Source organism: Roseibaca sp. Y0-43, assembly GCF_020667835.1.
Taxonomy (GTDB): domain Bacteria; phylum Pseudomonadota; class Alphaproteobacteria; order Rhodobacterales; family Rhodobacteraceae; genus Roseinatronobacter.
In genome coordinates, this window is the sequence record NZ_JAFMPR010000003.1 from 113,652 (window position 1) to 224,710 (window position 111,059).

A 111,059-nucleotide genomic window follows, 5' to 3' on the forward strand; every position below is an offset into this window, starting at 1 on the left:
GCGCCTCTTCCGTGCGCAAGAGGGCGAGCGCTGCGCGCTCTGCATCCGCATCCACCGCGACACGCTGCGCTGAACGCGGCTGTTGCACATGGTCGGTGCACAGCAATTCCGGAGAGCCACACCACCGCACCAATGTCTTGCCCTCTTGCGCGGGCACCACCCGGTAGCCGCGCGCCAGCGCCGTTTCACGTTCTGCGATTTCCGCCATGACCTCGCCCAGCCGTCCGTCACACAGCGGCGGCGTGGCGCATGCGGCCAGAAGCAAAACAAATCCCAAGGCTATCCGTTTCATTCCCGCCTCTTAGCATATCCGGGCAGCAGGGGCATAAAAATCCGCCAGCCCTTTTTTCCTGCCCCTATCGGGCATACATCACCCCCAACCGTCAAGGAGTGCCCATGCCCGATACGACCAATCCCGTGCTGGAGTTTCTGCTGACCCGCCGGTCGCGCCCGGCCAAGATGCTGCGCGCCCCCGCGCCGGACCGCGAAACGCTCGAAACCTTGCTGCAAGCCGCAGCCCGCGTGCCCGACCATGGCAAGCTGGAACCGTGGCGCTTTATCGTGTTGCAACAACCGGCAGGCAACCGCGTGGCGCAGCAAATCATGGACTATGCTGCCGAGCATGGACTGGACGGCGAAAAGCCCGCCCGTGCCTTTCTGGACAGCCCGCTTTGCGTGGCCGTCATCGCCAGCCCCAAACCGTCCGAAAAGATCCCGCCAATCGAGCAAACCCTCTCTGCCGGGGCGGTGTGCCTTGCCTTGGTGAATGCCGCTTTGGCCACGGGTTGGGGCGCAAGCTGGCTGTCGGGCTGGCCCGCGCATGACGCACGCCTGATGCACTCCATCCTTGGTATTTCGCCGCAGGAATGGGTCGCGGGCTTTGTTCATATCGGGACGACCGATGTCACCCCGGCCGACCGCCCGCGCCCCGATCTGGCCAGCATCACCGAATGGGTGTCGGAATGATATTGTCGGCCTATGCCCATGCCATAGGGCAGTTGCGCGACCCGGCCTTTCGCCGCGTCATCTGGTTCGGGCTGGCGCTGGCGGTGGCGCTTCTGGTCTTCATGTATGCGCTGCTGTTGCTGGTGGTGCAGCTTTTCGTCCCCGGCACGCTGACCCTGCCCATCGCGGGCGAGGTGTCGGGCCTGCAAACGCTGCTGTCCATCGGGTCGCTCTTCTTCCTGCTGGGGCTGTCGGTGTTCCTGATGGCCCCTGTCGCCTCTGCCTTTACCGGGCTGTTTCTGGAAGATGTGGCCAGCGCCGTCGAGCGCCGCTATTACTCCGGCCTGCCCGCACCCAAACCCGTGCCCCTGTCCACCGCCGCGCTGGATTCGATCCGCTATTTCGGCGTTCTGGTGGGCCTGAACCTGCTGGGAATGGTGGTGTTCGTCTTTTCGGGCGGCTTGGGTTTCGTGGTGTTCTGGGGCATCAACGCCTATCTGCTGTCGCGCGAATATTTCACCATGGTCGCGCTGCGCCGCCACAACGCGGCAGAGGCCCACGCCCTGCGCCGCAAACACAACATTCGCCTGTGGTTCGCGGGGCTGTGGCTGGCGGTGCCGCTGTCCATCCCCTTCGTGAACCTGCTGATGCCGGTCATCGGCTCTGCCGCCTTCACCCATATCTACCACCGGATGCAGGGGCGCAAACCGGGCGGTTAACCGGGACGGGTGACGCTTTCGATCATGTCCATCGTGATGACGCCCGACAAGATGATCCCGGCGATAATCACGAAAGCGCCCGTGGCCCAGACGGTCACGATGCGCGCAGTTTTCCACATCTGCGCGTCTTCGGGGGCCGAGGAATGCGTCCCCGGCACCACGTCGCCCGCCTCGCCCTGCGTGCGGGTGCGCAGGGGCAGCACGATGAACAGGGTCAGGAACCACAGCATCGCATACAGAACGATGGCGGACATGATCGTCATCAGACCTGCTCCAGCTCGACCAGGCAGCCGTTGAAATCCTTGGGGTGCAGGAACAGCACCGGCTTGCCATGCGCGCCGATCTTCGGCTCGCCCGTGCCCAACACGCGCGCGCCCTCGGCCTTCAGCTTGTCGCGGGCGGCAAGGATGTCGTCCACCTCGTAGCAGACATGATGAATGCCGCCCGACGGGTTCTTGTCCAGAAAACCCTGAATGGGGCTGTTTTCGCCCAAGGGGTAGAGCAGTTCGATCTTGGTGTTCGGCAGGGTAATGAACACCACCGTCACGCCATGGTCCGGCTCATCCTGCGGCGCGCCCACATCGGCGCCCAACGTGTTGCGATATTGCGCCGCCGCGGCCTCTAGGTCCGGCACGGCGATGGCGACATGGTTCAAGCGTCCGATCATGGGGTGTCCTCCGTTTCGTCCCATATGGGGCATTGCGGGCACGTCTGGCAAGCCAAACCGGGGCGACCTGTGGCCGCAACCCGGCGCGCTTAACCCGATCTTAGGCAATCCGCGCTTGAATAAGGCTCTGACATGGAGGGATGCGATGAACCCCGATTCTGTTGCCGCCACGCACAGCCCACCCGTGCCGCCCATGCAACCGCAGGCGCGCGGCGGAACGCTTCTGCTGGTCGAAGATAGCCGAGTGACCGCCGATTACGTGCGCCTGCTGTTCCGGGGGGCTGCGGGGCGCTTGCGACGGGCCGACAGCCTGCGCAGCGCAAGGCGGCACATCTCGCTTTACACGCCCGATGCCGTCATCATCGACCTTGGCCTGCCCGATGGGTCGGGGCTGGACCTGATTGCCGAAATGGCGCGCCGCCGCCCCCGCGCGGGGCTGATCGTGGCCACCTCGGGCGATGCAGAGATGGAGGAAGACGCGTTCCTCGCCGGGGCCGACCGGTTCCTGCCCAAGCCCTTTGGCACGGGTGCCCTGTTTTGCCAGATGCTTGCGCCGGTCTTCTTCGGGCTGCGCGGCGGGGCACAACCCGACCAAAGCCCCACGCAAGCGGCGCTGCGCGACGATCTGTATCTGGCGCTGGACCTTTTGAACGGCAAGGGCGCACAGCCTGCTTATGCGCGCCAGTTCATTGCGCAACTGGCCTGCATGACGGGCGATCCGGCGCTGTCGCAAGCCGTGCGGGACGGGCAGCGCAGCGAGATCAGCACGCTTTTGCGCCACCGCCTGCGGGCCTTGCCGCTGATCTAGTCGTCAAATGTAAACCCGTCGGGATAGGCGTGCAGCCCGTCGAAATCGGCCTTGCCCAGCGCAACCCCGGCCGCGCGCAGACCGGCATAGGCCATCGACAGGTGAAACCACAGGTTTGGCAACGCGAAATCCCGCAGATATACCGCCGCGGGCTGTTCCAGATCGGCAAAGCCCGCTCGGTGGGTGATGACGCGCTGCTCTGCGCCGGTGAAATCGGCCTCGGTCAGCTGAGACAGCCAGCTTTGCACCTGTGCCAGACGCGCGCCCGCATCGCCCTGCAAAACCGGCACATCGCGCCCGGCCAGCGGGTAGGTCGCCCGCAGGGCGAACCCCGCGACGGCGAAGAATTGCGTCCGAACGTCGAACATGCCGGGCGCAAGCCGCGCGGCGAAAGCGTCGGGCGGGGTCTTGCCATGCAAGACCTGCGCCCGCTCCAGCGCCCGCAGCGCGACCGGCACCGATTCGGCGAACATCAGCTTTCGGGCGGCAGCACCCGCAACCGCAACTCGCGCAACTGCTCGTTCGTGGGGTCGGAAGGCGCGTTCAGAAGCAAATCCTCGGCGCGCTGGTTCATCGGGAACATGATGACCTGCCGAATATTGTGCTCGCCCGCCAGCAGCATCACGATGCGGTCAATGCCCGCCGCGCAACCGCCATGCGGGGGCGCGCCGTATTTGAACGCCTTGACCATGCCGCCGAAGCGCTTGTCCACTTCCGAATTCGGATAGCCCGCGATTTCAAATGCGCGATACATGATCTCTGGCTTGTGGTTACGGATCGCGCCCGACAGCAGCTCATACCCGTTGCACGCCAGATCATACTGGTAGCCCTTGACAGCCAGCGGATCGCCCGCCAGCGCGTCCATCCCGCCTTGGGGCATGGAAAACGGGTTATGGCTGAAATCAACCTTCCCGTCGTCGGTTTCCTCATACATCGGGAAATCGACGATCCACGCGAAGGCAAAACGGTTCTCGTCGATCAACCCCAATTCGCGGCCAATCTCGTCGCGCGCTTTGCCTGCCACGCCCTCGAATTGCGCGGGTTTGCCGCCAAGGAAGAAGGCCGCGTCGCCCTCGCCCAGACCCAGCTGCTGGCGGATCGCTTCGGTCCGTTCGGGGCCAATATTCTTGGCCAAGGGGCCAGCGGCCTCTAACCCATCATCGCCCGCGCGCCAGAAAATATACCCCATCCCCGGCAAGCCCTGCGCCTGCGCGAAAGCGTTCATCCGGTCGCAGAATTTGCGGCTGCCGCCCTTCGGCGCGGGGATGGCGCGAATCTCGGTGCCCTCATTCTCCAACAGCTTGGCGAAAATCGCGAAACCAGAGCCACGGAAATGCTCGGACACCACCTGCATCTCGATCGGGTTGCGCAGGTCGGGCTTGTCGGTGCCGTATTTCAGCAACGACTCGGCATAAGGAATTTGCGGCCAGTCGGTGCAGGGGTCGACCTTGGCGCCCTTGCCGAATTTCTCGAACACGCCTTGCAGCACGGGACCGACGGCGTCGAACACGTCTTGCTGCTCTACAAAGCTCATCTCCACGTCAAGCTGGTAGAAATCCGTGGGCGAGCGGTCGGCGCGCGGGTCTTCGTCGCGGAAGCAGGGCGCGATCTGGAAATAGCGGTCATAGCCCGACACCATGATCAGCTGCTTGAACTGCTGCGGCGCTTGCGGCAGCGCGTAGAACTTGCCGGGATGCAGACGCGACGGCACAAGGAAATCGCGCGCGCCTTCGGGGCTGGAGGCGGTGATGATAGGCGTCTGGAATTCGCGGAACCCCTGATCCCACATGCGGCGGCGCATTTCGGCCACCACGTCCGAGCGCAGGACCATGTTGGATTGCATCGTCTCGCGCCGCAGGTCAAGGAAACGGTAGGACAGCCGCGTCTCTTCGGGGTAGTCGGGTTCGCCGAACACGGGCAGCGGCAGGTCATCGGCGGCGCCCAGAACGACCATGTCACGGGCATAAACCTCAATCTCGCCGGTTTTCAGCTTGGTGTTGACCAAGGACGCATCGCGCGCCTTCACCACCCCGTCGATACGGATGCAATATTCCGCACGCAACTTTTCGATGGCGGCAAAGGCCGGGCTGTCGCTATCGGCCAGAACCTGCGTGATGCCGTAATGATCGCGCAGGTCGATGAACAGCACGCCCCCGTGGTCGCGGATACGATGCACCCAGCCCGACAGGCGGACATTCTCGCCCACATGGGCGGCGGTCAAATCGGCGCAGGTATGGCTGCGATAGGCGTGCATGGCGAAAACCTTCCTTGCTCTGGCCTGCGCGATACACCTTTTGCGCAAGGCAAAGTCAAGGGTCTCAGGTCCAATGCCTGCCCGCATCGCCCGCCAGAACCGCCTGCGCCATGGCCAGACGGTCGGGCGGCAGGTCCAGCGCGGCAGCGGCTTCGAGCACCGTTTCGTCGCGCATCAGCACGAAATCCAGCGCCGCCCCCGTCAGCCCCGGATCGGGCGCGCCCGATTGCAGACCCGCGCGCAGATCGCCCACATCCGCCCCCGAGGCGGACAGGAACACGCCCAAAAGTTCTTCCTGCGCGCAAAGCCACAGCAAGACGTCTGCGGCGATTTCCTGCGCATATGCCGGTTGCATGGCGTCCCCTCACAAACCCGTCAGACCCGTTAAAGGCTTTATTAACCATTTCGCCGCAAGAATGACGAGATTGATTTATAAACGGGTTTTCACGTTATGCCGGGCCAGATCCTGATTGCGGACGATCTGTCGCTGAACCGCACCGTGTTGCGGGGCAAGCTGACCTCGGCCTGCTACCGCACGATTACGGCGAATGGTGGCAAATCGGCGCTGGCGCTGGTGCATGAACACCTGCCGGACCTTGTGCTGCTGGATTATCACATGCCGGATATGGACGGCATCGCGGTGTGCAAGGCCATGCGCGCCGACCCTGTCACCCGCGACATTCCGATCATCCTGTTCTCTGCCAATACCGACCATGCGCATCGGCTGGGCGCGCTGGCGGCGGGGGCCGATGATTTCATGGCGAAACCGCTGGACGAGGCGTATTTGCTGGGCCGCATCCGCAGCTTGCTGCGCAACGTGGTGCGCCGCAACGCGTGGCGCGACCACCCCAACACGGCGCTGCAAACCGGTTTTGCCGAAGCGGCGGCAGCCTATGCCCCGCGCCCGCATCTGGCCCTTGTCACCGGGCATGACGAATCGCGGCAGGGCTGGCTGGACAGCTTGTCCGCCATCTGGCCGCAAGCCCGGATAGAGGCGACGACCCTTCCCCACGCCCTTGGGCTGGATCATGACAGCCAGACGCCCGACCTGTTCATCATCCTGCCCAAGGCGCTGGAACAGACCGGGCTGCATGTCATCGCAGAGCTGCGCTCTCGGGCAGCGACCCGCAACGCAGAGATCTGCCTGATCCTGCCGCGTGCCGCGCTGGCGGATGGTGCGATGGCGCTGGACCTTGGCGCGGCCGACATTTTGCCTGCACCGCTGGACCGCGACGAAACACGCCTGCGGCTGGAGCGGGTGATCCGCCAGAAACGCATGGCCGATGCCCAGCGCAAAACACTCGACAACCAGCTTGGCCTTGCCGCCTTCGACCCGCTGACGGGGCTGCACAACCGCAGCCACGGCATGGCCCTGCTTGCGCAGCGCATGGCCCACTATGTTGGCGAAGTGGCGCTGCTTTTGATCGACATCGACCGCTTCAAGGACATCAACGACCGTATCGGCCACAATGCGGGCGACGAGGTGTTGCGCCAGGTCGCCCAGCGTATGCGGCACGATCTGCGCCGCGACGACATCCTGTGCCGCTATGGCGGGGAAGAGTTCCTGCTTGTCATGCCGGATGCTGACCTGTGTTCGGCCCGCCTTGTGGCGGAACGGCTGTGTGCACGTATCGCCGACCGCCCGTTCGACCTGACAGACATCTCCCAGCCGCTGCGCGTGACCGTGTCGGCGGGCATCTCGCTTCATCAGGCGACCGGCACTCCGGTCGCGACGGATGCGTTGCAGCGGATGATCGAAGCCTCTGACGCCGCGCTGCGGGCCGCCAAACATACCGGGCGCAATCGCGTCGTCAGCGCGCAAAGCGCCGTGGCCTAAGCCGCGCGCGGCGCAAGCTGCAAGCCGCCCTCGCGTTCCAGAAAGGCGACGATCGCATCCACACCGCGCCCGTGCCGCAGCTCTGCCATGACATAGGGGCGTGTCCCGCGCGCCATGCGGGTGTCCGATTCCAGAAGCGCGCGGTCCACGCCGACATAGGGCGCAAGGTCCGTCTTGTTCACCACCAGCAGGTCCGAACGCGTCACGCCCGGCCCGCGCTTGCGCGGTATGTCCTGCCCTGCCGCCGTGTCGATCACGTAAATCGTCAGATCCGCCAGTTCCGGGCTGAAGGTCGCCGCCAGATTGTCACCCCCCGATTCGATCAGCACCAAGTCCAGATCGGGGAAGGCCGCTGTCAGATCCGCAATCGCGGCCAGGTTGATCGACGCATCCTCGCGGATGGCCGTATGCGGGCAACCCCCGGTCTCGACCCCGCGAATCCGCTCGGCGGGCAGCACCTGGGCGCGCATCAGCGCCTCGGCGTCTTCTCGGGTGTAGATGTCATTCGTCACCACCGCCATCGAACAGCGCGCGGCCAAGGCGCGGCAAAGCTGTTCGGTCAAAGTGGTCTTGCCGACACCGACAGGCCCGCCGATGCCCACGCGCAAGGGTCCATTGCTCATGTCTTGAATATCCTCACGTCCAGAGTTTCATGCGCCATGGCGTGCAGTTCGGCCCGAAAAGCGCCGCTCGCCAAGGCATCGAGCGTCGCGCCCGCCGCGCGATCAGCCAAGCGGGTGATGCGGGCGTGTTGCGCGGCCAAGACCTTTTGCCCCGCCGCCTGCCCCAAGGGCACGAAGCGCACGGCGGCAGAGGTCAGGTTGCTGGCAAAGGCGTGCAGGTAGACCGCGATCACCGTCTGCGCGGGCAGGCCCAGCGTCACCGCCGCGCGGCCAACGGCGACCGGCAGCACCTCTGCCACCGCATCCGCCTGCCCCATCTGACCGCGTGCAAGCGCGAAGGCCGCGCCTTGTTCGACCGTTTCACGCAACCGCTCGGCACTGCCAGCCAACGCGCGGGCGGTTTGATCGAGCGCGTCAAAATCGGCCCCAGCGCGTAAGGCGCAGGCCAGAACCACCGCGTCATTCCAGCCCGTGCCGTGCTCAAGGATCGCCGCCAGCCAAGCGCCGAAGCCTTCAGCATTTGCCACCTCGCCCAGGGCAATCGCTTGTTCCAGCCCGTGCGAATAGGCAAACGCCCCGGTCGGAAAAGCGGGGGACAGCCATTGCACCAACGAGAGCAGCGCTTGCGTGTCAGGCGTGGTGATGGTGGTGGTCATGGTCATCATGCGAATGCCCGTGGCTATGTCCCATCGTGCGCCCCATGCCATAGGCGCCACCTTCGGGCGTAAAGGGTCGCGTGTCGCGCGTGACCTCTGCGCCCAGCTTGGCCAACATCGCTTCCAGCACATGGTCTTGGCGGATAACAAGGCAATCGGAGTTTATCTGGCACGGGGTGTGCCGGTTGCCGATATGCCATGCCAGCCGGGGCAGATCGCCCCGCACCACCAGCACCGGCTCTGCCGCCGCCTGCACGGCAATCTCGCGCCCATCTTCCAGCACGAAAGCTTCGACGCCCGTCAGATTGGCCACTTCCGGCAGGTCCACCAGAAACCCCCGCCCCGACGCCGCAACCAGACGTTTGCGCCGCAAGAACCGCCCCTCATAATCCAGCGCGACCGTGTCGCAGGCGTGGTGCACATGCGGATGAATGCGCAGGGCTTTCGGGTAGTCGTCCATCATATCCTCTCAGAACAGGAAATAGCGCTGTGCCAGCGGCAATTCGCGCGCCGGTTCGCAGGTCAGAAGTTCGCCATCGGCGCGCACTTCGTAGGTTTCGGGGTGCACCTCTATTTGCGGGGTGGCCGCGTTCAGCACCATGTCAGACTTGCCGATGTTGCGCGTGCCGCTGACCGCCAGAAGCTGTTTCTCCAGCCCCAGCTTGCCCCGGATACCATCGGCCAAAGCCGCGCCCGACACGAAGGTCACGGCAGAGTTCAACCGCGACCGCCCATAGGCCCCCCACATGTTGCGCGTGTAGAAGGGTTGCGCGGGGATCGACCCGTTCGGATCGCCCATCTGCGCGGACACGATCACTCCCCCCATCAGCACCATTTCAGGCTTTGCGCCAAAGAACGCGAAGTTCCACAGGCACAGATCGGCGCGTTTGCCCACCTCGATGGACCCGATATGCTCTGACACGCCATGCGCGATGGCGGGGTTGATGGTGTATTTCGCCACGTAGCGGCGCACGCGCATGTTGTCGTTGTCGCCCGTCTCTTCTGCCAGTCGCCCGCGCTGCTTGCGCATCTTGTCGGCGGTTTGCCATGTGCGGATAATCACCTCTCCCACGCGGCCCATGGCCTGACTGTCGGAACTGATGATCGACATCGCGCCCATGTCATGCAGGATGTCCTCGGCGGCAATCGTCTCGCGCCGGATGCGGCTTTCGGCAAAGGCCACATCCTCTGGCACCTTGTTGTCCAGATGGTGACAGACCATCAGCATGTCCAGGTGTTCCTCGATCGTGTTGCCGGTATAGGGCCGCGTGGGGTTGGTCGAAGACGGGATCACGTTTTGCGAGCTGACCACCCGCAGAATGTCCGGCGCATGGCCACCGCCCGCCCCTTCGGTATGAAAGGCGTGGATCGTGCGCCCGTTGATCGCCGCCAGCGTGTTTTCCACGAAACCCGATTCGTTCAGCGTGTCGGTATGGATCATAACCTGCACATCCATCGCGTCGGCCACGCTCAGGCAGCAGTCGATGGCGGCGGGTGTCGTGCCCCAATCCTCGTGCAGTTTCATGGCGGCCGCACCCGCGCGGACCTGCTCTTCAAGCGCACCGGGCAGCGCCGCGTTGCCTTTGCCGGCAAGGGCAAGGTTCATCGGAAACGCCTCGAACGCTTGCAACATCCGGCCAATATGCCACGGCCCCGGCGTGCAGGTGGTGGCCAGCGTGCCATGCGCGGGGCCGGTGCCGCCGCCCAGCATGGTGGTGATGCCAGATGCCAAGGCGTCCTCTATCTGCTGCGGGCAGATGAAATGGATATGCGCGTCCATCCCGCCCGCGGTCAGGATCTTGCCCTCGCCCGCGATTACCTCGGTGCCCGGCCCGATCACGATGGTCACGCCCGGTTGCGTATCCGGGTTGCCCGCCTTGCCGATGGCCGCGATCAGCCCGTCGCGCAAACCCACATCCGCCTTGTAGATGCCGGAATGGTCCACGATCAGCGCGTTGGTGATGACCGTGTCCACCGCCCCCTCGGCGCGGCTGCGCTGGCTTTGGCCCATCCCGTCGCGGATGACCTTGCCACCGCCGAATTTCACTTCCTCGCCGTAAATCGTCAGATCGCGCTCGACCTCTATGATCAGGTCGGTATCGGCAAGCCGCACCTTGTCGCCCGTGGTGGGGCCGAACATGTCGGCATAGGTGCTGCGGTCTATGCTGGCTGGCATGTCAAAGCGCCCCCATGATTTTCTGGTTGAACCCGTACACCACGCGATCCCCGCGCAGGGGCACAAGCTGCACCTCGCGCGTTTGGCCCGGCTCAAACCGCACGGCTGTGCCTGCGGCTATATCCAGCCGGTAGCCGGTGGCCGCGGCCCGGTCGAATTCCAAACCGGGGTTGGTTTCGGCGAAATGGTAATGGCTGCCCACCTGAATGGGCCGGTCGCCGGTATTGGCCACGGTGACGGTGATCGCTTCTTGCCCCTCGTTCAGGGTTATCTTGCCGGGCGCGGGAAAGACCTCTCCGGGGATCATGGGTCAGCCCCCCATGACCAGAACGGCCCCGCCCAGCGCGATCATGCCGCCGGCAACGCGCGCGGCTACCAGACCCAAGGGGCGCGCGGCCAGAACACCAAAGGCTACACCCAAGCCATGCAAAAGCGCCGTCGCTGTCGCGAACCCGGCGAGGTAGCCCAGAGCGGTCGCGCTGGCCATTTCCGAGCCATGCGCATGACCATGGAACAGCGCCAAGACCCCCACGATGGCAGCGGCAACCGGCAGCGCAACCGGGCGTGCCAGCGCGGTCAACCCGCCCAGGGCCAGGACCGAAGCAAGGATCATCGGTTCGACCAACGGCAGGGGCAGGCCCGCCAGCGACAGCAGGAAACCGATCGCCATCGCGCCGACAAAGGCGGCAGGCAGCGCCCAAAGTGCGCGCCCGCCCAGCACTACGGCCCACAATCCCACTGCCAACATGGCAAGGATATGGTCCAACCCGAAGATCGGGTGTGTAAAGCCCGCCGCGAATGACCCATGTGCGGCAGGGTCCAGATGGGCGAAAGCGGGGCTGGCTGCGACCAAAGGCAAGGCAAGGGCGGTCAGGCGGAAAATCGGTTTCATTTCGGGGCGCTCCTGTTCAGCGGATGGGGTGGTGAACGGTCACAAGCTTGGTGCCGTCGGGAAAGGTCGCTTCAACCTGGATGGAGTGGATCATCTCTGCGATCCCCTCCATGCAATCCTCGCGTTTGATGACATGCGCGCCCGCTTCCATCAGGTCGGCCACGGACCGGCCATCGCGCGCGCCCTCGACCACGAAATCGGAAATCAGCGCCACCGCTTCGGGGTGGTTCAGCTTCACACCGCGCGCATGACGGTTGCGTGCAACCATCGCGGCCATGGAAATCAGCAGTTTGTCTTTTTCACGGGGGCTTAGGTTCATCTCGCTCCTCTTGGGTTACATCTGCCAGACACGCGGCGGCGGGGCACCGCGCCGCAGGACATGCAGCAATCGCAGGATTTGGCGGCGCAACGGCCAGCCATCGGCGGCCAGCAGTCGGATAACCAGCTTGCCGTCATAAGCACTTGCCGCGCCCTGAACATCATCGCCCAGCGCGGCGCGCACGGGGCCAAGCGCATCTTCGGCCCCTTGGGCACACAAAACCAGCGTCGCGAAAGCGCGCGCTCCGCCCAGAAGCGCGGATTGTCCGGGGTGGGTCAGCGTGTCTGTGCCCAGCGCCATCGGTTCCAGAAACACGGGCACACCGCCGCGCGTGATGCGTCGATGGTCGCGAAGCACCAGCGCGCGCACCTCCTCGCCCATCGCGGCACGGCCAAGCACCACGCTTTCGAGCAACAGGCAACCGGCATCGGGGGCCAGACGAATATGCGTCTCGCGGTCCAGATCGCTGCGGTCGAACAGGATGGTTTCCTGCGGCAACCAATCCAGCCAGCAGCCTGCACCCACATCATGCGCCACCCGCACATGCGCAGGCCCGGCATTGGCACGATAGGCCCGCTCGGCGGTCTGGGTGGTGGCGGTCAGGCGCGCGGCATCCCGAAGTGTTACGGCATAGTCCAGCCGGTCGCCGCTGGTCAGCCCGCCAGAGGTGTTCAGAAACACCACTTCCGGCCCGCCCGCGATGCGTGGCAGCTGCGCCTTGGCGGACCCGGCCTGCCGCAACTGGCCAAGACGTGTGCCCGCAAAGCTGACATGAGCCTCGCCCATGCTGCGCTGCATCTTCACATGTTGACCGGAATCAAGCATCGCGCCCCCTTCGCTGGCCATTGATAGCCGGTGCGGCAGAGCGCGCAGGGCGCGGCCCCAAGGGCAAAAGAAAGCGCCGCCCGTTTGCCTATGAAACGGGCGGCGCGAATCGTGTTTGCCTAAATATCAGGCGATCTGAAAACCTAGGCCGGTGTAGAGGAAACACCCACCTGCGCAGGCCGCAACAGCTGGTCATGCAGCATGAACCCTTCGGCCATGACCTGAATGATCTCGCCCGCCTTGGTGTTCGGCACAGGTGCCTCGAACATGGCCTGATGCGTGTGCGGGTCGAACTTGTCGCCCACTTCCGGGCAAATCCGCTGCACCCCGTGCTTTTGCAGGATCGCCGTCAACTCGCGCAGGGTCAGCTCGACCCCTTCGACCAGACCGGCAGCGGCCGCGCGGGTTTCGTCGGTCGCGGCATTCAGCGCGCGTGCCAAATTGTCATAAACTGGCAGCATGTCGCGCGTGATCTTCGCACCGCCGTAAAGCTGGGCGTCGCGGCGGTCCTTCTCTGCGCGTTTGCGGCTGTTCTCGGCATCGGCCAAGGCGCGCATCATGCGGTCGCGCATCTCTTCGCGCTCTGCTTCCACGGCTGCCAACCGCGCTTCCAGCTCTGCAATCGGGTCGGTCGCCTCTACAGCCTCTGCGGCTTCGGTTTCGTCTGTTTGGGTCTGTTCCGGCTCTGCCATTGTCGTCCTCAATCTGCGCGGTGGGTGTCGGTCAGCAAGCGCCCCACCAGTTGCGCGGTGTAATCCACAATCGGCACGATTCGTCCATAGTTCAGCCGTTTCGGGCCGATCACGCCGACCGCACCAATAATTTTTCGCTCAGCGTTCATATAAGGAGAAACGACCAGAGTTGAACCCGTCAGCGAAAAAAGCCGGTTCTCTGCGCCGATGAAAATGCGCACCCCGTCGCCTTGTTCGGTCAGCTCCAGAAACTCGGTGATGTCGCGCTTGCGCTCCAGATCGTCGAACAGCGTGCGAATGCGCTCGAAATCCTCGGCCGCCGCGTCGTCCAGCAGGTTTGACCGCCCGCGCACGATCAGGCGCTCCTGCGGCTCGCCCTCGTTTTCCCAAACGGCCAAGCCCTGCTCGACCAGCGTTTGCGCCAGCGTGTCGATCTCGCGCCGATTCTGCGCCAGCTCTGCCCGGAACCGCGCCAATAATTGCGCGACGCTGGTGCCCTCGGCGATGGAATTCAGGTAATTCGCGGCCTCGCGCATGGCCGAGGGCGTCATGCCCTTGGGCGGGGTGAAAATGCGGTTTTCCACATGCCCATCGGTGAATACCAACACCACCAGCGCCCGCTCGGGCGACAGGCTGACAAAGTCGATATGCTTGACCGCCGCCTCGCGCTTGGGCGACAGAACCAGCGATGCGCCTTGCGTGACCCCGCTTAGCGCGCCGCCGATCTGCTCCAGCATCGTGCCCATGTCACGCTCGTTGCTGCCCATGGTCTGGTCCAGTTTGGCGCGGTCGCTGTCATCCAAGGGAGACACTTCCAGCAGCGAATCCACGAACAGCCGCAGCCCCAGATTGGTCGGCACGCGGCCCGCAGACACGTGCGGGCTGTCCAACAATCCAAGATATTCAAGGTCTTGCATGACGTTTCTAACCGTCGCCGCAGACACTTTCTCGCTCAGCCCGCGCGTCAAGGTCCTAGAGCCGACCGGCCCGCCCGTGTCCAGATACGCCTCGACCACGCGCCGAAACACCTCGCGCGAGCGGTCGTTCATCTCTGCCAGCAATTTCGCGGTATCGCGTGGGTCGGACATACCCTGAAACCTTTGTTTGGGGCCGCCAGAGAGCACTGCAAAAACACCGCCATTTCAAGCCCAAACAGCTTGCATTGCGGCGCGCGCGCCTTGTATCGGAGGACAACCCCCGTGAAAGGACATGCAATGCGCCCCTCTGGCCGAGATTTAGACACACTCCGCGAAATTTCAATCGAAACCAATGTGACCATGCATGCCGAAGGATCGTGCCTGATCGCCATGGGCAACACCAAGGTGTTGTGCACGGCCTCTCTGGAAGATCGCACGCCGCCCTTCTTGCGCAATACCGGGCTGGGCTGGGTTACGGCGGAATACGGCATGTTGCCCCGTTCCACCGGCACGCGGATGCGGCGCGAGGCGGCTTCGGGAAAGCAACAAGGCCGCACCGTTGAAATTCAACGCCTTATCGGGCGTTCCTTGCGCGCTTGCGTGGACCGCTCGGCACTGGGCGAGCGTCAGATCACCATCGACTGCGACGTGCTGCAAGCCGATGGCGGCACCCGTTGCGCCGCTATTACCGGCGGTTGGGTAGCCCTGCGTCTGGCCGTGAACAAGCTGCTGAAAGCGGGCGACATCGTCAGTGATCCGATCACCGATCATCTGGCGGCGGTGTCTTGCGGCATCTATGCCGGCCAGCCCGTGCTGGATCTGGATTATGCCGAGGACAGCACCGCCGGCGTGGACGGCAATTTCATCCTGCTCGGCTCGGGCCGCATGGTCGAGGTGCAGATGAGCGCCGAAGGCGCGACCTTCAGCCGCGCCGAGATGGAACAGCTTTTGAACCTTGCCGAAAAGGGCGTGGGCGAATTGATCGCCGCGCAGAAAGCCGCGATTGCATGAGGCCGTTCACGGAAAAGACCCTTCTGATCGCCACGCATAACGCGGGCAAGCTGGAAGAGTTTCGCCAGATCATGACGCCCTTAGGGATAACCGTGACCTCTGCGGCAGAGCACAACCTGCCAGAACCGGAAGAAACCGAAACCACTTTCGTGGGCAACGCCCGGATCAAGGCCCATGCCGCCGCCCGTGCGACCGGCCTGCCCGCGCTTTCGGACGATTCCGGGCTGGAAGTTATGGCGCTGGGTGGCGCGCCGGGTGTCTATACCGCCGATTGGGCCGAAACCCCGAATGGCCGCGATTTCGTCATGGCAATGGAGAAGACCCACGCCAAGCTGATCGAGGCGCAGGCGCCGCAGCCATGGCGCGCGCGCTTCTGCTGCACGCTGGTTCTGGCATGGCCAGATGGGCATGATGAAGTGGTCGAAGGTCACGCCAATGGCCAACTGGTCTGGCCCCGGCGCGGGCAAGACGGGCATGGCTACGACCCCATGTTCCAGCCTGACGGCGAGGCCCGAACCTTCGCCGAAATGACGGCGGATGAGAAAAACGCCCTTTCCCACCGCGGCAAAGCCATCGCCGCCCTTATGAAAGCCTGTTTCACATGAAACGCATCTCTACAGGTTCCCCGTTCGAGAAAACCATGGGCTACTCCCGCGCCGTCGTGAAAGGCGATTGGTGCTTCGTCAGCGGCGTGACGGGGTATGACTACGCTACCATGACCATGCCCGAAAACGTGGCGGATCAAGCGCGCAACTGCTTTGCGACCATTTCCAAGGCTCTGTCCGAAGGTGGTTTTGCCATGGAGGATGTGGTCCGCGTGCAATACACCCTGACCGACGCCGCGCTTCTGGACGACCTGCTGCCCGCCTTGGGCGAAGCGATGGGCGACATCCGCCCCGCCGCGACCATGGTCATCGCAGGGCTGATAAAGCCGGAAATGCTGATCGAAATCGAAGTCACGGCCTTTAAGGGCTAACCATGGACGACTGGCAGAATGGCGGCTTCGGCCTGTATGTCCATTGGCCGTTTTGCCAAGCGAAGTGCCCCTATTGCGACTTCAACAGCCATGTCAGCGCCCAGGTGGACCAATCCGCCTGGGCGCGCGCCTACCTGTCCGAAATTGACCGGATCGCCGCGGAAACCGGCCCGCGCGTGCTGAACACCATCTTTTTCGGCGGCGGCACGCCGTCGCTCATGGACCCCGAACTTGTCGCCACGATCATCGACCGCGCCCGCGCCCGCTGGCCCGCCGCAAACGATCTGGAGGTGACGCTAGAGGCCAATCCAACCTCTGTCGAAGCAGGACGTTTCCGGGCCTATGCGGCCGGGGGCGTGAACCGCATTTCCATGGGAATTCAGGCGCTTAACGATGCAGACTTAAAGCGCCTTGGCAGGATGCATTCGCTATCCGAGGCCCGCGCGGCGTTTGACATCGCCCGCGCCACGTTCGACCGCGTCAGCTTCGATCTGATCTATGCGCGGCAATACCAAACCCTTGACGACTGGCAGGCGGAACTGACCGAAGCCCTGTCCATGGCCGTCGACCACCTGTCGCTTTACCAACTGACCATCGAGCCGGGCACCGCCTTTGGTGCCCGCGCCGCGAAGGGAGGCTTGCACGGTCTGCCCGACGACGACATCGCCGCCGATATGTATCTGGCAACGCAAGAAATTTGCGACCGTCACGGCCTGCCCGCCTACGAGGTGTCGAACCACGCCCGCCCCGGCGCGCAATCGCGCCACAACCTGATCTATTGGCGCTATGGCGATTACGCAGGTATCGGCCCCGGCGCGCATGGGCGGCTGACGCTGAACGGCACCCGCTGGGCCGCGCAGACCCCGCTTATGCCGAACACATGGCTGAACCAGGTCACAACCCAAGGCCATGGCGAAACCCCGCGAGAGGCGATTCCGCCCGAGGAACAGGCGCTAGAACACATCATGATGGGGTTGCGACTGGCCGAAGGCCTAGATATGGATCGCTTCGCCCGGCTGAACGGGGCACCCCTGCCCCAGGCGCGCGTAGACGGTCTGCTATCTCAGGGCTTGGTCACAACCAACGGCCCCCGCCTGACCGCCACCCCCGCCGGGCGCGCAGTGCTGAACGGCGTTTTGCGCGAATTACTTACCTAGGCGTCCCAAGAATAGAGCACAGCTTGTCCAACTGCTCCATGCTCTTGTAAGCGACCGTGATCCGTCCCTTGCCGCCACCATCATATTCGATGGACACTTTCATCCCCAAGGCCGCGGACAGGTCATTTTCCAACGCCTGCGTGTCGCTATCCTTGCCCTTGGGGCGCGGCTTCGCGGTGGCACCTGTCGCGGGCCGCTTCATCAACGCCTCGACCTGCCGCACCGACAGCCCTTCGGCAACAACCTTGCGCGCCAAAGCCCCGGCATCATCGGCCGTCACCAGCGCGCGCGCATGGCCGGCGCTTAGTTTTCCATCGCGAACAAGGGCTTGCACATCATCCGGCAAGTTCAACAAGCGCAACGCATTGGCGATATAGGACCGGCTTTTACCCAGAACCTCTGCCAGTTTTTCCTGCGTGTGGCCAAAGCGTTCGATCAGCGCGCGATAGCCCTGCGCTTCTTCCACCGCGTTCAGGTCGGCGCGCTGGATATTCTCGATGATCGCGATTTCCAGCACTTCGGTGTCGGTAAACTCGCGCACGACAACCGGCACTTCGTGCAACTGCGCGCGCTGCGCCGCGCGCCAGCGGCGCTCACCCGCGACGATTTCATAATCCGCGCCCTTGGCACGCACGACCAGCGGCTGGATCACACCCTTTTCGCGGATGGATGCGGCCAGCTCCGCCAGTGCCGTCTCGTCGAAATGGCGGCGCGGCTGATCCGGGTTCGGCACCAGCTTTTCAACCGGCAGTTTCACGATCGGCCCTTTTGGTGCGGCATCGCTCTGCTGCTCGATAGCCACATCTGCCATCAGGGCCGACAGGCCACGCCCCAAACCGCCGCGCTTTTCAGGCTTCCGCTCGCTCATGACGCCGCCCTTTCCGTGTGCTTCTTGCCATGTTTGGCCATCAATTCCGCCGCCAGATCCCGATAGGCCACCGCTCCTTTCGACTGCGAATCGTATTGCAGCACGGGCACGGCATAAGACGGCGCTTCCGACACGCGCACATTGCGCGGGATCACCGTCTGGAACACCAGATCGCCCAGGTTGTCACGCGCATCCGCCTCTACCTGCTGCGCAAGGTTGTTACGGCGGTCATACATGGTCAGCAAAATGCCCTCTATCCGCAGGCCCGGATTGGCGGTTTCGCGCAATTCACGGATGGACAGCATCAGTTGCGACAACCCTTCCAGCGCGAAGAACTCTGCCTGCAACGGCACCAGAACCGAATGCGCCGCGACCATGGCATTCACCGTCAGCAGGTTCAGCGACGGGGGGCAATCAATCAGGATGTAGTCGAACCCGGCCTGCATGATCGCGGGCTGGCGCAGCGCGTCTTGCAACAGGTAAGTGCGGCGCGCGCGCGACATCAGCTCTATATCAGCAGAGGACAGATCCGTCGTTGCCGGCACAACCCATAGCGACGATTCGCCCACTTGCCGCATGATGTCGGTCGCAGGCGCATCACCAAACACCAGGTCATAGGTCGTGTGCTTGCGCGATTTCGTATCAATCCCCAGCCCGGTAGAGGCGTTGCCCTGCGGGTCGATGTCGATCAGCAGCGTCTTGTTGCCCTGCTCTGCCAAGGCTGCGGCCAAATTGATCGCGGTCGTGGTTTTGCCCACCCCGCCCTTTTGGTTCGCAACGGCAATAACCCGTGTTTTCGTCAAGCTAGACACGTTTGATTTCCTTCAAGGCCAAGATGCGGGCAGAGGCGTCCGTCATGCTGGGATGGACCGCCAGATCAAATTGCCACTCAGCGCGGGCTGCTTCAAGCTCTGCTTCATAAGATTTCCCTTTCGGCAAAAGCGCCACACCCTCTGGGTGCAGATGGCGCGCGACCATGGGCAAAAGCTGGGCCAAGGGGGCAAGCGCGCGAGCCGACACGGTGTCGGCATTGGCCGGGGTCAAAGCTTCGGCGCGGACGGGTTGAACCGTCATGTTCAGGCCCAGCTCTTGCTTGCAAACGGCCAGAAACGCCGCCTTGCGCTTGTCGCTTTCGACAAGGGTAAAGCGGGCATCGGGCGCTAGCTCCTTCGCTAGGACAGCGCAAACCACACCAGGCAATCCGCCGCCGGAACCAAGGTCAACCCAGTGGCGCACGGGCTGTTCACGCAGCGCAAAGACCTGCGCCGAATCGAGGATATGGCGTTCCCACAGATCGGCAAGGGTCGAGGGCGACACAAGGTTAATGCGGGGATTCCATTTGCGCAGAAGCGACTCGAACTTCTGAAGCGACTCGAATGTTTCACGTGAAACATCCAGCACAGTAATACGCTCGGTCATGCCTGCGCACGCTTATCCTGCTTTTGCAGGCGCGCGAGGATCAGCACCAAGGCCGCTGGCGTCATCCCCTCTATCCGCGCCGCTTGCGCCATGGTTTTCGGCTGCGCTGCCGCCAGTTTCGTAGCCAATTCGCGCGACAAACCGCTGATCGCACTGTAATCCAAACCCGCTGGAATTGCCTTTGCCTCATCCGCCCGAAGCGCGGCAATCTGGCTTTCCTGCCGCCGCAGATACGCTGCATAAACCATTTCTTTGGAAAGCTGCGTTTTGATCGCGTCGGGTATCTCGGCAAAAGGCGGATGAAGGGTTTCCAGAACATCAAAGCCGAACCCGGTCAGGCCCAACAGCTCCAACCCATCGCGGCGCGTGCCGTCTTCGCTGATCTTGTGGCCCGCCGCTTGCAATTGCGCAGGCGTGAAGGTTTGGCTTCGCAGCGACGAGCGGGCGGCGTCAAGCGCGTTAACCTTGCTTTCGAACGCGTCCCGGCGCTCTTCCCCAACACACCCCCAGTCCAGACCCAAAGGCGTCAGGCGTTGGTCAGCGTTGTCGGCGCGCAGCGACAGGCGGTATTCGGCCCGAGAGGTGAACATGCGATACGGCTCTGACACACCGCGCGCAGTCAGATCGTCAATCATGACGCCGATATAGCTGTCGGATCGGCTAAAGCTGACCGGGCCTTCATCTGCCGCGAAACGCGCAGCGTTCAGGCCAGCGACCAGACCTTGCGCGCCCGCCTCCTCGTAACCCGTGGTGCCGTTGATCTGCCCGGCCAGGTAAAAGCCTTTCAGTGCAGATAGTTGCAGCGACAGGTCCAGCGCGCGCGGGTCGATGTAATCGTATTCGATCGCATAACCGGGCTGAGTGATTTCAACCTGCTCCAACCCGCGAATGGTGCGGACATAGGCCTCTTGCACCTCTGCCGGCAAAGAGGTCGAGATACCATTCGGATAGACGATGTCATCGTCCAGCCCTTCGGGTTCCAAGAAAACCTGGTGCGACTCCTTATCGGCGAACCGGCTGATCTTGTCCTCGATCGACGGGCAATAGCGCGGCCCGACACCTTCGATCTGGCCGCTATACATGGCCGAACGGTCAAGATTCGCGCGCACAATTTCATGCGTCTCAGTGTTGGTGTGCGTGATAGCGCAAGAGACTTGCGGCGCGATGGTGCGATCGGTCAGGAAGGACATGTATTCTGGCGCATCATCGCCCGGTTGCTGTTCCAACGCGTCCCAGTCGATGCTGCTGCGCCGCAAGCGCGGGGGCGTGCCGGTTTTCAGCCGACCCATGGGCAACCCTAGCCCGCGCAATTGTTGTGCCAGAATGGTAGAGGCCGCGTTGCCCATGCGCCCGGCGGGGAAAGTTTTATCGCCGATGAAGACCTTGCCACCAAGGAAGGTTCCGGTCGTCAGCACCACGGCACGGGCCGAAAGCGTTGCATCCCCTGCGATCCGAACGCCGGTGACACGGTCGCCGGTGATGACAAGCGCGGTCACTTCAGCCTCTATCACCTGAACATTCGGGGCACTATCGACAACCCGAGAGATCGCCGCACGATAGCGGGCGCGGTCCGCTTGCACGCGCGGGCCTTGCACGGCTGGCCCTTTGGAGCGGTTCAGCAACCGATATTGAATTGCAGCATAGTCAGATGCGCGGCCCATCGCGCCATCAAGCGCGTCAATCTCGCGCACAAGGTGGCCTTTGCCCAAGCCACCGAAGGCGGGGTTGCAGGACATGACACCAAGGTCATCTTTGCGAAACGTCACCAGAGCGGTTTTAGCCCCCATGCGACCTGCTGCGAGTGCGGCTTCTACACCGGCATGGCCACCGCCAACGACGATTACATCGAATTGTTTCACGTGAAACACTCCTACTTGCCGATGCAGAAACTGCTGAAAATATCGCCCAGAACGTCTTCCACATCTACCACACCGATCAGCGAATCGAGGGCTGTCATCGCGGTGCGAATATCTGCGGCTACAAGTTCGGCGATATAGTCATCTTGGCTGATTTTATCAATCGCGTCACTCAAGGCGGCTTCGGCCTGTTGCATTGCTTGCGCATGACGTTGACGGATCGTGACACCATCGCGCGCTGTCATGGCGGACAGGCGAGAGGTGATTTCATCCAGCAGCCAATCCAAACCCTGCCCGGTCACGACAGAGATGCCGCCATCACCGCCCTGCCCCAGATCGGCCTTGCTTCGGACCACAATATCCTGTGGTCCAGCTTCAATACCTGTCGATATATCGTTCACAGGCTGCAAGATGATCCGCAAATCCGCCTGCTCTGCCCGCGCCTTGCCGCGCGCGATACCGATGGCTTCGACCTGCTCCGCCATGTCACGCAAGCCTGCGGTGTCCAGAAAGGTTACGGCATAGCCACCCACATCCATGCGCACTTCCAGCACGTCGCGCGTTGTGCCCGCAATGTCAGAGGTGATCGCTGCTTCGCGTCCGGCAAGTGCGTTCAGCAGGCTGGATTTGCCCGCGTTGACGGGGCCGACAAGCGCCACTTCGAACCCGGTCTGAACGCGTTCGCGCGCACGCTGGCCCGCAAGTTCGGCGCGAAGGCCCGACTGCACGGCGCGCAGTTCATCCAGGATCATGTCGTCGAAATTGCCGACATCTTCCTCGACGAAATCAATCGCGGTTTCGACCAATGCCGCAGCCTTGATCAGATGCGCGCGCCACTGGGCGACAACCTTGCCGATGGCGCCATCCAGCACGCGCAGGGCTTGGCGGCGTTGGCTTTCGGTTTCAGCTTCCAGAAGGTCGCTGAGTGCTTCGACCTGGGTCAGGTCCATCTGGCCGTTATCCAGCGCGCGGCGGGTGAATTCGCCCGGCTGCGCCATGCGCAAGCCGTGGTCTTGGGCCAGACAGCGCTCTATGGCAGCGACGGTCGCAAGGCTGCCATGAACCATCAGCTCTGCCACATCCTCACCCGTGAAGCTGGCCCCTTGCGCGAAACATAGCACGAGCGCAGAATCCAGCCGCTCCCCCGCCCCATCGCGCAACATGCGCAACCCAGCTTCTCGCATGGGTGGCAGGCTGCCCGCCATGGCGCGCGCCACGGCATGCGCGCGCGGGCCAGAGATGCGGATAACAGCGACGCCCGATTTTCCACGGGCCGAGGCCAGTGCGAAAATAGTGTCCATGGCCTTAGGCGTTCATCGAATCGAAGAAATCGCTATTCGTCTTGGTCTGTTTCAGCTTGGAAATCAGGAACTCGATCGCATCTGTCGTGCCCATCGGGTTCAAGATGCGGCGCAGGACGAAGGTCTTTTGCAGGTCGTTCTTGTCGATGAGAAGGTCTTCTTTCCGGGTGCCGGATTTCAGAATGTCCATGGCCGGGAAGACGCGCTTGTCGGCAACCTTGCGGTCCAGCACGATTTCGCAGTTACCGGTGCCCTTGAATTCTTCGAAGATCACCTCGTCCATGCGCGAGCCGGTATCGATCAGCGCGGTTGCAATGATGGATAGCGAGCCGCCTTCTTCGATGTTCCGCGCAGCGCCAAAGAAACGCTTCGGGCGTTGCAGGGCGTTCGCGTCCACACCGCCGGTCAGCACCTTGCCGGAGGACGGCACAACGGTGTTGAAGGCGCGGCCAAGGCGGGTGATCGAGTCGAGCAGGATGACCACGTCGCGCTTGTGCTCCACCAATCGCTTAGCTTTCTCGATCACCATTTCGGCCACAGCAACGTGGCGCGTGGCGGGTTCGTCAAAGGTCGAGGCGATCACCTCGCCCTTCACCGAGCGCTGCATGTCCGTCACCTCTTCGGGCCGCTCGTCGATCAGCAGCACGATCAGGTAACACTCCGGGTGGTTCTTGGCGATGCTATGCGCGATGTTCTGAAGCAGAACGGTTTTACCCGTGCGCGGCGGGGCCACGATCAGCGCGCGCTGGCCTTTGCCAAGCGGCGAAACTAGGTCGATGATACGGGCCGAGCGGTCCTTGGTGGCGGGATCGTCGGTTTCCATCCACAGCCGTTCGTCCGGGTAAAGCGGCGTCAGGTTGTCGAAATGGACCTTGTGGCGCGACTTGGCCGGGTCGTCGAAATTGATCTGCGTAACCTTGGTGATCGCGAAATACCGCTCGTTTTCGGCAGGTGCCTGGATCACGCCCTCGACCGTGTCGCCTGTGCGCAGCGAGTATTGGCGGATCACATCGGGCGAGACATAGATGTCATCGGGACCGGGCAGGTAGTTCGCTTCCGGCGCGCGCAGAAAGCCGAAGCCGTCTTGCAGCACTTCCAGCACACCCTCGCCAGAGATTTCCCAGCCATCTTCGGCGCGCTCTTTCAGGATAGAGAACATCATCTCGCCCTTGCGCATGGACGGGGCGTTCTCGATCTCCAGCTCTTCGGCCAGCGCCAGCAGTTCAGCCGGGCTTTTGGCCTTCAACTCTGACAGGTTTAGGCGTTCGATTTGGTCGGTATCGGTGTCGAGCATGGGAAATCCACTTCGCCCGCAAGCGCTGCGGGGCTGTCAAAGGTCACGATGTGTTATCGGAGGCGCATTCCGCCGGACGGCAGAGCTGACCTGCGCTTAACCCAAAGGCGTGCCCAAGTCAATCTGGGTCAGATTTTCACGATGACAGAGATCACGATGATGACCATCATCACGGTCGGGACTTCGTTCATCATGCGGTATTGGCGGCCGGTCAGGGTGTTGCCGTCAGCCTCGAATATGCGGCGGCGCTTGGCGCACCACATGTGAAACCATGTCATCCCGATAAGGGCCGCAAACTTGGAATAGGGCCAGATCGCACCCAGGTCCAAGACCCATGGCATGGCCGCCATGGTCAGGCCCGTGGCCCAAGCCGTTATCATCGCCGGGTTCATGATGACCCGCAGCAGCTTGTCTTCCATGACCTTGAAGGTCGCGCTCATCTCTGGGCTGGTGCCGCGTTCCACATGGTAAACGAACAGGCGGGGTAGGTAGAACAAGCCTGCCATCCAGCTTATCACAGCCATGATGTGCAGTGCCTTGATCCATGGGTAAAGCGTGATGAGCATGATCGGTCCCTTCCCGGCTTTCTATAAATAAAGAAAAGAAAAAAGAAAATGATGATGTAGATAGGGGCTGTGGATATGGGGATTATTGGATTCTGCACAATTTTATCCACAGGGCTTCGTGTCGCGCGTTAGGAATTTTCACGGAGTTTTACTCATGTTTTCAATGGCATAAATTGGACCAAAAATAGAACATTAACCAAGATGAAGCTGCGTTAGGGAATTGTCCACATCGCGCCTTGGCCATTGCTCACAACGGGAAAACTGCCCTCGGGAACTTGCAAGCCATGTGGGAAAGTGGCAGCACCGGGTGAACGCTGGGGAGAAGGGCTGTTTCCTCCCGGTGTTATGGGTCTTTTGCTCACAAGGATATCCACATGGCGCTTGTTCTGGCATCGGCCTCTACCATCCGGGCAGAGATGTTGCGCCGCGCGGGTGTCATGGTCGACGTGCAGCCCGCCCGCATAGACGAAGCCGCGATCCGCGACGCGCTGCTGGCCGAAGATGCGCCGCCCCGCGATGTGGCCGATGCCTTGGCAGAGGGAAAGGCGCGCAAGATATCGGCCCGCCAGCCCGGTCTGGTTCTGGGCTGCGATCAGGTTCTGGCGCTGAAGGGCCGTTTGTTCGAAAAACCCACCACGCCAGAGCAGGCTCGCGACCATCTGACCGCGTTACGGGGACAGACGCATCAGCTTTTGTCGGCGGCGGTTCTGTATGATGACGGCAAACCCGTCTGGCGGCATGTGGGTGTGGCGCGACTGACGATGCGCAATTTCTCGGACAGCTATCTGGATGACTATATCGCCCGCAACTGGCCCGGCATTGGCGAGTCGGTCGGCGCTTACAAGCTGGAAGAAGAAGGGGTGCGGTTGTTCGCGCAGGTGACGGGCGACTATTTCACCATTCTTGGCCTGCCGATGCTGGAGCTTTTGAACTACCTCAGCCTGCGTGGGGAGATTGCGGGATGAAGATACCCTTGGCCGGTGTTATTGGCTGCCCCGTGGGGCATAGCCGCTCGCCCGCGTTGCATGGCACATGGTTGCGGCAGTTGCGCATTCCCGGCCATTACGTGCCCCTGCATATAGAGGGCGAAGACCTGCCCCATATGCTGCATGCCCTGCCGCGTCTGGGTTTCGTGGGCGCGAATGTGACCATCCCGCATAAAGAGGCGGTGCTGAAGCTGGCGCATGACGTGACCGACACGGCGCGGCGCATAGGTGCAGCGAACACGCTGAGTTTTGGCGCGGATGGCAGCATTCATGCCGATAATACGGACGCTTATGGCTTTATCGCCAACTTGCGGCAAAATGCTTCCGACTGGAACGCTGCGCGCGGCCCTGCGCTTGTTCTGGGTGCGGGCGGTGCCGCGAGGGCGATTGTCGTGGCGCTGCAAGATGCGGGTGTGCCCCGGATCTACATCGCCAACCGCACCTTGGCACGGGCAGAGGCTTTGGCGGCGGAATTCGGCGTCACGGCTTTGCCATGGGATGACCATGCGCAGGTATTGCCCGACCTTGGCACCTTGGTGAACACGACCTCTCTGGGGATGACGGGGCACCCGGCGCTAGAGATGGATCTCAGCGCTTTACCGGCCTCTGCCTTGGTCACGGATATTGTCTATACGCCCTTGGAAACCCCTCTTTTGGCGCAGGCGCGCGCCAAGGGCTGCGCGGTGGTCGATGGTCTGGGAATGCTGTTGCACCAGGCCGTGCCGGGGTTCGAGCGCTGGTTTGGCCTACGGCCAGAGGTGACGGACGATTTGCGCCGTGCGGTGCTGGACGCATGACCTACCGTCTGGGGCTGACCGGGTCCATCGGGATGGGCAAATCCACCACGGCGCAGATGTTCCGCGATCTGGGTGTGCCGGTCTGGGACGCCGATGCCGCAGTGCACCGTTTATACCAAGGGGCGGCGGTGGCACCCGTGGGCGCGTTGTGCCCCGAGGCCGTCCAAGATGGCCGCATAGACCGCGCGGCCTTGAAAGACTGGATCGCGCGCGACCCAAGTGCTTTGGCCAAGCTGGAAGCGGTGGTGCACCCGCTGGTGGCCGCCGACCGCGCCGCGTTCATCGCGCAGGCTGATGGGCCGCTGGTGGTGCTGGATATTCCGCTGCTGTTTGAAACGGGCGCGAATGTGGATGGCGTGCTGGTCGTGACCGCGCCGCCAGATGTGCAGCGCGCCCGCGTGCTGGCCCGGCCCGGCATGGATGCGGCGCAGTTGGAGCGCATCTTGGCGCGGCAGATGCCCGACGCGGAAAAGCGCGCCCGCGCCGATTTCGTGATCGAAACACTCGATATGGACAGCACGCGCGCGGCTGTGCAAGATCTGGTGGTAAAGCTGGGGGGCACGGCCAATGCGTGAGATCGTTCTGGATACCGAAACCACGGGGTTTGAACCCGAGCAAGGCGACCGGATTGTCGAGATCGGGGCGCTGGAGATTGTCAATCTGCGGCCCACGGGGCGGACCTATCACCAATATATCAACCCGGAACGCGACATGCCCGAAGGCGCGTTCGGCGTGCATGGCATTGGCCCCGACCTGCTGCCAGAGCCGCGCGCGCCTAAACCCGGAGAGGTCACGCTGCGGGACAAGCCAGTTTTTGCTGAGGTAGGGCAAGCCTTTGTCGATTTCGTGGGCGACGCGAAGCTGGTCATCCACAATGCTGCGTTCGACATGAAATTCCTGAATTTCGAGCTGAAGCGCATGGGGCTTGCGGAACTAGACTGGGCGCGCGCCGTGGATACGCTGGCGATCGCGCGCAAGAAGTTCCCCGGCTCGCCCGCGTCGCTGGATGCGCTGTGCCGCCGGTTCGGGATCGACAACTCGTCGCGCACATTGCACGGCGCGCTTCTGGACAGTGAAATTCTGGCCGAAGTGTATCTGGAACTTTTGGGCGGTGCGCAGCCCGATTTCGCGCTCTCGACCGGGCCTGTTTCCGTAGGTGGCACGACGCAAGCCGCACCCTTGCCCAAACGCCCCGCGCCTTTGCCCTCGCGCCTGACAGAGGCAGAGGCCGCCGCCCATGCCGCTTTCGTGGCAAAACTGGGCGAGGGCGCGATCTGGGGCAAGTATAGCTAGCGGCGGGCGCAGGCGCCCCCGCCGCGAGCGTCTTAGTTCGCGACCGGCGCGGTACCTGCGGCCTGCATGGCCTGCTGGCGCTGAAGTTCCTGACGGTAGAGCGCGAGGAAATCGACCGTGTCCAGGTTCAGCGGCGGGAAGCCGCCATCGCGGGTGACATCGGAAATGATGCGGCGCGCGAAGGGGAAGATCATGCGCGGGCATTCGATGAGAAGGAACGGATGCAGCTGCTCTTGCGGCACGCCTTCGACATGGAACACGCCGACATAATCCAGCTCTATCAGGAACAGAACCTGATCGTCGGCCTTGTTCTTGGACGTGATCTTGAACTTGGTGGCGACGTCATACTGGTTTTCCGCGTCGCGCTTTTGCGCATCCAGGCTGACCTGCACCTGGATGTCGGGCTGTACATTTGCGCCTTGCAGCTTTTTCTGGGCGGCGACATTCTCAAACGACAGGTCGCGCATGTATTGCGCCAGAATGCGCATGTTGACTTTCGGGGCTTGCGGCTGTGCGCCATTGCCTTGGGCGGCGGTCTCGTTCTCGGTCATCTTGGTGCTTTCCATCTGTGTGTATTTTCGAATTGCGAGGGTGTTTAGCAGCGCGGCCCCAGCGCCTCAATCCCGGTATTGGCGCGGGTCGGGGGGCAGGCGGTCGCGCTCGGGGTCTGGTTCCGCGGTGTAGTCGCCATCAATGATGTCATCGCGCGCGCTGGGCCGGGTTTGCACCACCACCCGGCGCAGGGCCAACATGCGCACCACCGGGATCAGCAGCAATAGGCCGACCGCATCGGTCAGAAAGCCCGGAATGACCAGCAAAACCGCCGCGATCATGCGCAGCGCGGAATGCGCCATGGGGCTGGCGGGGCTGCGGTCTTGGGCCAACGCCGCGCGAATGTCAGTGGCGTTGCGGTAGGGTTCCAGCCGCATCAGGAAGACGCCAAGCGCCCCGCTCGCGAAAATTTCAAGAAGCGTGCCCAGAACGCCCAGCGCCCCGCCCAGTTGAACGAAGAGCACGATTTCCAGCAGCGGAATCGCCAGAAAGGCCAGCAATATCGGCATGTCTACCCCTCTTTGACCAAGGATCGGGCCGCTTGTGGTGGACTTGCCCGTGTCGCCACCTTACATATGCACGAGTTAAGCCATACCAACCCTTGGCAGAGGTAACAATGGACCCCGCCGTGATCCAACTACTCGTTCTTGCCGGCATCGCCGTGTTCCTGATCCTGCGGTTGCGCGCCGTGCTTGGCACGCGTGACGGGTTCGAAAAGCCGCCTGTGCCGCGCGATGCGCCGGCCTCGGCCATGGGCCGCAAGCCTGCGTTCGAGGTGATCGAGGGCGGCCCGGATACCGACATTACCGATCACGTGCCCGAAGGGTCCGACAGCGCCAAGGCGCTGGCCCGAATGAAAGCGGTCGATCCGCAATTCAACGTGGGCGATTTCCTTCAAGGGGCACGCGGCGCCTACGAGATGATCCTGATGGCGTTCGAATCCGCCGATATGGAATCGATCCTGCCCTTCCTGTCGCGTGACGTGTTCAACAGCTTTGACGAGGTTGTGCAGATGCGCGAGCGCGAGGGGCTGGTGGTGGATGCCACCTTCGTGGGCCTGCGCGAGATCGAGATCGTCGAAGCAAGTTTCGACGAGGCCACCAAGGAAGGCGAGATCACGATGCGCTTTGTGGGCGAGCTGACGCAAGCGGTGCGCAAGGCTGACAGTGGTGAGCTGGTCGATGGCGATCCGAACGCGATCAAGCGCCAGAAAGACGTCTGGACCTTTGCGCGTGACATGACGTCGGACAGCCCGAACTGGAAACTGGTCGCCACGGGCGATTGATATCAGCCAAGGGAGGGGCGCATGTCGCGCAAAAAGCGCAATGCGCTCAGCCCCGAGGATCGCGAGCTATGGTCGCGGGTGGCCAAATCCGCCCGCCCCCTGAAAACCGATCTGGCCCATATTTTCGACCCGGTTCCGGATGTGCCTGCGCTCGACGCGCCGCGCGCACCGGGTTTGCCCGCAGCTCCTAAATCCCCACGCCGCTTGAAACCCACGGGCAGTGCTGCGGCCCCCGCGCATGATTTGGCCCGCCCCTTGTCCGAAGCTTTGGCCAGCGCCCCCGTTGCCATGGACAAACGCCGTTTCCAGCGCATGACGCGGGGCAAGCTGGACCCGGAAGCGCGGATTGACCTGCATGGCATGACCTTGGCGCAGGCCCATGCCGCGCTGAACGGGTTTATCCTACGCGCGCAGGCGCAAGGGCTGCGGCTGGTTCTGGTGATTACCGGCAAGGGACGACAGGTCGAGGATGACGGACCGATCCCGCGCCGCCGAGGTGCGCTGAAACATGACGTGCCGCAATGGCTGCGCATGGCCCCCTTGGCGGGCGCGGTGCTGGAATTGCGCGAGGCGCATCTGCGGCATGGCGGGTCGGGGGCGTATTACGTCTACCTGCGGCGCTTGCGGTAGTCGCCGCCGGGGGCGCTGCCCCCGCGTGGCTGCGCCACGCTCCCCCGGGATATTTGGGCAAGATGAAAGACACGCGCTTTCCCTTGGCAAAACACCGGATTTGCGGCAAAGCGTGGCGCCATGAGATTTGCATTCCAGATAGAGGCCCGCGATGGCCGCGCGCGGCAAGGCCGCATCCAGACGCCGCGCGGCGACATCCGCACGCCGGCCTTCATGCCCGTGGGGACGGCCGCGACCGTGAAGGGCATGTTCCCCGAACAGGTGCGCGAAACCGGGGCCGATATTCTGCTGGGCAACACCTATCACCTGATGCTGCGCCCCAGCGCCGAGCGGATCGCGGCGCTAGGCGGGTTGCACAAGTTCATGAATTGGGATCGCCCCATCCTGACGGATTCGGGCGGGTTCCAGGTGATGAGCCTCGCCAATCTGCGCAAGCTGACGGAAGATGGCGTGCAGTTTGCCAGCCACATAGACGGGTCTCGTCATATGCTGACGCCCGAGCGCTCGATGGAGATCCAGCGCTTGCTTGGGTCGGATATCGTGATGGCCTTCGACGAATGCACGCCCTTTCCCGCGGATGAGGCCACGGCGCGCGCGTCGATGGAATTGTCGATGCGCTGGGCGCAGCGCTCGCGCGATGCTTTCGGCGCCCGGCCCGGATATGCGCTGTTCGGTATACAGCAAGGTTCGGTCTATCCGGACCTGCGCGCGCAAAGCGCCGAGGCGTTGCGCGGGATCGGTTTTGACGGCTACGCCATTGGCGGGCTGGCCGTGGGCGAAGGCCAAGAGCTGATGTTCAGCGTGCTGGATTACGCGCCCGGCCAGTTGCCCGAAGACAAGCCGCGCTACCTGATGGGTGTGGGCAAGCCCGATGACATTGTCGGCGCGGTGCAACGCGGTGTCGACATGTTCGACTGCGTTCTGCCCACGCGCTCTGGCCGAACCGGGCAGGCGTGGACCGCGCGCGGCTCGGTCAACCTGCGCAACGCGCGCCACCGCGACGACCCGCGCCCCTTGGAAGAGGGCTGCGATTGTCCCGCCTGCACGAATTATAGCCGCGCCTATCTGCACCATGTGGTCCGGCTGGATGAAATGATCGCAGGCATGGCCCTGACATGGCATAACCTGCGCTATTACCAGCGCCTGATGGCGGGCCTGCGCGCGGCGATTGCCGACGGGCGGCTGGACGCATTCGTCACCGAGTTTCATGCCTTGCGCGCGCAGGGCGACATAGATCCGATCTAGGAAAGGCAAACCATGGCCGCCGATATGCTCTCTACCGTCATCAAGCCCATCCACCGCGAAGGCCACAAGTTCCTGGCCATTTTCGGCGTGGTCACGGTGGCTTTGTTCATCATGTGGGAACCCTTGGGCTGGATTGGTCTGGGCCTGACGGTCTGGTGCTATTATTTCTTCCGCGACCCCGACCGCCAGACGCCCCTGCGCGAAGGCCTGCTTGTCAGCCCCGCCGACGGTGTCATTTCCCTGATTGAACCCGCCGTGCCGCCCGCCGAGTTGGAGATGGGCGACCAACCGCTGACCCGCGTGTCGGTGTTCATGAATGTCTTCAACTGCCATGTGAACCGCGTGCCGATCGCGGGGCGGATCACCAAGATTGCCTATCGTCCCGGTAAATTCCTGAACGCGTCGCTCGACAAGGCGTCCGTCGATAACGAGCGCAACGGGCTGGCGATAGAGATGGCGGACGGCCGCAAGATCGGCGTGGTGCAGATCGCGGGCCTCGTGGCGCGGCGCATCCTGTGCGAGGTGAAAGAGGGACAAGAGATGCAGACGGGCGAGCGTTTCGGGATGATTCGCTTCGGCTCTCGCGTCGATGTCTACCTGCCCGACGGGGTGGAGCCGCTGGTGGCGCTGGGGCAAACCATGATCTCTGCCGAAACCGTGATCGCGGACCTGACCAGTTCGGAACCGCGCCGCATGGCAGGTGTGCGCTGATGCAACGTGACAGCCTCTCGCTTGTGCAGCTTGTGCCCAACGTGGTCACGATCCTTGGCATGTGCGCGGGGCTGAGCGCGATTCGCTATACTTTTGCCGAACGGTTCGAACTGGCGGCGGGCCTGATTATCCTCGCGGCCATCCTAGATGGGCTGGACGGGCTTCTGGCCCGCAAACTGAACGCGGCCAGTAGCTTCGGCGCGGAACTCGACAGCTTCGCCGACTTCGTCAGCTTCGGCGTCGCGCCGGGCATCCTGGTATATGGCTACGCGCTCGATGGGCTGACGGCGGGCTTTGGCTGGGTCTTCGTGCTGATCTTCGCAGTCTGTGGCTGCTTGCGCCTTGCCCGCTTCAACCTGTCGCGCGCCACGCCCGAAGGCGGCATGATCCGCCATTTCGTGGGCGTGCCCGCACCGGCCGGGGCGATGTTGGGGCTGCTGCCTGTTTACCTCGGGCTTGCGGGCTGGATCGACGCGGCGGCGCTCGCAATCCCTGTAGCGCTTTACCTCGGCGGCGTGGGTCTACTGATGATCTCGCGGCTTCCCACCCCCTCGCTCAAGGCCATCCGTATCGCGCGCCGCCACGCCATCTGGGTGCTGGTGGGCGCCAGCGCCTTTGTCGGGCTTTTGTTCCTGCACACATGGGTCACGCTTGTTGTGGCCGATCTTGTCTACCTCGCGGTTCTGGCCGGGCTGACCCTGCGCCGCAGCTTCCCGCGCAAATCGTAACGCGAGCGTAAAAAACCCGCGGCTTTGCGCTTGACGCCGCCCGCCCTATTGCGTAATTGCCCCCTATCGCGCGGTTGTAGCTCAGTTGGTTAGAGTACCGGCCTGTCACGCCGGGGGTCGCGGGTTCGAGCCCCGTCAACCGCGCCACTTTCAAAACCCCTCGCCCCCCGGGCCGGGGTTTTTTTCATGCTTTCATCCTTGCACAAATATCCTGGGGGAGTCGCGCGGCAGCGCGACGGGGGCAAAGCCCCCTGAACGCATCTCTTGCGCAGCGCAATTTGAAAACAGCCTGCTCGACATTCGGGCGGGCCGCGCCATCTTCCAGCGCATGACAGACCGCGCGCGCTCCGTTCCTGCCTCTGCCTTCGCCCGCTCGCTGCGGGTGGGTGGTGTCGCCACCGGGTTCGCCGGGGCGACCGTCATGGGCTTGGCCGGTCAGGTGTTGCGCGGGCAGGGGGCCGATCTGGGCCGCGCGGCTCTTACCCCCGCGAATGCGCTGCGGGTCGCGGGCGGGCTGTCGGCCCTGCGCGGGGCGGCGATGAAGCTGGGGCAGATGTTATCCATGGATAGCGGGCTGGCGCTGCCGCCCGAATTCAGCGCGCCCTTGGCGCAGCTTCAGGCCAATGCGCCCGCCATGCCGCCCGGGCAGCTTAAACAGGTCTTGGCCCGTGCATGGGGGCCGGATTGGCCCAAGCGCTTCCAGCGGTTCGATGTGCGGCCCTTGGCGGCGGCGTCCATCGGGCAAGTGCACCGCGCCGTCACCCGCGACGGGCGCGATCTGGCGATCAAGGTTCAGTTCTCCGGCATTGCGCGCAGCATCGATAGCGACATCGCCACATTGGGGCGCCTGATGCGGCTGCCCGGTGTCTTGCCGCGCGACGTCGATGTCACGCCGTTCCTGACCGCCGCCCGCGCCCAACTGCATGACGAGGCCGACTATCAGCGCGAAGCCCGCGCGCTGTCGCAATTCCGGGCGGCCTTGGGCGATGCCTTCATCGTGCCCAAGGTCTGGGATGATCTGACCACGCCGCAGGTGCTGGCCATGGATTATATCGACAGCCAGCCTATCGACACCTTGGCGGGTCAGCCGCAAGCCGCGCGCGATGCCGCCATGGAGCAGTTGATTACCCTGACCCTGCGCGAGCTGTTCGATCTGGGCCAGATGCAGACCGACCCCAATTTCGCCAATTACCGTTTGGCCCCCGATGGCCGGATCGTGCTTCTGGATTTCGGCGCGACCCGCGACATTGCCCCGCTGGATGCACAGGCTTACCGCGAGTTGTTGCGCGCGATCCTTGCGCAGGACCGGGGCCGCATGGCCATGTTGATGGAGCGGATCGGCTATTTCCGGGGCGATGTGCCCAAGGCCCGCCGCGACCTGATCCTTGATCTGGCCGAAAAGGCGAGCGCACCCTTGCGGCAAGACAGCCCCTATGATTTCGGCAATGCCACGCTGGTCGAGGACATCCTGCGCGAGGGGGCCGAACTGGGGCAAGCACGCGATTTCTGGCATGTTCCCCCGGCAGAGATGTTGTTCCTGCATCGCAAGATCGCGGGCATGTATCTGCTGGGGCAGCGATTGCGGGCGCGGGTGGCCTTGCGTCCGCTTGTCGTGCGCTGGTCATAGATCGCGCCCGGCCTGTTACAAAACTGTCATGTAACTGTCGTAGAAGCGTAGCAGAATCGGATTACTCGCAAATCCGAGATCGGATGACCGGTCCAAAGCGAATGCTAAGGAGTTACCATGTCCAAGCTGACCATCACCACCTCCGCCGCCGCCATTCTGGCACTGACCGCTGGCGCCGCCGTTGCGCGCGACAACGTGCAGATCGCAGGGTCGTCCACCGTGCTGCCCTATGCCTCGATCGTGGCAGAGCTGTTCGGCGACAACACCGACTTCCCGACCCCGGTTGTCGAATCGGGCGGTTCGTCCTCGGGTCTGGCCCGTTTCTGCGAGGGTGTCGGCGAGAACACCATCGACATCGCGAACGCTTCGCGCGCCATTCGCGAGCGCGAGATCGAGACCTGTGCCGCGAACGGCGTGACCGACATCATCGAAGTGCGCATCGGCTATGACGGCATCGTGTTCGCAAGCCAGATCGACGGTCCGGCCTTTACCGCCTTCACCCCGTCCGACTGGTTCCTGGCGCTGGCCGAGAACATCGTCGTTGACGGTGCCATCGTTGCCAACCCCAACATCACTTGGGCCGACGTGAATGCCGATCTTCCCGCGGTAGAGATCGCCGCCTTCATCCCCGGCACCAAGCACGGCACCCGCGAAGTGTTCGAAGAAAACGTGTTGCTGCAAGGCTGCGAAGACACCGGCCAGATGGCGGCCATGATGGAAGCCGGCCTGTCGGAAGATGACGCAGAAGCCGCTTGCATGGCTGTGCGCACCGATGGCAAATCGGTCGATATTGACGGCGACTACACCGAAACGCTGGCCCGCATCGACGCGAATACCAACGGCATCGGTGTGTTCGGCCTGGCGTTCTACGAGAACAACACCGACAAGCTGAAAGTGGCCACCATGGGCGGCGTTGCGCCGTCGACCGCGACCATCGCGTCGGGTGACTACCCGGTTTCGCGCCCGCTGTTCTTCTACATCAAGAAGGCGCATATCGGCGTGATCCCCGGCCTGAAGGAATACGCCCAGTTCTTCATGGCCGATGAAATCGCCGGCCCGAACGGCCCGCTGGCCAATTACGGCCTGGTGTCCGACCCCGAGCTGGCAGAGGTTCAGGCCACTATCGAGAATGAAACCGTCATGGGCGGTGGCATGTAATCTGCGACCCTGTGCGCATGGTCGGGGCGGCATATTCCGCCGCCCCGTTTTCCTTTTAGGATATTTCGGTTAAGGCCTGCCTCGCTTTCAGAAGGCAAAGACGGAACCAAGGATCGGGGGGCTTATGCCTGTAATTTGGCTTGTTCTGATCGTGCTGGCGCTGGGCGCAGGCGGTTATGTCCTTGGCCGCAGCCGCGCGCTGGGGTCTGCCGGGGGCGACAGCCGCAAGCTGCATTCCTTGCCGAATTATTACGGCAGCAATGTCGCCATCAAGACGCTGGTTCCGTCCTTCCTGGTTCTGGCCATCTGGCTGATCGCGCAGCCGATCTTTGTCTCGTCGCAGATTTCCGGGCAACTGCCCGACGGCATCGTGCCCGAGGGCAGTTCCGTCGGTCTGGTCATGGCCGAAGTGCGCCGCACGGCGGACGGGATCGGCGCGCTTGTCGCCAACGGGACGATGTCGGCGGATATGGCCGCCAGCGCGCAGGTGGACCCCGTCGACCTGACCGCGCGGTTGCAAGAGGCGGGTCAGGTCGTCACCTCTGCGATCACGCAACCCATCTTGCAGGCCGCGCAATCCTACCGCGCGATGAACGCGACCGGCGGCATGGCGATGACCGCCCTTGTGCTGCTGATCGCCTTGGGCGGTCTGGTCTATGGCCTGCGCGAGACCGCGCCACAGTTTCGCGCGCGCAACGTGGTGGAGGGGTCTGTCCGGGTGCTGCTGATCGCCGCCGCGTCTCTGGCCATCCTGACCACGATCGGGATCGTGCTGTCGCTCTTGTTCAACACGGTCGAATTCTTCCGCATCTACCCCGCGTCCGACTTCTTTGGCTCGTTGACATGGTCGCCCAGTTTCCAGGGCAATTCGCAGCTGGGCATCTGGCCGCTTCTGTGGGGCACGCTTTATATCTCGATCATCGCGCTGACGGTCGCGGTGCCGATTGGCCTTTTCGCGGCGATCTACCTGTCGGAATACGCCAGCAAGGCGGTGCGCAGCACGGCGAAACCGCTGTTGGAAATCCTCGCCGGTATTCCGACCATCGTCTACGGCCTGTTCGCGCTGCTGACGGTCGGGCCGATGCTGATGCGGGTCTTTGGCGACGAGGGTATCGGCTGGATGCAGTCGGGCACCGCGGTGATGACGGCGGGGCTGGTCATGGGCATCATGCTGATCCCTTTCGTCAGTTCGCTGTCGGATGACATTATCAACGCGGTCCCGCAGGCCATGCGCGACGGGTCGCTGGGGCTGGGCGCGACCAAGTCCGAAACCATTCGCCAGGTCGTGCTGCCCGCCGCGCTGCCGGGGATCGTGGGCGCGATCCTGCTGGCCGCCTCTCGCGCGATTGGAGAGACGATGATCGTCGTGCTGGGGGCAGGGGCCGCGGCGCGCCTGTCGATGAACCCATTCGACGCCATGACGACCGTGACCGCAAAGATCGTGTCGCAGCTGACGGGCGATAGCGATTTCGCCTCGCCCGAAGCGCTGGTCGCCTTCGCTCTGGGCATGACGTTGTTCGTCATCACACTGGGGCTGAACGTGTTCGCCTTGTATATCGTGCGCAAATACCGGGAGCAGTACGAATGACCGACGCCACGCATGAAGGTGCCAAGCGCCATCGTTCCTTGCTGACGGTCGATGCGCAGACCAAGAAGCGCAACGCCGCCGAAGCCCGATTCAAGGTTTACGGCATGGTCGCCATTCTGGCGGGCCTGACCTTTCTGGTTGTGCTGGCCGTGTCGATCATCCGCTCCGGCTTGCCGGCATTCTCGGCCAACATGGTGCAGGTTGAGCTGACGCTCAGCCAAGAGCAATATGCCGAGGCCGAGGGCCAGTTGTTCAAGACCCGCGCCTATGCCGATATTTTCAACGCGGCCTTCACCGCAGAGCTGCGCGAGCGTGGGCTGACGACAGAGTTCGACCCCGAGAGCATCGAGCGTATCATCGGCCAGCCCGGTGCCACCATCCGCAGCTTTTACCGCGCGAACGAGGACCAGCTTGGTCAGCCCGTGACCTTCAACCTGCCCACCGCCTCGCGGATTGACGGATATTTCAAGGGGCGGCTTCTGCGCGAGAACGTGACCGATTCGCGCTTTCTGACCTTGGCCGACCTGGACCTGGCGGACGAGTTGAAAGAGGCCGGGATCATCCAATCCCAGTTCAACTGGACCTTCATCACCGGCAAGGATTCGAGCGTGGACAACCCCGGCGGCGCGGGCCTTGGGGCAAGCGTGATCGGGTCATTCGCCATGATGCTGGTGGTGCTGTTCCTGTCGCTGCCGATTGGCGTCGCCGCGTCCATCTACCTGGAAGAATTCGCGCCCAAGAACCGCATTACCGACCTGATCGAGGTGAATATCTCCAACCTCGCTGCCGTGCCGTCCATCGTGTTCGGCATTCTGGGACTGGCGGTGTTCATCCAGTTCGCGCATCTGCCGCAATCGGCGCCGCTGGTGGGCGGTCTGGTGCTGACGCTGATGACGCTGCCGACCATCATCATCTCGACCCGCGCGTCGCTGAAATCGGTGCCGCCGTCCATTCGCGATGCGGCGCTGGGCGTGGGCGCGTCGAAAATGCAGGCGGTGTTCCACCATGTTCTGCCGTTGGCCATGCCCGGCATTCTGACCGGCACCATCATCGGGCTGGCACAGGCCTTGGGCGAAACCGCACCCTTGTTGCTGATCGGCATGGTGGGGTTCGTGGCCCGCGAATACCCCGATGGGCTGGTCTCCGCCTTCATGGACCCGAATTCGGCCATGCCCGCGCAGATCTACACATGGGCCGCGCGCTCTGACGATGCCTTTTACGAAAAGGCCTGGGGCGGTATCATCATCTTGCTGGTTTTCCTTCTGGCCATGAACCTGCTTGCCATCCTCTTGCGCCGCCGGTTCGAGCGCCGCTGGTAAACCCCTGTCGCCTGACCCGATCACGGCACCCAAAGGAACAAAGTCATGTATGACGCCCCGACCCAAGCATCGAAACTGGACCAGACCGACATCAAGATCACGGCCAATAACGTGCAAGTCTACTACGGCGACACCCACGCCATCAAGGATGTGAGTGTCGATATCGTGGACCGCGCCGTGACCGCCTTTATCGGTCCGTCCGGCTGCGGGAAATCCACCTTCCTGCGCTGCCTGAACCGCATGAATGACACGATCGACATCTGCCGCGTGGAAGGTCAGATCAAGATCGACGGCGAGGATATTTACGACCGCCGCATCGACCCGGTGCAGCTGCGCGCCAAGGTTGGCATGGTGTTCCAAAAGCCGAACCCTTTTCCCAAGTCGATCTATGACAACGTGGCCTATGGCCCGAAAATCCACGGTATGACCCGCAACAAGGCAGAGCTGGACGAGGTGGTGGAAACCGCCCTGCGTGGCGCCGCGCTGTGGGACGAGGTGAAGGACCGCCTGCACACCCCCGGCACCGGCCTGTCGGGCGGGCAGCAGCAGCGTTTGTGCATTGCCCGCGCCGTGGCCACCAAGCCCGAAGTGCTTCTGATGGACGAGCCGTGCTCGGCGCTGGACCCGATTGCGACCGCGCAGGTGGAAGACCTGATCGAAAGCCTGAAAGAGCAATTCTCGGTCGTGATCGTGACGCACTCCATGCAGCAGGCGGCGCGGATCAGCCAGAAAACCGCGTTCTTCCACTTGGGCAACCTTGTGGAATATGACGACACGAACACGATTTTCACCAACCCCAGCGACCCGCGCACGGAAAGCTATATCACCGGCCGGATTGGCTAAGCGCCATGGCCGCGCAGCACATCGTTTCGTCCTTCGACCAAGACCTTGAAGGGGTGCAGATGCGGCTGATGCGGATGGCGGGGCTGGTCGAAACCGCCATCACGGACGCGTTGCGCGCGCTGGAAACCCGCGATCTGTCGCTGAGCGAGAAGGTGCGCACCGGCGACCGCGCGATTGATGCGATGGATGCCGCGATCAAGGAAGAGACCGCGCGCATTCTGGCGCTGCGTGCCCCTGCCGCGCGCGATTTGCGCATGGTGCTGGCGGTCATGGCCATGAGCACCCATCTGGAACGCTGCGGCGATTATGCCAAGAACATCGCCAAGCGCCATGCCGCGCTGGCCGATGCAGCGCCGATAGAGCATTCGGTGCTGGCGTTGCGGCGGATGGGGCGGATTGTCGTGTCCATGCTGTCGGACGCGCTGGATGCGACGATTCGCAAGGATGCGGACCTAGCAGAGGCCGCGCGCGCCCGTGATCTGGACGTGGACCAAGACTATAACGCGCTGTTCCGGTCGCTGCTGACCTACATGATGGAAAACCCGCGCAACATCACGACCTGTATGCACCTGCATTTCATTGCCAAGAATATCGAACGCATGGGCGATCACGCGACATCGGTGGCCGAACAGGTGATTTACCTGATCCGGGGCGAACGCCCGGACGAGGACCGGCCCAAGGGCGACACCACGCCCTTTGTTGCCCCTGAAGGTTAGCGCACGCGCCGCCCGGTTTCCGCGTCGAACAGATAGAGCGCGCTTGCGTCCGGGGTCAGGCCCACGCGCGCGCCGGGGCGCTCGACATGGGTGCCGCGCGCCTCTAGCACCAGCTTCGCTTGGCCGGGAGCCGCGCAATGGATGTAGGACACGCCGCCCAGCGCCTCTGTCATCTCGACCGTGTGGCTGTCGCCTTCGGTGATGGCAATGTCTTGGGGGCGGAAGCCTGCGATCAGCTTGTCGGGTGCGTGGCCGGGGATGGGCGCGGCGATGGTCGCGCCGCCCAGCGCGGGCACCGACAGACCGCCCTCGGTGCGGGTGGCGGGCAACAGGTTCATCGCGGGCGACCCGATAAAGCCCGCGACAAACAGGTTGTCGGGGTCGCGATACAGGTCCAGCGGTGCGCCGACCTGTTCCACGCGCCCAGCGCGCAACACAACGATCTTGTCGGCCAACGTCATCGCTTCGACCTGGTCATGGGTGACGTAGATCATGGTTGCGCCCAGTTCGCGGTGCAGTCGGGCGATTTCCACGCGCATTTCGACCCGCAATTCGGCATCAAGGTTCGAGAGCGGCTCATCGAACAAGAACACCTCCGGCCCGCGCACGATGGCGCGCCCGATGGCCACGCGCTGCCGCTGGCCGCCTGACAGCGCCTTGGGCTTGCGGGTCAGATAGTCGTCAAGGCGCAGGATTTCGCTGGCGCGGGCGACTTTTTCGGCAATCTCTGCCTTGGGGTGGCCGTTCATTTTCAGGCCAAAGCCCATGTTTTCCGCCACTGTCATATGCGGGTAAAGCGCGTAGGTCTGGAACACCATCGCCACGCCGCGCTGCGCCGGGTCCAGCCGTGTGACATCGCGCGCACCGATCTGGATCTGGCCGCTGGTGGTTTCCTCCAGCCCCGCGATCATGCGCAGCAGGGTGGACTTGCCACAGCCCGAGGGGCCGACGAAGACGCAGAATTCGCCCGGATCAATTTGCAGGTTCACCCCGTGGATGACCTGCGTTTCGCCGTATTTCTTGATGACATTCGACAGTTCGACGCCGGACATGGATCAGGCCCTCTTGCGGTTGGGATGGGCGGTTTCCTCTGGAAAGCGCCAATTCGTGGTTTCCTGCCCGATGGTGCGGGCGATCTGGGTGATGCGCGGGGCAAGCTGGGCCAGATTGTCCAGCGTGGTGCGCGCCGTGGTCGAGGTGACGGAGAGCGCGCCAAGCACCGCGCCGCCCGTGGACAGGATGGGCACGGCGACACAGATGATGCCGGGTTCGTGTTCCTCGTCATCAAAGGCGAAACCGCGCGCGCGGATCGTGGCCAGTTCCTGCATCATGGCGGCGGTGCTGGTCACGGTTTTGGGCGTGAACGGGTGCCAGCTTTGTTGCGACAGGATGCCGGGCAGGTCGCGCTCTGGCAGATAGGCCAGCATCGCCTTGCCGACGCCCGTGCAATAGGCCGGACCGACCTTGCCCGCTTGGGAATACATCGGGATCGGATCGCGGGCATTGCGTTTGTCGACATACAGCACCTGCGCGTGGTCCATCTGCGCCAGATGCACGGTTTCACCCACTTCGGCGGACAGCACGTCCAGATGCGGCCGCGCGATGGGGGCAAGCGCGCTTTGGTCCCACGCGGCATGGGCCAGACGCACAAGGCGCAAGCCAAGCGTGTAGGTGCTGCGGTCTGGGTCGAAGGACAACATGCGCTGGGCGACCAGCGTTTGCAGCAACCGGTAAAGCGTGGCCTTGGGGTAGGGGCTGTGGTCCAGCAGGTCGGAGAAGCGCACCGGGTGGCCGAACCCGGCCACAAGGTCCAGCACCTCCAGCGCCTTGGCCACGGTGCCGTCGCCCGCTGCTGCCGTCATGTCCCCCTCCCGTGCAACTACTGCTTGACAAAGGCTAGCCGCGCCTGCCATCTTTTTCAATATGTAAAAACAAGTTTCAAATAATGGAACCTGCAAGGGAGGAAAACATGCAGTCCATCTTCAAGGGCATGGCCGCTGGTCTTGCCATGACCACGCTTCTGGCGGGTGCCGCCAGCGCCGAGTTGACCGGCGATCTGCGCATCTTCTTCAACGACCAGAACCCCGCGCCCAAGGCCGCGATGGAAGGCATGGTCGAACGCTTCCAGCAAATGCACCCCGATCTGAACATCGAGCTGACGCTGATCGACCGCGAGGCGAACAAGACCCAGATCCGTAACTACCTGACCGCCAACGCCCCCGATGTGAACGGCTGGTATGCAGGCAACCGGATGCGCCCCTATGTCGAAGCGGGCCTGTTCGAGGATGTGTCCGACCTGTGGGCTGGTCCGATGGGTGAAGAACTGGCCTCGACCCGCCCCGCGCTTACGCTGGACGGCAAGCAATGGGGCGTGCCCTATAGCTACTACCAGTGGGGTATCTATTACCGTCAGGACATTTACGACGAACTGGGCCTGACGCCTGCGACCACTTGGGACGAAGAAAAGGCCAACTGTCAGGCGATCCTTGATTCGGGGCGCAAGTGCTACACCATCGGCACGCGCTTTCTGTGGACGGCTGGCGGCTGGTTCGATTACCTGAACCTGCGCACCCACGGGTATGATTTCCACATGGCGCTGACGGCGGGCGAAATTCCGTGGACCGATGACCGCGTGCGCCAGACCTTTGCCAATTGGCGTGAGCTGCTGGACATGGGCGCGTTCATCGACGACCACACCGCCTATAGCTGGCAGGAAGCGCAGCCCTTCATGGTCAATGGCGAAGCCGTGGCCTACCTGATGGGCAATTTCGTGGTGGCGCCCATGCGCGAGGCGGGGCTGACCGATGAGCAGCTGGGCTTCTACCAGTTCCCCGAAATCACCCCCGGCATTCCGAAAGCCGAAGATGCGCCGACCGATATTTTCACCATCCCGGCGCAAGCGCAGAACAAGGACAATGCCCGTGCCTTCCTGCAATACGTCGCCAGCGCGGAAAACCAGACCATCGTGAATGATACGCTGGGCCAGTTGCCGATCAACCGCAACGCAACCGTGGCCGATGACAAGTTCATTCAGGCCGGGTTCGAGATGCTGTCGAATGCTACGGGCGGGATCGCGCAGTTCTTCGACCGCGATACCGACGCCGAAATGGCCTCGGCGGCGATGCAGGGCTTTCAGGAATTCATGGTCCTGCCCGACAATCTGGACGGCATTCTGGACCGGCTGGAGCAACTGCGCCAGCGCATGAACGCAGAGTAACCCCATCTTCCCAAGGGCGGTGTCGCGCCGCCCTTGGGCCTGCAACGGCAAGGGCGGTTTCACGATGACGGCAGACCCCGATATTCAGTCCAAAAGCTGGTGGGCCCGTAACCAGATGCGCGCAGCCCCGTGGCTATTCCTGGCCCCCGGCATCGCGTTTTTCGCGGTCTATGTCATCTTCCCGATTTTCCAAAGCTTCCAGATCAGCCTGTATCGCTGGGACGGTCTAGGCGAGGCCCGCTATATCGGCGTGGCCAATTACGAGCAGTTGTTCGACGATCCGGCCTTTTACACCTCGTTGATGAATAACGTGAAATGGCTGGTCCTGTATCTGCTGGCCATTCCCGGCGGGCTGTTCATCGCGCTGTTCCTGAACCAGCAGGTGCGCGGCATTCGGCTGTATAAGTCGCTGTTCTTCTTTCCCTTCGTGATCTCTCAGGTCGTTGTGGGCCTTGTTTTCGCGTGGTTCTACAACCCGTCCATCGGGCTTTTGAACCCTATGCTGGACCTCGTCGGCCTTGGCCCGATGAACGTGTTGGGCAACCCCAATACCGTGACCTATGGTATTATCGCCGCCGGTCTTTGGCCGCAGATCGCCTATTGCATGATCTTGTATCTGACCGGGCTGAACGCGGTGGACCCCGAACAGGTCGAAGCGGCGCGGCTGGACGGTGCCAAGGGTTGGAAAATGCTGTGGTATGTCATCCTGCCGCAACTGCGCCCGGCAACCTTTATCGCGGTCGTGGTCACGGTCATCGGCGCGCTGCGCAGCTTCGACATGATTTCGGTCATGACCAATGGCGGGCCGTTCGGGTCGTCGCGCGTGCTGGCCTATTACATGTTCGAGGTCAGCTTGTCCGAATACGGCTTCCGCATGGGGTATGGCGCAGCGATTGCCGTGGTGCTGTTCCTGATCATGCTGGTCTATATCGCATTCTTCCTGTGGCGCATGTGGCGCGAAGAGCGGGAGGGTTAGAGCATGGCCGTGACCCGCGAACAGATCGACGCCATTTGCGCCGCCCTGCCCGGTGCAACCTTGGCGCACCCGCCAGAGCTGGTGAGCTGGAAAGTCGGCGGCAAGATGTTTGCCTGCTTCGGCGGCGATGGCGAGATGAGCGGCGTCTCTGTCAAATGCGCCGATGTCGATACCGCGCGCATGTTGATTGATGCGGGCGTGGCGCAGCGAGCCCCCTATTTCCACGCATCTTGGGTGCGCTTGGTTTTTGACAGCGCCAGGCTGGACGATGCCCGCCACCGTCTGACCGCTTCCTACGACCTTGTCCGCGCCAGCCTGAAAAAGGCGCAGCGTGACGCACTGCCTGCCAGAGGGGAAAGCTGATGTTCCCGACCCCGGTTCAACAACGCTCTGCTGCATGGCAAAGCACCTATGCAGCGCTCTTGCCGCTTGCACTTGTCCTGTGGCTGTTGCCGCTGCTGATGGTGGCGCTCTTTTCCATCAAGCCCGACGCCGATTTTACCCAAGGCAACCTGTGGGGCCTGCCATCGAGCTTTGCAGGGTTTGAAAACTACACCCGCGTTTTCACTGACAGCGCCATGCCGCGCTACCTGCTGAATTCGGTTTTCATCACGGTGCCCACGGTTATCGGCGCGGTGGCCTTGTCTTGCATGACCGGCTTTGCGCTGGGCGTGTATCGCTTCCGCGGTAATATCTGGCTGTTCTTCATGTTTGTGGCGGGCAATTTCGTGCCCTTCCAGATCCTGATGGTGCCGGTGCGTGACCTGACGCTGGAGATGGGCCTCTATGACACGCGGCTGGGGCTGGTCCTGTTCCATATCGCGTTCCAGACAGGGTTCTGCACGCTCTTTATGCGCAACTTCATCCGTGCGCTGCCGCGCGAATTGATCGAAGCGGCGCGGGTCGAAGGCGTGTCGGAAATCCGCATCTTCTGGTATGTCGTGCTGCCGCTGATGCGCCCGGCCATCGCCGCGCTGAGCGTGCTGATCTTCACCTTCATCTGGAACGATTACTTCTGGGCCGTGGTGCTGACCCAAGGGGTCGACACGCAGCCCGTGACCGCCGGGATCACGGCGTTCAACAGCCAATTCCGCGCCGCCTATCACATGATGAGCGCGGGCAGCATCATCGCGGCGCTGCCGCCGGTGCTGATGTTCTTCCTGATGCAGAAACACTTCATTGCAGGCCTGACACTGGGCGCGGTGAAATAGGGAGCCGTCAAATGACCAAAATCGCTTTCATCGGGGCGGGATCGACCGTCTTCATGAAAAACCTGATCGGCGATGCGCTGCTGCGTCCCGCCTTGGCCGATGCGCATATCGCGCTGATGGATATCGACCGCGCGCGGCTGGACGAAAGTGCGCTTGTGGCGCGCAAGCTTGTGGCGTCGCTGGGCACGGGTGCCAGCGTGACCGCCACCACCGACCGGCGCGCGGCGCTGGATGGGGCGGATTTCGTGATCCTTGCCTTCCAAATCGGCGGCTACAAGCCCTGCACGGTCACGGATTTCGACATTCCCAAGTCTTACGGCCTGCGCCAGACCATTGCCGATACCTTGGGCATTGGCGGCATCATGCGCGGTCTGCGCACCGTGCCGCATATCTGGGCCGTGGCCGAAGACATGCGCCAGCTTTGCCCGAATGCGCTTTTGATGAATTACGTCAACCCCATGGCCATCAACACATGGGCGCTGACCGCGCGCTACCCTGACATTGCCCAAGTGGGCCTGTGCCATTCGGTGCAAGGCACGGCGTTCGAGCTTGCGCGCGATCTGGGGCTGGACGTGGCCGATTTGCGCTATCGCGCGGCGGGCATCAACCACATGGCCTTTTACCTGTCGCTGGAGGCGCGCGAGGGCGACGGCTGGCGCGACCTTTATCCCGCCTTGCGCGAAGGCTATCAAGCGGGCCGTATACCGCTCGAAAGCCATTGGAACCCGCGTTGTCCGAACCTTGTGCGCTACGAAGTGATGCAACATTTCGGGCATTTCGTGACCGAAAGCTCTGAGCATTTTGCCGAATACGTTCCGTGGTTCATCAAATCGCACCGCCCCGACCTGATAGAGCAGTTCCGCATCCCGCTGGATGAATACCCCAAACGCTGCGAGGAACAGATCGCCGCTTGGGGCGCGCAGGCCGAGGCGCTGAAAACCGCGCCCCGGATCGAGCACAAGGCATCGAACGAATATGCCGCGACGATCATGGACAGTATCGTGACCGGCACGCCCTCGGTGATCTATGGCAACGTGGCCAATGACGGTTTTATCCCGCAACTGCCCCAAGGTGCAGCGGTCGAAGTGCCCACGCTGGTCGATGCCAACGGCTTGCAGCCCACCGTGGTCAGCGGTCTGCCGCCGCATCTGGTGGCGCTGATGCGTACGAACCTGAACGTGCAGGAACTGACCGTGCAGGCGCTGCTGCATCAGAACCGCGAGCACATTTACCACGCCGCCTATCTGGACCCGCACACCGCCGCCGAATTGGACCTGCGCCAGATCCGCGCGCTGGTCGATGACCTGCTGGCCGCCCATGGCGACTGGATGCCAGACTGGTGCCGCACAAAGCGCGCGGCCTGATCTTCATCTTGCCAAAAATACTCTCAATCCAACACAGGCCCCGAAGGACCACCGCCCGACATGAAGAAACCCCGCCGCTCTGCCGCCTGGTATGGCAAACTGGACAAGGACGGCTTCATCCACCGTTCCTGGATGAAGAACCAGGGCTTTCCCGACCACGCGTTCGATGGCCGCCCGATTATCGGCATCTGCAACACATGGTCGGAACTGACGCCCTGCAATAGCGGGCTGCGGGTGTTGGCCGAAGCGGTCAAACGAGGGGTCTGGGAAGCGGGGGGCTTTCCGGTCGAATTTCCTGTCACGTCCTTGGGCGAAACGCAGATGAAGCCCACGGCGATGCTTTTTCGCAACCTGCTTGCGATGGATGTGGAAGAATGCATCCGCGCTTACGGCATTGACGGGGTCGTGTTGCTGGGCGGCTGCGACAAGACCACGCCGGGGCAGGTGATGGGCGCGGCCTCTGTCGATATTCCCAGCATTGTTGTCAGCTCCGGCCCCATGCTGAACGGCAAATGGCGCGGGCGCGACATTGGGTCGGGCACCGATGTGTGGAAGTTTTCCGAAGCGGTGCGCGCGGGCGACATGACGCTGCAGGATTTCATGGCGGCGGAATCGGGCATGTCACGCTCGGCGGGCGTGTGCATGACCATGGGCACCGCCAGCACGATGGCGTCACTGGTCGAGGCGATGGGGCTCGCCCTGCCCACCAACGCAGCCCTGCCCGCGGTCGATGCGCGACGCACGGCGCTGGCGCATCACACGGGCCGCCGCATTGTCGAGATGGTCGAGGAAGACCTGAAGCCGTCCGACATTCTGACGCGCGAGAGCTTCGAGAACGCCATCCTGACCAACGCTGCCGTGGGCGGGTCCACCAATGCCGTGGTGCACTTGCTGGCGATTGCGGGGCGTGTGGGGGTGGACCTGTCGCTGTCGGACATCGAACTGGGGCGCGATATTCCTCTGTTGGTCAACTGTATGCCCTCGGGCAAATACCTGATGGAGGATTTCGCCTATGCGGGCGGTGTGCCTGCGGTTCTGGCGCAAATCCGTGACCATCTGCGACCCGCGCAGACCGTTCTGGGCCGCGATATTGCCACCTATGCCGAAGGGGCAGAGATCTTCAACGAGGACGTCATCCGCCCGCTGTCGAACCCGGTGAAACCTGCGGCGGGCCTGCGGGTGCTGCGCGGCAACCTTGCGCCCGATGGGGCCATCGTGAAGCCATCCGCCGCGACCGATGCGCTGCTGGAACACGAAGGCCCGGCCTATGTGTTCGAGACGATCGAGCAGCTAAAGGCCGAAATCGACCGCGATGACCTGCCCGTGACGCCCGACACCGTGCTGGTGCTGAAAGGCTGCGGCCCGAAGGGCTATCCGGGTATGCCAGAGGTCGGCAACATGCCGATCCCGGCCAAGCTGGTCCGTGAAGGCGTGCGCGATATGGTCCGCGTGTCGGACGCGCGCATGTCGGGCACAGCGTTCGGCACCGTGGTTCTGCATGTCGCACCAGAGGCGCAGGCGGGCGGCCCCTTGGCCTTGGTCAAAACCGGCGACCGCATTCGCGTGTCGGCCAGCCGGGGCGAGTTGACGCTGCTGGTGGATGACGCGGAACTGGCCGCGCGCCGTGCCACATGGGCACCTGAGCCGCCGCATTACACGCGCGGCTATGCGAAGCTTTATGTCGACCATGTGCTGCAAGCCGACAAAGGCGCCGATCTGGATTTCCTTGTCGGCAAGGACACGCGGCCCGTTACCCGAGAGAGCCATTGATGACCCTACCCACCTATCCCGACCTAAACGGCGCGTCCGTTTTCATCACCGGCGGCGGGTCCGGCATTGGCGCGGGGCTGACCGAGGCCTTTCTGCGCCAAGGCGCGCGGGTGGCGTTTGTCCAACGCTCGGACGCCACCGCCTTTTGTGAAGAGATGCAGCAAAAAACCGGCAACCGACCGTTGTTCCTGCCCTGTGACATTACCGACCGCACGGCGCTTGTGGCTGCGATTGCGCAGGCGGCAGAAGCGCATGGCCCGGTGTCGGTGCTGGTGAACAATGCCGCCAATGACCAGCGCCACAAGTTGGAGGATGTGACCGAAGACTTCCTCGATTGGTCGCTGGCGATCAATTTCAAAGCCTATATCTACGCCACGCAAGCCGTGGTGCCGGCCATGCGCGCGGCGGGGCGGGGGTCGATCATCAACATCACCTCGATCAGCTACATGATGGGGAACGCGGGCTACCCGGTCTATACCGCCGCCAATTCGGCGCTGAACGGGCTGACCCGCAGCTTGGCGCGCGAATTCGGCCCCGACCGCATTCGCGTGAACGCGCTGGCACCCGGTTGGGTGATGACGCCCAAACAATTGGAGCGATGGGTCACGCCCGAAGGGCTGGCAGAGCATATGAAACGCCAATGCCTGCCCGACACGCTCTCGCCCGAGGACATTGCCGGGGGCGTGTTGTTCCTTGCATCCGACAGCAGCCGCGCGATGACAGGCCAAGCGCTGGTCATTGACGGCGGTGTGGTGGTGACGGGATGAGCGGGCTTGCAGAAACCCCGGACTGGATCGCGCTGGATTGGGGCGGCACGCATTTGCGCGCTTGGGCGATGGTGGGCGACAAGCCCGTCGCGCATCTGGCCAATGATTGCGGCACAGGTGGGTTGTCGCGCGACGGGTTCGGCCCTGCGCTGGTCGCGCTGGTGGGTGACTGGCTGAAAGATGACCGCTGCATTCCCGCCTATGCCTGCGGGATGCTGGGCAGCCGCCAAGGCTGGGTCGAGGCACCCTATCGCGCCGTGCCCTGCGCGCCCTTGGGCGGCGGTCTTGTGACCGCCCCGCAGAGCGACCCGCGCCTGTCTGTGCATGTCGTGCCGGGCCTGAAACAGGCCCGCCCCGCCGATGTCATGCGCGGCGAGGAAACGCAGATCGCGGGCTTTCTGGCGCTGAACCCCGGTTGGGACGGCGTCATCTGCCTGCCCGGCACCCATAGCAAATGGGTGCATGTCAGCGCGGGCGAGGTGGTCAGTTTCCAGACCTTCCTGACGGGTGAGAGCTTCGCGCTTTTGTCGGAACACTCGGTGCTGCGGCATGGCATGTCGGGCTGGGACGAAGCTGGTTTCGATGCGGGTTTGGCGCAAGGACTGGACCGCCCGGACCGCTTGCTGGCCCGCCTTTTCACCCTGCGCGCCGAGGGGTTGCTGGAGGGCTTGGACCCCGCCACCGCCCGCGCGCGCCTGTCGGGGCTGCTGATCGGGGCCGAGTTGGCGGCGGCGAAACCCTATTGGCTGGGCCAGCGCGTGGCGGTCTTGGGTGCGGGCGATCTGGCCGCGCTTTACGCCCGCGCGCTGGACGGGCTGTCGGTGCCCGTATCCGCCCACACGGCAGATGCCGCGACCTTGGCCGGGTTGGCCGCGGCGCGTGCCGCCCATGTAACGGAGGCACCATGCGCGAAATAATCGCCATCCTGCGCGGCATCACCCCGCCAGAGGCTTTGGCCGTGACCGAAGCCCTGATCGACGCAGGCATCACCAAGATAGAGGTTCCGCTGAACTCTCCAGACCCGTTGGACAGCATTGCAGCGATGGTCGATGCCTTCGGCGCGCAGGCGCAGATCGGCGCGGGCACGGTGCTGGAAGTGGCGCAGGTTGCCCAAGTGGCCGCGACCGGCGCGCGGCTGGTCGTGTCACCCGATTGCCATGCACCCGTCATCGCGGCGACCAAGGCAGCGGGGATGTTGTCTTATCCCGGTATCTTCACCCCGTCCGAAGCCTTTGCCGCGATCCGCGCGGGCGCATCGGGGCTAAAGCTGTTCCCGGCCTTCAAGATGGGCACGGACGGGTTGCGCGCCATGCGCGCGGTGCTGCCGCCCGATATGCCGGTCTATGCCGTGGGCGGCGTTGGCCCGGATGACTTCGCCCAGTGGCGCGCGGCAGGGGCGGCGGGCTTTGGCCTTGGCACGGCGCTTTATGCACCGGGGATGTCGGCCGCAGTGGTCGGCGCGCGGGCGCGTGACGCGGTCGCAGCGTGGGACGCCAGCGCATGACGCCCATCAACGCTATTCGATGCGAGCTGGGCGAAGGTGCCTTTTGGCACCCCGAGCGGCAGGAGTTTTTCTGGTTCGACATCACAGGCCGCAAGCTGCATTCGCTGGGCCGGTCCTGGGCGTTCGACGAAATGTCCTCTGCCATGGGTTGGGTCAGCCGCGACGAAGTGGTGATCGCCACGGAAACCCGGCTGATGCTGTTCGACCTTGCCACAGGCGAGGGCCGCACGCTGTGTGCTTTGGAGGCGGATAACCCCGTCACCCGCTCGAATGACGGGCGCGCGGACCCGCAGGGCGGGTTCTGGATCGGCACGATGGGGAAGCGGGCCGAAAAGGGCGCGGGCGCGATCTGGCGCTATTACAAGGGCGAATTGCGGTGCCTGTTTCCCGGCATCACCATCCCGAACGCGATCTGTTTCGCGCCCGATGGGCAAAGCGCGTGCTTTACAGATACACCCACCCGCCGCGTGATGCGCGTGGCGCTGGGCGCGGATGGCTGGCCGGATGCCGAGCCACAAGTCTGGCTGGACCTGAATGCGGATGGCTTGAACCCCGATGGCGCGGTCTTTGCCGCCGATGGCAGCTTCTGGGTCGCGCAATGGGGGGCCGGGCGCGTGGCGGGTTATGGGCCGGATGGTAGTTTTCTGGGTGCTGTCGAATTTCCCGCGCCGCATACGTCCTGCCCGGCCTTTGGCGGCGCGGGGCTGGACCGGCTGTTTTGTACCACGGCGCGCGAGGGGCGGCAAAACCCCCATGATCTGGACGGTGCAGCCTTCGCCACGCCCGCACCCGTGCGGGGACTGGCAGAGCACAAGGTGCGCCTTGACCATTGAGCCTTGGGGCCAGATGCCCGACGGGCAGTTGGTGCACCGCCTGCACCTGTCGGGCGGGGGTATAACCGCGCATGTGCTGACGCTGGGCGCAATCGTGCAGGATTTGCGGTTGGATGGTGTGGCCTATCCGCTGGTGCTGGGGGCAGGCCAGCTTGCGCCCTATCTGGGGCCGATGCGGTATTTCGGGGCCACCGTGGGGCGGTTCGCCAACCGTATCGCGGGCGGGCGCTTCACGTTGAACGGGGTAACGCATGATCTTTCGCGCAACACGCCCGGTGGCCACTGCCTGCATGGCGGCACGCGTGGGGCGTCCGATCGTATTTGGGCGATCGAGGATCATGCGCCGGATCGTGCCACGCTTAGCCTGACCCTTCCCGACGGCGACATGGGCTTTCCGGGGCGGATGGAGGTGGTGTTGCAGGTAGCACTGGCCGAGGGCGCGATCAGTTTCGACTACAGCGCGACGACCGATGCCGACACCCCGTGCAGCCTGTCGCATCATGGCTATTTCGTGCTGGATGACAGCGGGTCGATTGCCGAGCATCGCTTGCGGGTGGCCGCAGAGCGGTATCTGCCCGTCGACGCCAGCACGCTGCCCACCGGCGAAATCGCCCCTGTGGCCGATACGCCTTTCGACTTTCGCAGCCCCCGCAGCTTGAGCGGCGTGGCGCTGGACCACAACTTTTGCCTGACGGGCAAGCGCGTCCCGCTGCGCCCGGTGGCATGGCTGGACAGCCCGCGCAGCGGTCTGGCAATGCAGGTTGCCACCACCGAATCGGGCCTGCAGGTTTACACCGCCAACCACCTGCCAGAGCAGGGCGTGACCGACCACAAGGGGCGCCCTTACGCGCGCCATGCCGGGATCGCGCTGGAGGCGCAGGCCTGGCCCGACGCCCCGAACCGCCCCGATTTTCCCGATGCCACCCTGCGCGTGGGCGAGACCTATCGCCATGTCACGCGCTACAGTTTCCACCGCCTATGACGGAGCTGACCATGACCCGCAGCCTTGGTGTCTGCTACTACCCCGAACACTGGCCTGAAGCACAATGGCCCGAGGACGCCGCGCGTATGGTGGCGAGCGGTCTGACATGGGTGCGCATCGGCGAATTCGCGTGGTCGCGGCTGGAACCGGAACCGGGCAAGCTACAATTCGACTGGCTGGACCGCGCGATAGACGTGTTGGGCGGCGCGGGGCTGAAGGTCGTCCTTGGCACCCCCACCGCCACACCCCCGCGCTGGATGCTGGACCGCCACCCCGACATGCTGGCGGTGGATGCCTTGGGAAACCCGCGCAAATTCGGCTCGCGCCGGCATTACTGCTTCAGCCACCCCGGCTATCTGGCCGAGTGCAAGCGCATCGTCACGCTTCTGGCAGAGCGCTACGGCGCGCACCCGAATGTGGCCGCGTGGCAGACGGATAATGAATATGGGTGTCACGACACGATCCTTAGCTATTCCGACGCCGCGCGCGCGGCGTTCCGCGATTGGCTGGCGCAGACATACCAAAGCCCCGATGCGCTGAACCGCGCGTGGGGCAATGTGTTCTGGTCGATGGACTATGCCAGTTTCGACCAGATCGACCTGCCGAACCTGACCGTGACCGAACCGAACCCCGCGCATGTCATGGCGTTCCGGCGCTTTTCGTCCGATCAGGTCGTGGCGTTCAACCGCGCGCAAGTGGACATCCTGCGCCGCCATACGCGCGCCCCGATTGCGCATAACTACATGGGCCGGACTACGGAATTCGACCATTACGCGGTGGGCGCCGATCTGGATATCGCGTCTTGGGACAGCTACCCGATCGGCTTTCTGTCCGACCGGCTGGAAGCGTCGGACGCGCATAAGGCGGCGTTCCTGCGCCAAGGCGATCCCGATTTTCAGGCGTTCCATCATGACTTGTATCGCGCGGTCGGGCGCGGGCGCTGGTGGGTTATGGAACAACAACCCGGCCCGGTGAATTGGGCGCCCTACAACCCCGCGCCCTTGCCGGGCATGGTGCGGCTCTGGACGTGGGAGGCCTTTGCCCATGGGGCAGAGGCGGTTCTTTATTTCCGCTGGCGGCAAGCGCCGTTCGGGCAGGAACAAATGCACGCAGGCCTTCTGCGCCCCGACAGCGCCCCCGCGCCGGGGCTGGCAGAGGCCACGGCGGTTGCCCGCGAATTGGCCGATGCGCCCTGCACGCAATCCGCCCCCGCCGATGTGGCGCTTGTCTTCGATTATGCCAGCGCATGGGCGTGGGACACGCAACCCCAAGGCGCGGATTTCGATTATTTCCGTCTGTGTTTCGCGTGGTATCGGGCGTTGCGGCGGCTGGGGCTGAATATCGACATTCTGCCGCCTGACACGGCCGATCTGTCGGGGCGCAAGCTGGTGCTGGCACCGGGGCTGTTTACCTTGCCCGATGTCTTGCGCGCGGCGCTGCCAAGCTGTCCCGGCACCGTGGTGCTTGGCCCACGGACCAATTCGCGGCGGCCCGATTTCAGCATTCCGCCCGATCTGGGGCCATCTCTGCCGGGGCTGGATATTCGTGTCGCGCGCGCCGAAAGCCTGCCGCCGGGCTGCCGGGTGCCCTTGGCGAATGGCGGCCATTTCGTGCATTGGGCCGAAGAGCTGGAGGGTAGCGCAGAGGTCGCGCTGGCCCGCGCGGACGGGCGCGCGGCGATGGTGCACGCAGGCGGGCTGCACTATTTGGGGGGCTGGCCAGAGGATGACACGCTTGTCGCGCTGTTGCGCGATCTGTGCCACGCGCAGGGGGTCGCGACGCTTGATCTGCCGCCCGCCTTGCGCACTCGGTCAGACGGAGAGTCGCGCTTCTGGTTCAACCACGGGGCGGTGCCGTTGGACTGGGATGGACAGGTTCTGCCGCCTGCATCCGTCACCCGCGTGCCAAGCGTTTGACAAGCCCGCGCGAAGGCGGTTTTGATGCGCGTCACATCAGGGGGGGATGAGATGACGGACAGCAAGATCGTTCTGATTACGGGTGCCAGCCAAGGCATTGGCCGCGCTTGCGCATTGGCCTTTCTGGAGGCGGGCCATAACGTGATCCTTGCCGCGCGCGGGCGCGAGAAGCTGGAGGCGGTCGCCAGCGCCGCCCCCGAGCGCGCGCTGGTCCACCCTTGCGACGTGTCCGACCCCGAACAGGTCGATGCCCTTTTCGCCGCGATCCAAAAGCGCTTCGGGCGGCTGGACGTGGTGTTCAACAATGCAGGCATTGGCCTGCCCGCCACAGAAATTGCCGATATTTCATGGGAGGATTGGCGGCGCGTTGCCTCGGTCAATCTGGATGGGGCGTTCCTGATCGCGCGCGGGGCCTTCGCGATGATGCGCGCGCAAGACCCCAAGGGCGGGCGGATCATCAATAACGGCTCGATCTCGGCGCATGTGCCGCGCGTGGGGTCGGTGCCCTACACGGCCACCAAACACGCGATTACCGGGCTGACGCGCACGCTGTCGCTGGATGGGCGCAAGCATAACATCGCCTGCGGGCAGATCGACATCGGGAATGCCGCGTCCGAGATGACCGATGCCTTTGCCCGTGGAATGCCGCAGGCCGATGGGTCTATGCGGCCAGAGCCGCTTATGGATGTGGCGCATGTCGCGTCTTCGGTGCTGCACATGGCCAGCCTGCCCTTGGATGCCAATGTGCAGTTCATGACGGTGATGGCCACGACCATGCCCTATATCGGGCGCGGCTAGGCCAATCTGCGCGCGGCCAGCCAGCTGGCCAGCGCCATTGCCCCCGCCGTGGCAAGGCACAGGGCCAGCCCGCCCAATTGGTAGCTGGCCCCCGACAGCGCCGTGCCGATCAGCCGTCCGCTGGCATTGGCCATGTAGTAGAACCCCACATCGCGGGTGATCCGGTCCGCCGCGCCGAAGGCGAGGATAAGATAGGAATGCACCGAGGAATTGACGGCAAAGACGAAGCCAAAGAGCAGGAGGCCCACGACCAAAAGGGCCGTCAGCCACGGCGCGGGGCTGCCTGCCAGCCACACGGCCAAGGCAAGGGCGAAGGGGATGGGCACCAGCAAACCCGCCCAAGTGATGGCCTTGGCGGTGATCGCTTCTTCGCTTTGCGCAGGACCGCCCAGCAGTCTGGGCGCAAAGGCCTGAACAGCACCATAGCCGATGATCCACAGCGCCATGAAACCGCCAACAAGGAAAAACGCCTCGCGCCGCCCCTCGGCGGTTCCGTCCGACAAAACCGCCTGAAAATAAATCGGGATGCCCACGACAAACCACACATCGCGCGCGCCGAACAGGAACATGCGCGCCAAGGACAGCTTGTTGACGCGCGCGTCTTTCGACCGCCAACCCGACCAGCCTTCGGAGGATTTCATCCGCCCCGGCAGGCCCGCAGGCAGGAACAGGATGATGGCGGCCAAGATGACCGCCAGCACCGCCGCCATGGCCCAGATCGCGGTCTGGAAGCCTGCGAGCGCCAGCAGCGCCGCGCCAAGGAAAAAGCCAAGGCCCTTGACGGCGTTCTTGGACCCGGTCAGGGCTGCGACCCAGCGAAAGAGGCCGTTGTTTTCCGTGGGCGCCAGCAGCTTGACCGCCGATTTCGACGACATCTTCGACAGATCCTTGGCCACGCCCGACGCGCCTTGGACCAGCATGACGAAGATGACCGAAACGGTGATCGTCCAGTTCGGGTCAAGCTGCGCCAAGGCCGCGAGCGCCACGATCTGCAAACCCAAGCCCTCATAGAGCGTGGCCGCCAGCCCGAAGCGCGCGGCGAGCCAGCCGGCGGCCAGGTTGGTGACGATGCCGGCGACCTCGTAGAGCAGGAAAAGCCATGCGAGTTGCACGGGCGAAAACCCCAGCCCGTTGAAATGCAGAAGCACCAACATGCGCAACGCGCCATCGGACAGCATGAAGGCCCAATAGGCGGCGGTGACGGCAGCATAGGCGCGAAGCGGGTTCGGTGTGGTCATGGCGCTGCTTCTTGGCAAGTGGGGTAGGGGGGCTTTGCCCCCGTCGCGGCGGTGCCGCGACTCCCCCAGGATATTTTTTCAAGGATGAATGGGTCAGAGGCTTTGGGCGACCATGCGGGTGATGTCGGCAAGGCGGCAGGCATAGCCCCATTCATTGTCATACCATGCGTAGAGTTTCACCTGCGTGCCGTTCACAACCATGGTGGATGCCGCGTCGACAATGGAAGAGCGCGGGTCGTTGAGGTAGTCGGACGAGACGAGGGGGCGCGATTCATAGCCGAGGATGCCGTTCAGGGGGCCATCGGCGGCGGCTTTGAGCAGGCTGTTCACCTCTTCGACCGTGGTGGGGCGTTCGAGTTCGAACACGCAATCGGTGAGCGAGGCGTTCAACAGGGGCACGCGCACGGCATGGCCGTTCAGCCGACCCTTGAGTTCGGGGTAGATGAGCGTGATCGCGGTCGCGCTGCCGGTGGTCGTGGGGATGAGGTTCGTCAGCGCCGAGCGCGCGCGGCGCATGTCCTTGGCGGGGCGGTCGACCATGGTCTGGGTATTGGTCACGTCATGGATGGTGGTGATCGAGCCGTGCTTGATGCCTAGCGCTTCGTGGATGACCTTGACCACGGGGGCGAGGCAATTGGTGGTGCAGCTTGCCGCCGTGATGATGCGGTGCTCTGCCGGGTCGTAGAGGTGCTGGTTCACGCCATAGACAAGGTTGAGCGCGCCGCCATCCTTGACGGGGGCGCTGACCACGACCTTCTGCACGCCCGCGTTGAAATAGGGGGCAAGCTTGGCGTCGGTCTTGAAGACGCCGGTGCAGTCGATGACCAGATCGACGCCAAGCTCTGCCAGCGGTAGCGCGTCGATTGTTTTCTCATGCGTCAGGCGGATGGTTTTGTCGCCCAAGGTCAGGCTGTCCGCGCCATGGCTGACCGGGGTGGGCCAGCGACCGTGCACGCTGTCGAATTCCACCAGAAGCGCGTGTTGTTCGGCGCAGCCTTCCGGGTCGTTCAGGAGGACGATCTCGCCACCCGCGCCCGTGTCGATCAGGTCGCGCAGCGCGAGTTTGCCGATGCGGCCAAGGCCGTTCAGGGCGATACTGGTCATTGGGCTTGGTCCTTTTGGTCTGCGGTCTGGCCGATCTGGTCGAGGCGGGTTTGAAGTGACAGGCGCGACAGGCTGGCGAAGGGCAATTCGACAAAAGCCGCGATCCGGCGGCGCAGCGCGCCATAGGTGCGGGCGAAGACGAGGGCCTTTTCGGCATCGGTGCCGGTCGCCTTGACCGGGTCAGGCAGACCCCAATGGCCGGTCAGGGGTTGGCCGGGCCATGGCGGGCATTCCTCTGCTGCGGACGTGTCGCAAACGGTAAAGACGAAATCCATAACCGGGGCGTCGGGCGTCTGGAATTCCGAGATGTGCTTGGAGCGCATCCTGTCCGTGGCATGGCCGTTGCGCGCCAGCACATCGAGCGCGAAGGGGTTGAGCCGCGAATTGGGGTGCAGGCCTGCCGAATGGGCGATGAAGCGGCCCTGGCCCAGATCGCGCAAGAGCGCTTCGGCAAAGATGGAGCGGGCGGAATTGCCCGAGCAGATGAAAAGCACGTGGAAAGGTGTATCGGTCATGGGCAAGCTGGCTTTGTGATCGGGCAGAAGATCCGGGCGGGCGCGGCCCAGATCGAGCGTGAGGTAGTCGATGAGCTGGCGGGCGCGCGTGATGTCGACCGCGTAGTATAGCGAGCGACCTTCGCGGGTCTGACTGACAAGCCCGCAGGCGGTCAGGTCGGACAGGTAATGCGACAGCGTGTTGGGCTTGAGCGCAAGCGCCTGCGCGATTTCCGTCGGGCGCACCCCTTGGGGCGCAAAGCGCATGAGCAGGCGAAAGACCGACAGACGGCCGGTCTGGCCAAGGGTTGCAAAGGCGCGGATCGCATCAAACTGTTCCATATTTCCTGAATGCAGGAAATATCTGGCCCAGTCCAGTGAAGGTTTTATGACATTGGCTTAGTCGGCCAAGCTGTCTGGAACGATCAGCCGGGTTTGATACCGGATGCGCGGCGCAATGGCCCGCAGGTCGGCGCGCGACAGGCCGATGCAGCCAGCCGTGGGCTGCCCCGGTCCGCGCCATTGGTGGATGAAAATGGCAGAGCCGCGCCCGCGTTCAGCACGCGGCCAGTTCCAGTCGGTGATGATGACAAGGTCATACATCGGGTCAGCGCGGCGCAATCGCTCGTGGCTGTGGGGGTAGGGCGCGCGCACCATGAGGTTGTAATCCTCGTGTCTCGGGTCATCCGACCACAGGTCGCGCGGGCCGATGGGCAGCGCCCAATCGGCGGGCCGGGCCATGCGGTCGGGACGGTAGAGCATACCGACCAGACGGTGCACACCCACGGGCGTGGCCCCGTCGCCCTCGCGCTTGTCGCTGCGCACCCCGCCGCGCCCGATGGTGCAGGGGTAAAGCCGCCCCATGAAGCGCAGGCCTTGGCGGGTCAGGACCATGTCGAAGCGGGTCACAGCAAGTGCCCCGATTTCGCGGCTTTGGTGGCCAGATAGGCCGCGTTTTGCGCGGTTTCGCCCACGCGCAGGGGCACGCGTTCGACCACGTTCAGGCCGTGGGCGTTCAGCATATCGACCTTGCGGGGGTTGTTGGTCAGCAGGCGCACATCTCTGAACCCCATCTGCCGCAACAGCCCCGCGCCGATGCGGAAATCGCGCTCGTCATCCTCGAACCCTAGGCGGTGGTTTGCCTCGACGGTATCGAAGCCTTGGTCTTGCAGCGAATAGGCGCGCATCTTGTTGGCAAGGCCAATGCCGCGCCCTTCCTGGTTCAGGTAGAGCAGCACGCCCGCGCCCTCTGCCCCCATCTGCGCCAAAGCCGCGTTCAGTTGCGGGCCGCAATCGCATTTCAGGCTACCCAGCACATCGCCCGTAAAGCAGGCCGAATGCAGCCGCGCCAGCACGGGTTTCGCGCGGTCGGGCTGGCCGATCTCGATCGCGTAATGTTCCTCGCCTCCGTCACGGGGTCGGAAGATATGCACGCGGCCCGCCTCTGACGCGACCATGGGCAGGCGCGCGTTGATGACCGGGGCCATGGTGCTGGCGCGGGCAAGCTCTGCGGCCAGCGGTTCCAGCGGCAGGTTTGTCAGGCCCAAGCTGTCGGGCAGGTCGGGCGCATCCAGAACCAGCGCGGCGGGCAAAAGCTGCGCGGTTTTCACAAGCGCCAGCGCCGTGCGGTGAAGATCGGCTGACCCTTCGCGCATGGATTGGAACGGCCCTTTCATAGGGTGGCGCAGGTCATCGGCCGGGTCGGCCATGGCGCGCAGCCATGCCAGATCGGCATCTTTGGGCACCACGATCCGGGCCAGATCGCCGTCATAGGGGCGGGCTTTCAGCGTCTCTGCCCGGTGGCGGGTCAGGGCCAGAACAAGGCCGGGGGCGCGCATGGCGTCCAGCCGTTCGGGCGTAGCGGTCTCAGCCGCCATGACCAGCGCGCGGCCCTCTGGCCCGGTCAGAACAATCGGCACGCCCAGCCGCAAATCGGCCCGCGCGCGGTTGATCCGTTCCACCAATGTCAGCCCGAATGCCATGCCAGACCCGTTTTCCTTTCCCGACACATAGTCGCTGCGTGGCGAGATTTGAAACAAAACCTGCGCTGGCGACACATCCGCGTGACCTGGCTGTAGCAATTGTTGCAGCCCCGCGCCTGCGCCCGACATGCGCAATAAGCACACGCGAAAAGGAGTTTTGTCCATGCCCAAGCTGAACCGCATTCTACTGGTGGATGACGACGACGATCTGCGCGAAGCACTGGCCGAGCAATTGCTGGCCACAGAGGAATTCGACGTGTTCGAAGCCGCAGACGGCGCCGCCGCGATGGAACAGGTGCGCGCGGGCCAGTTCGACCTGGCCGTGCTGGATGTGGGCCTGCCCGACACCGATGGGCGCGAGCTGTGCAAGCGGATGCGCAAGGCCGGGTTCAAATCGCCCGTGGTCATGCTGACGGGGCATGATTCGGATGCCGACACCATCCTCGGGCTGGATTCGGGTGCGAATGACTACATCACCAAGCCGTTCAAGCTGCCCATTCTGCTGGCCCGCCTGCGCGCCCAGCTGCGCCAGCACGAGCAGTCGGAGAACGCGGTGTTCCAGCTTGGGCCGTATATGTTCAAGCCCGCGCAGAAAATGCTGGTCGATGAGAAGGACCGCAAGATCCGTCTGACCGAGAAAGAGACCAACATCCTGAAATTCCTGTATCGCGCGCCCGAAGGCGTGGTGCCGCGCGATGTGCTGCTGCACGAGGTCTGGGGCTATAACGCGGGCGTCACGACCCATACGCTGGAGACGCATATCTACCGTTTGCGCCAGAAGATAGAGCCGGACCCCTCGAACGTGTCGCTGCTGCTGACGGAATCGGGCGGGTATCGTCTGGCTTCGTGACGGGGCTGTGACAGTCTTATTGTTGCCCGAATCGTGAATAATGATAGGCTAATCGGGCGATTGTTCTTCAAATCCCTCCTGCGCCGGGGTCATGGCGCAGAGTTCCTCCCTGTTGGACTGGTCCGGGCATGATCTGCCCGGACTTTTTTCGTCCAACGGCTCAGGCAATCCGCCGAAACGCCGAAACACCCGTCGAATTGTCGTAGAAGGGCACCGCGTCAGGGCGGTCCTTGCCCGTGGCGATGGCCTGCACTTCGGCCAGCACCACCTCTGTGATGAAGGGCAGGTTCAGCTTGCGCGCGTCGGCAAGTGGCACCCAGTGCAGGTGCGACAGCTCCTCGCAAGCGGCCGAGAAATCGTCCAGATCGCCCATGATCGCGCCCGCATCGGCCAGGAAGAAGCGGGCATCGAAACGCCGGGGGCGGCCCGGTGGCGTGATTGCGCGAAAGATGAAGCGCAAGCCGCCCGCGTTCGGGCGCAGCCCATGCGCGGCGAAGCCCGCCCAATCGGCGGGCGGGTTGGGCCAGTCACCGGGCAGGCCCATCATCAGCCCGGTTTCTTCCCACATTTCACGAATGGCGGCGGCGGCCAAAGCGTCGGGGTTCGCGTGCCCTTGGGCCATGCGCGCGCGGCACGGTTCCGGCATGGTGATCGGCACCTCGGCATCGGTCGCATCGAGCGCGCCGCCGGGAAAGACGAACTTGTCGGGCATGAACGCGGCAGTCGCGCCGCGCTGGCCCATCAGAACCGACGGCCCATCAGCCCCCTGCCGCAGCAAGATGATCGTGGCCGCGTCGCGGATGGCTGTTTTGTCAATGATCGCGCTCATCCCCGAACCCGTGCATACGTTTCGCCCATTGGAACGCAACGATCATGCCCTTGAACCGGGGAAGAAGAAAGAGGGTCATCGCCACCAGCAACAGCGCCGACAATGAAAACAGAAGCGTTGGGTTCATGTCATAGTTAAACATGACATAGACCATCAGCGGCACCACGGTTTTCAGCGTGATGAGCATGGTCAGATAGGCGGGGCCGTCATCGGCGCGCTGATGGCTCAGATCCTCGCCGCAGGCGGGGCAGCAATCGCGCACCGACAGATACGCGCGCAGCATGGGCGCGGCACCACAAGCCGGGCATTTGCAGCGAATACCGCGCAGCAAGGCTTGGCCAAGCGGGCGGTCTTCTTCGATTGTGTCGATCTGCGAAAGGGTCATGGGCGCGCTCCTGTGCGATTTACCTGACATAGAGCCGTTGGTCTAAAAAAGCACCTGCAATACCGATTTTGCGGCAGCGTGTCGCAAGAATGCACCGATCCCCTGCCCGTTTTTGCGACGGAACCGCCCGGCTGCCGCGTTCAACAGATACAAGGCGGCACAAGAGGCCGCGATCGCAAACGGAGACCGACCATGAAAAAGACCATTCTTTCCGCCCTGGCCCTGACCATCGCGCTGGGCGCGGGTGCGGCCTATGCCCGTGGCAATGGCGATATGGGTCCGCGTGCCCTGCCCAGTTTCGAAGAGCTGGACCGCGACGGTAACGGGCAGGTGACGCTGGAAGACCTGCAAGCCTTCGCCGAGGCGCGCCGCGCCGAGATGGAAGCCAAACGCGCCGAACGTATGGCCGAGCGCGCCGCCCAAATGGGCGAACGCGGGCAACGCATGTTCGACCGGGTTGACGCCAATGACGATGGTGTGGTCGATGCCGAGGAATACGCGGCCTTCACCGACCAGATGGCCGAGCGGATGCAAAAGCGCGGCAAAGGTGGCGAGCGCGGTGAACGCGGTTGGGGCCGCCACTAAACATGGACCATGCGGGCGGGGCGTTTCGCCTCGCCCGGTGAAAGGGTGACAGGTGCTGTCGGAACAGGACGAGGCCGAGTTGTTGGCGCGCTTTGCGCAAGGCGACCTGCGCGCGGCGCAGGCGCTGACCGACCTGTTGGCCCCGCGCCTGTTGCGTTTCGCCACCCGGATGCTGGCCGACCGGTCCGAGGCCGAGGACGTGACCCAAGACACGATGCTTCGGCTTTGGCGGATCGCGCCGGACTGGGACGCGGGCCATGCCAAGCCCTCGACCTGGGCCTTCCGGGTGGCGCGCAACCTGTGCACCGACCGGCTGCGGCGGCGCAGACCGACAGAGCCGGAGATGCCCGATCTGCCCGATGGTGCCCTTGGCGCAGATGCCCGGCTGATGCAGGACGCCCGCGCGCGGGCCTTGGATGCAGCCCTTGCGCAACTGCCAGAGCGGCAGCGCGAGGCGGTGATCCTGCGGCATATAGAGGGGCTGTCGAACCCGGAAATTGCCGCCATCCTGATGGTGGGTGTGGAAGCGGTCGAAAGCCTGACCGCACGGGGCAAACGCAAGTTGACCGCGCTTCTGAGCGGCCGAAAAGAGGAGTTGGGATATGACGCGGACGACATCTGACGACGATCTGGACCTGTTCTTTGCCGCCGGGCAAGACAGCGACCTGCCCGACGCCTTGCGCGCGCGTATCCTGGCCGATGCTGCATCCGCGCTGCCCAAGCCCGCGCCGGGCTGGGGTGCCCGGATCAAGGCATGGACTGCTGGCTGGGCCATGCCGTCGGTTGCCGGCGGTCTGGGGGCGGCGTTGGCTGGCGTCTATATCGGCATGGTCATGCCGCTGTCACTATATGATGTGCCGGTCTGGATGGACGGTGCGCTTAGCGTGTTCGACCAGGTGACGACCCCGCTTCTGGGCGTGGGCGATCCGTTGGAAATGGGGTTCTAGGAATGACGGAAGCAGCGAAAAAGCCGGGCCGTTGGAAGACATGGGCGCTGGTCGGATCGGTCACGCTGAACCTTGTGATGGTGGGCATGATCGGCGGCATGGTCCTGCGCGGCACGCCCGATGGCAGCCTTATGCGGGCCGCGATCGGTGCATTGCCGGACGATGCCCGCCGTGACATGCGCCGCGACGGGCGCGAGGCGTTTCGCGGCAGCCGTGGCCATGCCGAGCTGCGCGCCGCCCGCGCCGATCTGCTGGAAGCATTGCGCGCCGAGACCTTCGACGCGGACCGCTTCCGCGCCGGGCTGGACGTGGCGCAAGCGCGCCTTCTGGACATGGGCGACCGGCTGGAGGGCCAGCTTGTCACCCGGCTGGAGCGGTTGGATCATCCGGCACGGCTAGAGGTGGCCGACCGGCTGGAATCGCGCACCGAGCGGTTGTCGCGGGCGCGTGACTAGTCCTTGATCTTGCGGCCCAGCAATTCCAGCCGGTGCCCTTCCAGCCTATAGCCAAGGCGGCGGGCGATCTTTTCTTGCAGCGCCTCGATCTCTGGGTCGATGAATTCGATCACCTCGCCCGTGTCCATGTCGATCAGGTGGTCATGATGGGCGCGCTGGCTGTCCTCGAACCGGGCGCGGCCATCGCCGAATTCCACGCGATCCAGAATGCCCGCTTCTTCAAACAGTTTGACGGTGCGATACACGGTCGCCAGCGAAATACGCGCATCGCGGGCATTGGCGCGGGCGTGCAGTTCCTCGACATCGGGGTGGTCGTCGGCATCTTCCAGAACGGCGGCAATGGTGCGGCGCTGGTCGGTCAGGCGCACGCCCTGCGCCTGCAATCGCTGCATGATCGGTTTTGCCATCCTGATGTTCCTGACTTCGGCCCGTTGGGCCAAAGTCTAAGGCTTTCGCGCGGCGCTGAAAACCGCCAATCGGATCAGAGTTTGCCCTTCAGGAACCCGCCCAGCATGGATTGCAGCGACCCGAAATCCATGTCCTGCGCCTGCCCCTGCGGGCTAAGCTTGTCGATCATGGCGGGCAGGGCTTGCGACAGCACGCTCGATGCTTCGGACGGGGCCATGTTCGCCTGATCGGCCAGTTGTTGCAGCACATCGCCGCCCAGCGCCTGTTCGATGTCGGACCCGGCCACGGGTTTGTTCGCGCCATCGCCCAACCAGCTTTGCACCGCATCGCCCAAGCCAGCCTGCTGGAACTGCGCAAGCAAGCCTTGCATTCCGCCCACTTGGCTGTCTTTCGACAACAGGCCCATGACGCCTTCCATCAGCTTGGGGTTTTGCATGACCTGTTCCAGCAGCCCGGCCTTTTGGCCGGCGGCGTTCAGAACGGTGTCGGTCAGGGATTTCAGAAGGCTCATGTCGCTTACTCCTTGCGCACTCGTTTGGGGCGAAGGGTAACACGCAAGGGCCATCCTGTCATCGCCCGTAGTAAAGGCCCACGACATGTTCCGCTTCGGCAAAGAACAGCCAGCGCTGGGCCAGCATTCCGGTCATGTGCAGAACCAGCGCCAGAAGCGCGGTCAGGTAGCTGGCGGGCAGCATCAACAGAAACGCGGGGCCGAGCGCCCCAAGGCCCAACGCGATCAGCCGCAGCTTGTGCGCGTGTTTGCGGCCCACGACATGCACCATCTCGCGCAGCAGGTAGTTGCGGCCGGAATGGGGTGGTTCCAACAGGCGCACCTTGCCGATCTTGCCAAGGCCCGTGGCCGTGCCCGCGTCGCTGCCGGACCCTGCGAAGCGCCGGTCGCCTGCAACCCAATGCGCGACCATGGCGAGCGACAAGGCCAGCATCAGCCACAGAGCAGCCGTCAGTTTCGCGGCCAAAAGCGCGCCACCCGCCAGCGCCGCCAGCAGGAACACCGGCGGGGTGGACCAATGGTGCCAGCGCGGCACGGCGCGGATTTGCGCGTAGATCATCGCGGTGGCAAGGATCGTGGCCAGTGCCAGCAGACCGCCCAGCCAACCCAGCACGGGCAGCGGCGTGCCCCAAAATGCCGATGCGGCGGCATGGGGGGCCATGACGGCCAGCGTGGCGGCGGACAAAACCGCCTCTCGTGACAGCCAAGAACTGCGCCATTGCGTAAACGCCAGAAGCGCGCGTTCGGGGTGGCCAAGGTGAAAGGCGGCGGCGAGCAGCCCAATGCCTGCCAGCGCGTAGCCCAAGCCAAAGAAAACGATGGCGGCAAAGCCCGTGGGGGCTTTCAGCCCAAAGCCCAGCCACGCCAGCAGGCCGAAGCCAAGACCAGAGAGCGTGGTGAAGAGGATCAGCGACGGGGCGGGATGCATTCAGAGCTTCTCCAACGCGCGGTCCAGCCAGCCGAGGAAGCCTGTCGCCTCTGGCGCGGGGTCGCACAGGCTGGCAAGGTCGGGCATATCAAGGCTGTCGCGGGCGCGCGGCGGCAGGTATTTGTTCACGGGCTGGGTGCCTTGTTCCGGCATCAGGTCGAAGCCCTCGCGCGCGGCCACGAGTTGTGACACATCGCTGTCGGGGTCCGACAGGTCGCCAAAGTGGCGCGCGCCCGCCGGGCAGGTGCGCACGCAAGCGGGTTCGCGGTCTTCCTCTGGCAGGTTCTCGTTATAAATGCGGTCCACGCAGAGGGTGCATTTCTTCATCACCTTTTCCGCGCCATCCATCTCGCGCGCGCCGTAGGGACAGGCCCAGGCGCATAGCCCACAGCCGATACAGGCGCTTTCATTGACCAGAACGATCCCGTCCTCGGTGCGTTTGTAGCTGGCCCCCGTGGGGCAGACGGTGACGCAAGGCGCGTTGTCGCAATGCAGGCAGGATTTCGGGAAATGCACCACCATCGGCGGCGCTTGCTCGCGCGTCACCTCGAAACTGTGAACGCGGTTCAGGAAGGTGCCTTCGGGCTCCGCGCCATAGGCATCCATGTCGGATAGCGGCGCGCCATAATTCTGCGTGTTCCAGCCCTTGCAGGAAATGACGCAAGCATGACAGCCGACGCAGGTATCGAGGTCGATGACAAGCCCCAGCTTGCGGTCTGTCTTGGTGGGAAGCGTGGTCATGTCCTGCCCCTAAACCTGATGTGCCAGATTGCGCGGCGCGGGCGGCACGGGGCTGTCTTGCTGGCCCGTGTCGGGATAGGCCAGCGATTGCCCCGCCGGTGCCTTTTCGATCCGCACGCGCAGGTCATACCAGGCGGCTTGTCCCGTGACCGGGTCGGAATTGGCCCAGCGCAGCCCGTCGCCCTTGGGCGGCAGAAGCTCATGAATCAGATGGTTCAGAAGCTGTGACTTGGTGGCCTCTGGCGCTTGTTCATCCAGCGCCCAAGCGCCGCGCCGTTTGGCGACGGCGTTCCATGTCCAGACGGTGCGCCCGTTCAGCGCATCCATCCGCAACACTGGCAGGGTAATGCGGCCATGGGGCGATGTGAGGATGGCCCAATCGCCCGGTTGGAACCCATGCTTTGCCCAAATCTCGCCCGAGACATAAAGCGGCGTGTGCCCATGGATCTGGCGCAGCCACGCATTCTGGCTGCCCCATGAATGGTAATGCGCCATGGGGCGTTGGGTCAGGGCGTGCAGGGGAAATTCATCCGGGTCAGTGGCCGCATCTGTGAAGGTCGGATACCAGATTGGCAGCGGGTCCATCGTTTCGCGCAGGCGTGCGCGCAGATGGTCGGGTGGCTGACGGTCGCCATGCCCCTCGGCGGCCAGTTGGAATTTGCGCATGGGTTCGGAATATAGGTTGAACACATAAGGCTGCGGGCTGTCATAGATACCGCGCTCCACGGCCCAATCCTGATAGGCGGCGTTCCAAGGCTTATAGAACTGCGCCTCTGCCGGGATATGGTCGATCCAGAAACCGCCGTTTTCGATATAGCGCGCGATCTGGTCGGGGTTGGGCGCGCCACGCCCCTTGCCGTCGCCATTCCCGCGAAACCCCGCCAGCGGCCCCACACCGGGGCGGCGTTCGTGGGTCGTGATGTAATCGGCGTAGTCCTTGTATGCAGCGCTGCCATCCTCGCGGACCATGCCGGGCAGGCCGAGCCGTGCGCCAAGCTCCAGCAGCGTGGTCTGGAAGGGGCGCACGTCGCGGTCAGGCGCAACCACGGGCCAGCGGATGGAATCCGCCAGCGCATCGGCTTCGCAAATCGGGCGGTCGAGGAGGGAGATACAATCGTGCCGTTCCAGATAGGTCGTGTCGGGCAGGACCAGATCGGCAAAGGCGACCATTTCGGAACTATAGGCATCGGAATAGATGATACGCGGGATTTTATAGCTGCCGTCCTCGTTCTGGTCGGTCAGCATGTCCATGACCGCGCTTGTGTTCATGGACGAGTTCCACGCCATGTTCGCCATATACAGGAACAGCGTGTCGATGGGGTAGGGATCGCCCGCATGGGCATTCGAGATGACCATGTGCATCAGCCCATGGGCGGACATGGGCGCGTCCCACGAAAACGCCTTGTCAATTCGCTTGGGCTGGCCCGCGTCATCCAGCAGCAGATGCTCCGGCCCCAGCGGATAGCCCAAATGCGGCCCGTCCAGCGGTTGGCCGGGGTTGTGGCCCGCATGGGGGCGGGGGTGCGCCTCTGGCGGTTTGGGGTAGGGCGGTTTGAAGCGGAAACCGCCCGGCGTTTCGACCGACCCGATCAGGATTTGCAGCATATGCAGCGCGCGGGCGGTCTGGAAGCCGTTGGAATGGGCCGAAATTCCGCGCATGGCGTGCATGGTCACGGGGCGGCCGACCATCTTGTCATGCTTCACCCCGCGAAAATCGGTCCATGGCTGGTCGATGGTGATCTCTTCGTCAAACGCGACACGTGCGATTTCGGCGGCAATGGCGCGGATACGGACGGCGGGGACGCCGCAGCGGTCCGACACCTGTTCCGGCGCATATTCGGGCGCAAGGTAGCGGTCGGCCAAATGGCGAAAGACGGGCAGGTGGCTGACGCCGCCGATTTCGACTCCCGCGCCAAGGTCGGGCGAGATGCCGGGCGTGTCCCAAGCCACCGCCTGTCCCGTGGCACGGTCGCGCACCATGGGTTTGCCCGCGTCATCGCGCAGAAACAGCCCTTTTTCCGGCCCGTCAGCCGCGTTCACCAAGTAGGGTGCGTTCGTGTATCGCACCAGATACCCAAGGTCGATCTTGCCCGCGCGCAACAGCTCATGCACCAGCGACAGGATGAACAGCCCGTCCGTGCCCGGAGTGATGCTGACCCAGTCATCGGCAATCGCGTTATAGCCCGACCGGATGGGGTTCACGCCAATGACCCGCGCGCCGCGCGCCTTCAGCTTGCCCAGACCCATCTTGATTGGGTTGCTGTCATGGTCTTCGGCCACGCCGAACAGGATGAACAGCTTGGTGCGGTCCCAATCGGGCTGGCCGAATTCCCAGAACGCGCCGCCCATCGTGTAGATGCCCGCCGCCGCCATGTTGACGCTGCAAAAGCCCCCATGCGCGGCCCAGTTGGGCGTGCCAAAGGCTTGCGCCCACCACCCGGTAAAGCTTTGCGACTGGTCGCGCCCTGTGAAGAAGGCCAGCTTTTCGGGCGCGGTATCGCGCAGGGGTTTCAGCCAGTCGACCGCGGTTTGCAGCGCCTCTTCCCAGGTGATTTCGCGAAACTTGCCCGACCCGCGCGGGCCGACCCGCTTTAGCGGTGCACGCAGCCGCGCGGGGGAATTGTGCTGCATGATCCCGGCGCTGCCTTTGGCGCATAGAACGCCCCTGTTCACCGGGTGGTCGCGGTTGCCTTCGATATAGGCCACGCGCCCGCCTTTCATATGCACGTTGATCCCGCAGCGGCAGGCGCACATGTAGCAGGTGGTTTTGCGGACCTCGTCCGAGACCTGCGGCGACAGGTCTGGGGTTGGCTGGCTTGGCATCCCGTTCCTCCCTTATCGCATTTCGCGCGGGTGCCATGGCGCGAAACCGTTGCCGCGATCAAACCAGAAACGGGCCGCGCTTGTCCAGATGTATCAATCCGTGCCCTTGCCGCCTTGGGCGCGGGCGTGCATGTAAGGGCCAGACCAAGGAGAGACCCGGATGCCCTTCACGCTTGCCACATGGAATATCAACTCTGTCCGCCTGCGCGCGGGGCTGGTGCAGAAACTGCTGGCCGAAGAAGCGCCCGATGTGTTGTGCCTGCAAGAGTGCAAATCCCCGGTCGAGAAGATCCCGTTCGATCTGTTCGCCGCCATGGGCTACGGCCATTGGGCCGCGCGCGGGCAAAAGGGGTATAACGGCGTGGCGATCCTGTCGCGCATCCCGTTGCAGGATGCGGGCCACATAGACTGGTGCGGCAAGGGGGATGCGCGCCATGTCGCGGCCACGCTGGAAAATGGCGTGACCATTCACAACTGCTACATTCCGGCGGGCGGCGATGTGCCTGACCGCGAGGTGAACGAGAAATTCGGCCACAAGCTGGATACGCTGACAGAGATGCGCGACTATTTCGGCGCGAACCGGCCAGAGCGGTCGATCCTTGTGGGCGATCTGAACATCGCCCCGCGCGAGGATGATGTCTGGTCGCACAAGCAGCTTCTGAAAGTCGTCTCGCACACGCCGATAGAGGTTGAGCATCTGGGCAACGCCCAAGAGGCGGGCGGCTGGGTGGATGTGACCCGCGCCGATATTCCCGAGGGCCAGCTTTATTCGTGGTGGTCCTACCGCGCCCGCGACTGGGATGCCGCCGACAAGGGCCGCCGTCTAGACCATATCTGGGCCAGCGGCGATATTGCGGCGGCGGGCCACGGCTCTCGGATCTTGCGCGACGCGCGCGGGTGGGATCAGCCATCCGATCACGCGCCGGTTTTTGCCAGTTTCGACCTGTAAGCGCCCTTTCGTTTCGGGCCGGGCGCGCCCATATATGCACAAACGCAGATTTATCGGACCAAGAGGACCAAGATGCTGGAATTTGGGCAAGGCGCCAGCGGCGCGGGTGACGACATCATCAAGGACACGACCGACCAGAATTTCATGGCCGATGTGATCGAGGCCAGCCGGGACGTGCCGGTCATCGTCGACTTCTGGGCACCGTGGTGCGGGCCATGCAAGCAGCTTGGCCCGGCGCTGGAAGCAGAGGTCAAGGCCGCACGCGGCAAGGTGCGCATGGTCAAGGTCAACGTGGATGAAAACCAGGCCGTGGCCGGGCAGTTGCGGGTGCAATCCATCCCGACCGTCTACGCCTTCTTTCAGGGCCAGCCGGTTGACGGGTTCCAAGGCGCGCAGCCTGCGTCTGCGCTGAAGGAATTCGTTGGCAAGCTGGCCGCCATGGCCGGCGATGACGGTCTGGGCGCGGCGCTGGACGAAGCCGATACCATGCTGGACGAAGGGGCCGCCGCCGATGCCGCGCAGGTTTTCGCCGCCGTGCTGGCGGAAGAACCCGAAAACGCCCGCGCCTTTGGCGGGCTGGCCCGCGCGCAGATCGCGGCGGGCAATCTGGATCAGGCAGAGGCGCTGCTTGCCAATGTCCCCGCCGCGATTGCAAGCGCCCCCGAGGTGGATGCCGCACGCGCCAAGCTGGCGCTGGCCCAGCAAGCGCAAAGCGCCGGGCCGGTCGATGATCTGCGGGCGGCTGTAGAAGCGGACCCCGACAACCATCAGGCCCGTTTCGATCTGGCGCAGGCGCTCTATGCCAGCGGCAAGGTCGAGGACGCGATCGACACCCTGCTGGAACTGTTCCGCCGCGACCGCGAGTGGAATGACGGGGCGGCGAAAGCGCAGCTTTTCACCATTTTCGACGCGCTGAAACCGAATGATCCACTGGCCGCGAAAGGGCGGCGCAAGCTGTCGTCGATGATATTTGCCTGAGGGCTGGATCGGGTTAGTTTACCGCACATGACGCGGATCAAAGATTTTCCCGACCTTATACCGGTCTTTCCCCTGCCGGGTGCGCTGCTTTTGCCGCGCGCCCGTCTGCCCCTGCATATCTTCGAGCCGCGCTATATCGCCATGCTGGAAGACGCGATGAAAACGCCACACCGGCTGATCGGGATGGTCCAGCCACGCAGCGCGCCCGACGGGGCCGACCGGTGGCACATGATCGGCTGCGCCGGGCGGCTGACCGCGTTTTCCGAAACCGAAGACGGGCGCTACATGATTACCCTGACCGGCATATCTCGGTTCCGCATCCGGCAAGAGGTGGCTGGGTTCACCCCCTACCGTCGTGCAGAGGTGGACTGGTCCGATTTCGCCCGCGATTGCGGCGTGGCAGAGCAGGACAAGGGGTTCGACCGCGGCGCGTTTTTCGACCTGCTGGAGCGGTTTTTCCAGCATCATGCGCTGTCCACGGATTGGAGCAGCCTGAAAGAGGCAGAGGATGAAATGCTGATAAATTCGCTGTCCATGCTCTGCCCCTTCGACCCGCATGAAAAGCAGGCGCTTCTGGAAGCGCCGTCGCTTGCCACGCGGCGGGAAACGCTGATTACCTTGATGGAATTCGCCCTGCATGGCGGCGAGGGCGAGGCTATTCAATGAGTGATGCCCCGGCAGAGCGCGGCCATGGCTTCGACCGGCATATGCTGGAAGCGCTTGTCTGCCCCGTGACCAAGGCGCAATTGCGCTATGACGCGGCGGCGCAGGAATTGATCTCGCGCCCCGCGCATCTGGCCTTTCCCATCCGCAACGGCATTCCCATCATGCTGGTGGATGAAGCGCGCGAAATCGACTGACGGTCTGGAAGTGATAAGGCCCTGGCCGTTTCCGGTCAGGGCCTTATGAGTAGAAACCGCGCGGCGGTGTTCAGGCGACGCGCTTGGAGATCGGGCGACCAGCCAACACCTTCTGGCCGACCCGAATAACGATCATCCCGTTTCCCAACCGTTTCACAATCGGCCCCTGGGCCTGGATGTGTTTCCCGATGCGGATGGTGGCGAGCATGATTAACCCCGTGTGATTGAGCCAAGACTACCAATCCTTCGGCTCAAACCAAGCGTGCAAAGCCCGTTTCTGACAAATTCGTGCCACTTTATCATGGCAGGCGGGCAGGCATTGACGCGAATTTGGATCAATCCTTCTCAACTGGTGGTATTGTTTCCACCAGCTGCGCAAAATCACAGCCAGTCACGTAGAATTGGGATCAGCGGCAGGTCGGCGGCGGGCATGGGATAGTCGCGCAGATGCTCGGGCCGGACCCATTTCAGCGCCTGTGATTCGCGCGATTGCGGCTGTCCCGCCCATTTGCGGCAAGCGAACAAAGGCATCAGCAGGTGAAAGTCGTCATAGCTGTGGCTGGCGAAGGTCAGGGGTGCCAGACAGGAATCCCATGTCTCGATCCCCAACTCTTCATGCAGCTCGCGGATCAACGCGGCTTCGGGGGTTTCGCCCGGTTCGACCTTGCCGCCGGGAAACTCCCACAGACCGGCCATGGATTTGCCTTCGGGTCGCTGCGCCAGAAGCACCCGCCCGTCAGCATCAATCAGCGCCACGGCAGAGACGAGAACCACTTTCACGAGCGGTAATCCGCGTTGATCTCTATGTAGCGGTTGGTCAGGTCGCAGGTCCAGATTTTCGCAGCCCCGACGCCAAGGCGCAGGTCAACCCCGATGACAAGCTCTTGCCCCTTCATGTAGGCGGCACCGATTTCCTCGGTATAGCTGGGCGCGACTTGGCCCTTATAGGCCACCAAATGCGGGCCAAAGCGGATGGACAGGCGGTCGCGATCAGCCTCGGCCCCGGATTTGCCGATGGCCATGACCACGCGGCCCCAATTCGGGTCTTCGCCCGCGATGGCGGTTTTCACCAGGGGCGAGTTGGCGATGGACAGGGCCACGCGGCGGGCGTCTGCGTCCGAGCGCGCGCCGGTCACGGCAACCTCGACGAACTTGGTCGCCCCTTCGCCATCGCGCACGACCTGATGGGCCAGATCCAGCATGACGGCGTCCAGCGCCTGCGCGAATTCGCGCGCTTCCCAGCTTGTCACGTCGTCGATCAGCGGCGCATCGCTTGCGCCCGTGGCGGCAACCAGCAGCATGTCCGAGGTCGACGTGTCGCTATCGACCGTGATGCAGTTGAAGCTGGCATCGCACCCGCGCGAAACGATGGATTGTAGTGCCGCCCGCGTAATCCGCGCATCGGTGAAGATATAGACCAGCATGGTCGCCATATCGGGCGCGATCATGCCGGACCCTTTGGCAATGCCCGCGATCTGCACAGGCTGGCCACCGATTTCGACGGTCGCGGTCGCGCCCTTGGGGTAGGTGTCGGTGGTCATGATGGCGCGGGCCGCATCTGGCAGCGCGTCTTCGGAAAGCGCCCCCGTCAGGCTGTCGATTGCAGCGGTGATACGCTCATGCGGCAGCGGCTCTCCGATCACCCCGGTAGAAGCAGTGAAGACCCGCGACACTGGCAGGTCCAACCGCTCTGCCACGGTGCCCGCGATGGCTTGCACCGAGGCCACGCCAGCTGCCCCGGTAAAGGCATTGGAATTGCCGGAATTAACCAAGATCGCCGCGCCCTCTGGCCCGTCGCCCATGATCTTGGATTGCGCATCCAGAACCGAGGCAGAGCGCGTGCCCGACCGCGTGAAGGTGCCCGCAACCACAGAACCAGGGGCCAGATGGGCCAGCATCACATCGGTCCGGCCCGCGTAGCGCACCCCGGCCATGGCGGTGGCAAAGCGCGCGCCGCGGATGACCGGCAGCTTGGGGAACGCGTCCGGCGCAAGCGGCGAGACCTTTGGCGCAGGTGTCGCGGTGCCGGCTTGCGCGGCTTCAAGTGCCGCAAGCCGCGCTTTCAGCGCCTTGACCTTGGCTTTCAGCTTTTTCTTCTTGCCCATCGGGAACCCCATGAAAAAGCCGGCCCGCGAAGGGGCCGGCGGTCTGTGCAAAGCGTTACACGCAAAGCGATTAGTCGTCCAGAAGCTCCACGCCTTCCAGCGAGGCGGGGTCGATGCCGTCAATGCTGCGGGTGATCTCTGCGGCGTCGGTGATGCGGGCGATTTCAGCCTCGACCGCTTCGCGCTGGATGTTCTGGACCAGTGCATCGCGCACCTCGTCCAGTTCCGGCGCGGTGGACATGCGGGTGTCGTTCAGCACAACCAGATGCCAGCCGAACTGGGTTTGCAGCGGCCCGGCCACTTCGCCCACTTCCATGGCGGTCACGGCCTGCTCGAATTCCGGCACCATCGCGCCCAGTCCGAACCAACCCAGCGACCCGCCGCCAGCCGCCGCGCCATCGGTCGAATGCTCGCGCGCGAGTTCGGCGAAATCCGCGCCGTCATCCAGTTGCGCTTTCAGCGCTGCCGCTTCTTCCTCGGTCGCGACAATGATGTGCGAGGCGTTGAATTCCGGAGTGGGCTCGCGCCCGTCGAATTCGGTGACGAAGGCGGCATAGGCCTCGGTCACGGCTTCATCCGTAACGGCGGCCTCTGCGGCGCGGGTCAGGGCGGTATTCGCCATGAAATCGCGCCGCCCGTTTTCCAGCGCGATCTCATCGGCGGTGGACAGCGTGCCCTCGACCGATTGCATCAGCGCGGTCTGGTCAATGAGCTGGTTCAAGAGCGGCTCGAACAGGCTGTCCATCGGCATTTGCTGGAATTGCGCGGGCAGGCTGGTGCGTGCTTGCAGCACATGACCCACGGTAATTTCCACGCCGTTCACGGTGGCGATGACGGTGTCGGTCGCGGGCGGTTGGGGTGTGTCCTGAGCGGTCACGGCGCTTGCCATGCCGACCACAAGGGCGAAAGCGGGCAATGCTCTCGAAAAACTGACCATATCGGTGCTCCCATTCTGCGCAACGAAAGTGCGCTTTGTTGACTATTCAAAGGCCGCCCATTACATCGCGATCAAGGTTCTGCGATGCCGGGGCCGTGCGGTTCACCTGCCCTTCTATGGAAGCCTGCGCGTGCCGACAACCCCGGCGCGCGGTCAAGGGAAATGACGTTTTGGTCAGCGGTGCGCGCGGCGCGCCGAGAGGTGGAGAAATCATGCTGGGTCTGGGTGCAGTATCAAGGAAGATCTTCGGCACGGCGAATGATCGCAAGGTCAAGGCAGTGCGGCCCCTGGTGGCCCAGATCAACGCGCTGGAGCCAGAGTTCGAAGCGCTGTCCGACGAAGGGCTGATCGCCAAGACCGAAGAGCTGAAAGCCCGCGTGGCAGACGGGGCCAGCCTTGACGATGTTCTGGTCGAAGCCTTTGCCAATTGCCGCGAGGGCGCGCGCCGTGCGCTGGGCCTGCGCGCATTTGATGTGCAGCTGATCGGCGGCATCTTCCTGCATCAGGGCAACATAGCCGAGATGAAGACGGGCGAGGGCAAGACCCTTGTCGCGACCTTCCCCGCCTATCTGAACGCGCTGGCGGGCAAGGGCGTCCATGTCGTGACCGTGAACGACTATCTTGCCAAACGCGACAGCGCCTGGATGGGCAAGGTGTTCGAAAAGCTGGGGATGCGCACGGGCGTTGTCTATTCCCAGCAGCCCGACCACGAAAAGCCCGACGCCTATGCCGCAGACGTGACCTATGCCACCAATAACGAGCTTGGGTTCGACTACCTGCGCGACAACATGCGGATGCGGCTGGAGGATATGAACCAGCGCCCGCATTTCTTTGCCATCGTGGACGAGGTCGACTCTATCCTTATCGACGAGGCGCGCACGCCGCTGATTATTTCCGGCCCCGCAGATGACCGGACAGAGCTTTACACCAAGGTCAACGCGCTCATCCCCGGCCTGACCGAGGAACATTTCACGCTGGACGAAAAGCTGCGCAACACCACGCTGACCGAAGAAGGCAACGAGTTCATCGAAGAGCGCCTGCGCGAAGCGGGTCTGCTGGAAGAGGGCATGTCGCTTTACGACCCCGAAGCCAGCTCGCTTGTGCACCATGTGAACCAAGGTCTGCGCGCGCATAAACTGTTCCACAAGGATCAGAACTATATCGTGCGCGACAATCAGGTTGTGCTGATCGACGAATTCACCGGCCGGATGATGACCGGGCGCCGCCTGTCCGAAGGTCTGCATCAGGCGATCGAGGCGAAGGAAGGCGTGGCCATCCAGCCAGAGAACGTGACCTATGCTTCTGTCACCTTCCAGAACTATTTCCGCATGTACAAAAAGCTGGCGGGCATGACCGGCACCGCCAGCACCGAAGCGCCCGAATTCCGCGAGATCTACGATCTGGGCGTGGTCGAGATTCCGACCAACCTGCCGATTGCGCGTCTTGACGAAGATGACCAGGTTTACCGCACCGCCGCCGAGAAGCTGCAAGGCGTGCTTGAGGAAATCCGCAAGGCGCATGAAAAGGGCCAGCCGATCCTTGTCGGCACCACCTCTATCGAGAAATCGGAAGAGCTGTCGGCGATCCTGAAGAAAGCGGGCATTCCGCATAACGTGCTGAACGCGCGCCAGCACGAGCAAGAGGCGCAAATCGTCGCAGATGCGGGCCGTCTGGGCGCGGTCACGATTGCCACCAACATGGCCGGTCGCGGCACCGACATTCAGCTTGGTGGCAACGTGGACATGCGCGTCATGCAGGCGTTGGAAGCCAATCCGGACGCCGACCCCGCCGAAACCCGTGCCCGGATAGAGGCCGAGGTCGCGGACGAAAAGCAAAAGGTGAAAGACGCGGGCGGTTTGTTCGTGCTGGCCACCGAGCGGCACGAATCCCGCCGGATCGACAACCAGTTGCGCGGGCGGTCCGGCCGTCAGGGCGATCCGGGTCGGTCGGTGTTCTTCCTGTCGCTCGAAGATGACCTGATGCGCATTTTCGGGTCCGAGCGTCTGGACAAGGTTCTGTCCACCCTCGGCATGAAAGAGGGCGAGGCGATCGTGCACCCATGGGTGAACAAGTCGCTGGAAAAAGCGCAAGCCAAGGTCGAAGCGCGCAATTTCGACATGCGCAAGGAACTTCTGAAATACGACAACGTCATGAACGAGCAGCGCCGCGTCATCTTTGACCAGCGCCGCGAGATCATGCAGGCCGATGACCTGTCCGAGATCACGGGCGACATGCGCCATCAGGTGATCGACGACCTGATTGACGAATTCATGCCGCCGAAGTCCTATTCCGAGCAATGGGACATGGAAGGTCTGCAAGCCGCACTGCGTGACAAGCTGGGGCTGGACATGCCCGCGACCGCTTGGGGCGAAGAGGATGGTGTCGATCAAGACGTGGTGCGCGAGCGTGTGGCCGAAGCGTCGGATGCGCTGATGGCGCAGAAAGAACAGGCTTTCGGGCCCGAGACGCTGCGCTCGCTGGAAAAGCAGGTGTTGCTGGAAACCATTGACCGCAAATGGCGCGAGCATCTGCTGACGCTGGATCACCTGCGCTCTGCCGTGCGTTTCCGGGGCTATGCGCAGAAAGACCCGCTGAACGAATACAAGGCCGAAGGCTTTGTGTTGTTCGAATCCATGCTGAACTCTCTGCGCGAGGATGTGACCCAATACCTGGCCCGCATTCGCCCGCTGACAGAGCAGGAACAGCAGGAAATGTTGCAGAAGATGGCTCTTCAGCAGCAAAGCAAGCGCGTGGCCGAGGAAAACGACGGCGTGGCACCGACCCCGCTGGTCGACGGCTTCGACGAGAACGATCCCGCAACCTGGGGCAACCCCGGTCGCAACGACCCGTGCCCCTGCGGCTCGGGCAAGAAGTTCAAGCATTGCCACGGACAAATCCTGTAATTCGGCGCTGATTGCACCGGATTCGGCATCAAAACCGCCAAACGGCCAAGCTTTGGCCGCTTTCCCGCCCGATTCCGGGGTCATTTTTGCTCACAAGTGAAATTGTGGGTGAATTCTATGAATCGGCAGTTGGTTATTCGGGGCGCGGCGATTTCCATCGCGGCCATTGCGGCATCGGTTTTTCTGGCAGGAGAGTTCTTGGGCGACAAGGAAACACTCTCGGCCGGGGCCATTTCCGCGGATCCTGCGGAAATCCGCGGTGCGAGCGTGATCTCGCCGGTCGGCCCCGGCGCTGGCCCGCAAGCGGCAGAACCCGCGCTGGAGATGTCGGCGCTTGACGTGTCGAAAGACAAGACAACCGTGCCCAACGTGCAGGACAGTTTCCAGCCAGAGCTGACCTTCGCCGATCAGGACGCCGTGGCGGAACCCGCGCTTTCCTTGGATCAAGACTTGCGTATCACGCAGTCCGGCGCTGTCGAAACACCGCTTTGCGCGCCCGATCTAACAGCAAAACCTGCCATTGACGGGCTGATCGAATTGCAGCTGTCGGCACCATGCAATGCGAACGAACGGATCGTTCTCAGCCATGGCGATCTGGCTTTCAGTGCCACGCTCGACATGGCGGGCGAATATACCGGCTATATCCCGGCGCTGGCCGCCGATGCGCGTGTCGATGTCTTTTTGTCCGATGACACCTACCTGCAAGCACAGACCGTGATCCCCGACCATGCCGATTATGCGCGCATGATCGTGCAATGGACCGGTCCGGCCCAGATGGGGCTGCACGCCTATCATCGTGGGGCGGCCTATGGCGAAGACGGCCATATCCACGCCATGAACCCGTTTGACCCCGCGCTGGAAGAGGCGTTTCTGGTTGCGCTGGGCGAGGATGAAGGCGTGGAGCCGATGCTTGCCCAAGTCTATTCCGTGCCCTTGGCCCAAGCCAGTGAAACACGGCTTCAGCTAGAGGTCAGCGTCAACGCCCGGTCTTGCGGCACCGATCTTGTGGCCTTTGTCATGCCCACGCATGGCGATGGCGCCGGTGTGGTCGAAGAGCTTCGCGTGGCCATGCCCGATTGCGCTGTTGGGGACGGTCTTGTGATCCTTGATCTGCCGTTCAACCCGTCGGTCCCTGCTGCCCAAGGGCTGGAATTTACCTCTGACAATTCCTGAGCGCGGGCCGGCTACAGCAACCCGGTCGCGCGAAAGCTGATCTCGCTTGATTTGCCGATGACCAGATGATCGTGCAGCGTGATCGACAGGCTTTCGCCTGCGCGCTGCACCTGTTCCGTCATGGCAATATCGGCCTGCGATGGGGTTGGGTCGCCCGAAGGGTGATTATGCACAAGGATCAAGGCGCTGGCATTCAGTTCCAGCGCCCTGCGCATGATCTCTCTGGGATAGACGGGGACATGGTCGACCGTGCCACTGCCTTGCGCTTCGTCCGCGATCAGGCTGTTCTTGCGGTCCAGGAACAACACGCGAAATTCCTCGGTCTCGCGATGGGACATTGTCGTGTGGCAATAGTCCAGCAACGCATCCCAACTTGAAATCACCGGCCTGTGCATGACCCGCGCGCGTGCCATGCGTTGCGCGCAGGCTTCGGTCAGTTTCAGCTCTGCCACCACCGCGTCGCCCACGCCCGCAATCTTGCGCAAACGCGGCTCTGGCGCGGAAATAACCCCGGCAAGATCGCCGAACTGGTCGATCAGCAGCCGCGCAAGGGGTTTCACGTCCTGCCGAGGGATGGCGCGGAACAGGATCAATTCGAGCAATTCGTAATCCGGCATGGCCTGCGCGCCGCCGGTCAGAAACCGCTCGCGCAGCCGTTTGCGGTGGTCTTTCAGATAGGATGGCGTCTTGGCCGGGGCCGGGCGGGCGGCTGTCCCAACCGCCGCCACAGACGCAGCGCCCCCGGTGAACAGGGGCAAGCCGCAGTCCTGAAATCCTGACAGATGCTCAACCATGCAGCGATTTTGCCCAAGTATTGCTAACAACGGGTTAACAATGCAGTCACCCGCCAGAATTGTTGCCACATCAGGAATCAGGTGCTACGCTTCTCACAAGTGCGAGATTACTTCGTGATAAGCGGGGATCCGCGCACTTGCCGAGGTTTTTTGAGCAGCTAACGATAAGAAATTTTTCATACTTGGAGGACTATCAATGAAAAAAATCGCGCTCCCGGCCCTTGCCCTTGCAATGGCCCCTTTCTTCTCGGCACCGGCGGCGGCATGGGAAGGTCACGTTGTTGAATGTTTCGACAAGGTCTATGTGGCCCCGGAATACAAGTATACCAAGCATCTTGTGAAGCACGCCAAAACCATGCTCGAGCATCGTGGCAAGGGCAAGCATATGCAGGTCGTGCGTGTGCATTACCCGGCCATCTACGAGGAAACCCGCACGCTGGTGCGCGCTGGCCACTACGTGATGAAGCCCGCCAAGTGCAAGCACTAACGGGCATTTCTGCCCTGTAGGCAGCGCATCGCCTTGCGGGTAACTGGGCGGATCGCTGTGTCGGGTGCAGAGCACATACCATCCCTGCCGCACAGGTTCGCGGCAGGGATATTTTGAAGGAATCGCTTTCAAATTCGTGCCAGCCATCGGGGGAATGGATGCGCAATTCATGGATATTGGCCGTTGTTTTATTGGTTTCGGGCTGCGCGTCATTCAAGACGAGCGATTGCGCGGCAGAGCGGGCCGAGTTGCGGGCCACGGACCGGGCGATTGCACAGGCCACGCGGCAGCATCGGGACGGGTTCAGCGCCAGATTGGCCTCTCGCGGTCATGCCAGCTATCATTGCGCGTCGGGGCGTTCGGGGCAGGTTCGTTGCACGAAGGCACCCTATGCCGGACATGGCGCATCGCTGTCAGAGCTTCACCACAAGCGCGACGCGTCGCTGGCGCGAATCGCGCGGCTGTGCCGCTAAGTCGTCAGATCGGCAGACCCCGCATCAGGCGTGGCATGTCGCCCGTCAGCCCCGCCGCTTCGCGGATGCAGGCGCGGCGCAGTCCGGGTAGGGCGCTGACCAGCCCAAGCCCAAGGTCGCGCACCCCCCGCAAAAGCGGATTATCGTTCGAAAACAAGCGGTTCACGCTGTCCGTGCCAATGGCCATCAGCGTGGTGTCGAAGCGCCGCCATGTCTGGTAGCGGTCCAGCACAAGCGGGCTGGCAATGTCTTCGCCGCGGCGCGCGGCATCTGCCAGAACCTCTGCCAGCGCCGCGATGTCGCGCAGCCCGAAATTGAAGCCCTGCCCCGCAATCGGGTGCATCCCATGGGCAGCGTCGCCCACCAGCGCAAGGCGCGGGGCTATGAACTGGTTGGCGATGGTCAGTTTCAGCGGGTAGGCATGGCGCTTGCCTGCGAGTGATATCTCGCCCAGGAAATTGCCGAAATGCGGGCGCAGAACCTCCAGATAGGCGGCATCGTCCAGCGCCTGAATTTCGGCCGCGCGGGCGGTCCGCTCGCTCCAGACAATGGAAGACCGATTGCCAGGCAGTGGCAGAATGGCCAGCGGTCCAGCGGGCATGAAGAACTGATGCGCCACGCCCTCGTGCGGCAATTCGTGGTCAATCGCGCAGACCAGCCCGGTCTGGCCGTAATCCCAGCCTGTGCGCCGAATGCCCGCGCGCTGTGCCGTGCCGCTGTCGCGCCCGTCGCAGCCCACCAGAAGCCGCGCGCGCAAGCTGCGGCCAGAGGCCAGCGTGACCGTCACGCCCTGCGCATCGACGGTTTGCGCGACCACGGTTTCGCCCGATAGCTGGGTGACGCCCGCGTCATCCATCGCGCGCAGCAGGGCGGGGCGCAGAAATCGGTCTTCCAGCATGTGCCCCATCGGGCCTTCTTCGATCTCGGCATGGTCGAATTGCAGGAAGAAGGGCGCAGCCCCTTCGCCGGCGCGCCCGTCGCTGGCGACGATTTTCAGCATGGGCTGCGCGTGCTCGGCCACATGCGGCCACAGCCCGATCCCGTCCAGCACCCGGACAGAGGCCAGCGCTAACGCATAGGCGCGCCCGTCGAACCCGGCTTCGGTGCGCGTGTCGCGCGGAAGGGAATCTATGACGGTTACGGTCAGCCCGACCTTGGCCAGCGCCAAGGCCAGCGCCGGGCCGTTCAGCCCGCCGCCCACGATCAGGATGTCGGCGTCATGTGTCATGTGATGCGATATGTGGCACTTGGGGCCAACTGTCCATGTGGCATATTGATCGAATGGGCTTCATCTTGCCATAAATACTCATCCACAGGCGGGCAAACCGCAAGACCGGGGGGAAGATGGAAGAGTGGCTGACCAGAAGCGCCGTCTCGCAAGGGCGGGCGATTGACCGTGGGGCGCTCTGTCCGCTGGCCCTGACCGAAGCCTATCTGGACAAGATCCGCGCGCACCCCATGGCGTCGCGCATCTATTCCGTCGTGACTGAAAAACGCGCGCTGCTAGAGGCGGTGACGGCCCGCAGCCGCGCGCGGGCGGGGTTGCGGCGCGGACCGTTGGATGGCGTGGCGCTGTCGTGGAAAGACCTGTTCGACACGGCAGGCACCGCGACAGAGGCCGGGTCGAAACTGCTGGCAGGCCGCATTCCGCTGCGCGATGCGCAAGTGTTGCGGGTTGCCCGGCAGGCGGGGTCCATCTGCTTGGGCAAGACGCATTTGTCGGAATTCGCCTATTCCGGGCTGGGCCTGAACCCGATGACAGCCACGCCGCCTTGCGTCAATGACGCGGGCGCGGTGCCGGGGGGTAGCTCTTCGGGAGCTGCGGCCTCGGTGGCCTTTGGTCTGGCGGCACTGGGCGTGGGGTCCGACACGGGCGGGTCGGTGCGTATTCCGGCAGCGTGGAACGACCTTGTGGGCCTGAAAACCACCCATGGCCGCTTGCCCATGGAAGGCGTCGTGCCGCTTGCGCGCCGGTTCGACACGGTTGGCCCGCTGGCCCGCAGTGTCGAGGATTGCGCGGCGTTTCTGGCCACTTTGGAAGGGCGCGTTGTCCCTGACCTGCGTGGTGCCACGCTGGCGGGGCGGCATTTTCTGGTGTTGGAAGGTGCGCCCTTCGAGGACATTCGCCCCGAACCTGCGCAGGCTTTCGAAGATGCCGCCAGCCGCCTGTCCCGCGCCGGAGCCAAGCTGACCCGCGCCAAGTTGCCAGTCGTGGACGATGTGCTGGCGCTGTCGGCCATCATATACACGCCAGAGGCATGGGCCGAATGGCGCGAATTGATCGAAACCAACCCCGATGCGATGTTTCCGCCGATCCTTGCGCGGTTCCGGGCCGGGGCCGCGCATTCCGCCGCCGATTACATCGCCGCATGGAACAAGCTGACCGAGTTGCGCGCGCGTTACCTGTCGCAGGTCGCGGGCTATGACGCCGTGATCCTGCCCACCGCGCCGAACCTGCCGCCCAATGCCGAGCGTCTGGCCGCCGATGAGGCGTATTACACGACCGAAAACCTGCTGACCTTGCGCAACACGCGGATTGGCAACATGCTGGGTCTGTGCGCGCTGAGCTTGCCCACCAACACGCCCTCGGCGGGGATCAGCCTGATGGGCGCACCCATGGCCGAGGACCGGCTATTGCGTCTGGGCGCTGCCGCAGAACAGGTTGTGCGCGGCTAGGCGTAGGGTTTCCCCACGTCGCGCACCACCAGATATGGTGGTATGCGAAACTTCTGCGAAAATGCCACAATTTCGGGTGGTTATGCGGCATCCTTCACCCAAGATGCTGGACGCATGGGCAGACCCGCGCTATCCTGCCTGCAATATCGGGGCGAAAGATCCCGAAACACAGAGGCAGTCCATGCAAGTTCCAGAGCGGTTTTCGAACCTGCCTGAATACGCGTTTCCGCGCCTGCGCGCGCTGTTGGACCATCATGCGCCCGGTGGGCCCGTGGTGGCCATGACCATTGGCGAGCCGCGCCACGAGATGCCGCCCTTCGTGGCAGAGGTCTTGCAGGCGAACACGCATCTCTTTGCGAAATACCCCGTCAACGAGGGTATTCCCGAACTGCTGGATGCCATCAGCGCGTGGCTTGCGCGGCGCTACGGCGTTAGCGTGCCGCACGCGCAGATCATGGCGCTGAACGGCACGCGCGAAGGGTTGTTCAATGCAGCGCTGGCGCTCTGCCCAGAGCGCAAGAACGGCGCGCGCCCCGTCATCCTTGCGCCGAACCCGTTTTACCAGGTCTATGCCGTGGCTGCGCTGGCCGTGGGGGCAGAGCCGGTTTACGCCCCTGCAACCGCAGCAACGGGGTATCTGCCCGATTACACCGCCCTTGCGCCCGAAGTGCTGGACCGCGTGGCGATTGCCTATGTCTGCTCGCCGTCAAACCCGCAAGGGGCCGTGGCCGATGCCGCCTATTGGCGCAGCCTGCTGGCTTTGGCCGAAAAGCATGATTTCCGCATCTTCGCGGATGAATGCTATTCCGAGATTTACCGCGCCTCGCCACCCCCCGGCGCGTTGGAGGTTGCCGCGCAGATGGGGGCCGACCCGGAGCGAGTGCTCAGCTTTCATTCGTTGTCAAAGCGTTCGAACTTGCCGGGGCTGCGGTCCGGGTTCGTGGCGGGTGGGCCGGACAGCATTCGCCGTATCCGCCAGTTGCGCGCCTATGCGGGCGCGCCCTTGCCTGAACCGTTGCAACATGTCGCCGCCACCACTTGGGGCGACGAGAAGCATGTCGACCGCTCGCGCGCGCTCTATCAGCAGAAATACGCGCTGGCCGACCGGGTCTTTTCGCATGTGCCGGGCTACAAGGGGCCGGATGGCGGCTTCTTTCTGTGGCTGCCCGTTCCCGACGGCGAGGAAGCCGCGCTGAAGCTGTGGCAACAGACCGGCATTCGCGTGTTGCCCGGCGCTTACCTTGCGCGCGAGCAGGATGGCTTCAATCCGGGCAAGGGTTTTATCCGCGTGGCCATGGTCACGCCCATTGACGAAATACAAGACGCGCTGATCCGCCTGCGCGACTGTCTGTATCGCTGAGAGGGGTTCCGATGGCTTCCTACAACATCAACCAACGCGATCCGCTGCTGGACAGCAACCTGTCCGCGCTTGTGCAGCGCCGTGGCCGCGAATTGATGGGGCTTGCCTTGCTGGCGCTGGCCTTTGCCTTTGCGGTGATGCTGGGGTCTTACTCGCCCGAGGATCCGGGCTGGATGGCGGCGTCGGATGAACCCGTGCGCAATTCGCTGGGGCGGATCGGGGCATCCTTGTCCGCGCCCCTGATGGTTATCCTTGGCGTGGCCAGCTGGGGCTTGGTGGTGTTCTGCGCCGCTTGGGGCCTGCGGCTGGTTCTGGCGCGCGGGCATGAGGCGCTGATGGCGCGCGCCGTGTTCCTGCCCATCGCGCTCGCCGTGGCCGCGATCTGGTGCGCGACCCTTGTGCCAAGCGCCGATTGGCAGCCGGTCATGGGCCTTGGCGGTGTGTTCGGCGACACGGTTCTGGGCGCCGTGGTCAATGCGCTGCCGATGAGCGCGGGCGCGGGCGTGCGGTTCATGTCGCTCTTCATGCTGGCGGGCATGGCTGCTGTCTGGAGCTTCGTTCTGGGCCTGTCGCTGCGCGAAGTCGTGAAATTCGGCAGCTTCCTTGTGTCGGGGATCGTGCTGATCTACGCGGGCCTTTTTGCCCTGCTGCGCGGCGGTGCCAGCGGCGGCTTGCGCGGTATGCAGCGCGCGGGCGGCGCGATGGCGCAGCGGGCCCGCGATGCCGCAGCGGCCCGCGCTGCCGCCGCCAGCCATGTGCCGCAACAGGCGTGGCACGAAGACCCCGGCCTGCACGCAGCCCCCGCCGCGCGCCGCGCGCCGCCGGTCATTCGCGCCACACCCTACCAGCCGCAGATGGAACAGCCGCAGCCCATGCCGTATCCGGCACAGCCGGTTGCACCGCATATGCCGCACAGCCCGGCACCGCTTGAGCAGACAGAGGACCGGCCGAGCCTGTTGTCGCGGCTGAAAACGCTTAGCGCCGGGCCGGGGGGTGCTCCGTCGCAGCCCATGCCGCAGCCAGAGCTGATAGAGCCGCCCCTGACCGAGGGCGCGGCCCATGTCGCCGCCCCGGAAGGCGAGCATATCCGCTCGCGGATTGCCGACGCGATCAAGCATCGCCGGCCCGCAAAGCCGGTATTCCAGTTCGACCGCAACCTGCGCCCGGCAGAGCCGCCCTTGTCCAGCCCCGACATGTCCGCGCCCGCGCAGGCCGCACCGCCCCAAGGCTTTGCCGCGCAACTTTCGGCCAGCCTGACGCCGCAAATGGGCAATGTTCCCATGCCCGACTGGATGATGGCCACAACGCCCACACCCGCGTCGGCCCCCGCCGCGCCAGAGGCCGAGATTGCACCGCCTGCGACCGACGCCCCCGCGCCGCGCCCGGCGGGCCATGTGTTGCAACGCCGCGTCGTGGCCCCTTTGGCGCGAAAGCTGCAACCCTCGCGGCAGGCGCAGGCAGAGGCCGAACCCGCCTTCCGCTTCGAACCCGATGCGCCGACCTACGAATTGCCGCCGCTCGCGCTGCTGCAAAACCCCAACGAGGTCGAACGCTATACCTTGAGCGACGACGCGCTGGAAGAAAACGCGCGCATGTTGGAAGCGGTGTTGGACGATTACGGCGTGCGCGGCGAGATCGTCAGCGTGCGCCCCGGCCCCGTGGTCACGCAGTATGAACTGGAACCCGCACCGGGCCTGAAAGCCAGCCGCGTGATCGGTCTGGCCGATGACATCGCGCGCTCCATGTCGGCGCTGTCGGCGCGTGTCTCGACCGTGCCGGGCCGGTCCATCATCGGGATCGAATTGCCCAACGCGCATCGTGAAAAGGTCGTGCTGCGGGAAATCCTTGCCGCCCGCGACTTTGGCGACAGCAACATGCGCCTGCCGCTCGCGCTGGGCAAAGGCATTGATGGCGAACCGATTGTCGCGAACCTGGCCAAGATGCCCCACCTGCTGATCGCGGGCACCACCGGGTCGGGCAAGTCGGTCGCGATCAACACCATGATCCTGTCGCTTCTCTATCGTCTGACACCGGACGAATGCCGCATGATCATGATCGACCCCAAGATGCTGGAACTGTCGGTTTATGACGGCATTCCGCACCTTCTGTCGCCCGTTGTGACCGACCCGAAAAAGGCGGTCGTGGCCCTGAAATGGGTCGTGGGAGAGATGGAAGAGCGCTACCGCAAGATGTCGAAAATGGGTGTGCGCAACATTGACGGCTATAACGGCCGCGTGCGCGAGGCCTTGGCCGCGGGCGAGATGTTCAAGCGCACCATCCAGACCGGGTTCGACGATGAAACCGGCGATCCCGTGTTCGAGACCGAAGAATTCGCGCCCGAAATCCTGCCCTTCATCGTCGTTGTGGTCGATGAAATGGCCGACCTGATGATGGTCGCGGGCAAGGAAATCGAGGCGTGCATCCAGCGTCTGGCGCAGATGGCGCGGGCGTCTGGCATCCACCTTATCATGGCCACACAGCGCCCCTCTGTCGATGTGATTACCGGCACGATCAAGGCGAACTTCCCCACCCGGATTTCGTTCCAGGTGACCAGCAAAATCGACAGCCGCACGATTCTGGGCGAGCAGGGGGCGGAGCAGCTTCTGGGCATGGGTGACATGCTGTACATGGCGGGCGGCGGTCGGGTCAGCCGTATTCACGGGCCGTTCGTGAGTGATGAAGAGGTGGAAGAAATCGTCAACCATCTGAAATCCTTCGGCCCGCCCGAATACAAATCCGGCGTGGTCGATGGGCCGGAATCCGACAAGGAAGCCGATATCGACGCGGTGCTGGGCCTAGGCGGGAATACCACGGGCGAAGATGCGCTGTATGACCAAGCGGTGCAGGTGGTGATCCAGGATCGCAAATGCTCGACCAGCTACATTCAGCGCAAGCTGGGCATCGGCTATAACAAGGCCGCGCGTCTGGTCGAGCAGATGGAAGACGAAGGGCTTGTCACGGCCGCGAACCATGTGGGCAAGCGCGAGATCCTGGTGCCGGAGCAGGGATAAACCCCAAGGCAAAACATGGCCTGAGCGGGACAATTTCGCGCGGGCGTGATTGCGGGGGGGTGGGGCGTGCCCTATCTGTCTGCCATGACAGAGATTTCCACGCCTATCGGCCCCGTGCTGTATCTGGACCATGTCGCAGAAGGGGCGATGCAGCTTGCCGCGCTGTTCATCATGCCCAAGGGCGAGGCACCTGCGCCGGTCGTCACGGATGGCGGGCAGATCGCGCCCGAGCGGCTGGCCGACTACGACCACGCCACCATCTGGCGTGCGCGGTTCACGCTGCCTGCCGATCGGGCGTCCAGTTACCGCTGGGACGGCACCGATTACCCGGTCGCGGGCGATCTGACGGGCGATTTGCGTATCGCCTTCGTATCCTGCAATGGCGAAGAGCATGGCGACATGGACCGAGAGGATTCCGAGCGCAATGCCATGTGGGAACGCCTGCGCGTCGAGCATAAACGCGCGCCTTTCGCCTTGTTGCTGCATGGCGGCGATCAGGTCTATGCCGACGAGGCGACGGACGGGCACGAGCTGTCGGACGATTGGCCCGACAGCCTGCCACGCGATCCGTCGCAAGCGGCGTTGGCCGATCTGCGCCACCATCTGCGTGAGCGGTTCTTCGCGCGCTATGCCGCGATCTATGCGGCCCCGCAAATGGCATGGCTTGTCGCGCGTATCCCGTCGCTCATGCAGTGGGATGACCATGACATCTGCGATGGCTGGGGCTCGCTGCCGCGCTCGCGCACCTATTCGCCGGTGGGGCAGACGTTGTTTTCGGTTGCGCGCGAAGCCTTCCTGATCTTTCAGGCGGCGGCGGTCGAGGGCGATCTGCCCGCGCGCTTCCACGACAAGGACGGCATCCATCTGGGCTGGAGCATTCGCGCTCCCGAGTTACGCGTCCTTGCGCCTGACCTGCGGTCCGAGCGCACAAGGCGGCAGGTCATGGGACCGGGCGGTTGGGCCATGATGGAAGAAGAGGCCGCCAAGGACGTGCACGGTCACACCATGCTGATGTCCAGCGTGCCGCTATTGGGGCCGCGCCTGTCCATTCTGGAGGCGTTGATGGTGCTGGTCCCGAAAATGCAGAAATACGAGGACGACCTGCGCGACCAGTGGCAAAGTCGCGCGCATCGTGACGAATGGCGGCGCATGTTGCGGCTGGTGCGCGATCTGGCGCGGCGCGATGGGCATGACATAACGGCGCTGTCGGGCGAGATTCATCTGGCCACCCGTGCGACGATGGACTTGGGCGCGGGGCTGCACTTGAACCAGCTTGTCGCCTCTGGCATCGCGCATCGCGCGCCGCCCAAGGCTTGGGCGCGGGTTCTGGGCGCATTGGCCAGTTTGGGCGAAGACCCGCTGCCCGAACATCCCATCCGCATTGCCCGATTGCCGGGCCAACCCACCCGCTACGTGGCAGAGCGCAACTACCTTGTGCTGGAGCGCGAAGCGGGCAATTGGCGCGCCCGGTGGGATCTGGAACCCAGCGGCATGACACCGGCGCTGGTGCTGTAACCCTTTGGCGGATCGGCAACTCTCTGCCTTGTGTTGGCGGCGTGAGGCGAATGCGCTTTGTGGCAATCCCGAAACCGGGTATCCAAACGGCATGAGTATCACACGTCGTTCCCTGCTTTTGTCCCTGCCAGCCTTGGCGCTGGTGCGTCCCGCTTTGGCCGATCGCATCCCGCTGGATGAGATCTCGCGCTACTTCAACAGTTTCACCACGGCCGAGGGCGAGTTCACCCAGATCAACCCCGATGGCAGCCTTGCCACGGGCCGGATTTACATTCGCCGCCCCGGTCGCGTGCGGTTCGAATACGACCCGCCGGAAGAGTCGCTTGTCATGGCAGGCGGCGGGCAGGTGGCCATTTTCGATGGGCGGTCGAACCAGGGGCCGAACCAATACCCGCTAAGCCAGACGCCGCTGAACCTGATTCTGGAACGCAACGTGGATTTCAGCAATCGCAGCATGGTCGTCGGCCATACCGATGACGGCACCACAACGACCGTGATCGCGCAAGACCCCGAAAACCCGCAATACGGGTCCATCCGGCTGGTGTTTTCCGCCGGTCCGACAGAGCTGCGCCAATGGGTGATCCGCGACGATACGGGTGCGGAAACGACCGTGATCCTTGGCAATATGCGCTTCGGAAGCGACCTGTCCGCCGGGTTGTTCAACATCACCGCCGAAGTGGCGCGCCGGAACCGCTAAGGCGCGTGAGGGCACGAAAAAACCCCGCCGGGCGATCTGCCGGGCGGGGTTTCTTTGTTTCTGCCGAAGCTGGCTTAGGCCATTGCGGCTTTCGCTTTTTCCACGATCTGGCCAAATGCTTCCGGCTCGTGCACGGCGAGGTCGGCCAGAACCTTGCGGTCCACTTCGATACCCGCCAGGTTCAGCGCGTTGATGAAGCGCGAATAGGTCAGGGTCGGGTCGATGGCGCGCACGGCTGCGTTGATACGCTGGATCCACAGCGCGCGGAAATTGCGCTTGCGCACCTTGCGGTCGCGGGTTGCATACTGGTTCGCCTTGTCCACAGCCTGCGTGGCGGTGCGGAAGTTGCGCGAACGGGCGCCGTAATAGCCAGCGGCGGCCTTGATGACCTTGCGGTGGCGGGCGTGGGTGACAGTGCCGGATTTAACGCGTGACATGTTCCGCTCTCCTTACCGGTTATAGGGCATGTAGGTTTTGACGATACGGGCATCCTGCTCGGACAGCAGGGTGGTGCCGCGTGCGTCACGGATGAATTTCTTCGTCCGCTTGATCATGCCGTGCCGCTTGCCGGCCTGACCGGCTTTGACCTTGCCGGTCGCGGTCATGGAGAAGCGCTTTTTCGCGCCCGATTTTGTCTTCATCTTGGGCATTTCCGACTCCTTTTTCGGTCAGGGGAGCGACTCGGCATGCCACATTGGCCGGCCGCCCCGTCGAATGGAACCTGCGCCTTAAACCAGAAACCGGGCAGGCGCAAGGCTCAGAAGGCGCGCCAGATGCGGGTGAACAGCTCTATCGTCAGAACCGGGATGTCGGAGAGGCCATAGACCCCGTCCGGCCGCAGCACAGAGGCGATGACCGCCAGCGCAACGCCAAAGGCCGCAAGCCCGACCGCCACCGTCGGCCGCCGACCATCCGCCCATGCAGAGACCGCGCTGACGAATGCCAGCGGCACAAGGTAAACCCCCAGAAGGAAAAGAAAGCCCGTATCCATGCCGCCCCGCTTGCAGGCGGTCAGGTTACTCTGGCTCTCCCGACACGATCAAGTGTTCTGCGCAGGGGGCGACGCGCAAGATGTTGGTTGTGCCCGGCTGGTTGAACGGAATGCCCGCCGTGACAAGGATCTGGTCCTTCTCGGTGCCGAAGCCGTATTTGCGGGTGACGCGCACGGCGTTGATGACCGCTTTCTTGAAGCGTTCGACCTCTGCGACCTCTTCGCAATGCACGCCCCAGACCAATTGCAACCGCCGCGCGGTCTTGGTGATGGGGGTCAGCGCCAGAATGGGCACATGCGGACGTTCGCGCGCCACAAGGCTGGCTGTGGTGCCGGATTCGGTGAAGCAACAGATCGCGGCAATATCGGTTTTCTCTGCCAATTCGCGCGCGGCGGCGACGATCCCGTCGGCGACAGTGCTGTGCTTGTTCTTGCGCGACGCGTCGATGATGTCGATATAAGTCGGATCGCTTTCGACCTCTCGGGCGACGTTGTCCATGGTGCTGACGGCTTCGATCGGATAATCGCCGGCCGCCGATTCCGCCGACAGCATGATCGCATCCGCACCCTCATAGATGGCGGTCGCCACGTCCGACACTTCGGCGCGGGTGGGCATGGGGCTGTCGATCATGGATTCCAGCATCTGCGTGGCCACGATCACGGGTTTGGCGGCAGCACGGGCACGGCGCACAAGGCGCTTCTGGATGGGCGGTACGTTTTGCACTGGCAGTTCCACGCCCAGATCGCCGCGGGCGACCATGATCCCGTCGGACACGGCCAGAATCTCGTCAAAAGCGGTGACGGCGGCGGGCTTTTCGATCTTGGACAGGATCGCGGCGCGGCCTTGGGCCAGCGTGCGTGCCTCGGCCACGTCGGCGGCACGCTGCACGAAAGACAGCGCCAGCCAATCCACGCCCAGACGGCAGACGAATTCCAGATCCTTGCGGTCCTTGTCGGAGAGTGCGGCCAAGGGCAGGATCACATCGGGCACGTTCACGCCCTTGCGGTTGGAAATGGTGCCGCCGACGACAACGGTGCAATCGGCGAAATCCTTGCCGCACTCGTTGACCTTCAGCCGGATCTTGCCGTCATTGACCAACAGGTTCGCACCCGGTTCCAGCGCCTCGAAAATTTCGGGATGTGGCAGGTTCACGCGGGTCGCATCGCCGGGCTTGTCGGACAGGTCCAGCCGGAAAGCGGCCCCTTCGACCAATTCCTCGGACCCGTTTGCAAATTCGCCCACGCGCAGTTTCGGACCCTGAAGGTCGGCGAGGATGGCGATCGGGCGGCCGGTGTCTGCTTCGATCTTGCGGATGATGGCGTGCCGCGCGGCAATATCGTCATGGGTGCCATGGCTCATGTTCAGGCGGAACACGTCGGCACCGGCCTCGAACAGGGCGCGGATGGTGTCGTAATCGGAAGAGACCGGGCCAAGCGTGGCCACGATTTTAATCATGCGGTGACGGCGCAGGGGCGTCATGGGAATTCCTCTCAGGTGTTGGGCGTCCTGACGGCGCCTTTGGCACTGATATGACAGGGCTTCATGTCAGGCGAAATTCGTTAGCGCAAACAACTACTGATTATGAAACGAAAAGCAAGCCTGCCGCGCTTGACCTTGGTCAACCGAGTGCGCACCTTCCAAAGGTAAATGGAGGATTGCACATGGACGACACGACCCGCACCGAACTGGAAGCCGCGGCCTTTCGCGCGCTTCTGGCGCATCTGGACAAGCGCAGCGATGTGCAGAACATCGACATGATGAACCTGACCGGCTTTTGCCGCAACTGCCTGTCGCGCTGGTATATGGAAGCCGCGCAGGAACGCGGGATCGACATGGACAAAGAGGCCGCGCGCGAAGTCGTCTATGGGATGCCCTATGCCGACTGGAAGGCAAAGCATCAGACCGAAGCCGACGATGCGCAAAAGGCCGCTTTCGTCAAATCCTTTGCCGAGAATGTCGGCGACAACGGCTGAGGCGCGTGAAACCCGCCGACCAGCTTGACGCCTTTGTAGAGGCTGGCCTGCGCGCCGGGCACGACCCCGACGCGTTGCGCGGGGCACTGTTGGCGGAAGGGTGGTCGCCCGCAGAGGTCGCGGGCGCGCTGGGCAAATGGGCCGATCACGGACTGGGCGTGCCTGTGCCGCGCCCGCAGGCCAAGGCGGCGGGGCAGGACGCGGTGCTTTACGCGCTGATGTTCGTGGCGCTCCTGATCGTAACCTACAACCTTGGCGATCTGGGATTCGAGCTGATCGAGGCATGGCTGCCGGACCCGCTGCATGATCCCTATTATGCTGGCACCACGGCCTCTATGCGCTGGTCCATCGCCCTTCTGATCGTGGCCTTGCCGGTGTTTCTGTGGCTGGACCGCCGCGCGGCGCGTGCGGTCGCGTCGGACCCCGGCGCGCGGCGCGCGCCGATGCGCCACCGCTTCGGGGCGTTCACGATGTTCCTGTCCATGCTGGCGCTGCTGGGCGCGGCGGTTGCCGTGGTTTATGCCGGTCTGACCGGGGTCATCACCGCGCAGTTCTTGGCCAAGGTGGGCTTGGTGGTCGTGATCGCGGCGCTTGTCATCGCGTGGTTTCGCGATTTTCTGGCGGAGGGGTGATGCGACGTTTCCTGTCCCGGCTGCTGGTGCCGTTTACCGTGCTGATGATCGCGCTGGGCCTGTGGCAGGTGGGCGGCCCGGAACAGGCGCGGCTGGAAGAGCGCGACGCGCAGCGCATGAACGATTTGCAGAGCTTGGCGTTCTACCTTGGCTGCGAGCAGCGGCGCGCCGCAGGGGCAGAGACGGATTGCGGCCCCCGCCCGCGCGATACAGACCGCTTTACAGGGCAGCCCTTCACGGTGACGCAAACACAGGCCTGCGCCCAATTCGAGCAACCTGACCGAATGGCAGAGCGTTTCCCGGACCTGTTGGACAACGGGTGTATCCGGTTGGATTAACCACATTCAGCGCGACAATCAGAGCGGATTGTTGCGAATGTTTGGCAAGAATGTGGCTGCTTTATGGCTTGAATTTTATTAACCTTATTGAACAAAGCGTTACCAGGGTGGGTTTCAACATGTTCGGATTCGGATTGCTTGGTTTGGTCTTGGCATTTGGCGCTTTGGCGCTGTTCAATGACGGCGGAGACGATCCCTACACCGACCCGGACCCCGATACCCCGCCCGAGCCCGAGCCTCAACCCGAACCCGAAACGCCGGGGCAAGGTGGGCCTGGCAATGACCTGATAACCGCCCGCGATGATGTGTCCGAATATGACGGTCTGGCGGGGAATGACACGCTGATCGGGTTTCCAGAGTTCGGCGTGCAGCTGAACGGTGGCGTCGATGACGATCTGCTGATCGCCTTCGAAGACGACGAAGCCTTTGGCGGCGAGGGCAATGATCTGATCCTTGGCGAGCATATGGATCCGGGCCGCGACGACCAGATCCTGCGCGGGGGTGGCGGCAATGATACGCTTGTCAGCGCCGGCGGCTCTGTCATGACAGGCGGCGCGGGCGAGGATCTGTTCGTCATCTCGCCCGGCGGTCTGGACGCGACGGGTGCCTTGCAAAGCCTCGGCGGCGATGCGCTGTCTACCCCGGTGGTCCGCGATTTTGACCCGGCCGAAGATCGCTTGGTGATCGACCTCGAGCGCGATTACATGACCGCTTTCGACGACTATAACGAAGGTCAGTTCGGGCCGGACGGGCGTGACCCGATGTATTTCGGCGATTCCGTGACCTTGTCGGCGGAACGAAACTCGGACGATTCCGGCATCCTGATCCGGGTGGACGGTTTGCCGATGGTCGAGTTGGAAGGGTTCGACGGCGTCGACCCGGCCGAGGTTTTGGCGGCCATCAGTGTCGAAGTGAACGGCGCTTCGTTCGCAGCATAGCGGCGGGCGCGGTGCGGCCGTTCTAGCCAATGGACCGGCAAGGAATGCTGTTGCAGCGCCCCTTGCCACTTCCGCTTAGATCGCGGCCTTACGGCTTTCCTCGATATAGATCTCGCGCAGGCGCTGGGCCATCGGTCCGGGCGCACCGCTGCCCAGTTCCGCGCCGTCAATGGACACGACCGGCATCACGAAGGTGCTGGCAGAGGTGACAAAGGCCTCATCCGCCGATTTCGCTTCTTCGACCGTGAAATTGCGTTCCTCGACCTGCATCTGCGCCTCGCGCGCGAAGCGCAGAACGGCGGCACGGGTGATCCCGTGCAGAATGTCGTTCGACAGCGCGCGGGTCACGATCTTGCCGTCCTTGATGATATAGGCGTTGTTTGACGTGCCTTCGGTGATCGCGCCGTCCTGCACCATCCACGCATCATCCGCGCCTTGCTTGATCGCCATCATCTTGCCCATGGACGGATACAGCAGTTGCACGGTCTTGATGTCGCGCCGCCCCCAGCGGATGTCGTCGATGGTCACGACCTTGATGCCCTTTTTCGCTTTCGGGCTGTCCACCAATGCGGGATTCGACTGGGTGAACAGCACCACGGTCGGCGTGGTCGTCTCTGGGTCGGGAAAGATGAAATCGCGGTCGCCAGGCGCGCCGCGTGTCACTTGCAGATAGACCATCCCCTGATCCACCCCGTTTTGGTCCACAAGCTGGCGGTGCACTTCCAGCCACGCGTCGCGGTCCATGGGGTTGGCAATGTCCAACTCGGACAACGACCGCTCCAGCCGGGTGAAATGCCCGTCAAAATCGATCAGCTTGCCGTCGATGACCGTCGTCACCTCGTAGACGCCATCGGCCATCAGAAAGCCCCGGTCGAAGATCGACACCTTGGCTTCGGCCTCTGGCAGGTAGTCGCCATTCACGTAAACGATACGGCTCATTCGGATCACCATCCTTCGGGCAATTTGCGCACGGCCCCCATGGCCGCCGATGTGGTCAGCGCCGCATAGGCCCGCAGCGCGGTCGAGACCTTGCGCGGGCGCGGCTTGGCGGGTTTCCAGCCCTTTTCGTCCTGCGCGGCACGGCGCGCGGCAAGGGTGGCGTCATCCACCTTCAACTCTATCCGGCGCTCGGGGATGTCGATCTCGATCAGGTCGCCCTGCTCGACCAACCCGATCAGCCCGCCCTCTTCGGCCTCTGGGCTGACATGCCCGATCGACAGGCCCGACGTGCCGCCAGAGAAGCGGCCATCGGTGACAAGCGCACAAGCCGCACCCAGCCCTTTGGATTTCAGGTAGCTGGTCGGATACAGCATTTCCTGCATCCCCGGCCCGCCGCGCGGCCCCTCGTAGCGGATGATAACGACCTCGCCCGCCTTGACCTTGCCGGTCAGAATGCCGCTGACTGCGTCATCCTGGCTCTCGAACACATGCGCAGGGCCGCTGAACTTCAGGATGCTGTCATCCACGCCCGCGGTTTTCACGATGCAGCCCTGTTCTGCCAAATTGCCGAACAGCACCGCAAGACCGCCATCCTGGCTGAACGCGTGCTCTTTCGAGCGGATCACGCCCTTTTCGCGATCGGTATCAAGCGTCTTGTAGCGCCGCGATTGCGAGAAGGCTTGCGTTGTGCGCACGCCACCGGGCGCCGCGCGGTAGAATTCGTGAACCTCCGGGTCATCGGTGCGGGTCACATCCCACATGTCGATGGCCATGCCCATGGTCGGGCTGTGAACGGTCGGCAGGTCGCGGTGCAACAGGCCGGCGCGGTCCAACTGGCCAAGGATCGACATGATCCCGCCCGCGCGATGAACATCTTCCATATGCACGTCATTCTTCGCCGGGGCGACTTTGCACAGGCAGGGCACGCGGCGGGACAGGCGGTCGATATCGGCCATGCTGAACTCGATCCCGCCCTCATAGGCGGCGGCCAGCAAGTGCAGCACCGTGTTCGTGGACCCGCCCATAGCAATATCCAGCGACATCGCGTTCTCGAACGCTTTGAAGCTGGCGATGTTGCGCGGCAGCACGCTCTCGTCATCCTGCTCGTAATAGCGCTTGGCGTTTTCCACGATCAGATGGCCCGCGCGCTTGAACAGCTTTTCGCGGTCCGCATGGGTGGCGAGGGTAGAGCCGTTTCCGGGCAGCGACAGGCCCAGCGCCTCAGTCAGGCAGTTCATCGAATTGGCCGTGAACATGCCGGAACACGACCCGCAGGTCGGGCAGGCCGCTTCCTCGATCGCTTGCACCTGCGCATCGGTGTATTTCTCATCCGCCGCGACAACCATCGCATCCACAAGGTCCAGCGCCTTCTCGACCCCGTCAATCTCGACCTTGCCCGCTTCCATCGGGCCGCCAGAGACGAAAACCGCCGGAATGTTGAGCCGCATCGCCGCCATCAACATGCCCGGCGTGATCTTGTCGCAGTTCGAGATGCAGACCATGGCGTCGGCGCAATGGGCGTTGACCATGTATTCGGTCGCATCCGCGATCACCTCTCGCGAGGGCAGGGAATAGAGCATCCCGTCATGCCCCATGGCGATCCCGTCATCCACCGCGATGGTGTTGAATTCCTTGGCCACGCCACCCGCTTTTTCGACCTCGCGCGCGACAAGCTGGCCGAGGTCTTTCAGATGGACATGGCCGGGCACGAACTGGGTGAAGCTGTTGACGATCGCGATGATCGGCTTGTCCCAATCATTGTCGGTCATGCCGGTCGCCCGCCACAGGCCGCGCGCGCCTGCCATGTTGCGGCCATGGGTGGTGGTGCGGGAACGATAACGGGGCATCTCTCTCTCCTTGTGGCGGGTGGCCTGTCCTTAGCCTATGCGCAGGCTTTGGGAAAGAGTAGTCAACCCCACAACGCGGGCAAGGGGGGGTGCACGCCCGCGCCATCGTAGTGCAAGGGTGGTTCCCGGTCCTCGGCCAGCAAAAGCGGGCCGTCCAGATCTACGATCTCGGCCCCTTGTGCGACCAGAACGGCCGGGGCCATGGCCAGCGAACTGCCGACCATGCAGCCAACCATCACGCGGTAGCCCTCGGCGCGGGCCGCATCGCGCAGCGCCAGCGCCTCGGTCAGGCCGCCGGTCTTGTCCAGCTTGATATTCACCATGTCATACTTTCCGCGCAGCCCCGGCAGGCTGTCACGGTCATGGCAGGATTCGTCGGCACAGACAGGCAGGGGACGGGCGATCTCGGCCAGCATGTCATCCTGGCCTGCGGGCAAGGGCTGCTCGACCATCTCGACGCCAAGGCGCAACAGATGCGGGGCCAGATCGGCATAGACATCCGTATCCCAGCCCTCATTGGCGTCAATGATGATCCGGGTGCTAGGCGCGCCGCGCCGCACCGCTTCCAGCCGCGGCATGTCCTCGGGCGTGCCCAGCTTGATCTTCAAAAGCGGCCGCGCCGCGTGCTTGCGTGCGGCCATTTCCATCTTCTCGGGGCTGTCCAGCGACAGGGTAAACGCGGTCACAACTGGCGCGGGCCGCGCCAACCCCGCCATCTGCCAGACAGCGCGACCGGCGCGTTTGGCCTCCCAATCCCACAGGGCGCAATCGGCGGCATTGCGGGCGGCCCCGGCGGGCAGCGCGCCTTGCAACGCGGTGCGGTCCATCCCCTCGGCCAGCCCCTCGATCTGCGCGCGAACCGATGCCATCGTCTCGCCATAGCGCGCATAAGGCACGCATTCGCCCTGGCCCATCACATGACCGCGCAACACCTCGGCGCGCAGCACATCGGCATGGGTCCGCGACCCGCGCGCGATGGTAAAGACTTCCGCCAATGCGAATCGATCCTCGGAAACCCGAAACACGCGATCCCCTTTCATCCTTGCCTAAATATCCTGGGGTGAATGGAGCCGCAGGCTCCAGAGGGGCAAAGCCCCTCAAACTCAAACCACGGGCGCAAAGCCCCTTACATGGCCTCCAAAGCATCGACCAAGCGGCCCGCGCCATGGCGGAACGGATCGACCGTCGGCAGACCCATGCGCGCCTCGATCTCGGCACAGCAGGCCAAGGCCGCATCGTCATCCAGCGCCGCCGTGTTCACCGAAATGCCCACCACCTTGCAGGCCGGGTTTGCCACCCGCGCCAGCGTCAACGCCATGTCGCGCACGGCCTCCAAAGAGGGCAAGTCGTAGCCCGGCAAGCCCCGCATATGGCTGCGCGTCGGCTCATGGCTCAGGATCAGCGCATCAGGCTGGCCGCCATGGATCAGCGCCATCGTCACGCCGGAATAAGACACATGGAACAGCGAGCCTTGCCCCTCGATCAAGTCCCAATGGTCCGGGTCGTTATCCGGCGTCAGCCATTCGACCGACCCGGCCATGAAATCCGCGATGACCGCATCCAGCGGCACGCCGCCCCCGGTAATCAGGATGCCGGTCTGCCCCGTGGCCCGGAAACTGGCCTTCATCCCACGCGCGAGCATCTCGCGCTCCATGCACAGCGCCGTATACATCTTGCCGACAGAGCAGTCGGTGCCCACGGCCAGACAGCGCTTGCCGGTGCGCTTTTCACCATTGGCGATGGGGTATTTGACGGACGGCACGCGCACGTCGTGCAGCTTGCGCCCGGTGGCTTCGGCAACCGCTTTCAAGTCCGGCTCGTCCCGCAAAAGGTTGTGCAGGCCCGACGCCAGGTCGAACCCCTCCTCCAGCGCCGCGATCAGCACCTTCTTCCATGCCGCCGAAATCACCCCGCCCCGGTTCGCGACGCCGATCACCAGCGTCTTCGCGCCCGCGGCCTTGGCTTCGGCCAGCGTCATATCCGGCAGTTTCATGTCGGCGCGGCAACCTTCCATGCGGAGCTGGCCCAGCGCGAAATCGGGGCGCCAATCCTTGATCCCCTGCGCGACCTTGGCGGCCAACGGGTCGGGTGCATCGCCCAGAAACAGCAGGTAGGGGGTCTCGATCATGCGTCGCTCCATTGTCCGGTGGTGGGGATATTGCGCAATTCTACCCAAAGGCTGGCGAAGTGTTTCGCGAATTGCACGCGGTTTCGGGGTATTTGCCGAAGAAATCACCTCATATGCAGCCTATAGCCGCATTTCCTGCCACACGCATCGTGCCATGCTGCCATGCGGCACAAGTTGCCTTTGCATGTGCAGAAAAACAGCTTGCGCGATTGTATGCAATAATATACCAAATTCTCGCACCGTTTCGAAATATCCTGTCCCAAGAGGTAGACCATGAGCTTCCGCCTGCAACCCGCGCCTGTCGCCCGCCCCAATCGCTGCCAATTGTTCGGTCCCGGCTCGCGCGTGGCGCTGTTTGAAAAGATGGCCTCCAGCGCGGCCGATGTCATCAATCTCGACCTAGAGGATTCGGTGGCGCCCTCGGACAAGGACAGCGCGCGCGCCAATGTGATCGCCGCCACGCATGAGGTGGACTGGGGCAAGAAAACGCTCTCGGTGCGCATCAACGGGCTGGACAGCCCCTTCTGGTATCGCGACGTGGTCGACCTGCTGGAACAGGGCTCCGAGCGCTTGGACCAGATCATGATCCCGAAAGTGGGCTGTGCCGCCGACATCTACGCCGTCGATGCGCTTGTCACCTCGATCGAGGCCGCGAAGGGCCGCCAGAAACGCATCGGGTTCGAGGTCATCATCGAATCCGCCGCCGGCATCACCAACGTGGCCGAAATCGCCGCCGCCTCGCCCCGCCTGACCGCCATGAGCCTTGGCGCGGCAGATTTCGCGGCTTCCATGGGGATGGCCACGACCGGCATCGGCGGCACGCAGGAAAACTACTACATGCTGCGCGAGGGCGCGCAATACTGGTCCGACCCGTGGCACTGGGCGCAATCGGCCATCGTCGCCGCCTGCCGCGCAAATGGTGTGTTGCCGGTCGACGGCCCCTTCGGCGATTTCAGCGATGATGACGGCTTCCGCGCACAAGCCCGCCGTTCCGCCACGCTGGGCATGGTTGGCAAATGGGCGATCCACCCCAAGCAGGTGGCGCTCGCCAACGAGGTCTTCACCCCCTCCGAGGCCGCCGTCGCCGAGGCGCGCGAAATCCTCGACGCGATGGAACAGGCCAAGGCGCGCGGCGAGGGCGCGACCGTCTACAAGGGCCGTCTGGTCGACATCGCGTCCATCAAACAGGCAGAAGTCATCGTCCGCCAGGCCGAAATGATCGCGGCCTAACCGCCAGCCGACCGCAAGGCCCCGGATCGCTGCGCGTCCGGGGCACCTGCGCCAGACCTCCCCCATTCATCCTTGCAAAAATATCCTGGGGGAGTCCGGCCCCGGCAGGGGCCGGGCGGGGGCAAAGCCCCCTTCAATCCGCCCACGGCTTTCGCTAGGCTCTGCCCCATCCCCTTTGGCCGGAGCCTTCTCGCGTGACAGACACCGTAACCCCCATGATGGCCCAATACCTGAAGGTAAAGGCCCAGCATCCGGATGCGCTGCTGTTTTACCGCATGGGGGATTTCTACGAATTGTTCTTCGATGACGCCGTGGCAGCGGCGGCGGCGCTCGACATCGCGCTGACAAAGCGCGGCAAGCATCAGGGCGAAGATATCGCCATGTGCGGTGTGCCCCATCACGCGGCAGAGGGGTACCTGCTGACCCTGATCCGCAAAGGGTTCCGCGTGGCGATTGCCGAGCAGATGGAAAGCCCGGAAGAGGCCAAGAAACGCGGCTACAAGGCGGTTGTGCGCCGAGAGGTTGTGCGCCTTGTCACCCCCGGCACCCTGACAGAGGACAGTTTGCTCGACGCGCGGCGGCATAATTTCCTTGCCGCCTATGCCGAGATCCGCGACGCGGGCGCGTTGGCTTGGGTCGATATTTCCACCGGGCAGGTGCGCGTCATGGCCTGCACCCGTGCGCGACTTGGCCCGGAACTTGCGCGATTGGCCCCGCGCGAGGTGCTGGTGGCCGATCCCATGGCCGAGGCGTTGCGCCCGGTGGTTGAGGAGATGGGCGCGGCGCTGACCGCGCTTGCGCCTGCGAGTTTCGACAGCGCATCCGCCGAGCGGCGCTTGTGCGACCTGTACGGCGTGCAAACCCTCGACGGGTTCGGCCAGTTTTCCCGGCCCGAGCGCGCGGCACTTGGCGCATTGGTCGATTATCTGGACCTGACGCAGCGCGGCAAGCTGCCCCTGTTGCAGCCCCCGACGCTTGAAAGCCTCGATGCCTCGGTGCAGATCGACGCCGCCACGCGCCGCAACCTGGAACTGACACAAGCGTTGTCGGGCGGGCGCGACGGCTCGCTCTTGGCGGCGATTGACCGCACGGTCACGGCGGCGGGCGCGCGGCTTCTGGAGCGGCGCTTGTCCGCACCTGCGCGCCGGGCCGAGACGGCGCTGTCGCGGCAGGCTTGCGTGACGTTTCTGCATGTCCAGTCGCGGCTTTGCGCCGATTTGCGGCAGGCGCTCAAATCCGTGCCTGATCTGGACCGCGCGCTCTCGCGCCTGTCGCTGGACCGGGGCGGGCCGCGCGACTTGGGCGCCGTGCGGCAGGCCTTGGCGCAGGCGGGCAGCTTGGCAACCCAGCTAGAAGTGCCGGATTTGCCCCAGCTTTTGGCAGATGCCCGCGCGGACCTTCTGGGCCATGACGAGTTGCTAGACCTGCTCGACGCCGCACTGGTGGCAGAGCCGCCGCTGCTGGCCCGCGATGGTGGCTTTATCGCGCCCGGCCATGACCCGGATCTGGACGATGCCCGCCGCTTGCGCGACGAGGGCCGCAGCGTGATCGCCGCCATGCAGGCCGATTATGCCAATGACACAGGCATCACCTCGCTCAAGATCAAGCATAACAACGTGCTGGGCTATTTTATCGAAGTGACCAGCACCCATGCCGAGCGGATGCTGTCCCAGCCCCTGTCGGACCGCTTCATCCACCGCCAGACCACGGCGAACCAGGTGCGCTTTACCACGGTAGAGCTGTCCGAGATGGAAACCCGCATCCTGAACGCGGGCGGCCGCGCGCTCGAGATCGAGAAACGCCTGTTCGACGGCTTGCGCGCTGAAGTGCTGGATGCCGCCGCCGCCTTGTCCCAAACCGCGCGCGCCTTGGCCGAGATTGACTTGGCGAGCGCTTTGGCCGATCTGGCCCGCGCAGGCGATTGGTGCGCGCCGAAGCTGGATGACAGCCGCGCCTTTGCCATCGAAGGGGGCCGTCACCCGGTGGTCGAAGCGGCGCTGAAACGTGCCGGAGAGCCGTTCATCGCCAATGATTGCGACCTGTCGGCGGGCGAGGGCGCGGCGATCTGGTTGCTGACAGGTCCGAACATGGCCGGTAAATCGACCTTCCTGCGGCAAAACGCGCTGATCGCCATTCTGGCGCAGATGGGTGCTTGGGTGCCCGCGAAAGCGGCGCATATCGGGATGGTCAGCCAAGTGTTCAGCCGCGTGGGCGCGAGCGACGATCTGGCGCGCGGGCGGTCCACCTTCATGGTGGAAATGGTCGAAACGGCGGCGATCCTGAACCAGGCCGATGACCGGGCGCTGGTGATCCTCGATGAAATCGGGCGCGGCACGGCGACCTATGACGGGTTGTCGATTGCCTGGGCGACGCTCGAACATTTGCACGATGTGAACCGCACCCGTGCGCTGTTTGCCACGCATTACCACGAGATGACGGCGCTGTCCGACCGGCTGGCAGGGGTGCAAAATGCGACGGTGGCGGTCAAGGAATGGCAAGGCGATGTCGTGTTCCTGCACGAGGTGCGGCGCGGGGCCGCCGACCGCAGCTATGGCGTGCAGGTGGCCCGGCTTGCGGGGCTGCCCGCGCCGGTGATCGCGCGCGCGCGCGAGGTTCTGGCGGCGCTCGAAGATGGCGCAAGGGGCAGCTCGCCCAAGGCGCTGATCGACGATCTGCCCCTGTTCTCTGCGGTGCAAGCGCCCGCGCCTGCACCTGCCAAGCCGTCGCCGGTGCTGGACGCCTTGGCGGATGTGAACCCGGATATGCTGTCCCCGCGCGAGGCGCTGGACATGTTGTATAAGCTGAAGGGCATGGCGTCGGATGGTTGACCCGCGCCCCGGACTTGATCCGGGGCCTAGCGACCGGCGCGGTTGACGGCGAGGCCCCGGGTCAAGCCCGGGGCGCGCGGCGCATCAGATACCAGCAGCGGTTAATTGCGCCCCGTCATGCCCCGTGATGCGGGCTTGCACGATCTGGCCCACGGTCTGATCCGCGTCAAACACCGTTTCGGCAAATTGCGGGGTGCGGCCCATGCGCGGGTTTTCCATCAGCACCGGGTGCGTGGCCCCGACCTGCGCATTCAGATGGCGCGCGACCGCCGCCGCGCCCGCCGCGCGCAACCGCGCCGCGCGCTCGCGGATGGCTGTGCCGTTCACTTGCGGCATCCGCGCGGCGGGGGTGCCCTTGCGGGGGCTGAACGGGAAAACATGCAGCCATGTCAGCCCGCATTCCTCGACCAGCTTCAGCGAGTTCTCGAACATCGCCTCGGTCTCTGTCGGGAAGCCCGCGATGACGTCGGCGCCAAAGGCCATGTCGGGCCGCAGGCGGCGCGCTTCGGTGCAAAACGCGATCGCATCGTCGCGCAGGTGGCGGCGTTTCATACGTTTCAGGATCATGTCATCGCCTGCCTGCAAGGACAGGTGCAAATGCGGCATCAGGCGCGGTTCCGTGGCGATGGTTTCCATCAGCGCCGGGTCGGCCTCTATCGAATCAATGGACGAAATACGCAGCCGTGCCAAATCCGGCACCAGCCGCAGGATGCGGCGCACCAGATCGCCCAAGCGGGGCTGGGCGGGCAGGTCCGCGCCCCAGCTTGTCAGGTCGACGCCAGTCAGAACGACTTCCAGATAACCCTCGTCCACCAGCCGCTTGATCTGCTCGACCACCACGCCCGCGGGCACAGAACGCGAATTGCCGCGGCCATATGGGATGATGCAGAACGTGCACCGATGATCGCAGCCGTTCTGCACCTGCACATAGGCGCGGGCGCGCGTGCCGAAGCCGTCGATCAGGTGGCTGGCGGTTTCACGCACCGACATGATGTCATCGACCATTACGCGCTCTGTCTGGCCGATCAGGTCGGGGGTCAGGCTGGCCCATGTCGCGGGCTGCATCTTTTCCGAATTGCCGATGACGCGGGTCACTTCGGGCATGGCCGCGAAGGTTTCGGGTTCGGTCTGGGCTGCACAGCCCGTCACGATAATGGGCGCATCCGGGTTGTCGCGGCGCAGGCGGCGGATTTCCTGTCGCGCCTTGCGCACGGCTTCGGACGTGACGGCGCAGGTGTTCACGACCAGCGCATCGCGCACGCCGGCTTCCTCGGCCAGCCGCTTCATGGCCTCGGTCTCATAGGCGTTCAGGCGGCAGCCAAGCGTGGTGAAGCGCGGAGCCGCGGTCACTGACCGAACCCTTCGGCCAGCGTGGCGGTGAAGACATGCGCCACCGGCCCGGTCAGCCAGACGCCATCGTCGCGCCAATCGACCATCAGCGTGCCACCATCGGCGGTGATCGTCACCTGCCGCCCGGTCAGGTCACGCAGGTTGGCGGCAACGGCTGTCGCGCAGGCCCCGGAGCCGCAGGCAAGCGTGATGCCCGTGCCCCTTTCCCACACGCGCAGGCGCAGGTGGTCGGGCGCGATCAGCGACGCGAATTCCACGTTCGTCGCCTCTGGAAAGAGCGGGTCATGTTCCACGACCGGGCCTTGGGTCGCGACAGGGGCGGCATCGGCATCGGCCACGAAATGCACGCAATGGGGGTTGCCCATGCCGACCGCGACCGGGTCGCCCGGCAGGGGCAGGTGTTCAATATCGCACTTCTGCGATAGGGGAATGTCCTGCCAGTCCAGCACGGGCGCGCCCATATTGACCCAGATCTGCCCGCCGCGATCCTCGGCATATAAAATCCCGCGCGCTGTGCGAATGGTCAGTGTCTTGGCCCCGGTCTGACACATGACCATAGACGCCACACAACGCGTGGCATTGCCGCAAGCGCCCGCGCGCGAGCCGTCGGCGTTCCAGAATTCCAGCAGCAGATCGGCATCGTCAGCCGGGCGCAATTCGGCCAGTTGGTCGAATCCCACGCCGCGATGGCGATCGCCCAAGGCTTGCGCCAGCGCAGGCGTCGTCAGCCGCTCCGCGCAGCCGCGCGAATCGATCACGACGAAATCATTTCCCGCGCCGTGCATTTTGGAAAAGATAAGGCCCGTGCCAGTCATGCGCGCCATATAGCGATGCATATGCACCCTGACCAGCCCCGCGAAATGGGGCATGTGGAAAACATTGCGAAAGCGTGGCTTTTGTCCTTGACCCTGTGACGCGGCTTTTCTAAGTAGCGGCCTCAGAGTGAGCCGGTAGCTCAGCCGGTAGAGCAACTGACTTTTAATCAGTAGGTCCAGGGTTCGAACCCCTGCCGGCTCACCATTTTCCCGAAATCCCTGTTTCGTCAGCTTGCAGGCCCGCGCCTTGCGGCGTAGCACTTGGGCCAACCCGGTCCTGCGCGCAAAGGTCTGCCCAATGAAACGCTCTCGTATCAACGCCATCATGGCAGAGGCGGATGAGATGATCCGCCGCCATGGCTTCGTGCTGCCGCCCTTCGCCTACTGGACCCCGGACGCTTTCAAGGCCCGCGCCGCTGATGCCCGCCATGTGATCGACGCGCGCTGTGGCTGGGACATTACCGATTACGGCGCGGGGCGGTTCGACCAGATGGGGCTGTTCCTGTTCACCCTGCGCAACGGGCTATTGGCCGACCTGCAACGTGGCGGCGGCATGTGCTATGCCGAGAAGCTGCTGATCTCGCGGCAGGACCAGCTTTCGCCCATGCACACCCACGCGCTGAAGGCCGAGGACATCATCAACCGGGGCGGGGCCACGCTGGTGGTCGAGCTGTACGGGTCCGACGATCACGGCGGCTTTGCCGAGGACAAGGGCGGCACGGTCTGGCTGGACGGCATTCGCCACGACTATGCCCCCGGAGAAAAGCTGCGCCTGCGCCCCGGCGAAAGCGTGACCCTGCGCCCCGGCGACTGGCACGCGTTCTGGGGCGAGGGTGGGGATGTGCTGATTGGCGAGGTTTCGACCGTCAATGATGACGAGACCGACAATATCTTCCGCGATCCCATCGGGCGCTTTGCCGAGGTCGAGGAAGACGAAGCCCCCACGCATCTGCTGGTCAGCGATTACCGGGCGTGTCTGGGCTAGGCCCGGTCTGCGTGGTCTGCGCGACATCAAGTCCGGCCCGGCGATCCTGTGTTATACTGCACGGCAGAGGAGGTCCGGACCATGATAACCCTAGAGGATATGGAAGACATGTCGGCCCTGACGCGGGCCGAGATTGATGCACTGGCAAAGCATGAACATCTGGCCATCGGCAACGCGACGCTGCTGGGCGAATACCTGATGCAGGTCCATCACGGGCCGCAAAAGGTTCAGGAAATGATTTGCGACGATATTCGCGAAGCACTTCATGCCGATGATGTCCCCCGCGCCGCGACCCTTTTCGCCGTGCTGCGCGGGTTTCTGGCAGAGCATCCGGACGCCGCGCGCGGGGCGCGGGGTTAGGTCAAGCGTCAGATCGGTTCCACATCGACGCTGTGGCGGCTGTTCTGCGTCCCCGACGTGCGCAACACGCCCTTGACCGGGGCAATATCGGCATAGTCGCGCCCATAGGCGACGACGATATGGTCCGCCTCGACAAAGCAGTTATTGGTCGGGTCGATTTCGACCCAGCCGGTTTCGTTTCCGCACCAGGCCATGACCCAGGCGTGCATCGCGTCTGCCCCGTCCAGCCGGGGCTGGCCGGGCGGCGGGATGGTGCGCAAAAAGCCCGACACATAGCCCGCCGGAATGCCAAGCGCGCGCAAGGCTGCGATCATCACATGCGAGAAGTCCTGACAGACGCCATGCCGGTTGGCAAAGGCCTCTCCCGGCGGTGTGTCGACATCGGTCGCGCCGGGATCGAAGCGCATTTCGGAATGGATGGCCTGTCCCAGTGCCCCGACGGTCTGGCGCACGGTCTGATCCGGCTTGTGAAAGCTGGTGGCAAAGGCAGCGATCTCGGGCTCTGGGCCGATGCGGCGGGATGGGCCAAGGAAGTGATGCGGCGACAGGCTGTCAAGATTGCGATAGGCCGCGATTTCCGCGCCCAGACCCGCAAGGTTCGGCGACAGGTCCAGACTGCCTGCGGGTGCCAGCCGCTCGACCCGTGCATGCAGTTTGAAGTCGATCCGGTCGATGGGCTGGTGAAAGCTGAGAATGCTCATCGCATTGCCGAAGAAATCGGTCGTGTCGCGCCGCTCGTCCGGTTCGGGGTCCACCGACAGCAACCGCGCCGTGATGCGTTGCTGGCCGGGCAGGTTCGAGGGCAAAAGCCGCACTACGGTGCGGGCGCGGTCCGAGGGGGCACCATAATTATAACCGATCGCAAGGCGAATATCGTATTGCATGGCCCCTCGTCAGTTCAGATAGGCACTGGCCAGCTTGGCCGAAATATCGGCAAGCGCCGCGCGAATGTCGGTCAGGCAGGCGATGGTAATGTCGCTGGGGTGGGCCACGACAAGCTGCGTTTCCAGCCGCAACAGCGCGCCCAGAACGTCCGACACGCGGCCCGCCACCTGCGCGCGCGGCAGGTCTTGGGCAATCCGACGCATGGCCGTGACCTGAAACAGCACCGACCGGGGGTTATTCGCATCCAGCGCCAGCAGGTCGCCGACGGTTTCCCATGTCGGATCGACCCGGTAGCGGCGCTGGTGGGTGATGCGGCTGTCGCCATATTCCAGCGCCATGTCCAGCAGGCCCAGACCCGGCACGTCCCCGGCCATGCAGGCGGTCAGCACGGCAGCGGCGGCATCGGCGCGTTCCATCGCGCGGCCCAGCGTCAGGAAGCGCCAGCCAGAGGTGCGGTGCATGTTCTCGTGCACAAGACCGTTGAAGCCGGTGATCTTGCGCAGCAGAATGCCAAGCTGGCGGGCGCATTCGTCGCCGGGCTGGATATTGGCCGACATCGCGTCAAGGCTGGTCATCAGGTCCGTCAGCGCCGCCCAGCCATCCACCGAGAAGCGGTCGCGCACCCGGCCCGCTGACAGCCGGGCCGACCCCAGCATGGGGGTCAGGGTGGCGTGGGCCGGTGCGCCCACATCGACGAAAAGCGCGGCCAGCAAGTTGGAAATCTGCTGCACGCTGTCATCGTCGGGATCACCGGTTTCGGCCAGCCGCAAATGATAGCCGCGCAGCAGGCGGATCGCGCCTTCGGCCCGTTCGACATAGCGGCCCAGCCAGAACAGGTTATCGGCGGCGCGGCTGGGCAGCGCGCCCGTATCCTCGCGGCGGAAGCGTTCATTATCGAACAGGGTTTCCGGCGGGGCCGGGCGGTCGCACATGATCCAGACATCGGCCACCGACCCGCCTTGCTGCATCGACAGCGCGCCCGCTTCCTCGGTGCGGCCCACGCGAGCATATCCGCCGGGCAGGAACACCCAGCCCTGCGCCGTGCGCGCGGCAAAAACCCGCACGCTCATCGGGCGCGGCAAAAGCCGGTCCTCTATCCATGCGGGCGTGGTCGAGAGGGTGACGGTTTCCTGCCCCACAAGATTGGCCGCATTGGCCTCGATCCATGTGCCAAGCGCGTCGCCCGCAAGTGTCTGCGCCGTGCCTGCCAGCCCGTCGGCATTGCCGATGTCGAAGGGCAGCGCACGGCTGAGCGCGTCGCCGATGAACATCTTGCCCGCGTTGTCCTGCACGAAACTGCGTTCCGAGTCCTGTCCGCACCACCATGTGGCGATATTGGGCATTTTCAGCTTCTCGCCCAGCAGCACTTCGGAAATCTGCGGCAAGAAGGCGAGGAAGGCGCGCGTCTCCAGAATGCCGGAACCCAGCGCGTTCACGATGTTCACGCGACCTTGGCGCACCGCGTCGACCAGCCCCGGCGTGCCGATCTGCGATGTCTCGTCCAGCTCCAGCGGGTCGGCATAGCCGGTATCCAGCCGTCGCCACAACACGCCTACATCCTGCGGGCCGGACACGGTGCGCACCTGCACGGTGCCGTTCTGGACGATCAGGTCTTCGCCTTCCAACAGCGGCAGGCCAAGATAGCGCGCCACATAGGTATGTTCGAAATAGGTGTCGTTGCCGGGGCCGGGCGACAGGATCGCCGCGCGCCCGCCATTGCGGCCAAGGTCATCCAGCGCGCCGCGAAACGCGCGGAAGAACCCGGCCAGACGCCGCACATTCGCGCGCGGCACCGGTTCGGGGAAAACCCGCGCCGTGGCCATGCGGTTTTCCAGCGCGAACCCCGCGCCCGAAGGCGATTGCGTCCGGTCGCCCAAGACCAGCCAAGACCCGTCCGGGCTGCGCCCGATCTCGAACGCGATCAAGTGCAGGAAATGGCCCGAGGCGGGTTTCATCCCCACCAAGGGGCGGTGCCATTCGGGGTTTTGCGCCACCAGCGCGGCGGGCAGATGGCCGTCGCGCACAAG

At 63.8% G+C, this 111,059-nt stretch carries 119 protein-coding genes and 2 tRNA genes (2 of these 121 cut by a window edge); 64 read left to right on the forward strand and 57 right to left on the reverse strand.

Translation table 11 applies throughout. The annotated features are described in order from the left end of the window. A protein-coding gene (locus J1C52_RS04670; protein ID WP_227426766.1) for a hypothetical protein crosses the window boundary here: on the reverse strand, positions 1–292 show its 5' portion. It extends 32 nt beyond the left edge of the window; 292 of the gene's 324 nt are visible here — the first part of the coding sequence; it begins with the start codon at positions 290–292; its stop codon lies off the left edge, out of view. A gap of 104 nt (positions 293–396) precedes the next feature. On the opposite strand from J1C52_RS04670, the gene J1C52_RS04675 reads away from it, so the two are divergent. Then, the gene (locus J1C52_RS04675) at positions 397–966 is read left to right on the forward strand and encodes a nitroreductase family protein (RefSeq protein ID WP_227426767.1); all 570 of its coding nucleotides are present in this window, start codon (positions 397–399) and stop codon (positions 964–966) included. After that, positions 963–1,664 (forward strand): EI24 domain-containing protein, encoded by a 702-nt coding sequence (locus J1C52_RS04680; RefSeq protein ID WP_227426768.1) that lies wholly within the window; start codon positions 963–965, stop codon positions 1,662–1,664. Before J1C52_RS04675 ends, J1C52_RS04680 begins: the two co-directional genes overlap by 4 nt. Here the strand turns inward: J1C52_RS04680 and J1C52_RS04685 are convergent. Further along, the gene (locus tag J1C52_RS04685; protein WP_227426769.1) at positions 1,661–1,927 is read right to left on the reverse strand and encodes a DUF1467 family protein; all 267 of its coding nucleotides are present in this window, start codon (positions 1,925–1,927) and stop codon (positions 1,661–1,663) included. The genes J1C52_RS04680 and J1C52_RS04685 overlap by 4 nt on opposite strands. Then, entirely contained in the window at positions 1,927–2,331 is a 405-nt protein-coding gene (gene mce, locus J1C52_RS04690; RefSeq protein WP_227426770.1) for a methylmalonyl-CoA epimerase, read from the reverse strand. Before mce ends, J1C52_RS04685 begins: the two co-directional genes overlap by 1 nt. A gap of 145 nt (positions 2,332–2,476) precedes the next feature. Between mce and J1C52_RS04695 the strand changes: the two genes are divergently transcribed. Beyond that, entirely contained in the window at positions 2,477–3,139 is a 663-nt protein-coding gene (locus J1C52_RS04695) for a response regulator (RefSeq protein ID WP_227426771.1), read from the forward strand. Here J1C52_RS04695 and J1C52_RS04700 read toward each other — a convergent pair. From J1C52_RS04700 to J1C52_RS04710, 3 genes are all read right to left on the reverse strand, one after another. Next, a complete protein-coding gene (locus J1C52_RS04700) occupies positions 3,136–3,612 on the reverse strand; it encodes a DUF1993 family protein (RefSeq protein WP_227426772.1) in 477 nt (158 codons plus the stop codon). The genes J1C52_RS04695 and J1C52_RS04700 overlap by 4 nt on opposite strands. Next, entirely contained in the window at positions 3,612–5,393 is a 1,782-nt protein-coding gene (aspS, locus tag J1C52_RS04705; RefSeq protein WP_227426773.1) for an aspartate--tRNA ligase, read from the reverse strand. Before aspS ends, J1C52_RS04700 begins: the two co-directional genes overlap by 1 nt. Positions 5,394–5,457: 64 nt before the next feature. Beyond that, positions 5,458–5,748 (reverse strand): DUF3572 family protein, encoded by a 291-nt coding sequence (locus tag J1C52_RS04710; protein WP_227426774.1) that lies wholly within the window; start codon positions 5,746–5,748, stop codon positions 5,458–5,460. A gap of 96 nt (positions 5,749–5,844) precedes the next feature. Between J1C52_RS04710 and J1C52_RS04715 the strand changes: the two genes are divergently transcribed. Beyond that, entirely contained in the window at positions 5,845–7,230 is a 1,386-nt protein-coding gene (locus tag J1C52_RS04715; RefSeq protein ID WP_227426775.1) for a diguanylate cyclase, read from the forward strand. On the opposite strand, the gene ureG is transcribed toward J1C52_RS04715, so the two are convergent. The 10 genes from ureG to hrcA all read right to left on the reverse strand — a co-directional run bounded on the left by ureG (position 7,227) and on the right by hrcA (position 14,501). Next, positions 7,227–7,853 (reverse strand): urease accessory protein UreG, encoded by a 627-nt coding sequence (gene ureG / locus J1C52_RS04720; RefSeq protein ID WP_227426776.1) that lies wholly within the window; start codon positions 7,851–7,853, stop codon positions 7,227–7,229. The genes J1C52_RS04715 and ureG overlap by 4 nt on opposite strands. Then, positions 7,850–8,509, reverse strand: a complete 660-nt coding sequence (locus J1C52_RS04725) for an urease accessory protein UreF (RefSeq protein ID WP_227426982.1) — start codon at positions 8,507–8,509, stop codon at positions 7,850–7,852. The genes ureG and J1C52_RS04725 overlap by 4 nt, the downstream gene beginning before the upstream one ends. After that, the gene (locus tag J1C52_RS04730; protein WP_227426777.1) at positions 8,484–8,969 is read right to left on the reverse strand and encodes an urease accessory protein UreE; all 486 of its coding nucleotides are present in this window, start codon (positions 8,967–8,969) and stop codon (positions 8,484–8,486) included. The genes J1C52_RS04725 and J1C52_RS04730 overlap by 26 nt, the downstream gene beginning before the upstream one ends. A gap of 9 nt (positions 8,970–8,978) precedes the next feature. Next, positions 8,979–10,685 (reverse strand): urease subunit alpha, encoded by a 1,707-nt coding sequence (gene ureC, locus J1C52_RS04735; RefSeq protein ID WP_227426778.1) that lies wholly within the window; start codon positions 10,683–10,685, stop codon positions 8,979–8,981. Position 10,686: 1 nt separating this feature from the next. Further along, positions 10,687–10,992, reverse strand: coding sequence for an urease subunit beta (locus J1C52_RS04740; protein ID WP_227426779.1), 306 nt, complete (start codon positions 10,990–10,992; stop codon positions 10,687–10,689). Between the two features lie 3 nt (positions 10,993–10,995). Beyond that, positions 10,996–11,577 (reverse strand): HupE/UreJ family protein, encoded by a 582-nt coding sequence (locus tag J1C52_RS04745; RefSeq protein ID WP_227426780.1) that lies wholly within the window; start codon positions 11,575–11,577, stop codon positions 10,996–10,998. Between the two features lie 16 nt (positions 11,578–11,593). Then, positions 11,594–11,896: an urease subunit gamma gene (locus tag J1C52_RS04750; protein ID WP_227426781.1), complete on the reverse strand. Its 303-nt coding sequence runs from the start codon at positions 11,894–11,896 to the stop codon at positions 11,594–11,596. Between the two features lie 15 nt (positions 11,897–11,911). Next, on the reverse strand, positions 11,912–12,721 hold the full coding sequence (locus J1C52_RS04755) for an urease accessory protein UreD (protein ID WP_227426782.1): 810 nt from the start codon (positions 12,719–12,721) through the stop codon (positions 11,912–11,914). Between the two features lie 143 nt (positions 12,722–12,864). After that, positions 12,865–13,413 (reverse strand): nucleotide exchange factor GrpE, encoded by a 549-nt coding sequence (locus J1C52_RS04760; RefSeq protein ID WP_227426783.1) that lies wholly within the window; start codon positions 13,411–13,413, stop codon positions 12,865–12,867. A gap of 8 nt (positions 13,414–13,421) precedes the next feature. Next, positions 13,422–14,501 (reverse strand): heat-inducible transcriptional repressor HrcA, encoded by a 1,080-nt coding sequence (gene hrcA / locus J1C52_RS04765; protein ID WP_227426784.1) that lies wholly within the window; start codon positions 14,499–14,501, stop codon positions 13,422–13,424. Between the two features lie 126 nt (positions 14,502–14,627). On the opposite strand from hrcA, the gene rph reads away from it, so the two are divergent. From rph to hemW, 4 genes are read left to right on the forward strand one after another with little or no spacing between them, the layout of a single operon-like run. After that, on the forward strand, positions 14,628–15,341 hold the full coding sequence (gene rph, locus J1C52_RS04770; RefSeq protein WP_227426983.1) for a ribonuclease PH: 714 nt from the start codon (positions 14,628–14,630) through the stop codon (positions 15,339–15,341). Further along, positions 15,338–15,946 (forward strand): RdgB/HAM1 family non-canonical purine NTP pyrophosphatase, encoded by a 609-nt coding sequence (gene rdgB, locus J1C52_RS04775; protein ID WP_227426785.1) that lies wholly within the window; start codon positions 15,338–15,340, stop codon positions 15,944–15,946. Before rph ends, rdgB begins: the two co-directional genes overlap by 4 nt. Continuing rightward, a complete protein-coding gene (locus tag J1C52_RS04780; protein WP_227426786.1) occupies positions 15,943–16,317 on the forward strand; it encodes a RidA family protein in 375 nt (124 codons plus the stop codon). Before rdgB ends, J1C52_RS04780 begins: the two co-directional genes overlap by 4 nt. Before the next feature lie 2 nt (positions 16,318–16,319). Then, positions 16,320–17,474 (forward strand): radical SAM family heme chaperone HemW, encoded by a 1,155-nt coding sequence (gene hemW, locus J1C52_RS04785; protein ID WP_227426787.1) that lies wholly within the window; start codon positions 16,320–16,322, stop codon positions 17,472–17,474. Here the strand turns inward: hemW and J1C52_RS04790 are convergent. The 7 genes from J1C52_RS04790 to hemJ form a co-directional block, all read right to left on the reverse strand. After that, positions 17,467–18,342 carry a ParB/RepB/Spo0J family partition protein gene (locus tag J1C52_RS04790; protein ID WP_227426788.1) on the reverse strand — a complete coding sequence of 292 codons (876 nt, stop codon included), beginning with the start codon at positions 18,340–18,342 and terminating at the stop codon, positions 17,467–17,469. The genes hemW and J1C52_RS04790 overlap by 8 nt on opposite strands. Beyond that, positions 18,339–19,154 carry a ParA family protein gene (locus tag J1C52_RS04795; RefSeq protein WP_227426789.1) on the reverse strand — a complete coding sequence of 272 codons (816 nt, stop codon included), beginning with the start codon at positions 19,152–19,154 and terminating at the stop codon, positions 18,339–18,341. The genes J1C52_RS04790 and J1C52_RS04795 overlap by 4 nt, the downstream gene beginning before the upstream one ends. Beyond that, positions 19,147–19,761 (reverse strand): 16S rRNA (guanine(527)-N(7))-methyltransferase RsmG, encoded by a 615-nt coding sequence (rsmG, locus tag J1C52_RS04800; RefSeq protein WP_227426790.1) that lies wholly within the window; start codon positions 19,759–19,761, stop codon positions 19,147–19,149. The genes J1C52_RS04795 and rsmG overlap by 8 nt, the downstream gene beginning before the upstream one ends. Then, on the reverse strand, positions 19,758–21,629 hold the full coding sequence (gene mnmG, locus J1C52_RS04805; RefSeq protein WP_227426791.1) for a tRNA uridine-5-carboxymethylaminomethyl(34) synthesis enzyme MnmG: 1,872 nt from the start codon (positions 21,627–21,629) through the stop codon (positions 19,758–19,760). The genes rsmG and mnmG overlap by 4 nt, the downstream gene beginning before the upstream one ends. A 2-nt stretch (positions 21,630–21,631) precedes the next feature. Further along, complete coding sequence (mnmE, locus tag J1C52_RS04810; protein WP_227426792.1) at positions 21,632–22,918, reverse strand: tRNA uridine-5-carboxymethylaminomethyl(34) synthesis GTPase MnmE; 1,287 nt, start codon at positions 22,916–22,918, stop codon at positions 21,632–21,634. Positions 22,919–22,922: 4 nt separating this feature from the next. Further along, positions 22,923–24,212 (reverse strand): transcription termination factor Rho, encoded by a 1,290-nt coding sequence (gene rho / locus J1C52_RS04815; protein ID WP_227426793.1) that lies wholly within the window; start codon positions 24,210–24,212, stop codon positions 22,923–22,925. A gap of 128 nt (positions 24,213–24,340) precedes the next feature. Then, positions 24,341–24,778, reverse strand: coding sequence for a protoporphyrinogen oxidase HemJ (gene hemJ / locus J1C52_RS04820; RefSeq protein ID WP_227426794.1), 438 nt, complete (start codon positions 24,776–24,778; stop codon positions 24,341–24,343). Positions 24,779–25,152: 374 nt separating this feature from the next. Here hemJ and J1C52_RS04825 point away from each other — a divergent pair, with 374 nt between their 5' ends. From J1C52_RS04825 to dnaQ, 4 genes are read left to right on the forward strand one after another with little or no spacing between them, the layout of a single operon-like run. Then, positions 25,153–25,743, forward strand: coding sequence for a Maf family protein (locus J1C52_RS04825; protein WP_255618385.1), 591 nt, complete (start codon positions 25,153–25,155; stop codon positions 25,741–25,743). After that, a complete protein-coding gene (locus J1C52_RS04830) occupies positions 25,740–26,561 on the forward strand; it encodes a shikimate dehydrogenase (RefSeq protein WP_227426795.1) in 822 nt (273 codons plus the stop codon). The genes J1C52_RS04825 and J1C52_RS04830 overlap by 4 nt, the downstream gene beginning before the upstream one ends. Further along, positions 26,558–27,136, forward strand: coding sequence for a dephospho-CoA kinase (gene coaE, locus J1C52_RS04835; protein WP_227426796.1), 579 nt, complete (start codon positions 26,558–26,560; stop codon positions 27,134–27,136). The genes J1C52_RS04830 and coaE overlap by 4 nt, the downstream gene beginning before the upstream one ends. Continuing rightward, complete coding sequence (gene dnaQ, locus J1C52_RS04840; protein ID WP_227426797.1) at positions 27,129–27,854, forward strand: DNA polymerase III subunit epsilon; 726 nt, start codon at positions 27,129–27,131, stop codon at positions 27,852–27,854. Before coaE ends, dnaQ begins: the two co-directional genes overlap by 8 nt. 32 nt (positions 27,855–27,886) lie before the next feature. Here dnaQ and secB read toward each other — a convergent pair whose 3' ends face one another. Continuing rightward, positions 27,887–28,405 carry a protein-export chaperone SecB gene (secB, locus tag J1C52_RS04845; RefSeq protein ID WP_227426798.1) on the reverse strand — a complete coding sequence of 173 codons (519 nt, stop codon included), beginning with the start codon at positions 28,403–28,405 and terminating at the stop codon, positions 27,887–27,889. A gap of 66 nt (positions 28,406–28,471) precedes the next feature. Then, the gene (locus J1C52_RS04850) at positions 28,472–28,915 is read right to left on the reverse strand and encodes an FxsA family protein (protein ID WP_227426799.1); all 444 of its coding nucleotides are present in this window, start codon (positions 28,913–28,915) and stop codon (positions 28,472–28,474) included. Between the two features lie 107 nt (positions 28,916–29,022). Here J1C52_RS04850 and J1C52_RS04855 point away from each other — a divergent pair, with 107 nt between their 5' ends. The 12 genes from J1C52_RS04855 to phoU all read left to right on the forward strand — a co-directional run bounded on the left by J1C52_RS04855 (position 29,023) and on the right by phoU (position 40,256). Next, a complete protein-coding gene (locus J1C52_RS04855; RefSeq protein ID WP_227426800.1) occupies positions 29,023–29,691 on the forward strand; it encodes a Tim44/TimA family putative adaptor protein in 669 nt (222 codons plus the stop codon). Between the two features lie 21 nt (positions 29,692–29,712). Further along, positions 29,713–30,321, forward strand: coding sequence for a Smr/MutS family protein (locus J1C52_RS04860; RefSeq protein WP_227426801.1), 609 nt, complete (start codon positions 29,713–29,715; stop codon positions 30,319–30,321). Positions 30,322–30,441: 120 nt separating this feature from the next. Continuing rightward, positions 30,442–31,566, forward strand: coding sequence for a tRNA guanosine(34) transglycosylase Tgt (gene tgt / locus J1C52_RS04865; RefSeq protein ID WP_227426802.1), 1,125 nt, complete (start codon positions 30,442–30,444; stop codon positions 31,564–31,566). A 12-nt stretch (positions 31,567–31,578) separates the two neighbouring features. Next, a complete protein-coding gene (locus tag J1C52_RS04870; RefSeq protein WP_227426803.1) occupies positions 31,579–32,277 on the forward strand; it encodes a phosphatidylserine decarboxylase in 699 nt (232 codons plus the stop codon). Next, positions 32,277–33,005 carry a CDP-diacylglycerol--serine O-phosphatidyltransferase gene (gene pssA, locus J1C52_RS04875; protein WP_227426804.1) on the forward strand — a complete coding sequence of 243 codons (729 nt, stop codon included), beginning with the start codon at positions 32,277–32,279 and terminating at the stop codon, positions 33,003–33,005. The genes J1C52_RS04870 and pssA overlap by 1 nt, the downstream gene beginning before the upstream one ends. 70 nt (positions 33,006–33,075) lie before the next feature. Further along, positions 33,076–33,152 (forward strand) — tRNA-Asp (locus tag J1C52_RS04880). A 181-nt stretch (positions 33,153–33,333) separates the two neighbouring features. Next, the gene (locus J1C52_RS04885) at positions 33,334–34,632 is read left to right on the forward strand and encodes an ABC1 kinase family protein (RefSeq protein WP_227426805.1); all 1,299 of its coding nucleotides are present in this window, start codon (positions 33,334–33,336) and stop codon (positions 34,630–34,632) included. Between the two features lie 117 nt (positions 34,633–34,749). Next, a complete protein-coding gene (locus J1C52_RS04890; protein ID WP_227426806.1) occupies positions 34,750–35,790 on the forward strand; it encodes a substrate-binding domain-containing protein in 1,041 nt (346 codons plus the stop codon). Positions 35,791–35,914: 124 nt separating this feature from the next. Then, positions 35,915–37,378, forward strand: a complete 1,464-nt coding sequence (gene pstC / locus J1C52_RS04895; protein ID WP_227426807.1) for a phosphate ABC transporter permease subunit PstC — start codon at positions 35,915–35,917, stop codon at positions 37,376–37,378. Then, positions 37,375–38,697: a phosphate ABC transporter permease PstA gene (gene pstA / locus J1C52_RS04900; protein ID WP_227426808.1), complete on the forward strand. Its 1,323-nt coding sequence runs from the start codon at positions 37,375–37,377 to the stop codon at positions 38,695–38,697. The genes pstC and pstA overlap by 4 nt, the downstream gene beginning before the upstream one ends. Before the next feature lie 45 nt (positions 38,698–38,742). After that, a complete protein-coding gene (gene pstB, locus J1C52_RS04905; protein WP_227426809.1) occupies positions 38,743–39,540 on the forward strand; it encodes a phosphate ABC transporter ATP-binding protein PstB in 798 nt (265 codons plus the stop codon). Positions 39,541–39,545: 5 nt separating this feature from the next. Continuing rightward, positions 39,546–40,256: a phosphate signaling complex protein PhoU gene (gene phoU, locus J1C52_RS04910; RefSeq protein ID WP_227426810.1), complete on the forward strand. Its 711-nt coding sequence runs from the start codon at positions 39,546–39,548 to the stop codon at positions 40,254–40,256. Here the strand turns inward: phoU and J1C52_RS04915 are convergent. Then, positions 40,253–41,308, reverse strand: coding sequence for an ABC transporter ATP-binding protein (locus J1C52_RS04915; protein ID WP_227426811.1), 1,056 nt, complete (start codon positions 41,306–41,308; stop codon positions 40,253–40,255). The genes phoU and J1C52_RS04915 overlap by 4 nt on opposite strands. Positions 41,309–41,311: 3 nt before the next feature. Beyond that, positions 41,312–42,118, reverse strand: a complete 807-nt coding sequence (locus J1C52_RS04920) for an IclR family transcriptional regulator (RefSeq protein WP_227426812.1) — start codon at positions 42,116–42,118, stop codon at positions 41,312–41,314. A gap of 107 nt (positions 42,119–42,225) precedes the next feature. Between J1C52_RS04920 and J1C52_RS04925 the strand changes: the two genes are divergently transcribed. The 13 genes from J1C52_RS04925 to J1C52_RS04985 all read left to right on the forward strand — a co-directional run bounded on the left by J1C52_RS04925 (position 42,226) and on the right by J1C52_RS04985 (position 55,594). Next, on the forward strand, positions 42,226–43,473 hold the full coding sequence (locus J1C52_RS04925) for an ABC transporter substrate-binding protein (RefSeq protein ID WP_227426813.1): 1,248 nt from the start codon (positions 42,226–42,228) through the stop codon (positions 43,471–43,473). Between the two features lie 64 nt (positions 43,474–43,537). Beyond that, positions 43,538–44,449, forward strand: coding sequence for a carbohydrate ABC transporter permease (locus J1C52_RS04930; RefSeq protein WP_227426814.1), 912 nt, complete (start codon positions 43,538–43,540; stop codon positions 44,447–44,449). A 3-nt stretch (positions 44,450–44,452) separates the two neighbouring features. Further along, positions 44,453–44,812, forward strand: coding sequence for an MmcQ/YjbR family DNA-binding protein (locus J1C52_RS04935; RefSeq protein WP_227426815.1), 360 nt, complete (start codon positions 44,453–44,455; stop codon positions 44,810–44,812). Further along, positions 44,812–45,660, forward strand: a complete 849-nt coding sequence (locus J1C52_RS04940) for a carbohydrate ABC transporter permease (RefSeq protein ID WP_227426816.1) — start codon at positions 44,812–44,814, stop codon at positions 45,658–45,660. Before J1C52_RS04935 ends, J1C52_RS04940 begins: the two co-directional genes overlap by 1 nt. Positions 45,661–45,671: 11 nt before the next feature. Next, positions 45,672–47,024, forward strand: coding sequence for an alpha-glucosidase/alpha-galactosidase (locus J1C52_RS04945; RefSeq protein ID WP_227426817.1), 1,353 nt, complete (start codon positions 45,672–45,674; stop codon positions 47,022–47,024). 60 nt (positions 47,025–47,084) lie between these two features. Continuing rightward, positions 47,085–48,794, forward strand: a complete 1,710-nt coding sequence (locus J1C52_RS04950) for an IlvD/Edd family dehydratase (RefSeq protein ID WP_227426818.1) — start codon at positions 47,085–47,087, stop codon at positions 48,792–48,794. Beyond that, entirely contained in the window at positions 48,794–49,561 is a 768-nt protein-coding gene (locus J1C52_RS04955) for an SDR family NAD(P)-dependent oxidoreductase (protein WP_227426819.1), read from the forward strand. Before J1C52_RS04950 ends, J1C52_RS04955 begins: the two co-directional genes overlap by 1 nt. Next, positions 49,558–50,478 (forward strand): 2-dehydro-3-deoxygalactonokinase, encoded by a 921-nt coding sequence (locus tag J1C52_RS04960; RefSeq protein ID WP_227426820.1) that lies wholly within the window; start codon positions 49,558–49,560, stop codon positions 50,476–50,478. Before J1C52_RS04955 ends, J1C52_RS04960 begins: the two co-directional genes overlap by 4 nt. Further along, complete coding sequence (locus J1C52_RS04965) at positions 50,466–51,065, forward strand: 2-dehydro-3-deoxy-6-phosphogalactonate aldolase (protein ID WP_227426821.1); 600 nt, start codon at positions 50,466–50,468, stop codon at positions 51,063–51,065. The genes J1C52_RS04960 and J1C52_RS04965 overlap by 13 nt, the downstream gene beginning before the upstream one ends. Then, a complete protein-coding gene (locus J1C52_RS04970; RefSeq protein WP_227426822.1) occupies positions 51,062–51,898 on the forward strand; it encodes an SMP-30/gluconolactonase/LRE family protein in 837 nt (278 codons plus the stop codon). Before J1C52_RS04965 ends, J1C52_RS04970 begins: the two co-directional genes overlap by 4 nt. Then, complete coding sequence (locus J1C52_RS04975) at positions 51,888–52,880, forward strand: aldose epimerase family protein (protein ID WP_227426823.1); 993 nt, start codon at positions 51,888–51,890, stop codon at positions 52,878–52,880. The genes J1C52_RS04970 and J1C52_RS04975 overlap by 11 nt, the downstream gene beginning before the upstream one ends. An 11-nt stretch (positions 52,881–52,891) precedes the next feature. Then, entirely contained in the window at positions 52,892–54,796 is a 1,905-nt protein-coding gene (locus tag J1C52_RS04980) for a beta-galactosidase (RefSeq protein WP_227426824.1), read from the forward strand. A 51-nt stretch (positions 54,797–54,847) separates the two neighbouring features. Continuing rightward, positions 54,848–55,594, forward strand: a complete 747-nt coding sequence (locus J1C52_RS04985) for an SDR family oxidoreductase (protein ID WP_227426825.1) — start codon at positions 54,848–54,850, stop codon at positions 55,592–55,594. On the opposite strand, the gene arsJ is transcribed toward J1C52_RS04985, so the two are convergent. The 5 genes from arsJ to ribA form a co-directional block, all read right to left on the reverse strand. After that, positions 55,591–56,832 (reverse strand): organoarsenical effux MFS transporter ArsJ, encoded by a 1,242-nt coding sequence (gene arsJ, locus J1C52_RS04990; protein ID WP_227426826.1) that lies wholly within the window; start codon positions 56,830–56,832, stop codon positions 55,591–55,593. The genes J1C52_RS04985 and arsJ overlap by 4 nt on opposite strands. Positions 56,833–56,925: 93 nt before the next feature. Continuing rightward, a complete protein-coding gene (locus J1C52_RS04995) occupies positions 56,926–57,936 on the reverse strand; it encodes an ArsJ-associated glyceraldehyde-3-phosphate dehydrogenase (RefSeq protein WP_227426827.1) in 1,011 nt (336 codons plus the stop codon). Further along, positions 57,933–58,772: a helix-turn-helix domain-containing protein gene (locus tag J1C52_RS05000; RefSeq protein WP_227426828.1), complete on the reverse strand. Its 840-nt coding sequence runs from the start codon at positions 58,770–58,772 to the stop codon at positions 57,933–57,935. Before J1C52_RS05000 ends, J1C52_RS04995 begins: the two co-directional genes overlap by 4 nt. 57 nt (positions 58,773–58,829) lie before the next feature. Beyond that, positions 58,830–59,339: a L,D-transpeptidase family protein gene (locus J1C52_RS05005; RefSeq protein WP_227426829.1), complete on the reverse strand. Its 510-nt coding sequence runs from the start codon at positions 59,337–59,339 to the stop codon at positions 58,830–58,832. After that, positions 59,336–60,412: a GTP cyclohydrolase II gene (gene ribA / locus J1C52_RS05010; RefSeq protein WP_227426830.1), complete on the reverse strand. Its 1,077-nt coding sequence runs from the start codon at positions 60,410–60,412 to the stop codon at positions 59,336–59,338. The genes J1C52_RS05005 and ribA overlap by 4 nt, the downstream gene beginning before the upstream one ends. Before the next feature lie 163 nt (positions 60,413–60,575). On the opposite strand from ribA, the gene J1C52_RS05015 reads away from it, so the two are divergent. Continuing rightward, positions 60,576–61,262 carry a response regulator transcription factor gene (locus J1C52_RS05015; RefSeq protein WP_227426831.1) on the forward strand — a complete coding sequence of 229 codons (687 nt, stop codon included), beginning with the start codon at positions 60,576–60,578 and terminating at the stop codon, positions 61,260–61,262. A gap of 160 nt (positions 61,263–61,422) precedes the next feature. Here the strand turns inward: J1C52_RS05015 and J1C52_RS05020 are convergent, their stop codons facing one another. Together J1C52_RS05020 and J1C52_RS05025 are read right to left on the reverse strand one after the other, a co-directional pair. Then, the gene (locus tag J1C52_RS05020) at positions 61,423–62,091 is read right to left on the reverse strand and encodes an NUDIX hydrolase (RefSeq protein WP_227426832.1); all 669 of its coding nucleotides are present in this window, start codon (positions 62,089–62,091) and stop codon (positions 61,423–61,425) included. Further along, positions 62,075–62,476, reverse strand: a complete 402-nt coding sequence (locus tag J1C52_RS05025; protein ID WP_227426833.1) for a DUF983 domain-containing protein — start codon at positions 62,474–62,476, stop codon at positions 62,075–62,077. The genes J1C52_RS05020 and J1C52_RS05025 overlap by 17 nt, the downstream gene beginning before the upstream one ends. A 192-nt stretch (positions 62,477–62,668) precedes the next feature. Between J1C52_RS05025 and J1C52_RS05030 the strand changes: the two genes are divergently transcribed. Genes J1C52_RS05030 through J1C52_RS05045 form a run of 4 tightly spaced genes read left to right on the forward strand, consistent with a single transcriptional unit; the run spans position 62,669 to position 64,463 of the window. Then, positions 62,669–63,061 (forward strand): EF-hand domain-containing protein, encoded by a 393-nt coding sequence (locus J1C52_RS05030; protein WP_227426834.1) that lies wholly within the window; start codon positions 62,669–62,671, stop codon positions 63,059–63,061. A 52-nt stretch (positions 63,062–63,113) separates the two neighbouring features. Continuing rightward, a complete protein-coding gene (locus J1C52_RS05035) occupies positions 63,114–63,683 on the forward strand; it encodes an RNA polymerase sigma factor (RefSeq protein WP_227426835.1) in 570 nt (189 codons plus the stop codon). Further along, positions 63,664–64,008, forward strand: coding sequence for a hypothetical protein (locus J1C52_RS05040; RefSeq protein WP_227426836.1), 345 nt, complete (start codon positions 63,664–63,666; stop codon positions 64,006–64,008). The genes J1C52_RS05035 and J1C52_RS05040 overlap by 20 nt, the downstream gene beginning before the upstream one ends. Positions 64,009–64,010: 2 nt before the next feature. Further along, complete coding sequence (locus J1C52_RS05045) at positions 64,011–64,463, forward strand: periplasmic heavy metal sensor (protein ID WP_227426837.1); 453 nt, start codon at positions 64,011–64,013, stop codon at positions 64,461–64,463. Here J1C52_RS05045 and J1C52_RS05050 read toward each other — a convergent pair. The 5 genes from J1C52_RS05050 to J1C52_RS05070 all read right to left on the reverse strand — a co-directional run bounded on the left by J1C52_RS05050 (position 64,460) and on the right by J1C52_RS05070 (position 69,874). Continuing rightward, complete coding sequence (locus J1C52_RS05050) at positions 64,460–64,870, reverse strand: Fur family transcriptional regulator (RefSeq protein ID WP_227426838.1); 411 nt, start codon at positions 64,868–64,870, stop codon at positions 64,460–64,462. The genes J1C52_RS05045 and J1C52_RS05050 overlap by 4 nt on opposite strands. A gap of 74 nt (positions 64,871–64,944) precedes the next feature. After that, on the reverse strand, positions 64,945–65,382 hold the full coding sequence (locus J1C52_RS05055; protein ID WP_227426839.1) for a YidB family protein: 438 nt from the start codon (positions 65,380–65,382) through the stop codon (positions 64,945–64,947). Positions 65,383–65,440: 58 nt separating this feature from the next. After that, positions 65,441–66,310 (reverse strand): dimethyl sulfoxide reductase anchor subunit family protein, encoded by an 870-nt coding sequence (locus J1C52_RS05060; RefSeq protein WP_227426840.1) that lies wholly within the window; start codon positions 66,308–66,310, stop codon positions 65,441–65,443. Further along, the gene (locus tag J1C52_RS05065; RefSeq protein WP_227426841.1) at positions 66,311–67,051 is read right to left on the reverse strand and encodes a 4Fe-4S dicluster domain-containing protein; all 741 of its coding nucleotides are present in this window, start codon (positions 67,049–67,051) and stop codon (positions 66,311–66,313) included. It abuts the gene before it with no gap. A 9-nt stretch (positions 67,052–67,060) separates the two neighbouring features. Then, positions 67,061–69,874, reverse strand: a complete 2,814-nt coding sequence (locus tag J1C52_RS05070) for a molybdopterin-dependent oxidoreductase (RefSeq protein ID WP_227426842.1) — start codon at positions 69,872–69,874, stop codon at positions 67,061–67,063. A 160-nt stretch (positions 69,875–70,034) separates the two neighbouring features. Here J1C52_RS05070 and J1C52_RS05075 point away from each other — a divergent pair, with 160 nt between their 5' ends. The 4 genes from J1C52_RS05075 (at position 70,035) to J1C52_RS05090 (ending at position 72,661) form a co-directional block, all read left to right on the forward strand. Beyond that, positions 70,035–70,823: an exodeoxyribonuclease III gene (locus tag J1C52_RS05075; RefSeq protein ID WP_227426843.1), complete on the forward strand. Its 789-nt coding sequence runs from the start codon at positions 70,035–70,037 to the stop codon at positions 70,821–70,823. Between the two features lie 72 nt (positions 70,824–70,895). Continuing rightward, positions 70,896–71,801, forward strand: a complete 906-nt coding sequence (gene trxA, locus J1C52_RS05080; protein ID WP_227426844.1) for a thioredoxin — start codon at positions 70,896–70,898, stop codon at positions 71,799–71,801. A 27-nt stretch (positions 71,802–71,828) separates the two neighbouring features. Continuing rightward, positions 71,829–72,467 carry an LON peptidase substrate-binding domain-containing protein gene (locus tag J1C52_RS05085; protein WP_227426845.1) on the forward strand — a complete coding sequence of 213 codons (639 nt, stop codon included), beginning with the start codon at positions 71,829–71,831 and terminating at the stop codon, positions 72,465–72,467. Further along, positions 72,464–72,661: a Trm112 family protein gene (locus J1C52_RS05090; RefSeq protein ID WP_227426846.1), complete on the forward strand. Its 198-nt coding sequence runs from the start codon at positions 72,464–72,466 to the stop codon at positions 72,659–72,661. The genes J1C52_RS05085 and J1C52_RS05090 overlap by 4 nt, the downstream gene beginning before the upstream one ends. A gap of 70 nt (positions 72,662–72,731) precedes the next feature. On the opposite strand, the gene J1C52_RS05095 is transcribed toward J1C52_RS05090, so the two are convergent. The 4 genes from J1C52_RS05095 to J1C52_RS05110 all read right to left on the reverse strand — a co-directional run bounded on the left by J1C52_RS05095 (position 72,732) and on the right by J1C52_RS05110 (position 75,703). Then, positions 72,732–72,869, reverse strand: a complete 138-nt coding sequence (locus J1C52_RS05095; protein WP_227426847.1) for a hypothetical protein — start codon at positions 72,867–72,869, stop codon at positions 72,732–72,734. Between the two features lie 173 nt (positions 72,870–73,042). Continuing rightward, a complete protein-coding gene (locus J1C52_RS05100) occupies positions 73,043–73,441 on the reverse strand; it encodes a (deoxy)nucleoside triphosphate pyrophosphohydrolase (RefSeq protein WP_227426848.1) in 399 nt (132 codons plus the stop codon). Next, complete coding sequence (gene argJ, locus J1C52_RS05105; RefSeq protein ID WP_227426849.1) at positions 73,438–74,766, reverse strand: bifunctional glutamate N-acetyltransferase/amino-acid acetyltransferase ArgJ; 1,329 nt, start codon at positions 74,764–74,766, stop codon at positions 73,438–73,440. Before argJ ends, J1C52_RS05100 begins: the two co-directional genes overlap by 4 nt. A gap of 70 nt (positions 74,767–74,836) precedes the next feature. Continuing rightward, on the reverse strand, positions 74,837–75,703 hold the full coding sequence (locus tag J1C52_RS05110; protein ID WP_227426850.1) for a peptidylprolyl isomerase: 867 nt from the start codon (positions 75,701–75,703) through the stop codon (positions 74,837–74,839). A gap of 212 nt (positions 75,704–75,915) precedes the next feature. Between J1C52_RS05110 and secA the strand changes: the two genes are divergently transcribed. Beyond that, positions 75,916–78,606 (forward strand): preprotein translocase subunit SecA, encoded by a 2,691-nt coding sequence (secA, locus tag J1C52_RS05115; protein WP_227426851.1) that lies wholly within the window; start codon positions 75,916–75,918, stop codon positions 78,604–78,606. 117 nt (positions 78,607–78,723) lie between these two features. After that, complete coding sequence (locus tag J1C52_RS05120) at positions 78,724–79,779, forward strand: hypothetical protein (RefSeq protein WP_227426852.1); 1,056 nt, start codon at positions 78,724–78,726, stop codon at positions 79,777–79,779. A gap of 11 nt (positions 79,780–79,790) precedes the next feature. Here J1C52_RS05120 and radC read toward each other — a convergent pair whose 3' ends face one another. Further along, entirely contained in the window at positions 79,791–80,573 is a 783-nt protein-coding gene (radC, locus tag J1C52_RS05125) for a RadC family protein (protein ID WP_370633228.1), read from the reverse strand. A 196-nt stretch (positions 80,574–80,769) separates the two neighbouring features. Between radC and J1C52_RS05130 the strand changes: the two genes are divergently transcribed. Both J1C52_RS05130 and J1C52_RS05135 read left to right on the forward strand, forming a co-directional pair. Then, entirely contained in the window at positions 80,770–81,060 is a 291-nt protein-coding gene (locus J1C52_RS05130; RefSeq protein WP_227426853.1) for a hypothetical protein, read from the forward strand. Between the two features lie 158 nt (positions 81,061–81,218). After that, positions 81,219–81,533 (forward strand): hypothetical protein, encoded by a 315-nt coding sequence (locus J1C52_RS05135; RefSeq protein WP_227426854.1) that lies wholly within the window; start codon positions 81,219–81,221, stop codon positions 81,531–81,533. A 4-nt stretch (positions 81,534–81,537) separates the two neighbouring features. Here J1C52_RS05135 and J1C52_RS05140 read toward each other — a convergent pair whose 3' ends face one another. After that, complete coding sequence (locus J1C52_RS05140) at positions 81,538–82,761, reverse strand: FAD-dependent monooxygenase (protein WP_227426855.1); 1,224 nt, start codon at positions 82,759–82,761, stop codon at positions 81,538–81,540. A 116-nt stretch (positions 82,762–82,877) separates the two neighbouring features. Between J1C52_RS05140 and J1C52_RS05145 the strand changes: the two genes are divergently transcribed. The 5 genes from J1C52_RS05145 (at position 82,878) to J1C52_RS05165 (ending at position 90,792) form a co-directional block, all read left to right on the forward strand. Next, a complete protein-coding gene (locus J1C52_RS05145) occupies positions 82,878–84,209 on the forward strand; it encodes an amidase (RefSeq protein WP_227426856.1) in 1,332 nt (443 codons plus the stop codon). A gap of 181 nt (positions 84,210–84,390) precedes the next feature. After that, positions 84,391–85,569 carry an aminotransferase class I/II-fold pyridoxal phosphate-dependent enzyme gene (locus J1C52_RS05150; RefSeq protein ID WP_227426857.1) on the forward strand — a complete coding sequence of 393 codons (1,179 nt, stop codon included), beginning with the start codon at positions 84,391–84,393 and terminating at the stop codon, positions 85,567–85,569. An 11-nt stretch (positions 85,570–85,580) separates the two neighbouring features. Then, positions 85,581–88,580, forward strand: coding sequence for a DNA translocase FtsK (locus J1C52_RS05155; protein WP_227426858.1), 3,000 nt, complete (start codon positions 85,581–85,583; stop codon positions 88,578–88,580). A gap of 84 nt (positions 88,581–88,664) precedes the next feature. Then, positions 88,665–90,095 carry an alkaline phosphatase D family protein gene (locus J1C52_RS05160; RefSeq protein WP_227426986.1) on the forward strand — a complete coding sequence of 477 codons (1,431 nt, stop codon included), beginning with the start codon at positions 88,665–88,667 and terminating at the stop codon, positions 90,093–90,095. Between the two features lie 91 nt (positions 90,096–90,186). After that, complete coding sequence (locus tag J1C52_RS05165; RefSeq protein ID WP_227426859.1) at positions 90,187–90,792, forward strand: LolA family protein; 606 nt, start codon at positions 90,187–90,189, stop codon at positions 90,790–90,792. Positions 90,793–90,866: 74 nt separating this feature from the next. Here the strand turns inward: J1C52_RS05165 and rplT are convergent, their stop codons facing one another. The 4 genes from rplT to pyk form a co-directional block, all read right to left on the reverse strand. Continuing rightward, complete coding sequence (gene rplT, locus J1C52_RS05170; protein WP_227426860.1) at positions 90,867–91,229, reverse strand: 50S ribosomal protein L20; 363 nt, start codon at positions 91,227–91,229, stop codon at positions 90,867–90,869. Positions 91,230–91,241: 12 nt separating this feature from the next. After that, positions 91,242–91,442 (reverse strand): 50S ribosomal protein L35, encoded by a 201-nt coding sequence (gene rpmI / locus J1C52_RS05175; RefSeq protein WP_072247128.1) that lies wholly within the window; start codon positions 91,440–91,442, stop codon positions 91,242–91,244. Positions 91,443–91,549: 107 nt separating this feature from the next. Beyond that, the gene (locus J1C52_RS05180) at positions 91,550–91,783 is read right to left on the reverse strand and encodes a hypothetical protein (protein WP_227426861.1); all 234 of its coding nucleotides are present in this window, start codon (positions 91,781–91,783) and stop codon (positions 91,550–91,552) included. Positions 91,784–91,808: 25 nt separating this feature from the next. Next, complete coding sequence (gene pyk / locus J1C52_RS05185) at positions 91,809–93,254, reverse strand: pyruvate kinase (RefSeq protein ID WP_227426987.1); 1,446 nt, start codon at positions 93,252–93,254, stop codon at positions 91,809–91,811. Positions 93,255–93,445: 191 nt separating this feature from the next. Between pyk and J1C52_RS05190 the strand changes: the two genes are divergently transcribed. The 4 genes from J1C52_RS05190 (at position 93,446) to J1C52_RS05205 (ending at position 95,665) form a co-directional block, all read left to right on the forward strand. Next, positions 93,446–93,757 carry a DUF1244 domain-containing protein gene (locus J1C52_RS05190; protein WP_227426862.1) on the forward strand — a complete coding sequence of 104 codons (312 nt, stop codon included), beginning with the start codon at positions 93,446–93,448 and terminating at the stop codon, positions 93,755–93,757. A gap of 5 nt (positions 93,758–93,762) precedes the next feature. Next, complete coding sequence (locus J1C52_RS05195; RefSeq protein WP_227426863.1) at positions 93,763–94,389, forward strand: DUF5671 domain-containing protein; 627 nt, start codon at positions 93,763–93,765, stop codon at positions 94,387–94,389. Continuing rightward, positions 94,389–94,727: a hypothetical protein gene (locus tag J1C52_RS05200; protein ID WP_227426864.1), complete on the forward strand. Its 339-nt coding sequence runs from the start codon at positions 94,389–94,391 to the stop codon at positions 94,725–94,727. Before J1C52_RS05195 ends, J1C52_RS05200 begins: the two co-directional genes overlap by 1 nt. 119 nt (positions 94,728–94,846) lie before the next feature. Beyond that, the gene (locus J1C52_RS05205; RefSeq protein WP_227426865.1) at positions 94,847–95,665 is read left to right on the forward strand and encodes a hypothetical protein; all 819 of its coding nucleotides are present in this window, start codon (positions 94,847–94,849) and stop codon (positions 95,663–95,665) included. A gap of 75 nt (positions 95,666–95,740) precedes the next feature. Here J1C52_RS05205 and J1C52_RS05210 read toward each other — a convergent pair whose 3' ends face one another. The 4 genes from J1C52_RS05210 to dgcN all read right to left on the reverse strand — a co-directional run bounded on the left by J1C52_RS05210 (position 95,741) and on the right by dgcN (position 100,579). Further along, entirely contained in the window at positions 95,741–96,604 is an 864-nt protein-coding gene (locus J1C52_RS05210) for a D-amino-acid transaminase (protein ID WP_227426866.1), read from the reverse strand. Between the two features lie 5 nt (positions 96,605–96,609). After that, positions 96,610–98,451: a dihydroxy-acid dehydratase gene (gene ilvD / locus J1C52_RS05215; RefSeq protein WP_227426867.1), complete on the reverse strand. Its 1,842-nt coding sequence runs from the start codon at positions 98,449–98,451 to the stop codon at positions 96,610–96,612. A 62-nt stretch (positions 98,452–98,513) separates the two neighbouring features. After that, complete coding sequence (dgcA, locus tag J1C52_RS05220) at positions 98,514–99,476, reverse strand: N-acetyl-D-Glu racemase DgcA (RefSeq protein WP_227426868.1); 963 nt, start codon at positions 99,474–99,476, stop codon at positions 98,514–98,516. Between the two features lie 101 nt (positions 99,477–99,577). Continuing rightward, on the reverse strand, positions 99,578–100,579 hold the full coding sequence (dgcN, locus tag J1C52_RS05225; RefSeq protein WP_227426869.1) for an N-acetyltransferase DgcN: 1,002 nt from the start codon (positions 100,577–100,579) through the stop codon (positions 99,578–99,580). Positions 100,580–100,852: 273 nt separating this feature from the next. Here dgcN and J1C52_RS05230 point away from each other — a divergent pair, with 273 nt between their 5' ends. Continuing rightward, positions 100,853–101,809 (forward strand): L-malyl-CoA/beta-methylmalyl-CoA lyase, encoded by a 957-nt coding sequence (locus tag J1C52_RS05230; RefSeq protein WP_227426870.1) that lies wholly within the window; start codon positions 100,853–100,855, stop codon positions 101,807–101,809. A gap of 215 nt (positions 101,810–102,024) precedes the next feature. After that, a complete protein-coding gene (gene mutS / locus J1C52_RS05235) occupies positions 102,025–104,637 on the forward strand; it encodes a DNA mismatch repair protein MutS (RefSeq protein ID WP_227426988.1) in 2,613 nt (870 codons plus the stop codon). Positions 104,638–104,721: 84 nt separating this feature from the next. On the opposite strand, the gene mtaB is transcribed toward mutS, so the two are convergent. Together mtaB and dapF are read right to left on the reverse strand one after the other, a co-directional pair. Further along, positions 104,722–105,987, reverse strand: coding sequence for a tRNA (N(6)-L-threonylcarbamoyladenosine(37)-C(2))-methylthiotransferase MtaB (gene mtaB / locus J1C52_RS05240; protein WP_227426871.1), 1,266 nt, complete (start codon positions 105,985–105,987; stop codon positions 104,722–104,724). Continuing rightward, positions 105,984–106,811: a diaminopimelate epimerase gene (gene dapF / locus J1C52_RS05245; RefSeq protein ID WP_420895754.1), complete on the reverse strand. Its 828-nt coding sequence runs from the start codon at positions 106,809–106,811 to the stop codon at positions 105,984–105,986. Before dapF ends, mtaB begins: the two co-directional genes overlap by 4 nt. Before the next feature lie 120 nt (positions 106,812–106,931). Between dapF and J1C52_RS05250 the strand changes: the two genes are divergently transcribed. From J1C52_RS05250 to J1C52_RS05260, 3 genes are all read left to right on the forward strand, one after another. Continuing rightward, positions 106,932–107,007 (forward strand) — tRNA-Lys (locus J1C52_RS05250). Between the two features lie 93 nt (positions 107,008–107,100). Next, positions 107,101–107,787 (forward strand): D-lyxose/D-mannose family sugar isomerase, encoded by a 687-nt coding sequence (locus tag J1C52_RS05255; protein ID WP_227426873.1) that lies wholly within the window; start codon positions 107,101–107,103, stop codon positions 107,785–107,787. 81 nt (positions 107,788–107,868) lie between these two features. Continuing rightward, entirely contained in the window at positions 107,869–108,147 is a 279-nt protein-coding gene (locus tag J1C52_RS05260; RefSeq protein WP_227426874.1) for a hypothetical protein, read from the forward strand. 8 nt (positions 108,148–108,155) lie between these two features. Here the strand turns inward: J1C52_RS05260 and J1C52_RS05265 are convergent, their stop codons facing one another. Together J1C52_RS05265 and J1C52_RS05270 are read right to left on the reverse strand one after the other, a co-directional pair. Further along, complete coding sequence (locus J1C52_RS05265) at positions 108,156–109,031, reverse strand: transglutaminase family protein (protein WP_227426875.1); 876 nt, start codon at positions 109,029–109,031, stop codon at positions 108,156–108,158. A 9-nt stretch (positions 109,032–109,040) separates the two neighbouring features. Continuing rightward, positions 109,041–111,059, reverse strand: partial view of a circularly permuted type 2 ATP-grasp protein gene (locus J1C52_RS05270; protein WP_227426876.1) — the 3' portion only. Its footprint extends 372 nt past the window's final position; 2,019 of the gene's 2,391 nt are visible here — the last part of the coding sequence; its start codon lies beyond the right edge, outside the window; it ends in the stop codon at positions 109,041–109,043.

Coding starts and splice junctions, on each gene's coding strand:
- J1C52_RS05075 (WP_227426843.1), top strand. CDS start 70,035: ATGCCCTTCACGCTTGCCACATGGAATATCAACTCTGTCCGCCTGCGC.
- J1C52_RS04940 (WP_227426816.1), top strand. CDS start 44,812: ATGTTCCCGACCCCGGTTCAACAACGCTCTGCTGCATGGCAAAGCACC.
- J1C52_RS05095 (WP_227426847.1), bottom strand. CDS start 72,869: ATGCTCGCCACCATCCGCATCGGGAAACACATCCAGGCCCAGGGGCCG.
- tgt (WP_227426802.1), top strand. CDS start 30,442: ATGAGATTTGCATTCCAGATAGAGGCCCGCGATGGCCGCGCGCGGCAA.
- J1C52_RS05015 (WP_227426831.1), top strand. CDS start 60,576: ATGCCCAAGCTGAACCGCATTCTACTGGTGGATGACGACGACGATCTG.
- dgcN (WP_227426869.1), bottom strand. CDS start 100,579: ATGATCGAGACCCCCTACCTGCTGTTTCTGGGCGATGCACCCGACCCG.
- J1C52_RS04745 (WP_227426780.1), bottom strand. CDS start 11,577: ATGAAACCGATTTTCCGCCTGACCGCCCTTGCCTTGCCTTTGGTCGCA.
- J1C52_RS05040 (WP_227426836.1), top strand. CDS start 63,664: ATGACGCGGACGACATCTGACGACGATCTGGACCTGTTCTTTGCCGCC.
- mce (WP_227426770.1), bottom strand. CDS start 2,331: ATGATCGGACGCTTGAACCATGTCGCCATCGCCGTGCCGGACCTAGAG.
- J1C52_RS04725 (WP_227426982.1), bottom strand. CDS start 8,509: ATGACCACCACCATCACCACGCCTGACACGCAAGCGCTGCTCTCGTTG.
- J1C52_RS05135 (WP_227426854.1), top strand. CDS start 81,219: ATGCGCAATTCATGGATATTGGCCGTTGTTTTATTGGTTTCGGGCTGC.
- secA (WP_227426851.1), top strand. CDS start 75,916: ATGCTGGGTCTGGGTGCAGTATCAAGGAAGATCTTCGGCACGGCGAAT.
- J1C52_RS04915 (WP_227426811.1), bottom strand. CDS start 41,308: ATGTCCGGCGTCGAACTGTCGAATGTCATCAAGAAATACGGCGAAACG.
- coaE (WP_227426796.1), top strand. CDS start 26,558: ATGACCTACCGTCTGGGGCTGACCGGGTCCATCGGGATGGGCAAATCC.
- hemJ (WP_227426794.1), bottom strand. CDS start 24,778: ATGCTCATCACGCTTTACCCATGGATCAAGGCACTGCACATCATGGCT.
- pssA (WP_227426804.1), top strand. CDS start 32,277: ATGCAACGTGACAGCCTCTCGCTTGTGCAGCTTGTGCCCAACGTGGTC.
- J1C52_RS04995 (WP_227426827.1), bottom strand. CDS start 57,936: ATGACCAGTATCGCCCTGAACGGCCTTGGCCGCATCGGCAAACTCGCG.
- J1C52_RS05150 (WP_227426857.1), top strand. CDS start 84,391: ATGCAAGTTCCAGAGCGGTTTTCGAACCTGCCTGAATACGCGTTTCCG.
- dapF (WP_420895754.1), bottom strand. CDS start 106,811: ATGGCGCGCATGACTGGCACGGGCCTTATCTTTTCCAAAATGCACGGC.
- mnmE (WP_227426792.1), bottom strand. CDS start 22,918: ATGGACACTATTTTCGCACTGGCCTCGGCCCGTGGAAAATCGGGCGTC.
- pstA (WP_227426808.1), top strand. CDS start 37,375: ATGACCGACGCCACGCATGAAGGTGCCAAGCGCCATCGTTCCTTGCTG.
- J1C52_RS04970 (WP_227426822.1), top strand. CDS start 51,062: ATGACGCCCATCAACGCTATTCGATGCGAGCTGGGCGAAGGTGCCTTT.
- J1C52_RS04855 (WP_227426800.1), top strand. CDS start 29,023: ATGGACCCCGCCGTGATCCAACTACTCGTTCTTGCCGGCATCGCCGTG.
- J1C52_RS04980 (WP_227426824.1), top strand. CDS start 52,892: ATGACCCGCAGCCTTGGTGTCTGCTACTACCCCGAACACTGGCCTGAA.
- J1C52_RS05020 (WP_227426832.1), bottom strand. CDS start 62,091: ATGAGCGCGATCATTGACAAAACAGCCATCCGCGACGCGGCCACGATC.
- J1C52_RS04750 (WP_227426781.1), bottom strand. CDS start 11,896: ATGAACCTAAGCCCCCGTGAAAAAGACAAACTGCTGATTTCCATGGCC.
- pstB (WP_227426809.1), top strand. CDS start 38,743: ATGTATGACGCCCCGACCCAAGCATCGAAACTGGACCAGACCGACATC.
- J1C52_RS04965 (WP_227426821.1), top strand. CDS start 50,466: ATGCGCGAAATAATCGCCATCCTGCGCGGCATCACCCCGCCAGAGGCT.
- ilvD (WP_227426867.1), bottom strand. CDS start 98,451: ATGCCCCGTTATCGTTCCCGCACCACCACCCATGGCCGCAACATGGCA.
- J1C52_RS05200 (WP_227426864.1), top strand. CDS start 94,389: ATGCGACGTTTCCTGTCCCGGCTGCTGGTGCCGTTTACCGTGCTGATG.
- J1C52_RS05070 (WP_227426842.1), bottom strand. CDS start 69,874: ATGCCAAGCCAGCCAACCCCAGACCTGTCGCCGCAGGTCTCGGACGAG.
- J1C52_RS05205 (WP_227426865.1), top strand. CDS start 94,847: ATGTTCGGATTCGGATTGCTTGGTTTGGTCTTGGCATTTGGCGCTTTG.
- J1C52_RS04935 (WP_227426815.1), top strand. CDS start 44,453: ATGGCCGTGACCCGCGAACAGATCGACGCCATTTGCGCCGCCCTGCCC.
- J1C52_RS05120 (WP_227426852.1), top strand. CDS start 78,724: ATGAATCGGCAGTTGGTTATTCGGGGCGCGGCGATTTCCATCGCGGCC.
- J1C52_RS04850 (WP_227426799.1), bottom strand. CDS start 28,915: ATGCCGATATTGCTGGCCTTTCTGGCGATTCCGCTGCTGGAAATCGTG.
- J1C52_RS05230 (WP_227426870.1), top strand. CDS start 100,853: ATGAGCTTCCGCCTGCAACCCGCGCCTGTCGCCCGCCCCAATCGCTGC.
- J1C52_RS04685 (WP_227426769.1), bottom strand. CDS start 1,927: ATGACGATCATGTCCGCCATCGTTCTGTATGCGATGCTGTGGTTCCTG.
- J1C52_RS05155 (WP_227426858.1), top strand. CDS start 85,581: ATGGCTTCCTACAACATCAACCAACGCGATCCGCTGCTGGACAGCAAC.
- J1C52_RS04930 (WP_227426814.1), top strand. CDS start 43,538: ATGACGGCAGACCCCGATATTCAGTCCAAAAGCTGGTGGGCCCGTAAC.
- rpmI (WP_072247128.1), bottom strand. CDS start 91,442: ATGCCCAAGATGAAGACAAAATCGGGCGCGAAAAAGCGCTTCTCCATG.
- J1C52_RS04960 (WP_227426820.1), top strand. CDS start 49,558: ATGAGCGGGCTTGCAGAAACCCCGGACTGGATCGCGCTGGATTGGGGC.
- J1C52_RS04695 (WP_227426771.1), top strand. CDS start 2,477: ATGAACCCCGATTCTGTTGCCGCCACGCACAGCCCACCCGTGCCGCCC.
- J1C52_RS05260 (WP_227426874.1), top strand. CDS start 107,869: ATGATAACCCTAGAGGATATGGAAGACATGTCGGCCCTGACGCGGGCC.
- phoU (WP_227426810.1), top strand. CDS start 39,546: ATGGCCGCGCAGCACATCGTTTCGTCCTTCGACCAAGACCTTGAAGGG.
- J1C52_RS05160 (WP_227426986.1), top strand. CDS start 88,665: ATGACAGAGATTTCCACGCCTATCGGCCCCGTGCTGTATCTGGACCAT.
- J1C52_RS05255 (WP_227426873.1), top strand. CDS start 107,101: ATGAAACGCTCTCGTATCAACGCCATCATGGCAGAGGCGGATGAGATG.
- J1C52_RS04710 (WP_227426774.1), bottom strand. CDS start 5,748: ATGCAACCGGCATATGCGCAGGAAATCGCCGCAGACGTCTTGCTGTGG.
- J1C52_RS05265 (WP_227426875.1), bottom strand. CDS start 109,031: ATGCAATACGATATTCGCCTTGCGATCGGTTATAATTATGGTGCCCCC.
- J1C52_RS04920 (WP_227426812.1), bottom strand. CDS start 42,118: ATGACGGCAGCAGCGGGCGACGGCACCGTGGCCAAGGCGCTGGAGGTG.
- J1C52_RS04885 (WP_227426805.1), top strand. CDS start 33,334: ATGACAGACCGCGCGCGCTCCGTTCCTGCCTCTGCCTTCGCCCGCTCG.
- J1C52_RS05130 (WP_227426853.1), top strand. CDS start 80,770: ATGAAAAAAATCGCGCTCCCGGCCCTTGCCCTTGCAATGGCCCCTTTC.
- hemW (WP_227426787.1), top strand. CDS start 16,320: ATGGACGACTGGCAGAATGGCGGCTTCGGCCTGTATGTCCATTGGCCG.
- J1C52_RS04955 (WP_227426819.1), top strand. CDS start 48,794: ATGACCCTACCCACCTATCCCGACCTAAACGGCGCGTCCGTTTTCATC.
- dnaQ (WP_227426797.1), top strand. CDS start 27,129: ATGCGTGAGATCGTTCTGGATACCGAAACCACGGGGTTTGAACCCGAG.
- J1C52_RS04740 (WP_227426779.1), bottom strand. CDS start 10,992: ATGATCCCCGGAGAGGTCTTTCCCGCGCCCGGCAAGATAACCCTGAAC.
- J1C52_RS05045 (WP_227426837.1), top strand. CDS start 64,011: ATGACGGAAGCAGCGAAAAAGCCGGGCCGTTGGAAGACATGGGCGCTG.
- secB (WP_227426798.1), bottom strand. CDS start 28,405: ATGACCGAGAACGAGACCGCCGCCCAAGGCAATGGCGCACAGCCGCAA.
- ribA (WP_227426830.1), bottom strand. CDS start 60,412: ATGGCATTCGGGCTGACATTGGTGGAACGGATCAACCGCGCGCGGGCC.
- mutS (WP_227426988.1), top strand. CDS start 102,025: ATGATGGCCCAATACCTGAAGGTAAAGGCCCAGCATCCGGATGCGCTG.
- aspS (WP_227426773.1), bottom strand. CDS start 5,393: ATGCACGCCTATCGCAGCCATACCTGCGCCGATTTGACCGCCGCCCAT.
- pstC (WP_227426807.1), top strand. CDS start 35,915: ATGCCTGTAATTTGGCTTGTTCTGATCGTGCTGGCGCTGGGCGCAGGC.
- J1C52_RS05025 (WP_227426833.1), bottom strand. CDS start 62,476: ATGACCCTTTCGCAGATCGACACAATCGAAGAAGACCGCCCGCTTGGC.
- J1C52_RS04950 (WP_227426818.1), top strand. CDS start 47,085: ATGAAGAAACCCCGCCGCTCTGCCGCCTGGTATGGCAAACTGGACAAG.
- rplT (WP_227426860.1), bottom strand. CDS start 91,229: ATGTCACGCGTTAAATCCGGCACTGTCACCCACGCCCGCCACCGCAAG.
- rho (WP_227426793.1), bottom strand. CDS start 24,212: ATGCTCGACACCGATACCGACCAAATCGAACGCCTAAACCTGTCAGAG.
- J1C52_RS04860 (WP_227426801.1), top strand. CDS start 29,713: ATGTCGCGCAAAAAGCGCAATGCGCTCAGCCCCGAGGATCGCGAGCTA.
- J1C52_RS05180 (WP_227426861.1), bottom strand. CDS start 91,783: ATGGATACGGGCTTTCTTTTCCTTCTGGGGGTTTACCTTGTGCCGCTG.
- J1C52_RS04890 (WP_227426806.1), top strand. CDS start 34,750: ATGTCCAAGCTGACCATCACCACCTCCGCCGCCGCCATTCTGGCACTG.
- J1C52_RS05210 (WP_227426866.1), bottom strand. CDS start 96,604: ATGAGCCGTATCGTTTACGTGAATGGCGACTACCTGCCAGAGGCCGAA.
- J1C52_RS05050 (WP_227426838.1), bottom strand. CDS start 64,870: ATGGCAAAACCGATCATGCAGCGATTGCAGGCGCAGGGCGTGCGCCTG.
- J1C52_RS05065 (WP_227426841.1), bottom strand. CDS start 67,051: ATGACCACGCTTCCCACCAAGACAGACCGCAAGCTGGGGCTTGTCATC.
- J1C52_RS04780 (WP_227426786.1), top strand. CDS start 15,943: ATGAAACGCATCTCTACAGGTTCCCCGTTCGAGAAAACCATGGGCTAC.
- radC (WP_370633228.1), bottom strand. CDS start 80,573: ATGGTTGAGCATCTGTCAGGATTTCAGGACTGCGGCTTGCCCCTGTTC.
- rdgB (WP_227426785.1), top strand. CDS start 15,338: ATGAGGCCGTTCACGGAAAAGACCCTTCTGATCGCCACGCATAACGCG.
- J1C52_RS05110 (WP_227426850.1), bottom strand. CDS start 75,703: ATGGTCAGTTTTTCGAGAGCATTGCCCGCTTTCGCCCTTGTGGTCGGC.
- J1C52_RS05190 (WP_227426862.1), top strand. CDS start 93,446: ATGGACGACACGACCCGCACCGAACTGGAAGCCGCGGCCTTTCGCGCG.
- J1C52_RS05000 (WP_227426828.1), bottom strand. CDS start 58,772: ATGGAACAGTTTGATGCGATCCGCGCCTTTGCAACCCTTGGCCAGACC.
- J1C52_RS04755 (WP_227426782.1), bottom strand. CDS start 12,721: ATGCTTGATTCCGGTCAACATGTGAAGATGCAGCGCAGCATGGGCGAG.
- hrcA (WP_227426784.1), bottom strand. CDS start 14,501: ATGTCCGACCCACGCGATACCGCGAAATTGCTGGCAGAGATGAACGAC.
- ureC (WP_227426778.1), bottom strand. CDS start 10,685: ATGCCAGCCAGCATAGACCGCAGCACCTATGCCGACATGTTCGGCCCC.
- J1C52_RS04700 (WP_227426772.1), bottom strand. CDS start 3,612: ATGTTCGCCGAATCGGTGCCGGTCGCGCTGCGGGCGCTGGAGCGGGCG.
- J1C52_RS05145 (WP_227426856.1), top strand. CDS start 82,878: ATGGAAGAGTGGCTGACCAGAAGCGCCGTCTCGCAAGGGCGGGCGATT.
- J1C52_RS05055 (WP_227426839.1), bottom strand. CDS start 65,382: ATGAGCCTTCTGAAATCCCTGACCGACACCGTTCTGAACGCCGCCGGC.
- J1C52_RS04680 (WP_227426768.1), top strand. CDS start 963: ATGATATTGTCGGCCTATGCCCATGCCATAGGGCAGTTGCGCGACCCG.
- J1C52_RS05165 (WP_227426859.1), top strand. CDS start 90,187: ATGAGTATCACACGTCGTTCCCTGCTTTTGTCCCTGCCAGCCTTGGCG.
- J1C52_RS04675 (WP_227426767.1), top strand. CDS start 397: ATGCCCGATACGACCAATCCCGTGCTGGAGTTTCTGCTGACCCGCCGG.
- J1C52_RS05085 (WP_227426845.1), top strand. CDS start 71,829: ATGACGCGGATCAAAGATTTTCCCGACCTTATACCGGTCTTTCCCCTG.
- ureG (WP_227426776.1), bottom strand. CDS start 7,853: ATGAGCAATGGACCCTTGCGCGTGGGCATCGGCGGGCCTGTCGGTGTC.
- rsmG (WP_227426790.1), bottom strand. CDS start 19,761: ATGACCGAGCGTATTACTGTGCTGGATGTTTCACGTGAAACATTCGAG.
- J1C52_RS04715 (WP_227426775.1), top strand. CDS start 5,845: ATGCCGGGCCAGATCCTGATTGCGGACGATCTGTCGCTGAACCGCACC.
- trxA (WP_227426844.1), top strand. CDS start 70,896: ATGCTGGAATTTGGGCAAGGCGCCAGCGGCGCGGGTGACGACATCATC.
- J1C52_RS04825 (WP_255618385.1), top strand. CDS start 25,153: ATGGCGCTTGTTCTGGCATCGGCCTCTACCATCCGGGCAGAGATGTTG.
- J1C52_RS04730 (WP_227426777.1), bottom strand. CDS start 8,969: ATGGACGACTACCCGAAAGCCCTGCGCATTCATCCGCATGTGCACCAC.
- J1C52_RS05030 (WP_227426834.1), top strand. CDS start 62,669: ATGAAAAAGACCATTCTTTCCGCCCTGGCCCTGACCATCGCGCTGGGC.
- J1C52_RS04790 (WP_227426788.1), bottom strand. CDS start 18,342: ATGAGCGAGCGGAAGCCTGAAAAGCGCGGCGGTTTGGGGCGTGGCCTG.
- J1C52_RS04985 (WP_227426825.1), top strand. CDS start 54,848: ATGACGGACAGCAAGATCGTTCTGATTACGGGTGCCAGCCAAGGCATT.
- J1C52_RS04925 (WP_227426813.1), top strand. CDS start 42,226: ATGCAGTCCATCTTCAAGGGCATGGCCGCTGGTCTTGCCATGACCACG.
- argJ (WP_227426849.1), bottom strand. CDS start 74,766: ATGGGCAAGAAGAAAAAGCTGAAAGCCAAGGTCAAGGCGCTGAAAGCG.
- J1C52_RS04945 (WP_227426817.1), top strand. CDS start 45,672: ATGACCAAAATCGCTTTCATCGGGGCGGGATCGACCGTCTTCATGAAA.
- J1C52_RS04870 (WP_227426803.1), top strand. CDS start 31,579: ATGGCCGCCGATATGCTCTCTACCGTCATCAAGCCCATCCACCGCGAA.
- J1C52_RS04760 (WP_227426783.1), bottom strand. CDS start 13,413: ATGGCAGAGCCGGAACAGACCCAAACAGACGAAACCGAAGCCGCAGAG.
- rph (WP_227426983.1), top strand. CDS start 14,628: ATGCGCCCCTCTGGCCGAGATTTAGACACACTCCGCGAAATTTCAATC.
- J1C52_RS05060 (WP_227426840.1), bottom strand. CDS start 66,310: ATGCATCCCGCCCCGTCGCTGATCCTCTTCACCACGCTCTCTGGTCTT.
- J1C52_RS05090 (WP_227426846.1), top strand. CDS start 72,464: ATGAGTGATGCCCCGGCAGAGCGCGGCCATGGCTTCGACCGGCATATG.
- J1C52_RS05140 (WP_227426855.1), bottom strand. CDS start 82,761: ATGACACATGACGCCGACATCCTGATCGTGGGCGGCGGGCTGAACGGC.
- arsJ (WP_227426826.1), bottom strand. CDS start 56,832: ATGACCACACCGAACCCGCTTCGCGCCTATGCTGCCGTCACCGCCGCC.
- J1C52_RS04830 (WP_227426795.1), top strand. CDS start 25,740: ATGAAGATACCCTTGGCCGGTGTTATTGGCTGCCCCGTGGGGCATAGC.